Annotated in this window: 106 protein-coding genes and 7 pseudogenes (2 of these 113 cut by a window edge); 60 read left to right on the plus strand and 53 right to left on the minus strand. The window is 56.8% G+C overall.

The window, feature by feature from the left end:
• A protein-coding gene (locus QSK43_RS08820; RefSeq protein WP_332303144.1) for an Ig-like domain-containing protein crosses the window boundary here: on the plus strand, nt 1–165 show its final stretch. The gene continues 3,486 nt to the left of window position 1, outside the view; 165 of the gene's 3,651 nt are visible here — the last part of the coding sequence; its start codon lies beyond the left edge, outside the window; it ends in the stop codon at nt 163–165.
• Here QSK43_RS08820 and QSK43_RS08825 read toward each other — a convergent pair.
• The 3 genes from QSK43_RS08825 to QSK43_RS08835 are packed head-to-tail and all read right to left on the minus strand — an operon-like array spanning nt 49 to nt 2,179.
• Complete coding sequence (locus QSK43_RS08825) at nt 49–399, minus strand: hypothetical protein (protein WP_332303145.1); 351 nt, start codon at nt 397–399, stop codon at nt 49–51. The two genes, QSK43_RS08820 and QSK43_RS08825, sit on opposite strands and share 117 nt — an antisense overlap.
• Before the next feature lie 49 nt (nt 400–448).
• Nucleotides 449–1,270 (minus strand): carbon-nitrogen hydrolase family protein, encoded by an 822-nt coding sequence (locus tag QSK43_RS08830; protein WP_332303146.1) that lies wholly within the window; start codon nt 1,268–1,270, stop codon nt 449–451.
• Between the two features lie 12 nt (nt 1,271–1,282).
• Nucleotides 1,283–2,179 carry an HpcH/HpaI aldolase family protein gene (locus QSK43_RS08835; protein ID WP_332303147.1) on the minus strand — a complete coding sequence of 299 codons (897 nt, stop codon included), beginning with the start codon at nt 2,177–2,179 and terminating at the stop codon, nt 1,283–1,285.
• A gap of 128 nt (nt 2,180–2,307) precedes the next feature.
• Between QSK43_RS08835 and QSK43_RS08840 the strand changes: the two genes are divergently transcribed.
• The 9 genes from QSK43_RS08840 (at nt 2,308) to QSK43_RS08880 (ending at nt 12,140) form a co-directional block, all read left to right on the plus strand.
• Nucleotides 2,308–3,858 (plus strand): ABC transporter substrate-binding protein, encoded by a 1,551-nt coding sequence (locus QSK43_RS08840; RefSeq protein ID WP_332303148.1) that lies wholly within the window; start codon nt 2,308–2,310, stop codon nt 3,856–3,858.
• 22 nt (nt 3,859–3,880) lie between these two features.
• Entirely contained in the window at nt 3,881–4,825 is a 945-nt protein-coding gene (locus tag QSK43_RS08845) for an ABC transporter permease (protein ID WP_332303149.1), read from the plus strand.
• Complete coding sequence (locus tag QSK43_RS08850; RefSeq protein WP_332303150.1) at nt 4,822–5,637, plus strand: ABC transporter permease; 816 nt, start codon at nt 4,822–4,824, stop codon at nt 5,635–5,637. Before QSK43_RS08845 ends, QSK43_RS08850 begins: the two co-directional genes overlap by 4 nt.
• Nucleotides 5,638–5,640: 3 nt before the next feature.
• Nucleotides 5,641–7,305, plus strand: coding sequence for an ABC transporter ATP-binding protein (locus QSK43_RS08855; protein WP_332303151.1), 1,665 nt, complete (start codon nt 5,641–5,643; stop codon nt 7,303–7,305).
• Nucleotides 7,302–8,858 carry a serine hydrolase domain-containing protein gene (locus QSK43_RS08860; protein WP_332303152.1) on the plus strand — a complete coding sequence of 519 codons (1,557 nt, stop codon included), beginning with the start codon at nt 7,302–7,304 and terminating at the stop codon, nt 8,856–8,858. The genes QSK43_RS08855 and QSK43_RS08860 overlap by 4 nt, the downstream gene beginning before the upstream one ends.
• Nucleotides 8,851–9,708, plus strand: a complete 858-nt coding sequence (locus QSK43_RS08865) for a creatininase family protein (protein ID WP_332303153.1) — start codon at nt 8,851–8,853, stop codon at nt 9,706–9,708. Before QSK43_RS08860 ends, QSK43_RS08865 begins: the two co-directional genes overlap by 8 nt.
• The gene (locus tag QSK43_RS08870; RefSeq protein WP_332303154.1) at nt 9,701–10,396 is read left to right on the plus strand and encodes an RraA family protein; all 696 of its coding nucleotides are present in this window, start codon (nt 9,701–9,703) and stop codon (nt 10,394–10,396) included. The genes QSK43_RS08865 and QSK43_RS08870 overlap by 8 nt, the downstream gene beginning before the upstream one ends.
• A complete protein-coding gene (locus QSK43_RS08875; protein ID WP_332303155.1) occupies nt 10,396–11,289 on the plus strand; it encodes an N-formylglutamate amidohydrolase in 894 nt (297 codons plus the stop codon). The genes QSK43_RS08870 and QSK43_RS08875 overlap by 1 nt, the downstream gene beginning before the upstream one ends.
• An 83-nt stretch (nt 11,290–11,372) precedes the next feature.
• Entirely contained in the window at nt 11,373–12,140 is a 768-nt protein-coding gene (locus QSK43_RS08880; protein WP_332303156.1) for an alpha/beta hydrolase, read from the plus strand.
• Between the two features lie 38 nt (nt 12,141–12,178).
• Here QSK43_RS08880 and QSK43_RS08885 read toward each other — a convergent pair whose 3' ends face one another.
• From QSK43_RS08885 to QSK43_RS08950, 14 genes are all read right to left on the minus strand, one after another.
• Entirely contained in the window at nt 12,179–13,051 is an 873-nt protein-coding gene (locus tag QSK43_RS08885) for a sucrase ferredoxin (RefSeq protein WP_332303157.1), read from the minus strand.
• 6 nt (nt 13,052–13,057) lie between these two features.
• Nucleotides 13,058–14,002 (minus strand): GntR family transcriptional regulator, encoded by a 945-nt coding sequence (locus QSK43_RS08890; RefSeq protein ID WP_332303158.1) that lies wholly within the window; start codon nt 14,000–14,002, stop codon nt 13,058–13,060.
• 429 nt (nt 14,003–14,431) lie between these two features.
• A complete protein-coding gene (eutC, locus tag QSK43_RS08895) occupies nt 14,432–15,229 on the minus strand; it encodes an ethanolamine ammonia-lyase subunit EutC (RefSeq protein WP_332303159.1) in 798 nt (265 codons plus the stop codon).
• A gap of 1 nt (nt 15,230) precedes the next feature.
• Nucleotides 15,231–16,622 (minus strand): ethanolamine ammonia-lyase subunit EutB, encoded by a 1,392-nt coding sequence (locus tag QSK43_RS08900; protein WP_332303160.1) that lies wholly within the window; start codon nt 16,620–16,622, stop codon nt 15,231–15,233.
• A 9-nt stretch (nt 16,623–16,631) separates the two neighbouring features.
• Nucleotides 16,632–17,420, minus strand: a complete 789-nt coding sequence (hisN, locus tag QSK43_RS08905) for a histidinol-phosphatase (RefSeq protein WP_332303161.1) — start codon at nt 17,418–17,420, stop codon at nt 16,632–16,634.
• Nucleotides 17,420–18,355: a choline/ethanolamine kinase family protein gene (locus tag QSK43_RS08910; protein WP_332303162.1), complete on the minus strand. Its 936-nt coding sequence runs from the start codon at nt 18,353–18,355 to the stop codon at nt 17,420–17,422. Before QSK43_RS08910 ends, hisN begins: the two co-directional genes overlap by 1 nt.
• Nucleotides 18,356–18,403: 48 nt before the next feature.
• Nucleotides 18,404–19,369, minus strand: coding sequence for an aminoglycoside phosphotransferase (locus tag QSK43_RS08915; protein ID WP_332303163.1), 966 nt, complete (start codon nt 19,367–19,369; stop codon nt 18,404–18,406).
• Nucleotides 19,366–20,655 (minus strand): Zn-dependent hydrolase, encoded by a 1,290-nt coding sequence (locus QSK43_RS08920; RefSeq protein WP_332303164.1) that lies wholly within the window; start codon nt 20,653–20,655, stop codon nt 19,366–19,368. The genes QSK43_RS08915 and QSK43_RS08920 overlap by 4 nt, the downstream gene beginning before the upstream one ends.
• The gene (locus QSK43_RS08925) at nt 20,648–21,409 is read right to left on the minus strand and encodes a DeoR/GlpR family DNA-binding transcription regulator (RefSeq protein WP_332303165.1); all 762 of its coding nucleotides are present in this window, start codon (nt 21,407–21,409) and stop codon (nt 20,648–20,650) included. The genes QSK43_RS08920 and QSK43_RS08925 overlap by 8 nt, the downstream gene beginning before the upstream one ends.
• Before the next feature lie 57 nt (nt 21,410–21,466).
• Nucleotides 21,467–23,302 carry an ABC transporter ATP-binding protein gene (locus tag QSK43_RS08930; RefSeq protein ID WP_332303166.1) on the minus strand — a complete coding sequence of 612 codons (1,836 nt, stop codon included), beginning with the start codon at nt 23,300–23,302 and terminating at the stop codon, nt 21,467–21,469.
• Nucleotides 23,302–24,219, minus strand: coding sequence for an ABC transporter permease (locus tag QSK43_RS08935; RefSeq protein WP_332303167.1), 918 nt, complete (start codon nt 24,217–24,219; stop codon nt 23,302–23,304). Before QSK43_RS08935 ends, QSK43_RS08930 begins: the two co-directional genes overlap by 1 nt.
• A complete protein-coding gene (locus QSK43_RS08940; RefSeq protein WP_332303168.1) occupies nt 24,219–25,199 on the minus strand; it encodes an ABC transporter permease in 981 nt (326 codons plus the stop codon). Before QSK43_RS08940 ends, QSK43_RS08935 begins: the two co-directional genes overlap by 1 nt.
• Nucleotides 25,200–25,270: 71 nt before the next feature.
• The gene (locus QSK43_RS08945) at nt 25,271–26,854 is read right to left on the minus strand and encodes an ABC transporter substrate-binding protein (protein ID WP_332303169.1); all 1,584 of its coding nucleotides are present in this window, start codon (nt 26,852–26,854) and stop codon (nt 25,271–25,273) included.
• An 831-nt stretch (nt 26,855–27,685) separates the two neighbouring features.
• Nucleotides 27,686–28,402 (minus strand): class I SAM-dependent methyltransferase, encoded by a 717-nt coding sequence (locus QSK43_RS08950; protein WP_332303170.1) that lies wholly within the window; start codon nt 28,400–28,402, stop codon nt 27,686–27,688.
• Between the two features lie 81 nt (nt 28,403–28,483).
• Here QSK43_RS08950 and QSK43_RS08955 point away from each other — a divergent pair, with 81 nt between their 5' ends.
• Nucleotides 28,484–29,248: an AraC family transcriptional regulator gene (locus QSK43_RS08955; RefSeq protein ID WP_332303171.1), complete on the plus strand. Its 765-nt coding sequence runs from the start codon at nt 28,484–28,486 to the stop codon at nt 29,246–29,248.
• Between the two features lie 53 nt (nt 29,249–29,301).
• Here the strand turns inward: QSK43_RS08955 and QSK43_RS08960 are convergent.
• Nucleotides 29,302–29,416: pseudogene (locus tag QSK43_RS08960) on the minus strand (AraC family transcriptional regulator); the annotation flags it as partial.
• 69 nt (nt 29,417–29,485) lie between these two features.
• Nucleotides 29,486–29,632 carry a hypothetical protein gene (locus QSK43_RS08965; RefSeq protein WP_332303172.1) on the minus strand — a complete coding sequence of 49 codons (147 nt, stop codon included), beginning with the start codon at nt 29,630–29,632 and terminating at the stop codon, nt 29,486–29,488.
• A 219-nt stretch (nt 29,633–29,851) separates the two neighbouring features.
• Here QSK43_RS08965 and QSK43_RS08970 point away from each other — a divergent pair, with 219 nt between their 5' ends.
• The 4 genes from QSK43_RS08970 to QSK43_RS08985 all read left to right on the plus strand — a co-directional run bounded on the left by QSK43_RS08970 (nt 29,852) and on the right by QSK43_RS08985 (nt 33,887).
• Nucleotides 29,852–31,231: an enoyl ACP reductase FabMG family protein gene (locus QSK43_RS08970; RefSeq protein WP_332303173.1), complete on the plus strand. Its 1,380-nt coding sequence runs from the start codon at nt 29,852–29,854 to the stop codon at nt 31,229–31,231.
• 234 nt (nt 31,232–31,465) lie between these two features.
• The gene (locus tag QSK43_RS08975; RefSeq protein ID WP_332303174.1) at nt 31,466–32,377 is read left to right on the plus strand and encodes an agmatinase; all 912 of its coding nucleotides are present in this window, start codon (nt 31,466–31,468) and stop codon (nt 32,375–32,377) included.
• A 292-nt stretch (nt 32,378–32,669) separates the two neighbouring features.
• Entirely contained in the window at nt 32,670–33,185 is a 516-nt protein-coding gene (locus QSK43_RS08980) for an AAA family ATPase (protein WP_332303175.1), read from the plus strand.
• A gap of 327 nt (nt 33,186–33,512) precedes the next feature.
• Nucleotides 33,513–33,887 carry a VOC family protein gene (locus QSK43_RS08985; protein ID WP_332303176.1) on the plus strand — a complete coding sequence of 125 codons (375 nt, stop codon included), beginning with the start codon at nt 33,513–33,515 and terminating at the stop codon, nt 33,885–33,887.
• A 258-nt stretch (nt 33,888–34,145) separates the two neighbouring features.
• On the opposite strand, the gene QSK43_RS08990 is transcribed toward QSK43_RS08985, so the two are convergent.
• Nucleotides 34,146–35,099: an aldo/keto reductase gene (locus QSK43_RS08990; protein ID WP_332303177.1), complete on the minus strand. Its 954-nt coding sequence runs from the start codon at nt 35,097–35,099 to the stop codon at nt 34,146–34,148.
• A 173-nt stretch (nt 35,100–35,272) separates the two neighbouring features.
• Between QSK43_RS08990 and QSK43_RS08995 the strand changes: the two genes are divergently transcribed.
• Entirely contained in the window at nt 35,273–36,172 is a 900-nt protein-coding gene (locus QSK43_RS08995; RefSeq protein WP_332303178.1) for an AraC family transcriptional regulator, read from the plus strand.
• A gap of 300 nt (nt 36,173–36,472) precedes the next feature.
• Here QSK43_RS08995 and QSK43_RS09000 read toward each other — a convergent pair whose 3' ends face one another.
• Nucleotides 36,473–36,865, minus strand: coding sequence for a winged helix-turn-helix transcriptional regulator (locus QSK43_RS09000; protein WP_332303179.1), 393 nt, complete (start codon nt 36,863–36,865; stop codon nt 36,473–36,475).
• Between the two features lie 81 nt (nt 36,866–36,946).
• On the opposite strand from QSK43_RS09000, the gene QSK43_RS09005 reads away from it, so the two are divergent.
• Nucleotides 36,947–37,678: an SDR family NAD(P)-dependent oxidoreductase gene (locus tag QSK43_RS09005; RefSeq protein ID WP_332303180.1), complete on the plus strand. Its 732-nt coding sequence runs from the start codon at nt 36,947–36,949 to the stop codon at nt 37,676–37,678.
• 279 nt (nt 37,679–37,957) lie between these two features.
• Here QSK43_RS09005 and QSK43_RS09010 read toward each other — a convergent pair whose 3' ends face one another.
• Nucleotides 37,958–38,347, minus strand: coding sequence for a hypothetical protein (locus QSK43_RS09010; RefSeq protein ID WP_332303181.1), 390 nt, complete (start codon nt 38,345–38,347; stop codon nt 37,958–37,960).
• 1,199 nt (nt 38,348–39,546) lie between these two features.
• Nucleotides 39,547–40,593 (minus strand): hypothetical protein, encoded by a 1,047-nt coding sequence (locus tag QSK43_RS09015; protein WP_332303182.1) that lies wholly within the window; start codon nt 40,591–40,593, stop codon nt 39,547–39,549.
• Nucleotides 40,594–40,893: 300 nt separating this feature from the next.
• Here QSK43_RS09015 and QSK43_RS09020 point away from each other — a divergent pair, with 300 nt between their 5' ends.
• Nucleotides 40,894–41,511, plus strand: coding sequence for a type IV toxin-antitoxin system AbiEi family antitoxin domain-containing protein (locus QSK43_RS09020; RefSeq protein ID WP_332303183.1), 618 nt, complete (start codon nt 40,894–40,896; stop codon nt 41,509–41,511).
• Nucleotides 41,504–42,373 (plus strand): nucleotidyl transferase AbiEii/AbiGii toxin family protein, encoded by an 870-nt coding sequence (locus tag QSK43_RS09025; RefSeq protein WP_332303184.1) that lies wholly within the window; start codon nt 41,504–41,506, stop codon nt 42,371–42,373. The genes QSK43_RS09020 and QSK43_RS09025 overlap by 8 nt, the downstream gene beginning before the upstream one ends.
• Nucleotides 42,374–42,436: 63 nt before the next feature.
• Here QSK43_RS09025 and QSK43_RS09030 read toward each other — a convergent pair.
• Nucleotides 42,437–43,539, minus strand: a protein-coding gene (locus QSK43_RS09030; protein ID WP_332303185.1) for an IS3 family transposase whose coding sequence is annotated in 2 segments (ribosomal slippage) — nt 42,437–43,278 and nt 43,278–43,539 — 1,104 coding nt in all. Because the reading frame shifts where the segments join, the coding sequence is not laid out codon by codon here.
• A gap of 1,175 nt (nt 43,540–44,714) precedes the next feature.
• On the opposite strand from QSK43_RS09030, the gene QSK43_RS09035 reads away from it, so the two are divergent.
• Nucleotides 44,715–47,402, plus strand: coding sequence for an autotransporter family protein (locus tag QSK43_RS09035; RefSeq protein WP_332303186.1), 2,688 nt, complete (start codon nt 44,715–44,717; stop codon nt 47,400–47,402).
• A 756-nt stretch (nt 47,403–48,158) separates the two neighbouring features.
• Here QSK43_RS09035 and QSK43_RS09040 read toward each other — a convergent pair.
• The 4 genes and pseudogenes from QSK43_RS09040 to QSK43_RS09055 all read right to left on the minus strand — a co-directional run.
• Nucleotides 48,159–48,283 (minus strand): annotated as a pseudogene (locus QSK43_RS09040) (SDR family NAD(P)-dependent oxidoreductase); the annotation flags it as partial.
• A gap of 88 nt (nt 48,284–48,371) precedes the next feature.
• On the minus strand, nt 48,372–49,154 hold the full coding sequence (locus QSK43_RS09045; RefSeq protein WP_332303314.1) for an NADPH-dependent F420 reductase: 783 nt from the start codon (nt 49,152–49,154) through the stop codon (nt 48,372–48,374).
• 33 nt (nt 49,155–49,187) lie between these two features.
• Nucleotides 49,188–49,958, minus strand: coding sequence for an NADPH-dependent F420 reductase (locus QSK43_RS09050; protein ID WP_332303187.1), 771 nt, complete (start codon nt 49,956–49,958; stop codon nt 49,188–49,190).
• A gap of 16 nt (nt 49,959–49,974) precedes the next feature.
• Nucleotides 49,975–51,297, minus strand: coding sequence for an NtaA/DmoA family FMN-dependent monooxygenase (locus QSK43_RS09055; RefSeq protein WP_332303188.1), 1,323 nt, complete (start codon nt 51,295–51,297; stop codon nt 49,975–49,977).
• Nucleotides 51,298–51,425: 128 nt separating this feature from the next.
• Between QSK43_RS09055 and QSK43_RS09060 the strand changes: the two genes are divergently transcribed.
• The 4 genes from QSK43_RS09060 to QSK43_RS09075 all read left to right on the plus strand — a co-directional run bounded on the left by QSK43_RS09060 (nt 51,426) and on the right by QSK43_RS09075 (nt 53,622).
• Nucleotides 51,426–52,004: a TetR/AcrR family transcriptional regulator gene (locus QSK43_RS09060; RefSeq protein ID WP_332303189.1), complete on the plus strand. Its 579-nt coding sequence runs from the start codon at nt 51,426–51,428 to the stop codon at nt 52,002–52,004.
• A gap of 353 nt (nt 52,005–52,357) precedes the next feature.
• Nucleotides 52,358–52,744: a hypothetical protein gene (locus QSK43_RS09065; protein ID WP_332303190.1), complete on the plus strand. Its 387-nt coding sequence runs from the start codon at nt 52,358–52,360 to the stop codon at nt 52,742–52,744.
• 78 nt (nt 52,745–52,822) lie between these two features.
• Nucleotides 52,823–53,101 (plus strand): type II toxin-antitoxin system TacA family antitoxin, encoded by a 279-nt coding sequence (locus QSK43_RS09070; protein ID WP_332303191.1) that lies wholly within the window; start codon nt 52,823–52,825, stop codon nt 53,099–53,101.
• Nucleotides 53,098–53,622 (plus strand): GNAT family N-acetyltransferase, encoded by a 525-nt coding sequence (locus QSK43_RS09075; protein WP_442967812.1) that lies wholly within the window; start codon nt 53,098–53,100, stop codon nt 53,620–53,622. The genes QSK43_RS09070 and QSK43_RS09075 overlap by 4 nt, the downstream gene beginning before the upstream one ends.
• A 431-nt stretch (nt 53,623–54,053) precedes the next feature.
• Here the strand turns inward: QSK43_RS09075 and QSK43_RS09080 are convergent, their stop codons facing one another.
• The 4 genes and pseudogenes from QSK43_RS09080 to QSK43_RS09095 form a co-directional block, all read right to left on the minus strand.
• The gene (locus QSK43_RS09080; protein WP_332303192.1) at nt 54,054–54,182 is read right to left on the minus strand and encodes a hypothetical protein; all 129 of its coding nucleotides are present in this window, start codon (nt 54,180–54,182) and stop codon (nt 54,054–54,056) included.
• 123 nt (nt 54,183–54,305) lie between these two features.
• Nucleotides 54,306–54,626, minus strand: a complete 321-nt coding sequence (locus tag QSK43_RS09085; RefSeq protein ID WP_332303193.1) for a hypothetical protein — start codon at nt 54,624–54,626, stop codon at nt 54,306–54,308.
• A 262-nt stretch (nt 54,627–54,888) separates the two neighbouring features.
• Nucleotides 54,889–55,365 (minus strand): GNAT family N-acetyltransferase, encoded by a 477-nt coding sequence (locus tag QSK43_RS09090; RefSeq protein ID WP_332303194.1) that lies wholly within the window; start codon nt 55,363–55,365, stop codon nt 54,889–54,891.
• A gap of 219 nt (nt 55,366–55,584) precedes the next feature.
• Nucleotides 55,585–56,186 (minus strand): annotated as a pseudogene (locus tag QSK43_RS09095) (aconitate hydratase AcnA); the annotation flags it as partial.
• A gap of 16 nt (nt 56,187–56,202) precedes the next feature.
• On the opposite strand from QSK43_RS09095, the pseudogene QSK43_RS09100 reads away from it, so the two are divergent.
• A pseudogene (locus tag QSK43_RS09100) lies at nt 56,203–56,612 on the plus strand (DUF3363 domain-containing protein); the annotation flags it as partial.
• Here QSK43_RS09100 and QSK43_RS09105 read toward each other — a convergent pair.
• Nucleotides 56,587–57,477: a LysR substrate-binding domain-containing protein gene (locus QSK43_RS09105; protein WP_332303316.1), complete on the minus strand. Its 891-nt coding sequence runs from the start codon at nt 57,475–57,477 to the stop codon at nt 56,587–56,589. The pseudogene QSK43_RS09100 and the gene QSK43_RS09105 overlap by 26 nt on opposite strands.
• 167 nt (nt 57,478–57,644) lie before the next feature.
• Between QSK43_RS09105 and QSK43_RS09110 the strand changes: the two genes are divergently transcribed.
• Nucleotides 57,645–58,190 (plus strand): sugar ABC transporter, encoded by a 546-nt coding sequence (locus QSK43_RS09110; RefSeq protein ID WP_332303195.1) that lies wholly within the window; start codon nt 57,645–57,647, stop codon nt 58,188–58,190.
• A gap of 352 nt (nt 58,191–58,542) precedes the next feature.
• Entirely contained in the window at nt 58,543–59,382 is an 840-nt protein-coding gene (locus tag QSK43_RS09115; RefSeq protein ID WP_332303196.1) for an MBL fold metallo-hydrolase, read from the plus strand.
• 196 nt (nt 59,383–59,578) lie between these two features.
• Here QSK43_RS09115 and QSK43_RS09120 read toward each other — a convergent pair whose 3' ends face one another.
• The gene (locus tag QSK43_RS09120) at nt 59,579–59,989 is read right to left on the minus strand and encodes a hypothetical protein (protein WP_332303197.1); all 411 of its coding nucleotides are present in this window, start codon (nt 59,987–59,989) and stop codon (nt 59,579–59,581) included.
• Between the two features lie 629 nt (nt 59,990–60,618).
• Entirely contained in the window at nt 60,619–61,548 is a 930-nt protein-coding gene (locus tag QSK43_RS09125) for an MBL fold metallo-hydrolase (protein WP_332303198.1), read from the minus strand.
• 207 nt (nt 61,549–61,755) lie between these two features.
• Between QSK43_RS09125 and QSK43_RS09130 the strand changes: the two are divergent.
• A pseudogene (locus QSK43_RS09130) lies at nt 61,756–62,201 on the plus strand (MEKHLA domain-containing protein); the annotation flags it as partial.
• Nucleotides 62,202–62,344: 143 nt separating this feature from the next.
• Here the strand turns inward: QSK43_RS09130 and QSK43_RS09135 are convergent.
• On the minus strand, nt 62,345–62,695 hold the full coding sequence (locus QSK43_RS09135; protein ID WP_332303199.1) for a hypothetical protein: 351 nt from the start codon (nt 62,693–62,695) through the stop codon (nt 62,345–62,347).
• Nucleotides 62,696–63,061: 366 nt separating this feature from the next.
• Between QSK43_RS09135 and QSK43_RS09140 the strand changes: the two genes are divergently transcribed.
• Both QSK43_RS09140 and QSK43_RS09145 read left to right on the plus strand, forming a co-directional pair.
• Entirely contained in the window at nt 63,062–63,709 is a 648-nt protein-coding gene (locus QSK43_RS09140; protein WP_060726812.1) for an HD domain-containing protein, read from the plus strand.
• A gap of 363 nt (nt 63,710–64,072) precedes the next feature.
• Nucleotides 64,073–65,524, plus strand: coding sequence for a catalase (locus QSK43_RS09145; RefSeq protein ID WP_332303200.1), 1,452 nt, complete (start codon nt 64,073–64,075; stop codon nt 65,522–65,524).
• A 914-nt stretch (nt 65,525–66,438) separates the two neighbouring features.
• On the opposite strand, the gene wrbA is transcribed toward QSK43_RS09145, so the two are convergent.
• The gene (gene wrbA, locus QSK43_RS09150; RefSeq protein ID WP_332303201.1) at nt 66,439–67,068 is read right to left on the minus strand and encodes an NAD(P)H:quinone oxidoreductase; all 630 of its coding nucleotides are present in this window, start codon (nt 67,066–67,068) and stop codon (nt 66,439–66,441) included.
• Between the two features lie 306 nt (nt 67,069–67,374).
• On the opposite strand from wrbA, the gene QSK43_RS09155 reads away from it, so the two are divergent.
• From QSK43_RS09155 to QSK43_RS09190, 8 genes are all read left to right on the plus strand, one after another.
• Nucleotides 67,375–68,538 (plus strand): VOC family protein, encoded by a 1,164-nt coding sequence (locus QSK43_RS09155; protein WP_332303202.1) that lies wholly within the window; start codon nt 67,375–67,377, stop codon nt 68,536–68,538.
• Between the two features lie 40 nt (nt 68,539–68,578).
• Nucleotides 68,579–69,697, plus strand: coding sequence for an iron-containing alcohol dehydrogenase (locus tag QSK43_RS09160; RefSeq protein WP_332303203.1), 1,119 nt, complete (start codon nt 68,579–68,581; stop codon nt 69,695–69,697).
• Nucleotides 69,698–71,083, plus strand: a complete 1,386-nt coding sequence (locus QSK43_RS09165; RefSeq protein WP_332303204.1) for an amidase — start codon at nt 69,698–69,700, stop codon at nt 71,081–71,083. It abuts the gene before it with no gap.
• Nucleotides 71,084–71,112: 29 nt separating this feature from the next.
• Nucleotides 71,113–71,541 carry a CBS domain-containing protein gene (locus QSK43_RS09170; RefSeq protein ID WP_332303205.1) on the plus strand — a complete coding sequence of 143 codons (429 nt, stop codon included), beginning with the start codon at nt 71,113–71,115 and terminating at the stop codon, nt 71,539–71,541.
• 95 nt (nt 71,542–71,636) lie between these two features.
• Nucleotides 71,637–72,257, plus strand: a complete 621-nt coding sequence (locus QSK43_RS09175; RefSeq protein WP_332303206.1) for a glutathione S-transferase family protein — start codon at nt 71,637–71,639, stop codon at nt 72,255–72,257.
• A gap of 656 nt (nt 72,258–72,913) precedes the next feature.
• Nucleotides 72,914–73,627, plus strand: coding sequence for a nitroreductase (locus tag QSK43_RS09180; RefSeq protein ID WP_332303207.1), 714 nt, complete (start codon nt 72,914–72,916; stop codon nt 73,625–73,627).
• 108 nt (nt 73,628–73,735) lie between these two features.
• Complete coding sequence (locus tag QSK43_RS09185; protein ID WP_332303208.1) at nt 73,736–74,653, plus strand: LysR substrate-binding domain-containing protein; 918 nt, start codon at nt 73,736–73,738, stop codon at nt 74,651–74,653.
• Nucleotides 74,654–74,811: 158 nt separating this feature from the next.
• A complete protein-coding gene (locus QSK43_RS09190) occupies nt 74,812–75,018 on the plus strand; it encodes an Rrf2 family transcriptional regulator (RefSeq protein WP_332303317.1) in 207 nt (68 codons plus the stop codon).
• A gap of 54 nt (nt 75,019–75,072) precedes the next feature.
• Here QSK43_RS09190 and QSK43_RS27155 read toward each other — a convergent pair whose 3' ends face one another.
• On the minus strand, nt 75,073–75,243 hold the full coding sequence (locus QSK43_RS27155; protein WP_442967814.1) for a hypothetical protein: 171 nt from the start codon (nt 75,241–75,243) through the stop codon (nt 75,073–75,075).
• 13 nt (nt 75,244–75,256) lie between these two features.
• Here QSK43_RS27155 and QSK43_RS27160 point away from each other — a divergent pair, with 13 nt between their 5' ends.
• From QSK43_RS27160 to QSK43_RS09210, 4 genes are all read left to right on the plus strand, one after another.
• Nucleotides 75,257–75,469, plus strand: coding sequence for a hypothetical protein (locus QSK43_RS27160; protein ID WP_442967815.1), 213 nt, complete (start codon nt 75,257–75,259; stop codon nt 75,467–75,469).
• Nucleotides 75,470–75,650: 181 nt separating this feature from the next.
• Complete coding sequence (locus tag QSK43_RS09200) at nt 75,651–76,130, plus strand: carboxymuconolactone decarboxylase family protein (protein WP_332303209.1); 480 nt, start codon at nt 75,651–75,653, stop codon at nt 76,128–76,130.
• A gap of 166 nt (nt 76,131–76,296) precedes the next feature.
• Entirely contained in the window at nt 76,297–77,133 is an 837-nt protein-coding gene (locus QSK43_RS09205) for a tryptophan 2,3-dioxygenase family protein (protein WP_332303210.1), read from the plus strand.
• 111 nt (nt 77,134–77,244) lie between these two features.
• Entirely contained in the window at nt 77,245–78,273 is a 1,029-nt protein-coding gene (locus tag QSK43_RS09210) for a glutathione S-transferase family protein (RefSeq protein WP_332303211.1), read from the plus strand.
• A gap of 30 nt (nt 78,274–78,303) precedes the next feature.
• Here QSK43_RS09210 and QSK43_RS09215 read toward each other — a convergent pair whose 3' ends face one another.
• Nucleotides 78,304–78,585: a GNAT family N-acetyltransferase gene (locus QSK43_RS09215; protein WP_332303212.1), complete on the minus strand. Its 282-nt coding sequence runs from the start codon at nt 78,583–78,585 to the stop codon at nt 78,304–78,306.
• Between the two features lie 444 nt (nt 78,586–79,029).
• Here QSK43_RS09215 and QSK43_RS09220 point away from each other — a divergent pair, with 444 nt between their 5' ends.
• The 3 genes and pseudogenes from QSK43_RS09220 to QSK43_RS09230 all read left to right on the plus strand — a co-directional run.
• Nucleotides 79,030–80,565, plus strand: a complete 1,536-nt coding sequence (locus QSK43_RS09220; RefSeq protein WP_332303213.1) for an MFS transporter — start codon at nt 79,030–79,032, stop codon at nt 80,563–80,565.
• Nucleotides 80,566–80,578: 13 nt separating this feature from the next.
• Nucleotides 80,579–81,604 carry an HlyD family secretion protein gene (locus QSK43_RS09225; RefSeq protein ID WP_332303214.1) on the plus strand — a complete coding sequence of 342 codons (1,026 nt, stop codon included), beginning with the start codon at nt 80,579–80,581 and terminating at the stop codon, nt 81,602–81,604.
• Nucleotides 81,605–81,883: 279 nt separating this feature from the next.
• A pseudogene (locus QSK43_RS09230) lies at nt 81,884–82,162 on the plus strand (integrase core domain-containing protein); the annotation flags it as partial.
• Nucleotides 82,163–82,856: 694 nt separating this feature from the next.
• Here QSK43_RS09230 and QSK43_RS09235 read toward each other — a convergent pair.
• The 3 genes from QSK43_RS09235 to QSK43_RS09245 all read right to left on the minus strand — a co-directional run bounded on the left by QSK43_RS09235 (nt 82,857) and on the right by QSK43_RS09245 (nt 84,759).
• Entirely contained in the window at nt 82,857–83,342 is a 486-nt protein-coding gene (locus QSK43_RS09235; protein WP_332303215.1) for an MBL fold metallo-hydrolase, read from the minus strand.
• Between the two features lie 448 nt (nt 83,343–83,790).
• On the minus strand, nt 83,791–84,375 hold the full coding sequence (locus QSK43_RS09240; protein ID WP_332303216.1) for a glutathione S-transferase N-terminal domain-containing protein: 585 nt from the start codon (nt 84,373–84,375) through the stop codon (nt 83,791–83,793).
• Between the two features lie 210 nt (nt 84,376–84,585).
• Entirely contained in the window at nt 84,586–84,759 is a 174-nt protein-coding gene (locus QSK43_RS09245; RefSeq protein ID WP_332303321.1) for a hypothetical protein, read from the minus strand.
• A 280-nt stretch (nt 84,760–85,039) separates the two neighbouring features.
• Here QSK43_RS09245 and QSK43_RS09250 point away from each other — a divergent pair, with 280 nt between their 5' ends.
• Nucleotides 85,040–85,975, plus strand: a complete 936-nt coding sequence (locus QSK43_RS09250) for an MBL fold metallo-hydrolase (RefSeq protein ID WP_332303217.1) — start codon at nt 85,040–85,042, stop codon at nt 85,973–85,975.
• Between the two features lie 181 nt (nt 85,976–86,156).
• On the opposite strand, the gene QSK43_RS09255 is transcribed toward QSK43_RS09250, so the two are convergent.
• Together QSK43_RS09255 and QSK43_RS09260 are read right to left on the minus strand one after the other, a co-directional pair.
• On the minus strand, nt 86,157–88,286 hold the full coding sequence (locus tag QSK43_RS09255; protein ID WP_332303218.1) for a PAS domain-containing sensor histidine kinase: 2,130 nt from the start codon (nt 88,284–88,286) through the stop codon (nt 86,157–86,159).
• A 108-nt stretch (nt 88,287–88,394) separates the two neighbouring features.
• The gene (locus QSK43_RS09260; RefSeq protein WP_332303219.1) at nt 88,395–89,783 is read right to left on the minus strand and encodes an MFS transporter; all 1,389 of its coding nucleotides are present in this window, start codon (nt 89,781–89,783) and stop codon (nt 88,395–88,397) included.
• Nucleotides 89,784–89,976: 193 nt separating this feature from the next.
• On the opposite strand from QSK43_RS09260, the gene QSK43_RS09265 reads away from it, so the two are divergent.
• Complete coding sequence (locus QSK43_RS09265; RefSeq protein ID WP_332303220.1) at nt 89,977–90,939, plus strand: alpha/beta fold hydrolase; 963 nt, start codon at nt 89,977–89,979, stop codon at nt 90,937–90,939.
• 316 nt (nt 90,940–91,255) lie between these two features.
• Here QSK43_RS09265 and hmpA read toward each other — a convergent pair whose 3' ends face one another.
• Both hmpA and QSK43_RS09275 read right to left on the minus strand, forming a co-directional pair.
• On the minus strand, nt 91,256–92,467 hold the full coding sequence (gene hmpA, locus QSK43_RS09270) for an NO-inducible flavohemoprotein (RefSeq protein ID WP_332303221.1): 1,212 nt from the start codon (nt 92,465–92,467) through the stop codon (nt 91,256–91,258).
• A gap of 16 nt (nt 92,468–92,483) precedes the next feature.
• Entirely contained in the window at nt 92,484–93,149 is a 666-nt protein-coding gene (locus QSK43_RS09275) for a DUF1971 domain-containing protein (RefSeq protein ID WP_332303222.1), read from the minus strand.
• A 105-nt stretch (nt 93,150–93,254) separates the two neighbouring features.
• On the opposite strand from QSK43_RS09275, the gene QSK43_RS09280 reads away from it, so the two are divergent.
• Nucleotides 93,255–93,674 (plus strand): Rrf2 family transcriptional regulator, encoded by a 420-nt coding sequence (locus tag QSK43_RS09280; RefSeq protein WP_332303223.1) that lies wholly within the window; start codon nt 93,255–93,257, stop codon nt 93,672–93,674.
• A 47-nt stretch (nt 93,675–93,721) separates the two neighbouring features.
• On the opposite strand, the gene QSK43_RS09285 is transcribed toward QSK43_RS09280, so the two are convergent.
• Nucleotides 93,722–94,135, minus strand: coding sequence for a cupin domain-containing protein (locus QSK43_RS09285; RefSeq protein ID WP_332303224.1), 414 nt, complete (start codon nt 94,133–94,135; stop codon nt 93,722–93,724).
• Nucleotides 94,136–94,924: 789 nt separating this feature from the next.
• Here QSK43_RS09285 and QSK43_RS09290 point away from each other — a divergent pair.
• The 9 genes and pseudogenes from QSK43_RS09290 to QSK43_RS09330 all read left to right on the plus strand — a co-directional run bounded on the left by QSK43_RS09290 (nt 94,925) and on the right by QSK43_RS09330 (nt 103,800).
• On the plus strand, nt 94,925–96,463 hold the full coding sequence (locus QSK43_RS09290; protein ID WP_332303225.1) for a PAS domain-containing sensor histidine kinase: 1,539 nt from the start codon (nt 94,925–94,927) through the stop codon (nt 96,461–96,463).
• Between the two features lie 641 nt (nt 96,464–97,104).
• Nucleotides 97,105–98,427, plus strand: a complete 1,323-nt coding sequence (locus QSK43_RS09295) for an alpha/beta hydrolase (RefSeq protein WP_332303318.1) — start codon at nt 97,105–97,107, stop codon at nt 98,425–98,427.
• An 86-nt stretch (nt 98,428–98,513) separates the two neighbouring features.
• A pseudogene (locus QSK43_RS09300) lies at nt 98,514–99,176 on the plus strand (SDR family NAD(P)-dependent oxidoreductase); the annotation flags it as partial.
• 251 nt (nt 99,177–99,427) lie between these two features.
• Nucleotides 99,428–100,207 (plus strand): alpha/beta fold hydrolase, encoded by a 780-nt coding sequence (locus QSK43_RS09305; RefSeq protein ID WP_332303226.1) that lies wholly within the window; start codon nt 99,428–99,430, stop codon nt 100,205–100,207.
• Between the two features lie 157 nt (nt 100,208–100,364).
• Nucleotides 100,365–101,018 (plus strand): response regulator transcription factor, encoded by a 654-nt coding sequence (locus QSK43_RS09310; RefSeq protein ID WP_332303227.1) that lies wholly within the window; start codon nt 100,365–100,367, stop codon nt 101,016–101,018.
• A 212-nt stretch (nt 101,019–101,230) separates the two neighbouring features.
• Complete coding sequence (locus QSK43_RS09315; protein WP_332303228.1) at nt 101,231–101,653, plus strand: hypothetical protein; 423 nt, start codon at nt 101,231–101,233, stop codon at nt 101,651–101,653.
• 468 nt (nt 101,654–102,121) lie between these two features.
• Entirely contained in the window at nt 102,122–102,769 is a 648-nt protein-coding gene (locus QSK43_RS09320; protein WP_332303229.1) for a response regulator transcription factor, read from the plus strand.
• Nucleotides 102,770–103,081: 312 nt separating this feature from the next.
• The gene (locus QSK43_RS09325; RefSeq protein WP_332303230.1) at nt 103,082–103,480 is read left to right on the plus strand and encodes a carboxymuconolactone decarboxylase family protein; all 399 of its coding nucleotides are present in this window, start codon (nt 103,082–103,084) and stop codon (nt 103,478–103,480) included.
• Nucleotides 103,417–103,800: a hypothetical protein gene (locus tag QSK43_RS09330; protein ID WP_332303322.1), complete on the plus strand. Its 384-nt coding sequence runs from the start codon at nt 103,417–103,419 to the stop codon at nt 103,798–103,800. The genes QSK43_RS09325 and QSK43_RS09330 overlap by 64 nt, the downstream gene beginning before the upstream one ends.
• Nucleotides 103,801–104,183: 383 nt before the next feature.
• On the opposite strand, the gene QSK43_RS09335 is transcribed toward QSK43_RS09330, so the two are convergent.
• The 6 genes from QSK43_RS09335 to QSK43_RS09360 all read right to left on the minus strand — a co-directional run bounded on the left by QSK43_RS09335 (nt 104,184) and on the right by QSK43_RS09360 (nt 111,658).
• Nucleotides 104,184–105,155, minus strand: a complete 972-nt coding sequence (locus QSK43_RS09335) for an alpha/beta fold hydrolase (RefSeq protein WP_332303231.1) — start codon at nt 105,153–105,155, stop codon at nt 104,184–104,186.
• Between the two features lie 151 nt (nt 105,156–105,306).
• Nucleotides 105,307–105,897 carry a hypothetical protein gene (locus QSK43_RS09340; protein ID WP_332303232.1) on the minus strand — a complete coding sequence of 197 codons (591 nt, stop codon included), beginning with the start codon at nt 105,895–105,897 and terminating at the stop codon, nt 105,307–105,309.
• Nucleotides 105,898–106,127: 230 nt separating this feature from the next.
• Nucleotides 106,128–107,351 (minus strand): adenylate/guanylate cyclase domain-containing protein, encoded by a 1,224-nt coding sequence (locus tag QSK43_RS09345; protein ID WP_332303233.1) that lies wholly within the window; start codon nt 107,349–107,351, stop codon nt 106,128–106,130.
• A 298-nt stretch (nt 107,352–107,649) separates the two neighbouring features.
• On the minus strand, nt 107,650–108,021 hold the full coding sequence (locus QSK43_RS09350) for a response regulator (protein ID WP_332303234.1): 372 nt from the start codon (nt 108,019–108,021) through the stop codon (nt 107,650–107,652).
• 44 nt (nt 108,022–108,065) lie between these two features.
• Nucleotides 108,066–108,734 carry a response regulator transcription factor gene (locus tag QSK43_RS09355; RefSeq protein ID WP_332303235.1) on the minus strand — a complete coding sequence of 223 codons (669 nt, stop codon included), beginning with the start codon at nt 108,732–108,734 and terminating at the stop codon, nt 108,066–108,068.
• Nucleotides 108,735–109,654: 920 nt separating this feature from the next.
• Nucleotides 109,655–111,658, minus strand: a complete 2,004-nt coding sequence (locus tag QSK43_RS09360) for a mechanosensitive ion channel family protein (protein WP_332303236.1) — start codon at nt 111,656–111,658, stop codon at nt 109,655–109,657.
• A 308-nt stretch (nt 111,659–111,966) separates the two neighbouring features.
• Between QSK43_RS09360 and QSK43_RS09365 the strand changes: the two genes are divergently transcribed.
• From QSK43_RS09365 to QSK43_RS09375, 3 genes are all read left to right on the plus strand, one after another.
• On the plus strand, nt 111,967–112,506 hold the full coding sequence (locus QSK43_RS09365; protein WP_332303237.1) for an RrF2 family transcriptional regulator: 540 nt from the start codon (nt 111,967–111,969) through the stop codon (nt 112,504–112,506).
• A gap of 207 nt (nt 112,507–112,713) precedes the next feature.
• Complete coding sequence (locus QSK43_RS09370) at nt 112,714–113,364, plus strand: response regulator transcription factor (RefSeq protein ID WP_332303238.1); 651 nt, start codon at nt 112,714–112,716, stop codon at nt 113,362–113,364.
• Between the two features lie 319 nt (nt 113,365–113,683).
• On the plus strand, nt 113,684–114,098 hold the 5' portion of the coding sequence (locus QSK43_RS09375; protein WP_332303239.1) for an SDR family oxidoreductase. Its footprint extends 344 nt past the window's final position; the window shows 415 of its 759 coding nt (coding positions 1–415); the start codon lies at nt 113,684–113,686; its stop codon lies beyond the right edge, outside the window.

Consider the following 114,098-nt stretch of genomic DNA (forward strand, 5'->3'; position numbering starts at 1 on the left):
GGTCTTTTCGCGTCCAAGGCCGCTTTGCTGGCGGCCGTTACCGTGGTTTCAGCAAATGAACTGCTGGTCGCAACGCCGGATGGCGGTTCGATTCAGTTCCTCGACACGACACTGAGCGATTTGCAAAAGAGCGGTTTCTCCGTGGCAGACGACCTGTTCGTCTAGGGCAGGCGGTTCTTCCGCCGTCTCCAGCATGGTCGCAATATCCTTCTTGCGCTGTTCCAGCGCCACCATCTTGTCGTAGATGCGGCCGGCCGCTCCGCCCTTGAGGATCAGATCGAGAAGCGTGTTGAGTTCCCGATCTGTCTTCCTGATTTGGGCTTTGGCGGCCTCGCCACCATAGCAACCGCACTTGACGAGGCCGGTGAAGAGATGCTTTGGTCGGCGTCTCTCGCTCATGAAGTTCTCGGGAGTCTCCTTCGAAGGATCGCGCGCGAGTTGGAGCTTGTCATTCCTTCGACATCGTGTGCAAAACACAATGATCTGCTACCGGCAGATTTTGGCGAACAGATTTTAGATATGTAAGGTCGAGCGTTGCAGTAAAAGCTGTGACGAAATCCGGACTTTGCGCAATCATGTGACCCCAAGGATTGATCACCATCGAATGGCCGTAACATGCTTTACTGCCCCCGGCATGGGTGCCGGTTTGTCCGACAGCCAGGAAATAGGTCTGAGTTTCGATGGCGCGCGCTCTCGCGAGGATCTCCCAGTGGTCCCTGCCGGTCGAGAGGGTGAATGCGGCAGGCAGCACGATGATTTCGGCGCCAAGATCACGCAGCCGCTGAAACAGTTCGGGAAAGCGGATGTCGTAGCAAATGCCACAGCCGACAGTTATGTCACCGACCCTGTAAGTCACGACATCCTCACCACGACGGATTGAGTCCGACTCGCGATAGACAATGCCTTCGGGTGTCTTGACATCGAAGAGATGGATTTTGCGGTACCGCGCGATTTCCTGCCCATCCGGCCCGAAAACAAGCGAGGTATTGTAGAAGTCCTCTCCTGCTTTTTCGACAATCGAGCCGGCATGCAGGGTTATCCGGTGTTCGGCCGCCATGGACGAAAGAAATGTCCAGGTTTCACCACCTGGAAACGTCTCGGCACTGGTGTGCATGGCAGACGGGTTGTCGTCCAGAAACGCGAAATATTCGGGAAGTACAACGAGTTGCGGATTTTCATTCTTGACGACATTGTCAATCAGAGCGGCGGCGGTTTGCAGATTGAGTGCCTTGTCATTCTGTGAGTTCATTTGAACCAGTGAGACTTTCATCAGAAGTTCCTTTTAGCAATCTACTGCGGGTGCAAGAAATTGTGCTGTCGTATTCCAGGCATCGCGAAGCCCAAGGGCGATAGCGCCATGCTCCATGGTCAACACCAGCGTGTGAGCGTTGTTTTCAAGGGCAAACTGCTTTTCAGAAACACTCCAAGCCGGCAACAGCCAGTGTTTTCCGGCAGCGTGGGCTGCGTCAGCCAGGGTTTTCAGATCTGCGAAATCGGCCTCGCTGCGTTTATAGGCACCCCGGCCACGACGCAGTGAAAGATCGCTTGGGCCGATAAAGATGCCGTCGACGGTATCGAGCGCCAAGATCTCATCGATGTCACGCAGTGCGCCGGCATGCTCCACCATCGGATAGCATCTGGTCTTGCGATCCTGATCCACAAACCATTGGTCGTCCGGGCTGCCATAGGCAACGGTGCGCCCCCCTGCGAAACTGCGCTCACCATGTGGCGGAAACTTCGCAAAGGAACATGTTTTTTCGGCATGCGCGGCATCGAGAATATGCGGAATGACCACGGCATCGGCGCCGAAATCCAACGCCTGCTGGATAGGGCCGCGTTCAGGCGCCAGCACTTTTGCCAGTACATCCAGGCCCAATCCTTTGAGAACCGGAATGAAACGCTCGAGCGTATCGAGATCGAAGCCGCCATGTTCGATATCGAGGACGGCTGATGTGTAGCCTATCGACGCGGCAATTTCAGCCCCCGCAACATTTGGTCCTGAAAGCCATACGGCTGATTTGTGTCTCGGGGGTGATGTCATGACTGATGTCTCCGGTGTGGCCGACAGGCCTGTAGCCTCCCCAGTACCTGCCTGGTAAGGCGTCCATTGCGCTTCACAGCTTCGATGATGTGTTGATCGATTGGATCGAGTTTCAGCTTTTCCTCCATTGTCAGGCAAACAGGGTTTCGTTTTGCCCGGTCGTTATGGTTTGCGCATGTTTTTATAATGCACATTGAAACATGCTTGACTATGATTTTTACATGTGAAATGTTTTTTACATAAACATAAAACAAGAGGGCGAACTTATGTCACTGTCGAAAACAGCCTTGCGCGCATTCCTCGCATCCGCCGCTCTGGCGCACCCCGGATTGGCTTCTGCCAATACACTCAATGTACAGATCACCGCCGATATCCGCAGTTCCCAGCCTGGTATCAATCGCGATGCTGGCACCGATTCAGTCATGTTGAACGTGGTGGAAGGGCTGGTCGCGGCAGGTGAAAAAGGTGAAATACGTCCGATGCTTGCCAAGAAGTGGGCGGTCTCTGACGATGGAAAGACCTACACATTCACACTGCGTGACGACGTGAAGTTTCACAACGGTGAGACGATGACCGCCAAAGATGTGCAGTGGAGTCTCGAAAAGCTGATCCGTGACCCAGAGTTCAACTGCAAGGCATTCTTCGACGGCAGCCGCGACGCAAAATTGGAAACGATCGAGGCAAAGGATGACAACACGGTCGTCATTACTCTTGATCGCCCCGATGCAATGTTCCTGAACTATATGGCGCAGGCGCAATGCGGCTCCACCGGCATCGTGCATCGTTCGTCTTTCGGCGAAGATGGAAACTGGAAGACGCCTATTGCCACCGGGCCTTTCATTTTTGGCGACTGGAAGCGCGGGCAGGGACTGACGCTGAAGAAATTCGCTGACTATTCAATCTCTGGCGAAAAGTCTGATGGTTATGGCGGGCGTAAGGAGGTGCTGGTCGACGAGGTGAAATATGTCGTGGTGCCAGACACCGCAACTGCTGTGGCGGGCCTTCGCAGCGGTGCGCTCGATGTCCTTCCATATTTGCCGCCGGCAGAGGCTGCAAAGCTGAAAGACGAGAAGGACTTCACGATTATCGCAGCCCCTCATGGCGGCCTGATAACCATGTTGTTCCAGACTGCTGATCCTTTGATGTCAAAGGTGGAAATGCGCCACGCCGTGATTGCCGCGCTTGATACGCCACAAATCGTTGATTCCGTGACCTATGGTCTGGGTGTGCCGAATAACTCGCTCGTCGCATCGGGTTCACTTTATCACACCGCTGCACAGGACAGGGGCTACACATATGATCCCTCTGCCGTTCAGGCGCTGCTGACAAAGGCCGGATACAAGGGGGAGAAGATTACCATCCTCACCAACCGTCGTTCTGCCATCAACTACGACACCGCCATTATTGCGCAAGCGATGCTTCAGTCGGTCGGTATCAATACAGAGATCGAGGTTCTCGAGTGGGCGAGCCAGCTTGACCGGTTCAATAGCGGCAAATTCCAGATCATGGCGTTCAACTACTCGAACCGTACCGATCCCGCGCTTGCTTATCAGACGGTCGTCGGTTCGAAGGCAAAAAAGGCAAATACCGTGTGGGATGATGCCGAAGTGAGCGAACTCGTCAATCGTGCGCTTCAGGAGGCCGATCCCGCCAAACGTCAGCCAATCTTTGACGGTCTGCACGCCCGTTTTCTTGATCAGGCGCCTTTCGCGATGCTCGCCAATGGTCTCGATGTCGGCGTGTCCGGCCCGAAAGTGAAGGGATATCGCACCTGGCAGGGCTTCGCCCGCTTCTGGGGCGTTGAAAAAATCCAGTGAAAATGGCTGTCGGATACCGTTGATGCTTAAATTTGCCCTGAGCCGATTGTTATCGGCAATCCCTACCCTGTTCATCGTCTCGGTGGCGGTGTTCGGTCTTGTCCGTCTGATACCCGGAGACCCGGCCAGTCTGATGCTCGGCGACCTCGCCGATGCCGATACGCTGGCCGCCGCCCGCAAGTCGATGGGACTGGATCAGCCCGTGCCGCTCCAGTTTGTTATCTGGCTCGGTAATGTCATGCAGGGCGATCTCGGCCACTCGGTACTGAATGGCCAGCCTGTGCTGGACCTCGTGCTGCAACGGTTTGCGACCAGCGCCTGGATGGTGCTGATTGCAGTCTGCCTTTCTGTCCTTATCGCGGTGCCTCTGGGCATGGCGGCGGCCTGGAAACAGAACGGCGGTCTCGATCTCGTCATCGTCTCGATGTCGACCCTGCTGTTGTCGGTCCCCACCTTCTGGCTGGGGCTGATGATCCTGCTGGGTTTTGGTCTCAAGCTCGGCTGGTTGCCGGTGCTCGGTTATGTTTCCGTCACCGAGGATCCGGTTGCGGGCCTGATCTATCTGATTATGCCGGTTGCAACACTTGTCCTGCATGAGGTGGGCATCATTGTGCGTATGGCCCGCGCTTCAACTCTTGATGTGTTGCGGCTGGATTACATTATCCATGCCCGCGCCAAAGGCCTGAGTGAATGGGCCGTATTGATGCACCACGCCGCACGTAATGCCTTCGGCCCCACATGGACGCTCATAGGCCTTATTCTTGGCAACCTTCTTGGTGGCGTTGCCGTGGTGGAAACGGTGTTCACCATTCCCGGCCTGGGGCGGCTGATCGTTGATTCCATCTACGCCCGAGATTACGCGGTGGTGCAGGGATGCCTGCTGTTTGTCGCCGTCACCTATCTGCTCGTCAATCTGCTGGTTGACCTGCTCTATCCCCTGTTCGATCCGAGAGTGACTGCAGAATGAAACGCCATCAAAGAAATCGTATCTTCGGGGGCGCGCTTCTGGCCTGTTTTTTCGGGGCTGCCCTTGCCGGACGTATCTGGACGCCCTTCGACCCGATGCGCATTGACCTGCGTTCCAAATTACAGCCTCCGGGTGCCGCGCACTGGCTGGGCACCGATGAATTTGGGCGTGATGTTCTGTCCCGGCTGATGACTGCGGCTGGAACCAGTGTGTCCATCAGTTTGGTGACCGTTTCAATCGCCGTGCTGGCAGGCGTTCTGCTTGGCGTGCTGGCCGGTTATGCCCGCGGCTGGACCGACCGCGTGATCATGACGTTCAACGATGCTCTTCTGGCTTTTCCCAGCATGTTGCTGGCATTGGCGCTGCTCTCCATCACCGGCGCCAATATGTACGGGATCATCCTGGCGCTGGGGATTGCCTATACTCCATCCATGGTGCGTGTCGTGCGCGGTTCAGTACTTTCATTGCGTGAGCGGGAATTTATCGAGGCGTCGCGGATCATGGGGAATTCGCCCGCCTACACCATGTTTCGTCACATCGTGCCGAACTGCCTTGGCCCGGTCATCGTCCTTGCCACCTCGATGTTTGGTTCTGTGCTGCTGACCGAAAGTGCGTTGAGCTTCCTTGGGCTTGGCGTGCCGCCACCAGCACCCACGTGGGGCAACATGCTGGCGAGTGGTCGTCCTCACATCGCAGAAGCCGTGTGGCTCGGCATCTTCCCCGGACTGTGTATTTCACTTTCGCTGCTCGGCATAAATCTGTTCGGTGATGCGATCCGCGACCGTTTCGACCCGCGTATGAGAGGATTGTAAGCAATGAACCAGCCTCTCATTCAGGTTGACCGTCTCAGTCTTTCCGTCAACAGCTTGGCCGAGCACCTGATCGTCCGCGATGTGTCCTTTACTGTGGGCGCAGGCGAAATCGTCGGTATTGTCGGGGAAAGTGGTTCCGGCAAGACCATGGTCGCTCGCAGCCTCATGGGACTGCAACCGCCTGCAATCGCCATTTCTGGTGGTGACATCCTTTTCGAGGGTCGCTCCGTACCTACCATGACGCCGAAGGAAATCCGTGCGCTGCGCGGCTCCCGGCTTGGCATGGTGTTTCAGGAGCCGATGACCTCGCTCAATCCGTCGATGACAATCGGCAAACAGCTTGAGGAACCGCTGAAGCTGCATACACGACTGGACAAGGTCGCGCGGCATCAGCGAATTTTCGATATTCTGCGGCGGGTTGGCATTCATGATCCAGAGGGCACATTGCTGGCCTTTCCGCATCAGTTTTCCGGTGGCATGCGCCAGCGCATGATGCTGGCTTCCGCCATGCTGCTCAAGCCATCGCTGCTGATTGCCGACGAGCCCACCACTGCGCTTGATGCGTTGGTACAACGCGAAGTGCTGGAACTGATGCTGGAGATGGTGCGCAGCGAAAACACCGCCTTGCTGATGATCAGCCACGACCTGCCAATGGTGGCACGTTACTGCAATCGTGTCATCGTCATACGTCAGGGGGAGATTGTCGAGCAGGGACCGGTCGAGCAGATCATTTCCCATCCGACCCACAACTATACCCGCGAATTGCTGCAGTCCATGCCGGTTCGCGGGCCAGCGCGGGAGATTGATCCTGTCGCCAGGCCTGTGATGGAGGCGCGTGGCATCGAGGTGACCTATAGCGCAAGCGGCGGTCTTCTAGCGCCACGCAAGACCAAAAAAGCGCTGCATGGTGTTGATCTGGTGGTACGACCCGGAGAAATCGTGGCGCTGGTCGGTGCCTCCGGTTCAGGCAAGACCACGTTTGGCCGTTGTATTGCCGGGCTGGTTCCCGCCTCGGCCGGCAAAATTTCCTTTGCCGGTGAAGAGGTCAAGCCCGGTTCCGAGGCATGGCATCACTACCGTCTCAATTGCCAGATGATCTTTCAGGATCCGTTCGGCTCACTCGATCCACGTATGAAGATCCGTGACATCGTCGCCGAAGCACTACGTCACGATACGCGGGCAGACCGGGAAGAGAAAAAGCAACGTACTGTCGCCATTCTCAAAGAAGTGGGACTGGACGAGCGTTACCTTGATCGTTTCCCGCACGAACTTTCCGGCGGCCAGCGGCAACGTGTAGCGATTGCCCGGGCGGTCATAGGGCGGCCTCAGTTCGTGATCGCAGACGAGGCGGTTTCTGCGCTGGATGTCACCATTCGGGCCAAAGTGCTGGAGCTGCTGGCCGATCTACAGAAACGGTATGGTTTTTCGTGCCTGTTCATAAGCCACGATCTTGGCGTGGTGGAGCAACTTGCCGACCGCGTAGTGGTGATGCGTGATGGCGCCATTGTCGAACAAGGCAGTCGGGATTTCATTTTTGATACTCCGCAATCGGAGTATACCCGAGCATTGCTCTCGGCCATTCCAACCCTGACTCAAACGGAGACCGGCGTTTCGCTCAACTGGCGCTTTGCACCTACGGAAGAAAAGCAGGCGGACGCATTGCAATGAAACATACCGGAATAATCACAAGCCTGCCGCGTGCCACACCAGCTTCGCGCCGCACAGACCCGGCAATATTGCTTGCCATGCTTGATGAGATCGAACGTCAGGACCTTGAACTGCACAGTCTGCTCGTCTGGCAGGACGGTGCGCTGATCACCGATGCCTACTGGGCACCCTGCACGGCAACCCGTCCGCATATGATGCATTCTGTCACCAAGAGCTTTACGTCCATGGCTGTCGGCCTAGCGGTAGCGGATGGGCTACTTTCGGTCGATAATGCGGTTCTTTCTTTCTTTCCAGACTATCCAGGGCCAGTCGACGATAATCTCCGGGCCATGAAAATACGGCACCTGCTGACAATGACAAGCGGCCATGGGCGCGGCATTTCGGGAGGTTCCTGGCGGCGGCTGACGTCGAGCTGGATTGAGGATTTCCTGCGCCAACAGACACCTCACTTGCCCGGAGACGTGTTCGTCTATGATAGTGCCGCAAGTTACATGTTGTCGGCCATCGTGCAGCAGGTCAGTGGCCGGATGATTGCCGACTATCTTTCCGAGCGAATTTTTCAGCCCATGGGCATGTCGTCCAGCATAACCTGGGATACGGGTACGGACGGGGTCAATACAGGTGGAAATGGTCTCAGCTGCACTAGTGAAGACATGCTGAAACTTGGCATCTTGCATCTTCAGGATGGCGAATGGCAGGGACACCAGCTTCTTCCGCGCAAGTGGGTGATGGACGCAACTGGAATGCAGGTGCGTGATGTCGTGCTCGGCGTGTTCACGGGCGATCATTATCTTGGGCCTGATGAGGTCGCTGATGGGGTGAAGGTCAGCCGCCGTGAGGGCTATGGTTATCAGTGGTGGCGTGGCCCTCACGGCAGTTTTTCCGCAAACGGGTTGTTTGGTCAGTATTGCATCGTGCTACCGGAAGAAAAAGCCGTTGTTGCCTTTACCGGGGGGCTGGAAGACAGCGATAGGCGTGTCCACAGTCTAATTTATGATCTGCTGCGCCCGGCACTGGGCAACGGTGCCGCGCCTTCGGATGCTGACCAGATGATCGAGGCAAGACTGGCAGGGTTGCGGCTTAAAAACTACGCTGACAAGCCATTTATGGCAGATGGACTGCCGTGTGGCACATGGACGATGGAACCGAACGACCAGGGCGTGGCAAGCATATCCATCGCCACGGGTGCAGATGAGTTGAGTTTCGTCCTCAACGACGTTGATGGCGCACATGAGGTGATGGCCGGTTGCGGATATTATATTGAAACGATGACGACAATGCCGGGTGCGCGGTTGCATCACTCCTACCAGCCTGAGGGAGGGCTGAGGGTGGTAGCATCAGTGAGAATCATTGCGGATACGAAAGACGGCCCGGTGCTGGAAATGGACTGGATATTCGTCGAAACAGCATTCCGCGATACCGTGCGTTTGAACTTCGTGAATGGCGCGGTAACGCTTTCAAGGCGTGTGAATGTCAACTCTTCGGAGCTTGCGTTGCCCGAATTGAGGGGGCAACTGGACCTGCAAACGGAAAGGGAGAAGCAGCATGGCTGAGGTCGAGCCGGTCGCCATATCCCGCATGACTCATGAAGCATTTGCGCAACGTATGAAGCGGCCTGGGGTCATTCTCATTCCGCTTGCCTCGCAGGAAGAGCAGGGGCCGCACGCACCGATGGGCGATTTCATGCTGACGGAGCGGCTTTCTGAAATGTGCGGTCTTGCAGGCGATGGGCTGACGGCGCCGGTACTTCCATTTGGCTATGCCGAATTTTTCCGGGCGATTGCTGGCGGAATACAATTGCGTGCATCAACTTTTACGGCGGTGCTCGAGGACATCCTGACGTCCTTCCTCGATCACGGTCACGAAAGGCTGCTGATCTTTAACGGACACACCACAAATGCGTCGCTGATAGATCAGGTCTGCCGGAAAGTTCGACGGGAGCGGGGAGTGCTGATCCCGTCGATCAACATCTGGCAAAGTCTGCCCGACAGCCTGTGGAACGACCTCTATGGCGAAAATGCAGGGCACGTGCGGGGCCATGGTGGAGAGCCGATGACGTCCGTCTATATGCATCTTTTCCCAGATCTGGTTCGTGCCGATGCCGTTCGTGCACCTGCACCGCGCGGTACCGTATTCGGTTTGCCTGTTGGCGGCATCTCGGTCAGCCGGTTCGAGGGGCTGCCAGTGCAGATACCGCTCGATTGCACGGAAGTGGATCCGGCAGGCATGCTGGGTGGCCTTGCGTCACTGGCAAACGCAGAAAAAGGAAAAGCGATGTGTGATCATATCGTTGATCACACCGCACGTTTGATGCGCCATCTAGCCGATTTTGATCCGAGGAATGCGGTAGAGCCCTACGGCGAACACTCAAATGTGTCGCGACAAGGAGAAGGTGATGACTGAATTGCGTATCGGTCCGATGCCGGTTGCACCACCTCAGGAGGTCGTCGAGACGCTGCAACAGATAGAGACGGCCAGTGTTGGACATCTGCGCCACACGGGCTTCATGCGCGGTGACATACAGGCGATTTTTGCAACACAGCCGACCCGCGCCGGTGTTGCGGTGACGCTGGCTATTCCGGCGATGTGCTCGACCCTTCTGCATTATGCACTGAGCCACGTGCGACCGGGCGACATGCTGGTGATAGACCGGCTGGGTGATGACCGCCATGCCTGCCTTGGTGGCGTGGTGGCGCGAGCCGCTCGCATGGCAGGGGTTGCTGGGGTCATCATTGACGGTCCTTGTACCGATGCCGCGGAAATTCTCGCCGAAGGTCTTCCCGTGTGGTGCCGCGGAGTTTCGTCGGTCACCACCCGCCAGCTTGATCTCGGTGGCACCTTCAATCGCCCCATCGCCTGCGGCGGTGTCCCGGTTTTGCCGGGAGACATCATTCTAGGTGATGCATCTGGTGTCGTTGTACTTCCTGCCGATGAGGCGGCGGATATCGCTGCAATCTGCATCGCCCGTGAGGGTCGCGTTTCCCGCACCATGGAGCGACTGCTTGCCGGAGAAAAGCTTGGCGACATTACCCGTGCGGTCGACAAGATCAATGCGCGGCTCAATCCCACTGAAAATGAAGGTAAAAACTGATGATCCCGACATTCGGCAATCTTGAGGGCGCCACGCTGGACGGGGTGTTGTCCATAATCGCGCCGCGCGCACCTCTGGTTCCCATGGTGTTTGACAGTCCCCATAGCGGGCTCGAAATGCCACGTGACTTCAGTCCCGCCGTTTCAGCGGAACGTGTGCGGGTGGCTGCCGATACCTACGTTGATGACCTGTTCATGTCGGCAAGCGAGATCGGCGCACCGTTGCTGCGGGCCCATTTCCCGCGCAGTTTTCTCGACGTCAATCGTTCACTCCTGGATATGGACACATTGCTTGTCGAGGGCGAATGGCCTCATCCGGTCCGCGACAGTGGCACGGCGAAACGTGGCATGGGGCTGATGTGGCGTTATGCCTGGGGCGACGAAGCAATGTATGCCGCCCCGATGAGCATTGCCGAGGCAGAGACGCGTATCGCTACCTATTGGCAACCTTATCACCACTATCTTGCGGCGCTTTTGAACGCGGTTTATGCGCGGTTTGGTCGGGTTTATCATATCAACTGCCATTCGATGACCGCATTCGGTCACGCAATTTCCTCCGATCCCGCCGGAGCCGTGCGAGCCGATATTTGCCTCGGTGACCTGAATGGCGGATCGGCCTCGGCGGAATTCGTGTCGTTGATTGCCGACACGCTCAAGAGTGAGGGTTTGACTGTCGCGCTGAACAAGCCATTCCGCGGCGCGGAACTGGTCGCGGCCTATTCCAATCCAACCCTTCAACGCCACAGCGTGCAGTTCGAAATCAACCGCAAGCTCTATATGGACGAGACCACGCGTGACCGCAACGATGGTTACGAGGTGTTGAAAGCCGTGCTGGCCCGCATGAACCGAGTGCTGGCCGACTACGCCAGCCAGCAACAACCCAAAAAGCTCTGAGAGGATCTGTCATGCCTGCCCAGCAAACGGCTGCGCCGCTTAATTTTTATCGCCGGGGTCGTACGCCTATCTTTGCGTCGCGCATGGATCAGCGTTTCTCATGGTGCTGCTATATTCCTGAAGGATATGATCCGGCAGGGGAGAAAGTCCATCCGCTCGCCGTTCTGGTTCACGGCAGTCTCCGTGACGCCGATATATTGCGGGATGAATTCATTGATTTTGCAGAACAACATCAATGCGTCCTGCTCGCACCGCTGTTTCCAGCCGGCATTGATGACCCGGAAGATCTGCACAATTACAAGCACATCATTTATCATGGCATTCGCTACGATGTCATTCTGCTCGATATGATCGAGGAACTGGCAAACAGTTACCGCGTGAAAAAGAACAAGGTGCTGATGCACGGCTTTTCCGGCGGGGCGCAATTTGCCCATCGTTTTCTCTATCTTCATCCGGACAGGCTGCATGCCGTTTCGGTTGGCGCTCCCGGCACCGTTACCCTACCGGATGACCGTGCGTCCTGGTGGGTCGGGCTGAAAGGCATGGAAGAGATTTTCGGCCTGCCACTTGATGTCGAAGCCATACGCAAAGTTGCGGTGCAACTGGTCATTGGTGATGCGGATATCGAGACCTGGGATGTGACCGTTGGGGCCAAATCGCCTTTCTGGATGGAAGGCATCAATGACAGCGGCGAAACGCGGGTCGAACGTCTGCGCAGTCTGGAATGCGGCCTTCAATCCATCGGTGTGACACCTCGTTTTGACAGCGTACCTGGCATCAGCCATGACGGAACGGGCATTCAGCCGCCGGTAAAGGCATTCTTTTCCAGCGTTCTTGAAAAGCTGGACTGAAAGGCATTTTTACATTTTTTGCCGGAAACTGAATTCTGTCAGTTTTCGGCCACAACCGACGTCGCGACCCAGCGCGCTACTTCTTTCGTACCTTCCGGCTCGAATATCGTTACGCAGCGCGTATTCACGTCAAAATCTACTTTTTTGACAACGACTGTCGCGCAATGTGCGCCAATGGTCGCCGCGTACCGGATTGTTTGGCTGTCCGCATGTATTTGCTCATTAGCCAGCAAGACCTCGCCTGAAGCTCCGCGCTGCCTTGCCCAAGACAGGACGGCGAACTCCGCCATCTGTTCCGGCGCCGTCAGGGCAGGGTTGCCACGATAGGCCGGTAGAAAAGGAGTTCCGCTTTCAAGGCAGGCAAGGAATTCCTCAACCTGATTTGGCTCCAGCCTGCTGTAACGTGCACGCTGTGGCAACACGACAAGCGAGGCGGCAAAACGGCACCCTCCAAGATGGGTGGATTGCAAGATCCGAAAACGTGCAGGGTCAGCGGCCAGTCGCAGTGCTTTCCAGGTGGCAAAACCATAACGGGCGCAGCACGGATCCTGTTTTCCGTCGGTACAGCAGACGATCGTCAGTCTTGGATCGTGCTCACCCTCGATTGTTCCGCCTCTGGCAATATCCTGCAACAGTTCTGCTGCCTGATCTGGAGTGACGTGGTTTCGGGTGACGCCTTCGTGGGTGAAGCCGATAACGTCACCATCGACCAGCGCCACGTGAATTCCTGCTGCATTGGCGGCGGCAATTGCTTCACCAAGTGCTGCGGGCATGCCGTGCGACTCGATGCGCGGTACGCGCCAATCACCGCGCGGCCAGTGAAGCAGAACATAACTGCGTGACGAGGGACCAAGTCCCGGCACCGGTTCACCACGTTCGATACAGAGGTCACGGCAGAAGATACGTGCCATGGCCCTTCAGTCGCTGATCCGGGCCGGCCTGACCTCGCCATTGGCAGGTGAGCGGCTAAGATGGCGAAACAGAATGGCGGACGCCAGTTTTCGGTCGTCAGCCTTAAGGGCTTCCAGAATGGCCAGGTGATCACGAGCGGCCTTGCGCACTCCGGCTTCACTCAGTTCGGCGAATTCCGCATATTCCGTCATACGGCGCAGGCTGTTCTGGCGGCGTATAGCCTGTTCCAGAAACCGGTTATGCGACCAGGACACCACCGTTTCGTGGAAACGGGCATTGGCCTCAAACCAGGCAGACCCTTCAATGCTGGCCAGCGGCGCACTGAGAAGCACTGTCTGTTCCGCTTCCAGCGCTCCGAGAGCACCGAGATCAACCCGGAACGTATCTTCCATGACCGCGCCACATTCGATAATGGCGCGGAAGGCATAACTTTCATTGACGGCCTGGCGATTATCGAGGCACTCGGCAAAACGCCAGCCATGCCCGTCGCGACGTTCAGCCAATCCTTCTGCCGAAAGTCGCATCAACGTGCGGCGGACCACGCCGCGTGAAGTACCAAAATGCTCCAGCAGTTCCGTTTCCGAGGCTTCGCTGCCAATCAGGCCGTTTGCCCTAGCATGCATGATTTTTCGGTAGAGCGCATCAACGCCTGATGGTGGAACCTTTTCTTCAAACCGATCGTTGCTCGCTGGCACACGGACCAGCACGTAACCCCGATTGTCGGTTTGCGCCAGTAAACCATTATCTGCAAGGAATTGAAGCACCTGTCGTATCGGTGTACGCGAAATGCCAAATTCACGGGACAGTATGGCATCCGAGACCTTATCACCAACCGCCCACCGACCAGCACGGATAATTGGTATCAATTTACGCACGACTTCAATTTGTAGGGGGCTAAGAGCACCGATTTCGACGCTCACTGGATCTAGAGGATCGCCAATATTGTTCACTTGTTCTGAACCTGATCTGCGCAATGATTTATGGCTCCATATAATACAGAAATGTCTCGATCCCAAAGCGATTAATAGGTTTTTTTGAGCGAATGGGTGTTTGAAGCTCGTGTGTCGTCGCCTGCGTGGACTTTTCGAAAGCGAATGTCCGCTCGTGATGGCAAAAACGTCCCCGGTAGCGCCAACGCAGGCGGATCGAATTGCGCCGTCCAGCGAGCGGAACGGGTGGAACTCGAACAGTGCGCACGTCGAAAAGCTAGACTGCTGAACAGGCACGCCGAGTTCAACCAACCGCAGAAATCGTTGGCTGTGTGCCCCCGCAATCAGCGCTACGGCATGATAGACCGCTCTAACTACGATCACTCGGGATATGCAATCCTTATTGACCAATAGGTTCAATAAGGATTGCACCTTGAAGACCTCAAATTATCAGTAGCCTTCAGATGGAAGCGAAGTGTCATGGTTTTTAAGAAACTCCACCATGGCAGCCTTGAGCGCTACGCCACTGACGCGTGTCCTCATCATATCCCTGGTCAGCGCGGCAATGATCTCAGCAGCTTCGCGGACCGGCAAACCACCATCCCTGATATTGGAGACGCAATTACGGCTGGAATCCAGGTTTCCCGACTTTGGACCGTAAGTGATGTAAGCACCGAGGCTGTCGGCAGCTGAAAGTCCCGGACGTTCGCCGACAAGTACGATCGTCAGTTTTGCACCTAATGCCTCACCGGCAGGGTCGCCGAGTGCGACGCGCGCCTGGCTAGCCAGCACGATTGGTGCAGCCGTCAGGTTCAGGGACGAGAGCTTCGGAACAAGCGCCTCGATCAGCGGCACCGCATTAAGATCGACTGCGCTGGACGACAGGCCATCCGCAACGACAATCGCGACATCATAGCAATTGTTCTTTCTCTCATGTTTCAGCCGCGTCACGGATGCCGCCTCAAGCTGCCGTCCGAGATCCGGCCGCCGCACATAGATGCCGCGGTCACTTGCCATACTTTCGACATTCACAGCCGAAAGGCCGAGACGATCGAGCCTGTCCGCCAGTGAGGGCCGGTCGACGCTCGTCCAGACCGCTTCTCGCGCCCGCGCGTGGTCGAGAAGGAAGGCGAGTTGCGCGCGTGTCGGAAGACCTGCGCCATGACGGCCGAGCGAAACACGCGCATCGGTCAGGTCCTTGATGGTCAGGTTTTTTCCGGCAGCAGTGGATTCTAGGACCTTCACCATGTCAGGCTCCGATCAATGCGCTGTTGCGGACATAATTGGAAAGGGCGACAGGCTCGCCGACCAGAGCGCCATCGCGATCGGTGAGGCCGATTTCGAAAAGCCATTTCTCGAACTCTGGTGCGGGTGGTCGCTTCAACGTCTCGCGGCAATAGACGGCATCGTGATGCGACAGCGACTGATAATTCAGCATGATATCGTCGGCACCAGGAACAGTGATGACGAAGTTGACATTAGCCGCGCAAAGCAGGGTAAGCAGCGTATCCATATCCTCCTGATCGGCATCGGCGTGATTTGTATAACAAACGTCGACGCCCATCGGCAGGCCCAGGAGTTTGCCGCAGAAATGATCCTCGATGCCGGCACGGATGATCTGCTTGCCGTTGAACAGGTATTCCGGCCCGATGAAACCGACGACCGTGTTGACGAGCAGTGGATCGAACTCACGCGCCACGGCATAGGCCCGTGCTTCCATCGTCTGCTGGTCTACGCCGAAATGCGCATCGGCCGAAAGCGCCGCGCCCTGCCCAGTCTCGAAATACATGACGTTTGCACCCGGCATGCCGCGACCCAGCGACCGCCCCGCTTCATGTGCCTCCTTCAGAAGCGCCAGATCGACGCCGAAGCCGCGATTGGCCTTTTCCGATCCCGCTACCGACTGGAAGACGAGATCGACCGGCGCACCGCGTTCGATTGCCTGGATCGCCGTCGTTATATGGCCAAGGCAACAGGTCTGGGTCGGGATCGCAAGCTTTTCCCGCAATTCGTTGAGCAAGGAAACGATGCGGATATAGTCGTCCGTCGCATCGGTCGCGGGATTGACACCAATCACGGCATCTCCCGACCCCATCAGCAGGCCGTCGATGGCAGACGCTATGATGCCGCGGCTGTCATCCGTCGGGTGGTTGGGCTGGTTGCGGGTGGAAAGCCGCCCGGCAAGCCCGATCGTGTTGCGGAACCGTGTCACGACATGTCGCTTGGCGGAAACAGCTATCATGTCCTGCAGGCGCATGATCTTCGATACGGCCGCGACCATTTCCGGGGTCAGTCCCCAGGTCACCGCCTCCAGCCGCTCATGCGTCGTCTCGGGCTTGAGCAGCCATTCGCGGAATTCACCGACAGTAAGCGAGGAGACTGCGGAAAAGGCTGCCGGATCGTGCTGCTGCGCGATCAGTCGGGAAACTTCGTCATCCTCCGACGAAATGAGTTCCTCGCCGAGAAATGCTTTCAAGGGCAGATCGGCCAGCGCCATCTGGGCTGCCAGCCGCTCGACCGGGCCTTCCGCTGCAATGCCAGCCAATTGGTCGCCGGAGCGTTCCGGCGTTGCTTTCGCCAGCAGTATTTTCAGGTCATCAAAGCGGAAGACAGTCTGCTCGATTGTCGTCGTATAGGGCATTTTTTCACGTCACCGGTTGAGGAGTGCCAGAGCTTCGTCGTGAAGCCTCGGGGTGGCCGACGCCAGAACCCGTCCGTCGGAATGTATCGAAAGCGCATTGCCCTGCCAGTCGGTAATGCATCCGCCGGCACCTGTGACAACAGGCACGAGAGCCATGTAGTCGTAAGGTTGAAGTCCCGTCTCGAGAGCGATGTCGCAATGGCCGGAAGCGATCAGACCATAGATATAGCAGTCTCCGCCGAAACGCCGCAGCCTGGCTTTAAGTGAGAGACGCTCGAAGCTTTTGGCTTCGCTGTCCACGAACATGTCCGGCGAAGTCGTATAAAAACGTGCGCTGGACATGCTTTCGCAGCCGCTGGTGCGGGCCGGCTTGCCGGCAAATAGTGTCTCTGCCGGCCGTCCCAGCCACCGTTCGCCGGTGGGTGGGATATCGATCAGACCACAGAATGGCTTTTCCTGAAAAGTCAGTGAGACAAGCGTACCGAACAACGGGAAACCGGTGATGAAGCTCTTGGTGCCGTCAATCGGGTCCAGTACCCATGTAAAGGCATTGCCTTCCTTTACGCCGAACTCCTCACCATAGATGCCGTGGTCGGGAAAACGCGCCTCGATCATCTCGCGAAGACGTTTTTCGATTGCCCGGTCGGCGATTGTCACCGGGCTTTCGTCGAGTTTTGAAACCACGTCGAGCGGGGTCCTGAAATAGGAGAGCGCCAGCGGACGCGCGGCATTGGCAAGCTCTTCGGCGAAGGCGGTATAGGTCGCAGCCTGTTGCGGGCTGATATCGGTAATGGTCATCAAAGCGCCTTCAGGAACAGAGGCCAACGGGGATCGTGGATGATCGAGCGGGCGCGCATATGCTTCCATATCCCGTATTTGTAGAAATCAAAGTCGAGCGTCGAAATCCGGTTCTGCACCATCGCCCAAGTGCTCCACTTGATATCGGCCAGCGCCTTGTGGACGATGAAGCGGGCGTGACACGCCTTGTTATAAAAACCGAAATATTCCTCGATGATCTCGCAGTCGGTGTCCTCCGAATAGAACATCTCGCCGCTCCAGATCGCCAGATCGTAGAGCCTTTCATTGTTCGATGCATATTCGAAATCGATAAGCTTGATCGACTTGTCGTCGCCGATCAGGAAATTGCCCGGCATCGGATCATTGAAGCAGGGAACCAGATCAAGCCCGGAAGCCTCAAGTGCGGCGCGTGCCTGTCTGTAGGACCGGAAGAGCCAGTCGTGGTCGAGCGGCCAGTGGCCGTCCAGCAGGCGCGCCTGATCAAAATGTTCCTCTATCATATCGAAAACGGTTTTCGTCAGCGGCAGGGCAGGGGCATCGTGAAACTGCCGGTAGACGCGCACCGCTTCGTTACGGATTGCCGGGTCTGCGAAATCCCTATGTGTCGAGGCGCGGCGACCGTCGATGAATTCGGCGATTTCGATATCGAGGTGATTGAGGTAGTCGAATGTCTTCGGCCCGACGCCGATCGCCTCGGCCTGCTTGCTTGCTGCGGCTGCGGCCTTGCGGTCGATGAACATCTCGGTACCGCGGCCAGGGATTTTCAGGAAATATCCCCGATCCTCACCTTCGACCTCAATGCGGAAATTGGTGTTACTGATGCCTCCGGAGACCGGACGATAGCGCAGTCGCCGACCTTGCCAGGGTGTCACCTGGATGATTGCGGCCTCAACTGCCCGTTCGGCATCGGATCGTGCCATTCCCAGTTCGTTCATAGGCTTGTTCCCGTTATTGTTTCTAGCCCGTTGTCATTATGGTTATGCTTAAAGCGCTCGTAGTCTGGCTTCGAAGTCCGGTTGGCCGAGCAGCATCCGGCAACGCAGGAAACGCCAGCCGGCATATTTCAGGAATTCGACACCCCGCGGCGGCGAACGAAGCTCCAGCACGAGGCTGCGCAAGGCCCAGTAGAGGTCGTCTGCCGCAGCATAGGCACGGCAGCGGTTGAAGATTCTTTCGCTGAAACTACCGTCGTGCATTTCCAGTAACGGCCTCATCTGGCTTTCGAACTGGAATAGTTCGTTCATCTGAACGCCGAGCTGATAATAAGGGTCGACGTCGGCGGCCATGTCGAAGTCCACGAGTTGCATCGTTCCATCTGGGCCCAGCATGACATTCGAAGCCTGCGGATCACCGTGGGCCGGTTTCAGGTCCATGCCGGCGGCTGCAACCGCCTCGCGGATCGGCGTCATCCAGGAGAACATCCATTCGGCATCACCGGGCAGGCTGGTGTCACCGGCAGTCACGATCGTCCAGAGCTGATCGACTCCGTCGAAGACTGACCATGTTCGGCCGGTGGAAATACTCTGCGCGATTGTCGTCTGCATCTCGATCAGTCGGGCAATACTTGCCGGCTGCATCAGATCGTCGATCCTTGCCGCTCGCCAGTCGTGACCAAGCCGGGCAAACAGCGTGCTGCGCGTCCCGGCATCGTAACCAAGGGGCTCAGGCGAAAGACCAAGGCTGTGAAAACGGCTTGCCGCAGCATTAGCGGTCTCGGCATCCACGAGATCGGTTACCTCATCGGCACCGAGACGCAGGAAATAACGTGCCTCGCCGTCTGCAGGCGCTACCACGAAACTACAGGATTCAACGGCATGATAGGACGGCGATGCGACAGCTCCCATCCCCGGCGCATAGGAAGGGGTGTCGCCAATCACTGCGGAAAAGACTGAAAGCGCCTTCTCCGCGCGGGCTTCCATCGGTGATTCAGGAGAACCCGTTTTCTTCATTCGGCAGCCTCACTGAGTTTAGCGACCTTCAAACCTTCGCAGGCGATCTTGTAAAGCATGTCCGCCAATATCTGCGTGCCAAGGGCCTGGTCTTCAGGCGAGGTGTATTCGGTCGGGTGGTGGATTACGCCGTCACGGCTCTGAACCGCCAGAACTACCGCCGGGCAGACATCGGAGACGGCAACGGCATCATGGCCGCCAATCGTATCGAGGTGGCGGGCGGTCTGGCCGAGATGCGCCGCAGCATTTTGCGCAAGCGTCACCAGACCCGGCGCGAACGTTCCGGCCTTGCGGCGGTCGATGGAGCGGACCTCTGAGGTTACGCCGGCTTTCAGCGCCGCCTCCTCTATCCTGATCTTCATCTTGCGTTCCGCCTCCGTTAGAACGTCTGGCGATCCTGAGCGCAGCTCGATGAACAGCACGGCTTCGCCCGGCACGACATTGGGCGAATTGGGGAAGACTTCCAGGCGGCCAACCGACGTATGCAGATCGAGGCCGTGTTCCGTCGAGATCTGCTTGAGATCGGCGATCAGATAGGCAGCGGCAAGCAGTGCATCCTTGCGATCTGCCATCGGGGTTGCGCCGGTATGCGCCTGGCGTCCATGGAAGGCGAGGCGATATTTCGTGGCGCCCCAGAACCGCGTGAAGATACCGAACCGCTCGCCGGCACGGCTGAGCGTCGTGTCACCTTCTATATGCAGCTCGATCAAGGCGTCGGGAATTTCCACCTTTTCCTTGCCAGCATAACCGATCTCGTCCAGCGACTGGCGCACCGTAATGCCATCGCCATCGGTCCGTCCCAGCGCCCATTCGAGTTCAATTGCGCCGGTAAATACGCTGCTGCCGAGCAGGCTCGGCTGGAAACGGGCGCCCTCCTCATTGGTCCAGTTGACGATCTGGAAGTTGCAGGCGGACAACCTGCCTTCCGCCTTGAGACGTTCGCTGACGGACAGAACCGCCTCGCAGGCGGCGATGACGCCGAGCGCTCCGTCGAAACGACCGCCGTTCGGCTGGCTGTCGATATGGGAACCGACCATGACGACGGGCGCATTTGCGCCTGCCAACTTCATCTTGCCGAACTGGTTGCCGATCGCGTCCACGGCCTGCTCGAAGCCGTTTTCGGTAAACCAGCGCCTTAGCCAGTCGCGCGCCATGCCGTCTTCCCTGGAAAGCGTCAGACGGGTCATCGAGCCATCGGGGCCACCGCCAAAGGTGGAGAGAGTCTCCATCAGCAACTGGAGCCGCTCGGCGTTGATCGGGGCAGAGGAAGAGGGAACGTCAGGCATGTATGATTTCCACTTTGGATTGATTGAATTGATCAGAAAATTCCCGCGCGATGACGCCGCTGGTCACCACCGCGTCGATTTCGCTGAGGCCGAAAGTGTGAATGGAGCCGAGGCGACCGAACTTGGAACTATCGGCAACAATGATCGAACGTTTTGCCTGAGCCTTGGCGACGCGGCGCAGGATCGCCTCGTCCTCGCCGAAATCCATGAACCCCCGTTCCGCGTGAATGGCGCTGATGGCGATGATCGCGAGATCGAAGAAATGCTCCTTCAGTGCGGCCACGGTCTCATGGCCGTAGGTCGCCTGATAGTCGGGGCGCATGCGGCCGCCGAGAACCCGCACACTTGCCTGCGGCAGATTGAAAAAATGGGCGGCGACCGCCAGCGAATTGCTGACAACGGTCAAGTCCTTGCGTGTCTCGATATGTTTCAGGCAGGCAATCGTTGTGGTGCCTGTATCGATGAAGACCTTCATGCCGTCTTGGACGAGCGACGCTGCGGCCTCGCCGATCTTGGCTTTCTCGCGGGAACTGACGCGCAGTCGATCGGTAAATGGCTGATCGCGTTCCTGCTGGTCGAGGACCGCGCCGCCATAGACACGGCGGGCATAACCGCGCATCTCAAGTTCCTTAAGATCGCGCCGGATCGACTCCTGGCTGACCTGCAGATGATCGGCAAGCTCCCTCACATTGACGCGCTGGGTCTGTTTCAGCATGTCGAGGATAAGCTTGAGGCGATGTTCGGTGAAACTCATGAATGCACCCTGGATTCTAGTGATCGTTGCGGCCTTTCGGTGGCGCCGCAACCATGTTCAGGCCGAAGCCATTTGACGGGTTTCATCATCGGGAGCCAATGGCTGGATGAGATGACAGGCGGCGAAATCCTGGCTGCCACGCGCGGTAAGAGCGGGCTGCAGGATGCCGCATCTCTCCATCGCACGCGGGCAGCGCGACTTGAAGCTACAACCTGGAGGAATATCGATCGGGCTTGGCGGTTCACCTTCCAGAAGGCAGTCTTCCGGCTGGTAGCGGCGTTCTTCAAGTGTCGGCATCGCGCTGAGCAGCGCCATTGTGTAAGGATGTCCGGGATCGAAGAACAGCCGTTCGTTATCGGCTAGTTCGAAGACCTCGCCGAGATACATCACCGCCACCCGGTTGCAGACCTTGCGAACCATTGCAAGGTCGTGGGAGATGAAGATGTACGTGAGGTCGTATTCCTTCTGCAGTTTCTGGAAAAGATCGAGAAGCTTGAACTGTTCTGTCTGGTCCAGGGCAGAAAGCGTTTCGTCCATGATCAGGATTTCAGGCTCCAGAACCAGCGCACGGGCAACGTTGATGCGCTGGCGCTGACCGGCACTCAGGCCGAGCGGCAGTTCCTCGTAGAGATCCGCGGAGAGGCCGACTTCGCCCATGACCTTGAGCACCCGCTCACGGATCCTGGCGCTGTCCTTCCATCCGTGCGTGCGAAGCGGGCCTTCGAGCATCTTCCCGACCGATGTACGTGGCGGCAGCGAGCCGAAAGGATCCTGCAGTACCATCTGTAGCTTCTTGCGGAATGTGAGAAGGTTTTTGCCGCCGAGCATGGCGATGTCGTCCGTGCCGCACAGGACCTGGCCGGAGCTCGGCAGCTCCAGCCTGCTCAGAAGCCGCATGAGCGTCGACTTGCCGCAACCGGATTCACCGACAATAGCGAAGCTGTCGCCGCGGCGGACGTCGAAGGTGACGTTGCGAACCGCACGCACATGGTTGAAACCGCCGAAGCCGGTCTTCTTCTTTACCGTGTAGACCTGTGAGGCGTCGCGCAGGCTCAAGACAATGTCGCGTTTGTCGTTGAGACGCGGCATCTCGGTCTTTTCAACCCAGATCTTCGGCGTCTGTTCGACAAGCTCCTTCGTATAGGCATATGCAGGGGTAGCGATCAGCCTTTCGGTTTCCTGTTCCTCAACGATGCGGCCTTTCTCCATTACCAGAATTCGATTGCAGGCTTCGCGGGCAATGGGAAGTGAGGAGGAGACGAACAGCACGGCGGTATCGAAACCGTCAGTCAGTTCCTTCATCAGGCGGATGACCTGGGCTGCGACGGTGACGTCGAGCGGCTGGGTGACGTTATCTGCAATCAGCAGCGCCGGGTTCGTCACCAACGCATCAACGATCAATGCGCGCTGCATCATGCCGCCGGAAAACTGCGATGGGTAGTCGCTGAAACGGCTGCGGGCCGACGGAATGCGGACGGCCTCCAGAAGCTCGATCGTACGCTTTTCCGCCTCCTGCCGCGAGGTGCCTGGAACGACCGCACGCAATTTCTCGACAATCTGGGCGCCGACCGGCAGCGTCGGATCGAGTGCACCCATCGGATTGGCGCCGACATAGGCGACCCGGCGGCGCAGGGTCCGCATCTCGTTCTCGGGGATTCCGTAAATATCCTTGCCTTCGAAGAGGACGCTGCCGGAACGGACGGAAAGGGGTGGTTCCAGCCAGTTGACGACTGCCTTTGACAGCACCGTCTTGCCGGCTCCGCTGGCCCCGACGACACCGACGATCTCTCGCGGCGCGAGACTGAAGGAGATATTGTCCAGAATAATCTTCGCCTTGTCCGCGCGACCTGCGTTAACGGTGAGGTTTTTAAGCTGAAGAAGTGGTTTGATCATCACTCGGACCCTCCGTGGATGGTATTACGTGCCCGCTCCAGCGAAGCGCCTATGAGATTGATGCTGGTTAGCGTGAGGCCGAGGAAGATGCCGGGCATGGTGGCGATCCACCACGCGTTCAGAAGATATTTGCGGCCATCGGCAATGATGTTGCCGAAAGTCGGCGTCGGCGGCTGAACGCCCAGGCCGAGGAATCCGAGCGTCGATTCAAAGATCATCATGCGTGCCACATCAAGCACCGAGGTGAAGATCACCGGTGGCAGGAGCAGCGGCAGAAGCAGGCTGACGATGATGCGGAAATCGGTCGAGCCCCCCAGTTTCGCAGCGCGCACATATTCCCGCTGCCTTTCCGTCATCACTATGCTGCGCATGATCCGCGCATAGACCGGCCAGCTTGACAGACCGAGCACAAGGATAATGGCCGGAATTGTCGGGCGCGACACGCCGAGAACGGCGATCGCCAGAATGATCATCGGGATAGAGAGCTGCGCATCGGTCAGGCGCATGATCAGCATGTCGATGCGACCGCCGAAATAACCGGCGATCGTGCCGAGGGCGCAGCCGATGAAGAGTGTCACTGCAACCGATGCAATGCCGATCAGGAAGGAGTAACGCAGGCCTACAAGCGACCTCACCAGCATGTCGCGGCCGATCTGATCGGTGCCGAGCGGGTGACCCCAGCTCCAGTTGTTACCGAGGAAGAGTGGCGGCAGAAGGCGGGCCTTAACATTCATCTTGGTCGGGTCGACGCCACTGATTTCCGGATAGAGCGCGGCGGCAATCGCAAGCAGCAGGAAGATCGCAAGGCCAATGCGAAAACCGGGCGTCGATGCAGCGCGACCGAATATGCGGCGTGCAATCGAGCGGCTTGCCATTTTCGATATGATCGGGGTGTCGAGTGCGGATGTGATGGACATCAGTATTCAAGCCTCGGATCGATGGTGGTTGCGACGAGATCGACGACAATGTTGATCAGTACGAAGATGGCGCTCGTGACGATCGCGATTCCCTGGATCAACGGAAAGTCGCGCTGCAGTACGGCGTTGATGGTCAGAAGGCCGAGCCCGGGATAATCGAAGATATATTCCACGATAATGACTCCGCCGAGCAGGCTGGAGAATTGCACACCGAGCAGGTTGAGAAGCGGCACCGAGGCGTTGCGCAGGGCATGGTTGAAGATGATCCGCGAACGGCTCAAGCCACGTACGCGTCCGACCGACACATAGGACTCCATCATCTGACCGGATACCGAACTGACAAGCGTGCGGATCAGCACCGGAGACAGTTCGACCGCCAGCACTATGGCAGGCAGGATCGTATATGCGAAGCCCTGATAGCCGATCGCGGGCAGCCAGCCGAGTTTCACTGAGAAGAGCAGTGCCAGAACGATGCCGAGCCAGAAATTCGGCAGCGAGATGAAGATCGAGGATATGTAGAATGCCAGCTTGTCGGGCCACCTGCCGATCGACAGCCCGCCGGCAATGCCGACGATTGCCGAAAAGATCAGCGCGATAACCAGTGTGACGGCCGCAAGCTGGAGTGTCATCGGCAGGGTATCGAATATAAGGTCGAAGACTTTTGCGCGCTCGCCGCGCGTCGTGTCGTTGAATGTCGCGCCACCTGTCGAGGCGCCGTTTGCCGGGCGCACGAAAGACTGGCCGAGGTCGCCGCGAACGACGCCGCCCATATACCGGCCGAATTGCACGAGGATAGGGTCGCGCAGGCCCATGTCCGTTGCGATCTTTTCAATAAGTGCCTCGGGCGCCATGCCACCCGCCATCAGGCGTACCGGATCGCCCGGCACAACCCGCAACAGGGTGAAGATCAGCAGAGATACGAGGAATATGATGATGACGCCCTGGACGAGGCGCCGCATCAGGAAGTTCACGGCAAACATTCAGTCACTCCGCTCTAAAAGTCACGGGCAAGTCCACACGCCGCCTGATCGCGGCGTGTGGCTGATCACGGTCAGGCAGCAGGTTTGGCGGCGTCGATTGACCCGTCGGGATAGATGTACATGCCCTCAAAGTCCTTCTGCATTGCGTGGATCATCACGGATGTGAACAGCGACAGTGCCGGCATCCTGGAGGTGATGAGAGGCATGGTCTCTTCCTGAAGGATCTTCTTGCGCTCTTCCAGGGTCGGTGCCGAACGTTCCTTGTCGAGGCTGGCATCGATCTCCTTGTCTTCGATGCCGCAGATGCGATGCGAGGTGGAATGGAAATGGGTGCGCAGCACCAGATCCGGTTCCGGAGAAGCTGTCGACCAGCCGCAATCGACCATGTGCCCCGGCCCGCCGCCGGGGCGATGGTACAGCTGCTCGTTCCAGGCGGCAGGTTCAAGCACGGTCAGGCTGACGTTGAAGCCCTGCTCCTGCAGCATGGCGGTCAGCATTTCGCCATATTCCTTGGTCTTCGGATAGAAGCCGACGGATGTGATGTATTCAAGCGGTGGCAGGCCTTTGCCGTTTGGGAAACCGGCTTCCGCGAGCAGGGCCTGGGCCTTCTCCGGGTCGAATTTTGGGTAGTTCGGCAGATCGACATAGCCGAATTTGACCGGCGAGACGAAGTTTGACGAGGCGTGGCCGGCCGAGCCCATCAGTTCCATTATCATGTCGCGATCGATCGAATGGCAGGCGGCAAGACGGATCCGGGGGTCATCGAATGGTGGTTTCGAGCAGCGGAACCAGAGATACTTGTTCTCTACCGAAACGACTTTGTTGATGAAAATCGCCGGATTGTCCTTGATCGAGTCCACTTGTTCTGGCTCCAGACGTTCGACGATAGAGGCCTGGCCGTTCATCAGTGACAGCATACGGGTGGTGGAATCGCCGGTGAACGTAAAGTTGATGCCGGGGATGACCGGCTTGCCCTTGAAGTAGCCGTCATAGGCCTGCATCACGGTGTCGTTGCCGCGCTGTTCGACGAATTTGAAGGGACCGGTGCCGTTGAGCCGCTGGGAGAGCGGACCGCCGGGGCCACCGGCAACATCCTTGGCCGACATGATCGGCAGGAAGGATGCAAGAAAAATGAAGAGATGAGCCGGATAGCCGCCCTTGGATGTGTCGACGATGACGGTGTAATCGTCAGGTGTTTCGATCGTCAGCGTCTCGGTCGGGCCGGGATACCACTGCGCCGGGCGATCTGCCTGGGATCCGTATTCGAAGGTTGCCTTGACGTCTTCCGCCTTGAACGGCTTGCCGTCATGGAAGACGATGCCTTCGCGCAGCTTGATCTGTAGTCGGTGCGGGTCAAGCAGCTTGATGTCGGTCGCCAGTTCGTAAACGACCGCGCCGGGATCATCGAGTTTCATCGGCGTACGGGTAAGAAAACCCATGACGAAACCTTCGATATTCTTCTGGGAAAGTGTCGTATGAGCGGTCGGGTCCCAGTTGCCGGTGATGTTTTCGGCCGACAGGAAGGTCATGGTCTTGCCGGCCTGCGCGAAGGCCGACGAGATGAAGAAGTCAGGATTGATCTGCATATAGCCAGCGACCGCGGCTGCGCCCGCGGATCCTTGCAGGAAGCGACGACGACTGAATTCTGAACCCATCGAGTTCCCCTTTTCTATTTTTGAATAAACCGTCAAATCAGTCAAAACGGTCAAATCAGTCACATGCAAAGTGTGTGCCAACTTTCTGAATCGCCAGAAAACAGCGTTTCACAGTCGTAGTCTTTGTGGGATTTGGCCATTTATTCATCGAATGAGAGTGAATTAATCGAGGAGTGCTGTAATCATTGGCGGAGCCTTCCGCGCTACGACCAGTTCGACACCCCGTTTATTTCCGCGACAATCGCCACACCGGCGTCTCAGGCGAGCGAATGCCAGTCTCCACGAACGAGGAGGACAGCGCCGATCCTGCGTTAAGCAGATGGTTGGCGATGGAATTCACCTCGCCGTTGGCCGACGGCACAGAACATTGCGTCTCAGGCTTCGAGGTCGTCGTCCGGAGACCGCTCTTTGGCGTTCCCGTCGAGGCATATTGTCAGACATCGATTCGGTCCGCTTTGGGGAGACAGGCCCGCACCACAAATCCCGCCAGGACATACCAGGATCGAAAACAAAGTCAGGTACCCAGGCGCCGACCTTGAGGTTGCGCTGGGACTGGCAGAACGTACGGAACTTTAATGACGTGTGGCTCCGCAGGAAGCGGGGCGTGTGTTTCTGCGCATAGGCGTTTTCCGGATATGCGCCTACATTCATGTCGTCCGCTTTGCTGAAGTAGCTGAAAGCTGCCCTCCCACTGCGCGAGGGACCTATGAGGTTTATCGCCCCGGCGTTATCGTGCGCCATCAGGGTTCGGGCTGATAATTTCCCGATACCGGATGTCCCGAAGTGACTTGTCTCTTTGATTCACACCGCAACCGGAGCGGATTGTGGCACTCATTTTGCGTTCTTAAGGCGTCGGGCCAGCCATGCCCCCCAAAAAAGGCTCGCGAAGAACCGAAGTGGTTCGTCGAAACCCGCGCCGGCCAGCAGTGAGATGACCTCGTCTTCCGATCGTGGTGGCTCCGCACCCTGCAGAATCTTGCCCATTTTGGCCTGGACTTCTTCGGGGCTGGCGCCATTCATACGCCATCGTGCTGCCCAGGCTGCCATGAGCAGGGGCTGCGACGCGTAATCCCGGTAATTCCCCGCGACAATCAAGGGCGCTTCCGGATACAGTCGCGTTGCAATCTGTGCCAGAATATCCTGCTTCGCGGCATTCCCCGGCAAATGGTGCAGCACGCCGATCATGATTGCTGCGTCGAACGATGGAGCTGCATCCAGATCGGCGACAGCTCCGAGAACCGTCTTCACCCGTTCAGACATTTCGGCCCTGACCATATGTTCGCGTGCAAGGTCAAGCATCGGTGCTGAAGGATCGACGGCGACAAAGGACCATTGCGGCTCCAGCCGTGCGGCGGCAATGATTTCGCCTGCCGTGCCGCCGGCCCCGACGACCAGAACCCGTGCCGCCTTTACTTCGCCCAGAGCTGCCGAGAGCATGCAGGCTGAAAGCTCGTGGCAGGCATCATATCCGGCCAGCGCGATCCGGCTCTGTCGCGCGTATTCCTCCGCGCGGGAGGCATCGAATTTGGCTGCGGAATCCTGTGTCATGCTGTCTCTCGTCCGTTTTCGTGCTGGCGCGCTTCGATCCGGGAGAATACAGGATTTACGATCAAGAAAGGGAAGAAATCCATGACTGAGAGTTCAGATGCCGGGCGAAAACATGATCGGCTGACGGCTTTTCTGAAAGCCTTCCATGTTGGTGCCTCACGTTGCGATACTGCTGAAGCTGCTAACCTCCTCATCATCGATGCCCATGGTGCAGGCGAACCGACCCATCTGCTCTACCGCCCCCGATCCACGGCGTCGCTGCCGGAGGGCACAGCTATATGCGCTGGAGCAACAGTGGATTTTGGCGGCAGTGCCAATCCGTTGATCGGTGCGCTGCCCGACGAGTTGTGCTTTTCACTGGCCAACGAACCGAAACTGCGCGGCTTGTGCGAACTGATGGTGGCCGAAGTCGAAGTCGCCCGCTGTGGTGGCGGCACGATGGAGGCGCGGCTATGCGAGATCATCGTTGTGCTAGCGGTCCGCAAGGCGATAGCGATCGGGACGGTCGATGCCGGATTACTGGCGGGCCTTGCGCATCCCAGACTGCATCCCAGCCTTGTCGCCATACATGACAATCCGGCGCGAAACTGGCAGATTGCAGACCTTGCTGCCATAGCGGATATGTCGCGCGGACAGTTCATTTCCACCTTCACGCAAATCGTTGCCCAGTCGCCTATCGCCTACCTCAATGGCTGGCGCCTGGCGCTCGGACGAACCGAACTGCGCGCCGGACGGAGTGTCAAATCGGTCGCCGCGGGGGTGGGCTTCGGCAGCGCCGCCGCGTTTTCCCGTGCCTATTCCCGCAAATTCGGCTCGCCTCCGATCCGGAGCAAACCCCAGCCCTAAGGCAGAAGAACTCAATTCTCCCGGGCGTCGGGCCTTTGGGTCACTCGCACCGCCCCAATCGGCCATGGCGCGTCGATCGGAAGGATCATCGACCAATGCCGCTGCGATGCGTCCAAGCCGAGGTTCATCTGTAAGGGGCAGATGCAGGTTCTCTACTGGCATACGCGACGGACCCGGCGGCCTGAAAAGACCTTGTTTTCAGTGGGCCAAGGGTTTGTTGGCCCATTTTTCCCGAGTTCACTCAAAAAATATCCTGATTGTTGCCACGGGCAGGAACATCCGCAGTGGCATAGATGGCAGCGGCTGAAACCCATAGCCGGCGTATGACGCGGCACGACGTCTGGCTTTTTCCACGTTGCCGCAATCGAATACGTCGAGGATCACGACTGCTATCCCGACCCGGTCCGCGACGGCCACGATGCGTTTGAGGCAATCTGCCAGGCTCACGCTGGAGGCGTGCGGGGCGCTCAACAGAGACCGACTTCACGTTTTGAAATAAACGGTCACCGAAAATGAGTTCCCATTCTGTGCCTGTGCGGTCATGTCTTTATGAAAGTTCGTATGAGCCATTGCTCGACGACGCACGATCAAAGAGTTGACAGCATGGAAAATCCGGTTGCACTGAATCATCTTTCCGAGAACACGGTCTTCCGTAAAGGCGATGTTTTCGTACTCTTCGGCGAGCTGTTCGGTCGCGGATACGCCACCGGCTTGCTCGACGAAGCCAGACGGGCTGGGATGGAGATTGTGGGGATTACCGTCGGGCGGCGCGGCGAGAACAACGCGCTGCGGCCGCTCGACGCCGAGGAACTGTCTTCGGCGGAGGCCCAACTGGGCGGCAGGATCATCAATATACCTCTTATGGCGGGTTTCGATCTCGATGCGCCCGCAGGTGGCCCAACTCCCACCGATCTCCTGGCAAAGATGACACTTGAGAGCTGGGAAGACGACAAGCTCGACTGGGACTATGTCGGGCAATGCCGCGACATCGCCACTGCGCGTTTTACGGAGTCGCTTTCAAAAGTTATGACCGTTCTTGACGGAATGATCGAGGCTGGCCGCAATGTTTTCTTCGCCCACACAATGGCCGGGGGCATCCCGAAGGCGAAGGTATTCCTGGTCGTCGCCAATCGAATATACAAGGGGACCGGAACCCGCCACATGTCGTCGCAGACCTTGCTCGACAGTGACCTGGGAAAGCTCATCCTGCAGAACTTTGACGACGTCTCCGCAAACACCTTTCGCCATCTCATTGATTTCAGCGCGGCGATCCGCGAGCGCGTGGAAGCCTCGGGCGGTCAAGTGAGATATACGGCCTATGGTTACCACGGATCGGCGGTTCTCATTGACGGAAGCTATCGTTGGCAGACCTACACCAACTACACCCAGGGTTATGCGAAGATGCGGCTCGAAGGCATTGCAGAGGAAGCCTGGGCGGCAGGGATCAAGGCAACTGTCTATAACTGTCCCGAAATCCGGACCAATTCGTCTGATGTGTTCACCGGTATCGAGCTGCCCCTGATACCGCTGCTGCTTGCGTTGAAGAAAGAAAACGGTGGCCAGTGGGCAGACGAGCAGTGGCAGGCCTGCCAGCAGCTTCTGGCCGACGGCTTAACCATGAAGGATGTTTTCCGGAAGATTACCGACATGCAGGCCAGCGAGGTCATGCGTCCGTTCTATGATTTTTCGGCATGGCCCATGGCAAACAGCCAGGCACAGGCGGATTTGACCATCGGTACGTCCAACGAGATCACTCAGATGCATCGGGATAGAAAGTTGATGATCAGCGACCTCCTGAGCAGTCTCGTTGTGAAGGCAACCGGGCAGCTGATTTTTAGCGAAGCTTCCGAGCCCTCCGGTCCTGTCCTGTGGCTCAACCACGATATCGTAGCTCGGCGACTTAACGCTTCCCACCCGCATTTGACGTCTCCCGCGCCGCTTATCACGCAGGGAATGGAATCCTCGCACCTTGAGATGACGTGAAGTTCCCAGCTTAGGCTGGAAGCTGGTTGGTTTGGCCATGAAGCGACGAATCCTGTGAGGGATCTCGCCTTCATTCCGGCCGTTGCCACTGCCGCAAGACTTACCCAAAGCAGCCGCTTGACCTATTTGGGCGGAATGTCCTGCCGGGCGTGGGAACACGACGGCCGGCTTTTGGTTTGAAACCGTGGTAAGCTTCAAGCCATACCCAGCAATTCAAGCGAGTTCGATCCTGCGATGTCTCTGCCTGCAACCTTTCTGAATCTTCCGAATAGCCTCCTACAGAAAGATCAGCTTCGAGCGGTGATCTTTGGTGTTGGCCACGGCACTAACTATCCCGGACAGGACAGTGGCGGACACGCGCTCGCTGCGGATGCGGTCCGTGCGGCAAGCCAGGAAGACGCGCCCTTGTTGGAGCATTGGGATTTTGAGCTTGGCGGCCTCCTGTTTGACGGCGGTCCAATTGCCTGTGTCGATATCGGGGACGTTGAAACCGTGATGGGTGACGGCGTCGGCAACCGCGCCCGCATCGAGCAAAAGACGCGGGAGGTTCTTGCCCAAGATGCCGTCCCAATTCTGATTGGAAGCGATGACTCGGTGCCTATCCCCTTTATTGGCGCCTTCTCTGAACAAGGGCCGATCTGGGTCCTTCAAATCGACGCTCACATCGACTGGCGCGACGAGGTTCAGGGCGAACGATACGGCTACTCCAGCCCCATGCGCCGAGTGAGTGAAATGGCTCATGTTGCGGGGATCGTGCAGGTCGGCATTAGGAGCGTCGGCAGCGCTGGCCTTGCGGAGATCGAGGCGGCGAAGGCTTATGGGAGCCGGATCGTAACCGCTCGCGAGGTCCATAAACACGGCGTCGAGGCCGCGTTGTGCCGTCTTCCAGAAGGAGCGCGGATTATCGTAACACTGGACTGTGACGGGCTCGATCCCAGCATCATGCCAGCTGTAGCCGCACGAACGCCCGGTGGGCTTAGCTACACCCAGACAATCGACCTGATTGCCGGGGCTGCTAAACGGGGCAGCATTGTCGGAATGGACATGGTGGAGTTGCTACCGCCATCCGACGTCGATGGCCTGTCGGCTCTCACAGCTTCGCGTATCCTCGTCAATACGATAGGGGCCATCGTACGGCAGCGCTAGACGACAGGTCGCGTATGGAGGCAGAATAGCTGGCTTTGAACGAGTACACTGCGAAAGCTGCACCTTGCGCGGTCACGAAACCTCGGCCGCAACGCGCCCCAGTCGTTCGGTGTCATTCCATGTTTCCGAAAGATGCCATTCGGGTTATTTGAGCTGAATGTGCTGCTTATGGTAACTGGCAAGATTTCTTGAAGGCAGGCTTGGTATAACCGAACGAAGACCATCCCCATGTTCGACTTCTACTATGAACAGGCGCGCATGATCTCGTGTCCCTTGACATGAAAGGATTACCATGACTGCACCACTTTATGTCATCACCGGCGCCATGGCCGCTGGCAAGTCTACCATAGCCAAGGCCCTAGTTCAGCGGTTCGATAAGTCGGCACATGTCGGCGGTGACGCGTTCCTGCGCATGATCACCAGGGGCGGAGCGGTGATGGGGCCAGTGCTCGGCAGCGAGGCGATTGAGCAACTCCACCTTCGGCAAGACATCTCAATGTACGCGGTCCGACGGTTCGTCGGCGCCGGATTCACGACGGTATACCAGGACATCCTGATCGGTGCGGATTTTGTCCGCATCAAGAAGGCGCTTGCCGATCTCAACCCGCGTATAGTTGTGCTTAACCCCGACGTGGAGACGCTCGCCCGACGTGACGCCGAGCGACACAAGACGGGCTATGGAGAACACTTCCCTCCTAACGTCCTTGCTGATGCTCTTCAGAAAGACACGCCCCGTGAAGGGTTGGGGTTGGATACCTCCGCGATGAGTGTCGAAGCCGTGGTTGAGCAGATCATCAGGGCCTGGTGATGGGTCGGTCGTGCGCCACTCGGGGTGGGGAGGGGTAAGGACCGGTTTCGAGTTTTTAAGATGAAAGCGGTCGCGAGTTGTGGCTTATCTCGCTGGCCATCGTTCATAGCCTTCGTCCATGGCAGCCAGTTCAAGATCGCCGGGCTGGTTTCCTCGCTCGATTAGTATTTAACTTCGGCGTCGCGACTGGGACGGCAGCTTTCAGGAAGCCGTCCCGAGCCGCGGGGCGACCTTTGAAGGTAGACATTGTCCTGGCATTGGCGTCATGGTCAGGAGCGTTGAACGTCAGGAAATACCTTTACAGAAGCACCCTGCAGGAGACGAAGCATGTTCACCCACGTCATGATCGGAAGTAACGACCTAGAGCGGGCGCGTAGATTCTACGATGCCACCTTTGTTGCATTGGGCGGCAAGTCCGGCGAGATGGATGCGAGAGGCCGACTGATCTACCCCCATGAGGGCAGCCGCTTGATGATCACAAGACCGATCGACGGCAAGCCAGCAACAGCGGCCAACGGTGGGACGATCGGTATCGCCGCCGCGAGCCCTGAACATGTTCTGGCGTGGCATGCCGCCGGTATCCTGCATGGCGGCACGTCCATTGAGAGCCCACCTGCAGAGCGTCAGAATGGGGCGTTCGTCGCATATCTTCGCGATCCGGATGGAAATAAACTCACGGTACGATCTCAACCGACGAAATGATGTGGCGGTAAGCGCCTGGAGGGCAGCCTGTTCGAGCGCTAGAGGCGACAGGCGTAGAATGTTCGCTCTAGGCCGACAGGCCCATGGCATAGATGCGCTCTCCTTATGGTCATTGAACAGGCGGCTGACCAGTTCCGAAAGCAGTCATCTGGTGCAAGTAGGCGCGGCAGGCCTACTGCGCCAGTGGCAGACGCGAGATCGCCCTGCCATATTGCTCTGAGCGACGGTCTGCGGGCCTGGGACGGCGAATCTTCAGAATTACATCTCTTGTTCCCAGAAGCCGCGGGTGTTCACCCTGGCGGCGTTGGCAAGCGCTTCCAGCTCGGCGATGGCATCGCTGGTGAGCGTGATGCTGCTGGCGCGGACCAGACTGTCGATATAGTGGGGCTTGGTGACGCCGATGATTGGCGTTGTCCCTTTCGCTATGGCCCAAGCCGTCGCGACATCGGGAGCTTCTGCACCCTGCATCTGACCGATCGAAGCGAGCTTGTCCGTCAGGGCTTTCAACTGAGTCAACATACCGTTGTAAATATCCGCCCGGCTGCTGCCTCCCGGCAGCGGATTCTCCGGGTTGTATTTGGCGGTCAAAGCGCCCTGTTCGAGCACCATATAGGCGAAGAAGCGGATTTCTTGGCTGCGGCAGTGGTCCAGGATGCCAGTGTGTTCAGAGCCGCGGTAGAGGAGGCTATAGTGGTTCTGGACAGCTTCGACCCGGAACCCGGCTTCCCCCAGAATTTGGTCGGCAAGCCTGATTTCGCTGAGGTTATGATTCGAGACGCCGACATGTCTGACCTTCCCGCTCTTCAGCAACGGAATCATGTGCGGAGTCCACCGTAGGACATCGGCTGGATTGTGGATCCAGTAGAAGTCGACGTAGTCGGTGCCGAGGTTGGCCAGACTCTGCTCCAGCATGTCTGTCATAGGAGTGTCACTGGTTCCTGCGATCCGCGGGTTGAACTTCGTGGAGAGCTGGTAGTCGTGGCGGGCGTAGTGCTTCAGTACCTCTCCGAGTACGGTCTCTGAACGGCCCATGCCGTACACGATGGCTGTATCCCACAGGGTAAACCCGGCCGCGTGTGCCTTGTCCACGACCTCTTCCAGGCCAGCCTGAGTGAATTTGCTGCCGAAGTAACCGTCGCCAGTCTCGCCGCTGTCGCCCCAGGCCCAGGTGCCCAGTGCGATGGTGGGGGTCTTCAGTTTATCGCTTGTCATGTTTACTCCATCTTGTTCTGCGGCCAGGGTTGCTGTGACCCGGGTGCCGCTGACACTGTGATGCGTGACAATGCCGAACCGTTAGCCTGATGCGCCGAAATTACTGCCCAATCCTCCAGAAGCAGCGCGGATCTGCCTTGCCGACTTCCGGCGCGGGTGCGATGTTCCGGCACATGGAAACATTGACCGAAATTGCCGCCGTGATTGCCCGCCATGTCTCGAAGGATGGTTTCCACGCCACCCCCATCGAACGTGTGACGCTTGTTCAATCCTCCACGGTGACGATGCCGATGCCGAATGTTTATCGGCCGCAACTATGCCTCGTCGCGCAGGGGCGCAAGGAAGTCATGCTTGGCGACCGTGTATTCAGATATAAACCGGGGCGCTATGGCGTCGTGACTTATGATCTGCCCGCGATAGGCCATGTGGTCGAGGCGACGCCCGACAAACCCTATCTGTGCCTGTACCTTGATTTCGATCCGGTCATGCTGGGGAACTTGGCGTTGCGCGTGCCGCCCCCGCCGGGAGTACCATCTCGGCCCATAGGCAAGACGGTGTCCGATGCCGGTACCGCTCTGCTCGATGCAACGCTACGCCTGGTGCGCTTGCTCGACGATCCGATAGCACTGCCCGTGCTCGGGCCGCTTGCCGAGCAGGAAATTCTCTATCACCTGCTCGCCGGCCCGGACGGCGCCAGGATGCGCCACATCATTTCCGGCCAAGGTCCGGTGGCCCAGGTTGGCCGCGCCATCGCCTGGATAGGCAAGAACTTCCGGGAACGGTTCAGCATCGAGCGGCTTGCTGCGGAAGTAGGCATGAGTCCGTCGAGCCTGCACGAGCATTTTCGTGCCGTAACGGCGATGACGCCGCTGCAGTTCCAGAAGCAGCTCAGGCTGCAGGACGCCCGCAGCCTCATGCTGGTTGAAGACATTGACGTCACGACTGCCGCCTTCCGTGTGGGTTACGAAAGCCCGACGCAGTTCAGTCGCGAATATCGCCGCCACTTTGGAGAACCACCGGTGCGCGACATAGCCCGCTTGCGGGCTTCGCCGGACTTGGCAGGGGTAGCTTGAGTTCAGCTTACTGACGTCCGCGCATCAAGGTTTAGTCCAAAGGCGTCAGGCGGCTCACGTGCCTTCGGTCGTCTTCTGCGTCAGAGCGGAGGTGACCAACTGGAACGCATTCGAGAGGGTGCGTCGTTCTCCCTGACACCTAAAGCTGTCAGTCTCCTTCCGGCCTCGAGGCGGAAATAATTTCCGCTTTGCGCCGTCTTGTCGGTCATTGAGATCCTCGCCACACCTGTCTAGAAGTGGACATCGTACCGGCGGCGGCGTCATGTCCCCCGTGCGCCGGAAGCGGACACAGCGACGCCGTCAACGACGATTTCCCGTTTTTTCATAGTGCAGCGTGGCTGCCTCGACCTTGTCGCCGTTGGCCGCTGCCCACGCGCACAGTGCTTCAAACGGCTCCCGCAGTGAATGGCCTAGTGGAGTAATTGCATATTCTACGCCAATCGGTTGCGTTGGGAGTACGGTTCTCGTCACAAGGCCGTTCCGCTCAAGCCTCTTCAAAGCGTCGGCCAGAGCTTTGTGCGTGATCCCGTCGAGACGTCGCTTGATTTCGTTGAAGCGCGAGGGTTTGGGACAGATTACCGTCAGTATCAGGATCGTCCATTTGTCAGCAATTTTGTCAAGCACCGGGCGAACCTGCGCCATGTCGCAAAGCGCGCGATGAGAGAGGGCTTCCAGGTCGGTATACTCGTCCATATCTAGGCTATTCCAGGTGCGTAATTGATATCAGATATCCGACGTATATCATGGCGAGACCATTCAGTGAAAGGATTTACGATGGCTCGAATGAATAACAAGGTGGCTCTGGTTGTCGGCGGCGCGAAGGGTATCGGCCTGGCTATTGCAGAGCGACTTTCTGCTGAAGGCGCACATGTCTTCATTACCAGTCGTAGAAGTGAAGATGCTGAAATGGCGGCCAAAGGCATCGGTAATGGCGCAGTCGGTATTACCGCTGACGCAAGCTCTCCGGAAGACATGGTCTTCGCTGTCGAAAAAGTGAACAAAGCATACGGTCGTGTCGACGCGCTTGTTTTGAATGCAGGTCTTTCCGAGCCTTCGCAAATTGCGGAAATAACACCGGAGCACTTCGACCGCCACTTCGACGTCAACGTTCGAGGGATGGTGTTCGGACTCCAGGCCGCACTTCCCACAATGAGAGAAGGCGGCTCGGTCGTCCTCGTCGGCTCCATAGCCGGGAACGCGGGCTACTCGGGTTACGGAACGTACTGCGCCACCAAGGCAGCCGTCCGTTCTTATGCCCGAACCTGGACGGCAGAACTCGCGCCGCAAGGTATACGCGTCAACGTAATTGCACCGGGCCCCACGGATACGGACATGATGGCTGCTGTCGCGGAAGACACTCGCGCGGCAATTGTCGCTCCAATCCCGATGGGCCGCATGGCGCGGCCTTCAGAAGTGGCTGCGGCCGCCTTGTTCCTGTTGAGCGACGATGCGAGCTACATCGCCGGTGCTGAACTATGCGTTGACGGTGGCTTGCGGCAAGTCTAAGGGGCCGCCGAAACGTTATACCCGATCTTGAATAGGGTCGGGTACAGCAAAACGCGCTCGATGACGGAACGGCTTTAAATTGAAGTCATCCAATATCGAAATGAATACCTGAGACGATCATACTAGCGCTTCTGTTCTCGACAAACCCGTCCACCTGTCGTGAAACGTCGGCTTCGGGCCTGATAGGAGACGCTGCTGGAAGACAGGTTTACCGATAGGTTTTTCCATGATGCCCTTTGAGCGGTTTCCTGAAATTTTCCGCTGAACGTATTTTGGACCTTACATCCTGCCTTCGGCACTCTTCGGTGACCTGGAGTGTTCGAAAACGTTACTGGCTTCACGCTGCTGCAAGACATACCGGCTTTCGGCCAGTATCTCGCGATACCTCTGGATCCTGGTCGCTTTCATCCGGAATAAATCATCCTTCGATACCGTTGCCTGCTGGACTGGAAAAGCCGCTTCGTTTTCCAGAAGGTCGAGCAAAAGGTTTCGAATCACGGCGTTCTCCTCTCGAAGTTTCGCCAGCTCAATGGCCTTACCACTCGAGGCAAATTTCCGTGCGATGGCTTTATCGATATCGTGTTCAACGAGTAGAGTCCTGGCGGCATAGTACCGGCAAGCAAAGAATGTTGTGACGAGCGCGCATAACGCGAAAAGAATATAGATCATTTCGACCTCCAGGTTTTCCTGAAAGTCGATATTCCAAAGCCGGTTTTCAATACGCAGTTGCGTCAGCAAACTAAGATGGCTTCACTTCAATGAGGAACAGGGTTCGTAAAAGTATCAAATCTGTCCGATCGAGACGGTGACTGTCAGAAGTTTCGGTCTTATATAATTCGGCGTCCTGTCACCTTGAAAGGTACGTTGCCTTCCTCACGGGGTATGCGAAAGGCTCACCATTTTCCAGGATGAAACCCATACGGTACATGCAGCTGCGCATCTCGGGAGAGCCATAGGCGCCTCCATAGAAACCGACGCGATCGTATGATGGGTAAGATTGGAAACTGCATCTGTCGAGTGCTGCCCGATAGGCGATCTCAAGTACGTGATCACCTGTCACCGGGACGACACCGTAAAGATGCAATCGAGTCCGCGCTTCCGCGACTGCTACCGTAAAGGTAACGCTTAGGATCACGCTTAAAGCCAGCTTGAGTTTCATGACCCGCCTCCGAAGAAATAATCGTGACGAGCAACGGAGATTTGGTCCGGTTTGTTCCCGGGGCTTATACGTATTTCCGCGATTGAGGTTAGCAGTTGACTTGTCGCCCCATGGTCGGAGGTCGGAATGCATGCCACTTTCTTCTCCGCTTAGGGCCGACTCCGGGAGTGACTTCAGCTTTGCGCCGTCATTACGGTCATAGGAGCCGTCGTGGCCCGCGTCCCGAAACAGACATCGTCGTGGCGACGTCAGGCCATCTGTGCGCCATTTGCGGACTTGAGATCCATCCGACAAAAAATTCGAGAAGCTAGAGCGTTTCCTGCTCCCTGACATGCGCGAGCACCGAGGCTCTCCGATATGCTATCTCGCATGGAGACGTCTTCGATCATCAGGTCAACCTGTCGAAACTCGTTAGACATATGCCTATCCCCAAGCCTCTGCTTGAGCCTTCCCGCTGGTCGAAAGTGGGGGCAATTCATTATGGCACTCACCGCCGAGAGAGAAAGGCATTCCGGCGCTGGTGGACGCGAGCGCCGGGAAGCCCATCACTACGAGAATTCGACGAGGTGCCGAGTACAAAAAGGCACTGATGAAATGTGGGCTGAGGAATGAAATTCAGCAACCGTATCCTCTTCGTCGATCATCCACGCAGAAACACCCAGGGGCGCAGACATCCTGAATTCGGCGCCGTATAGCGCCGTGCCGCTCTCTATAGCTTCGCCATCTCTGATTGAGCCCAATCAGAGATGTAGGCTGGAAGCCTTCCACCACGAATAACAGACGCCGCCCTCTCAATTGATTTCTCGCAGTCATCCTCCATACCTAGTTTTTTGTAGGCTTGAGCCAGAAGAAGATCTCTTCTCAACAGCGGGAGGACCTGTTCGTCTGTTACGATGGACAGTTTCGCAATTTCCATATGGGCCAATTGGGCGGCGGCGTGTTTGATGGCGTCTTTCCTCGACGACAGTCTTTGAATCATCAGGCCCGCGATAAATAGTTGCTGCTCAACGTCGTCGTGGAAGAGCGTAACGCAGCGATGATACTGCGCGATCGCCGCATTGAATTGATCTACCGCACAGGTAGGAATGATGAGTTTTTGAACATTGACTTGCTTATCAGAGGCAAGTTCAGGCATTTCGCGCTCCGCACGGGCGATGAGCAGTTTCGCTTCGGCGACGTGTCCAGCAGCAAGCAGATCCATAACATCACGGTCCAATTGCAACGCAAAAATTTCCTTGTCCGTTACGTTCGATAGCCACCTCGTTCGCTCCGCCTCCAAGTCCCAGAGCCCGTCTAAGGTTTTGGGCAATACTTCGTGTACGTCATTGGAGTCGCCCATCCAGACAACGATCCCCCTGTCGTTCACTATGAAGCTGGTTGGAATGGACTGGTGCCCACTCGCTTCAAGCCAATTGCGCGTTACCGAGCCCCGCGACAGAGCGGAGGGCTTGGTGGAAGACTGTTCGATGGCGAGAATTGTCTCAAGCAAAGCTGATCCTTTTACAGCGGTGATGGTCGCTTTGACATCTCTTACCATCACGGCGACTGCATAGCTGCGCACACCGTGCGCAGCTTCATGTCTCACAGTTTCATCAATCATTGACACGGAACTCTCGCAGCCCGCATTCCAAAGGGTGATCAGGCTAGGCTGATTGAACGGCACCTCGCTAATGTGAGGTCCGTTTAAAACCATGGAAAGAGCAAGGCTCGGCGCGGAGTCACCAGGTAACAACCGAGTTGGTGAAGCTGCTACCATCGTCACCACCTTCTCGCGTTAAATTCCACTACAGTCCGCAGACACCGACAGCCGGACCGGATACGTTGCCGCCAGAGCTTGCTGCCCAGCAGCCATGGATTAGTGATCATTGGTCTCCGCTGGTGTACACCTTCGGGATGGCGATGACCGTCGCAACTGTATTTTCAGCGTGGCGACGAATTAAATAAGGTACAAAAGTGGGCGATTGGAAAAGTTGCCGAGTGTCAAAGCTTCCCCCCACGGTCGAAATTTGATACAGATCCTCGGACAGTAAATCCTTAGTTCCGAGCTATCATATCAATGCCCGCATCTATCTCCCAGCGCGACATCGCCCAAGCCCTCCTGACGGCGCGTGGGATCGCGCGCCTTGTAGAGCTGCGCGACGCTGGCGTAACGGCCGCCACGATGAGTCGCATGGTGCGGGACGGGGAGGTGCTCCGGCTTGCGCGCGGCCTTTACCAGCTCTCCGATGCACCGCTCGACGCCAATCACAGTCTGGCTGAGGTCGCCACGCGTATACCCAAGGGCGTCGTCTGCCTTGTGTCGGCACTCGCATTCCACGGCCTGACTGATCAGCTTCCGAGACAGGTATGGCTGGCCATCGGCCAGAAGGACTGGCCTCCCAAACCCGACGGTACACCCATTTGCATCGTGCGCTTCACCGAAAGTCTGCTCAATGAAAGCGTAGAGACCCATGTCATCGAGGGTGTACCCGTAAAGGTCTTTGGGATCGTCAAAACAATCGCGGACTGTTTCCGATATCGCAACAAGATCGGCCTGTCGGTGGCGATCGAGGGCCTCCAGGAAGCGCTTCGGCAGCGTAAGGCCACTCCTGGCGAAATTGCAAGACAGGCCGAGCACGGCGGGGTTACTACCGTGATTCGGCCTTACCTTGAGGCGCTGACCGCAAATGGCTAAGGAGATCAGGAACATCGGCGCATCGGTGCGTGCACGGCTGCTGCAACTCGCCAAGGCAAGCGGCCAGAGCTTCGACTTGGTTCTGACCCGCTTCGCCCTCGAGCGCTTGCTTTTCCGGCTCAGCCAATCACCCTACGCAGACCGTTTCGTGCTGAAGGGCGCGATGCTGATGATGAGCTGGTTCGATGATCCGCACCGCGGCACGCGCGATCTTGATCTGCTGGGCTTCGGGGATCCCAGCGCCGAGCCGATGTTGGTGACGTTTCGTGAGATCCTGATGCAGGACGCCGGTGACGGTGTAGAATTCGACGCTGATGCACTTCGCGTCGACCGCATTCGCGAGGAGCTGGAGTATGGCGGGCTCAGGCTGAGGACGACGGCCTCGATCAGCGGCGCCCGGATCAGTCTGACGATCGACGTCGGCTTTGGCGATGCACTGGAGCCTGGTGCCGAAGAACTGGACTATCCTTCAATGCTCGACTTCCCAATACCCCGTCTACGGGGCTATGCGCGGGAAACCGTCATTGCCGAGAAGTTTCAGGCGATGGTGGCGCTGGGACGTGCCAACACGAGGATGAAAGATTTCTACGACATCTGGATTCTCAGCAGGTCGTTCGATTTCAACAATGACAGGTTGGCGCGAGCAATTACCGCCACTTTCGAACGGCGCGAGACGCTAATCCCAACTGTCCTACCAGATGCTTTAACAGCAGCATTTGCCAAGGATCAGCAAAAGCAACGGCAATGGCGAACGTTTGTTGAAGACGTTGCCCATGATCCGGGTGAATTAATGGATGTCATTACGGATATTGCCGTATTCCTGATGCCTCATGCCGTTGTAGCCGCGAGCCGGGGCAAATGAGCGTGACCTGCTGAACCGCCCCAGGTTTCTGGACCAACTGAGGCTAGGGTTTTCGGGCTCCATTCAGGGAGGCGGGCTGGTTGAGCCTCCTGATTTCATCAGCGAGATCGGCACCTTATTGCCGATCGCACCATGCGGCCGAAACTCATTATAGTCTATACGCCAATCCTCCATCTTTTCGCGGGCATCCGCAAGGGTCAGGAACCAGTGCTGATTCAGGCATTCGGCGCGGAAGCGGCCATTGAACGCTTCAATGAACGCATTGTCGGTCGGCTTGCCCGGGCGTGAGAAGTCCAGGGTGACGCCTTTGGCGTAGGCCCAAAGGTCAAGATCGCGAGACACGAACTCAGTTCCCTGATCGACACGGATCGTCTTCGGATAGCCGACTTGCCGGCACACCCGCTCCAATGTCTGCACCACGTCTTCGCCGCGATAGCTGTGACGGGGATCAAGCACTGGGACATAGCGCGAGAAGGTATCGACCACCGTGAGCACCCGCAGTTTCTTGCCGGTCGCGAGCTGGTCGTGAACGAAGTCCATGGCCCAGACATCATTCGGGCCGACAGCCGTTTGCCGATCTTCCCGAAGCTTTGCCTTCACCCGCCGCTTCGGTGTCCTGTTGCGCAGTTGCAGGCCCAGGTCTCTGTAAATGCGGTAGGTTCGCTTGATGTTGGTCCCCCAACCCTCGCGTTCCAGGAGTACATGTACACGACGATAACCGTAGCGGACACGTGTCTCGCAGATCTCACGAATTCGACGTTCCAGACCGGCCTGATCGGCACGGCGAGAGGTGTAGTGGTAAGTCGAACGATCGAAGTTAAGCGCACCACAGGCACGACGGATCGAGATCGCCCAATCCCGGCACATGCCTTTCACCATCTCGCGTTTCCGAGCAGGCCTTAGAGCTTTCGCCGAATGACATCCTGCAACATCTCTCGGTCCAGCGTCAGGTCCGCGACGATCTTCTTCAACCGCGCATTCTCGTCTTCGAGCTGCTTCAGCTTCTTCATCTCCGGCGGCAGCATGCCCGCGTATTTTTTCTTCCAGTTGAAATAGGTCGCCTGGCTGATCCCTGCCTTCCGGCAGATCTCCGCCACCGACACTCCTTCATCACCCTGCTTCAGAATGAACGCCTTCTGTGCGTCCGAAAACTGCGATGCTTTCATCGTCTTCCGTTCCTTTCCCAGCCAGGAAAATGCACCGGAAAACTCTAACCAAAAACGGTCCAGTTTGAAGGGTTCAGATCAAGCGGGTTGGACATCGCCGCCGGATTTTGGAGGGCGTGACCATTGGACTCTGGCCAGACGATCAATCGACTACAAGATAACTCACCACACGAGAGTTTCCGAGGAGGCGCTTGAGGCATACGCGGCATCCGGAATCGTCACTCCGTCATCTGCCTGGCTCGACGGGATTGTTTTTTGTCATCAGTAAGCTGATAGCCGACCAAATGCGGCGGCGGACAAGATCCTGTTCAACAGCTGCATATTCCACGAGACGATCGACTACCTTGTTGAGTTGCGCGGCGGTCTTCAGTCAGATCGGCTCTGCATGATTCAGCTGAATGTACCGACCCATCTCTTCAGGAGAAAAGTCCGCAAGGTGTACGATTTCGCTGAGTGCGGCCCTGAATCGTTCCTCGTAGAGCGCATGCGATGTATCCCAAGTTGGCAATTTACAGAAGCTGTCGAAAACCTCGTACATTTTTCACTCTACCTTGCTACCTCTCTTTAGAACATAAGTCGAACGAAAATAGGATGGAAGAGACAGGACTCGAGGGGCAGATACGGGCTTTGTCAGTGCGGACACGCATTTTGGTCTGGGATGATCGGCGTCCACTTGGTAAATCCCGGTAGGTCCAGTCGGTGATTTCCGCGATTGCTTGAACACGCCAGTGACACCGTCGGGAGTTGGATCAGCCCGCTGGAGCCACTCTTCCCCCCATGCGATCCACTCCTGAATGCTGCGGCCATCGATCTCAGTGGTGAGCGTAACGTCCATTGACCGCAGTGCAACTAGGTCGTGAACCCATAAACGCAGACGTCTGCGTTGGGTGGAGAGCCGAAATTGGCAGCCGGCGCCGCAAACCGCCTGATGGCGCGACAACCGGGCATTGGAGCGCCGCCCGCAACCGGACGTTGGGCGCCTACTCAGACAATGTCGGGGCGCAATCTGGACCAAAAAACGTCCAGAGAGACGCGCCCTATAGCAATATGACGAACCATTGATCGTCACCGTATGGAATCGGCAGCACCGATTCTCTTGCAGCAATATTCTCCGCATAGTACAACCTATGCGGAGATTCGACGAACACAAACGACATCAGGCCGGGGGGCGAAACATGCTGAGACGGACCAAAAGTAACCGGATCAGCTTCCGCTTTCGCCGCCAACCGCTGCTACTCTCGACGGCTATTGCCGCTCTGCTCTGTGCCGCAGGGATGCGGCCGGCGAGTGCGCAATCAGTCGCGGGCATCGGCGATCTGAACCCTGGCCCCGCCCAATCGCCCAACTGGTTCGTTGGAAGCGACCTCAAGGTCGGTAATACCGGTATCGGCCAGCTCGACATCACGGCTGGCGGCACCGTGACCAGCGTTGAGGGCATAATCGGTTATGGCGTGGGGAGCAGCGGCACGGTTACCGTCTCGGGCACCGACGGCACTGGCAATGCCTCCACATGGACCAATACCGGGGATCTCTATGTCGGATATTTCGGCGACGGAACGTTGAACATCCTCGCTGGTGGCCAAGTTTCAAACGATACCGGCAGCGTCGGCAACGGCAGCAGCGCCTTGATCAGCGGACCTCTCTCGTCCTGGCAGAACAGCGGCCTGCTGGTCGTCGGCTATGACGGTTCCGGAACCCTGCGCGTCGAGGACGGCGCAAAGGTTTCAAGCGCGTACGGCCTCATCGGCAGCAGTGGTCAGGGCAACGTCGTCCTGACCGGCGCGGGCACGGCTTGGACCAGTACCGGACAGTTCGGCGTCGGTAGCGACGACGTGGGCATCCTGCGCATCGAAGCCGGCGCAACCGTCACCAGCAATCAGGGCTATATCGGCGCCAACAGCACCGGCACTGGCACCGTCACGGTGACCGGTGCGGGCTCGAGATGGTCGATGTCGCCCTTCAGCCTCACAATTGGCAATTTCGGAACCGGATCGCTCATCGTCGAGAATGGCGGACTGGTTCGCGCTGAAGGCGGTGTCTTGCTCGGCGTTCAATCGGGGGCCGGCGGGACGTTGCTTCTGCAGGGCTTGGCGAGTAATCGTGTCGTTCTGGAAACCAGCGGGATTCGGGCAGGCGCGGGGGCCGCGAGCCTCACGCTCGACGGCGGCCTGTTGCGCGCGACGCGAAGCAATTCCAACTTCTTCAACAATTTCGGCACGCGCAACATCGCCATCGGCCCCAATGGCGCTGTCATCGACACGAATGGCTACAATATCGGCATTGCCCCCGCTTTCGCGGGCGCGGGCGTGCTGATCAAGGATGGCGCCGGCAAGCTGGAGCTGACCGGCAACAGCGGCGCGACCTACACCGGCGCCGGCAGCGTGCTCGCGGGCACGCTCGCCGTGAATGGCATCCTCGGTGGGACGATGGAGGTCATCGGCGGCCGCCTGCAGGGCATCGGCACGGTCGGCGCCACGATCAACCGGCCGGGCGGCACGATCGCGCCGGGCAGCTCCATCGGCACGCTGACGATCAACGGCAATTACGTCGGGAATGGCGGCCGGCTCGAGATCGAAACCGCCCTTGGCGGCGACGCCTCGCCGTCCGACCGCCTCGTCATCACCGGCAGCACGGCGGGGTCGACCCTCGTGACGGTGCTGAACCAGGGCGGAGTCGGCGCACAGACCGTCGAAGGCATCAAGGTCGTTGATGTCGGCGGCGTCTCCAATGGCGCCTTCACGCTCCAGGGCGATTATGTCTTCCAGGACCAGCAGGCCGTCGTCGCCGGCGCCTATGCCTACACCCTGCAGAAGAACGGCGTCAGCACGCCGAACGATGGCGACTGGTATCTGCGCTCGGCCTATATGGCGCCGTCTTCTCCGACCGTCACAGGCCCGGTCTACCAGCCCGGGGCGCCAATCTACGAAGCCTACGGCCAGGTCCTGCAGAGCCTGAACGAGCTCCAGACGCTGCGTCAGCGCGTCGGCGAGCGCTTCGACGGCCCGGCCGACGACGCGGCGAACGCCGCAGGCCGCGCAATCTGGGCCCGCATCGATGCCGCCCACAACCCCGTCACGCCGGGCTTCTCGACGACCGGCACGAGCTACATGATTGATAGCTGGCGTCTGCAGGCCGGCGCCGACGGCCAGCTTTTCGCGGGCGATGTCGGCACGCTAGTTGGGGGCGTCTCGCTGCATCATGGCGAAGCGCTGGCCGATATTGCCTCGGTCTTCGGGCGCGGCAATATCAAGGCTTCGGGCAGCGGCTTCGGCGGGGCGATGACCTGGTATGACGCGTCAGGATTCTATGCCGACGCCCAGACCAAACTCAGCTGGTTCGACAGCGACCTGTCCTCCACGACGGCCGGGCGACAGCTTGCCAAGGGCAAGGCCGGCTTCGGCTATGCTCTGGGGCTCGAGCTGGGGCAGCGCTTGGCGCTTTCAGATGCCTGGTCGCTGACGCCTCAGGCGCAGCTGACCTATTCACATGTCGATGCGGACAGCTTCATCGACCCGTTCGGCACCCGCGTCGCCCTCACCGACGGGGATAGCCTGCGCGGCCGGCTCGGCCTGTCCGCGGATTATCGACAGAGCTGGCGCGACAACGAGGGGCAACAGGTCAATGCCTCGTTCTACAGCATCGCCAACCTGCGTTACGAATTCCTCGACGGGACGACGGCAACGGTCGCCGGCACGCCTTTGACCAGCCGTGGGGAGCGACTCTGGGGTGGGCTCGGCCTCGGCGCCAAATACGAATGGGGCCGCTATGCGCTCTATGGCGAGGTCGAGGCTCAGACCAGCCTGACCCAATTCGCCGACAGCCACAGCATCTCCGGCCGCGGAGGGCTGAGGATTCGCTGGTAAAAATAGGGCGGCTTTCCCGAACGGTTCGCGTCAGTTGGTGGGAGGCGGCGGAGCCGAGGCGTACCCGTTTGGCGCAGTGGAAGACTGTGCAGCGGGATCCTTCGAAGATTGTGTCATGGCTACCGCTGCCCGATCGGTCAACTTAATTGGCCAGTAGGGAAGCTTTCCGAACAGTGCATCGGGCCAGGTTAACGACTGCGGCTAGGCATATGCATATGGCTGAACCGCCCAAAAGCGGACCTTCCCTGTGACCGCAAACTTCCGATTTCGGTCGCCGCCCCAGCGGGCAGCGAATGTCCGCAACGGGTCGAGAAGAGACCTAAGGATATCAACCGGTCTAAATTTGCTTATGCCCATCGCAAGGTAGTCAGCTTGCCTTGCGATGTCTGGTGTTTGCCTGGGTGGCGGAACATTCCCCTAGTCATCGACTCTCGTCTGCCCGTCTGACCACGCGGCCTTGTGACGTTTATCTCTGTTGGGGCTCGCGGTGTGAATGACAGCCGTTTTCCGCACAGGTCATCGTCGTACGCTCGGGGCCGCCGAGAGTAAGGCGTAATGACGTCTTCCAGCGTCGAGGCGAGGGATCGTTGAATTGGCGGCGATGGCTCACATTGGCGCAACTTTCAGCTCACCTAGCGTACATTCCTATAACGGTGTGATGCCGATCTTCCTATCATCAATATGGAGGAGCTCGGGTGACTTCATAGCTCAAGCCACCGCGCGCTCGCCAAGTTCGACGGCAAGTTCAGCCTCTTTCCCACTGACATCCGCAAGCACTACGCGGGCGCCCTCTTTTTGAAAAAAAGTCTTGCTGCCGCGGCAGCAATACCAGAGCCGGCGCCAGTGATCAGTGCGACTTTGCCGTCAAGAATTCCGTTCATTTGTCTTTTTTCTTTTCAATCACGCGTGAGGGTGCGGCATCACCGCACTGGCGTTCACCCCGTGGTCCTGCCGTGTCACCGGGCCCATTCAAACCGCGTACAGCAGCCGGGAAAGCTGGAGGATGAAGTCCCCGCCGGGATTGTGGCCGGCTTCGAAGCGTTCGAGGTACACCTTCGACGCGAGGTCGGACCGCCTGCGCGAGCGGGCGAGATCCGCCGATGCCAGCGCGTCCGGCAGTTCGGCGAGCGTGACCTCGGTGCAATAGGATGGCGAGCCGGTTTGCTGCCGCCACGATTCCGCGATCGGCCCGGCATCATAGCCGTCGAAGCCGGTGTCCTCGACCAGCGCCATCGTCACGTCGCGGTCGCGGGGGCGATCGGCCGCGACCGGGGCCGCGATCCGGTCGGGGTCGCCGGCGGGCCTGCCCTTATCCGCCAGCGTAACCGAATAGATTGAGTTCCACGCCTTGGCGATCGGACGGCCGAGTTGCGCCGTCACCCAGACGCTGTCGGCCATCCCGTTCTCGATCGCGGCGATCCTGTCGTCGCGCGCGGGGATATAGTTCGACGTGTCGATCACAACCGTTTCGGCGGGAAGGTCGGCGACCAGCGGCGCGATCGCGGGGATGCCGATGAAGGGGATCGAGAGGATCAGAACCTCGATGCCGATGATGGCCTCTTCCCTGGTGACAGCTTGGGCGCCTGTGGAGAGCGCATCTGCATCGACCGTGTCGGGTCCGCGCGAGTTGGCGACTTTTACCTCATGGCCGGCTGCGGCCAGCTTTCGAGCAAGGGTGCTGCCGATGTGGCCGGAGCCAAGAATGCCGATTTTCATGTCTCTTCCTTCCTTTTGAACACAATCGGGAGGCAGCAGTGCTCGCTGCACCCCGATCCGCGTTGAGGATTACTTTGGAGCAGTGACTTCGCGATTGCGGGTCACGATCTGCTGGTGGCTGAGGGGTGAGGTCTCCGCCATGAAGCTCTTGATGAGCGCGTCACGGTCCTTCGGTGCACGCGCCTTGTCGGCTTTGGACAGTGCGTCTCTGAGTTCGGGCAACGTCAGTTCCGTGCAGTAGGCCGGCGTGCCCGGCTGCTGACGCCAGGAATTTGCAAGATCTCCGGCATCCAACATGTCGAAGCCGGTTTCGTTTACGAGTTCGCTTGCAACCGCCTTGGCATGCAGATCGTCGCCCGCTACAGGGATCGCGATACGGTTGGCCGCACCTTTTGCGCTGCCGCCATTAGCCAGCGTCTCTGCGAGAAGCGCATTGAATGCCTTGACCACAGGTCGACCAAGCTGTTCGCTCGACCAGACGCTCTCCGGTTTGCCCTCATCGATCTCACCAATGTTCCCATCGCGAAATGGATAGTAGTTGCCGGTGTCGATCACGACCACGTCGGCCGGTACATCGGCAAACAGGCTGGCGACATTGGGGATCTGCGCGAAGGGAATTGAGAGGATGACTGCCTCGACGTCCTTGACCGCGTCCTGCGCGGCGACCGGGACAGCACCGACCTCTGCCGCCTTGTCGCGGATGTCGTCGGGCCCCTTCGAACCCGCCAGCTTGACGGTGTGTCCGGATGCTGCCAGCTTTCGTGCAATCGTGGCGCCAATGTTTCCTGCGCCGATGATACCGATTTTCATGTGATTTCCTTCCAGTTGTTGTTTGCTCATCAATGGTGGATTGAGGTCATTGAATTACGCGTGGATCGACCCCGTACTGGGCGGGAGCGCCGAGATGATCGCGTAGGGTGGCGCCTTCATAGTTCAGGTGAAACAGCCCGCGCTCCTGGAGGATCGGCACGACGCCATCGACGAAAGCGTCGATTCCATCCTCGTAGATGTCCGGCGAAACCCAGAAGCCATCGACGGCTTCTGCCTCGAACCATTCCTGCATATGGTCGGCGGCCTCGACGGCAGGCCCGACGATGACCGGGTGATAATCGATCACGCCGTGCGCAAGCACGTCGCGGAGTGTCCAGCCTTCGCGTGCGATTTTAAGCGCGCGCTCTGAGCGCGGATCACCCGGCGATGGGCGAGCTTTGGCCAGTTGGTCCAGCGATAACGGCACGTCGAGCCGGGAAGGATCGAGGCGCAGGCCAAGCATCTGCCCGAGATATGCCGCGCGTTGAGGAAAAGTCCTCTCGCTTAACGCGATCCGGCGATCGAGCCCTTCCCGTCGATCGCTGGCGATCGTCGTCATAAGGCCGGCAAAAAATTTGATCTCGTCCGGGCTGCGCCCAGCACGTTCAGCCGCGTCACGAAACGCTGTGCGCTGCCGACGTGCGTCGTCGATCGTGAATGTGGCACCAATGACGCCGTTGGCATAACGACCGGCGAGTTCAAGGGCGTTTGGACTGCCGCCAGCGTGGAAGATGACGGGTTGTCCCTGTTCGGACGGGGGGATGTACAAGGGCCCACGCGAGGCGACGAACGAGCCTCCCATGTTGATGGGAGCAATCTGTTCGGCGTTCGCGAAACGCCCGGTTGCCTGATCGTGTAACCATGCATCCTGACCCCAGCTGCCCCAGAGTGCCTGAACGAGTTGAACTGTCTCATGCGCCCTTCCGTACCGGTCTTTGCTGGAAGGCAGGCGACTGCCGTAGTTTGCTGCGACGTCTTCTCCGCTTGAGGTGACGGCGTTCCAACCCGTCCGCCCATGGCTCAAGACGTCCAGCGCCTTGAACTGGCGCGCGAGGTTGAAGGGTTCATTAAACGTGGTTGAGCCAGTCGCGACGAGGCCGATCCGGTCGGTCTCGCGCGCGACAGCCGCCAGGGTGACCATGACGTCGAGATTGAAATTGGGTGGCTCGTTCTCGATGTCGCCGACATGTGTCGGACCATCCGGCAGGAAGAGGAACTGAAGCTTTCCGCGTTCGGCCCCCTGCGCGTGCCGTACCTTCGCTTCGAAACTGGTGTAACTCTTGGGATCGACCGTCGAGGCACGCCAGGCCCCAGGCAGGTTCCCGTATCCATTGCCCAGATGCATGCCAATTATCATCTGTTTGCTCATCGCATTCTCTTTTCCCTGACGGGAACCATCTGTTAAAGCGGCCCGACAGAACATATATGTGGAGAGTGTCTCCGATATGATTTGCATATACGGAGAGACTCTCCGATGTTCAAGAGTGGAAAGTCAGAATGCAAGATTTGCCAAAACCGCCGCGGCGCGGAAGAGACGTCCAACAGAACAGAACGCATATTCTCGATGTGGCGCGACAGGCCTTCGGTAGCGATGGTGTTGATGTTTCCATGGATGCTGTGGCGAAGCTGGCAGGGGTGGGGCCGGGCACGCTCTATCGCCATTTCCCGAACAAGGACGCTTTACTGGCCGCGCTGCTCGTCGATCACTATGAGGCACTGGACATTCGTCGCGTCGAGATCGAAGAGCAGGAGTCGAATCCAGCGCGCGTACTGGAGCGCTGGATTGATGCGTTGGGAGACTGGATGGTGGCTTATGAAGGCTTGGCCGAGCCCCTGCGGGCGGCCTGCAGTAATGACTCCCCCCTTACCCCGACTTGCCACACGGTCATTGCGACGACCGAACGAATACTGAATGCTGCACAGCAAGAGGGATCAGCACGAAGAACAGTGACGGGCAGGGACGTTTTTTTGGGCGCACTGGCGATCGCCTGGGCAAGCGGGGCTATGGTCGCGAAGGAAGATACCCGACACGTGCTTCGCGATGTCCTGCGAGACGGCTGGCTAAAATCAAATTAGCAACTGGCCGTTTGAGGGCAACTTTCTATTGAAGAGCGCTGAGTGACAAGCACCGTATCGACGGCCGGCCGTGTCGTGGCGCCGACCGCACTATCGAAGAGCACGTGGTCGGTGGCCGAGGCACGAAGAACTCGGCGGATAAGGTTCGACCGTTCGTGAAAACTAAATCTGGTGGTTCGGACGCCGCCGCCTCGTCGCCGCGAGATAGAACCAGTGATTAAGGTGGCTGGAGAGTTTGCGGAACCAGACGCCACAGGTCTCGTCGGCAGGTAAACAACGGGTGTCAGAGACCTGTCTCGCCGCATTGGCACGGCAAAGTTCGGCTGGTCGTCTCGCGCCGTATGGACAGCCTGATGTTTACGTCGGCTGAGCGGACACTGCATGCCGACATCAAAAAGCTGCGCAGCAAGATCTGCCAACTCGCAAAAACACGCAGCACCGATATTGAGCGACTGAATACCGAACTCCAGTGGGAGGAGACTCCGGATGAGGAGCAACGCTGGCATCCGCTGAACCAGTATGACAACAAACGCTTGACGCAGCGCGGCGAAGAAATCTGCTACCGGCTGTTTGATAAAGGGAAATTACCCATGGCCGTGGCGCACTTATTGGGTATTTCACTGAAGGCAGCGCGTAAGCGACATGGGATGTGGCGGGCTTCCGGTGGAGCAGGGCGTCTATCCGTTGATCTCTCTAACTTGCCCGAACGCAAATTCTACCCCCGCTATGACGACGATTAATCGCGTACGCCTTGAAGGCGCACAATATTGACGATCTGTGCAAGATTGCATATACTTCAAAGAGAGATGGAGGCTGACATGCCGAGCATAGCAAATGAAAATAACGAGCGTATGAGTTTACGAGTTCCGGCTGCGGCCAAAGCTAAGCTTGTGCGCGCCGCTGCGCTTCGCAATACCGACCTTACTAATTTTGTTACACAGTCTGCTCTGCGTGAAGCGGATGCCGTGATCGAGCAGGCTGAAACGATCAAAGTCTCTGAACGCGATTTCTTGCGCATTCTGGAGCTGCTGGAAAATCCGCCAGCACCTAATGAAAAATTGCGCGCAGCTGCACGTTCGCTACCCGAATCGATATGACGGCTTGGCATGAAGAGGCGATCAGCAAGCATCATGATCGCAAAAATTTCGACTGTGGTGACGCTGAACTGAACGACTTTCTGAAAAAATACGCACGACAGAGCCACGATCAGGGCGGTTCGAAAACCTTTCTTGCCGTCAGTGATGAGGACAACAGGCATATTTTGGGCTTTTACAGCCTGACCCCGACGTCAATCGATCCTGAGAAAGTGCCGACTGCGGTGCGTAGAGGGCTTGGGCGGCATGAAGTGCCGGGCTTCCGGCTGACGCGCCTTGCTGTCGATCGGCGCCAACAAGGAAAAGGCATGGGTGGCCAACTCATGGTGGCTGCAGGCAAACGTTGCTTGCGGGCAGCATCAGAAGTAGGCGGCGTAGTGTTAGCTATCGATGCTAAAAATGACAGGGTCGCCGAGTGGTATAAAGCCTATGGTGCGATACCACTTGTCGATTCCCCCGTTTCGCTGGCGATACCGCTGACGACCATGGAGGAGGCACTGAAAGCGGCTGGACACACGCTATAATTCGCCATTCACAGGAGCAGATATGCAAGCTGATCTATTTCTGCTCCCTGACAGCAATCTCTTCATCCAATGTAAGTCGCTCAAAGATCTCGATTGGTCGCCATGAAAAAATTACAGCCATGTCGGGTTGATTGTTACGCGGCCGGTGCAGGTCGAAATCGACCGGCAAGGATAAAGGCTCTGATCGGTTAGGGCAGCGCACGGAAAGCATCAAGCCTGTTCAGGAAATGCTTAAAGCCGAACACAATGACATGGTGATCCGCGAAGCTGATCCGCGCGTGACCATGATGGTGGCAATCAACATGCATCCCGATCCCCAGCTTGAAAACACCCGGGGCAGGCAGCCGGCGGCTGATGCGCCGTGATTGGTCTCTTAAAGTTGCCGCCCTGGCGTTCCTCCTCCTGGCCGACAGACAGGCGAAAGAGCCACCCTATCTGGCGAACGTGGTCACCAGATATGCGGATGCCAGAAGCAGACTGACGATCGTGAAGAATATGAGAGCTGCCGCCAGTTCATCAAACCTGCCAACGCGTTGATTGCGGTTCCAGTCGTAAGCCATGACCAACCTCCATCGTTGCTGTGAGAGGAGGGTGGTCCCACATGGTTAATGAAATCCTAAGACCAGAAGGCTGAATGTTGCCGGTATGAAGTGCTATTGGCCGCCCGAAGATGGCGCCGGGCGTCAGCCGGCAGGTTCGGCGATGCTGATTTCGGTCTTGCTGTCGAGGATGATATGCAGGTCCCGGATCATGCCGGCTGCCTGCAGCAGGGCGTTTCGCACGTCCTCATCGCTGCGCCAGCCGCGTTCGATCGACGGGGCGACGGTGTGGATGTCGACGACACTGTCACGGCCGGGACAGGATGGAATGCCGACTGTTTCGCGCATGTCGCGGATTGTCGTCACTGCCCGTTCGAGCATACGCCGCTTCTGGTAGTCGTCGAGGTGATCGAGCCTGTTGGCGTCGCGGACGAGTTCGGCGATGAAACTGTTGGTCAGGGTCATGGCCTGAGGTTGCCGGGTCGGCCGGCGGGCGTCAATGCAGGGCCGGCAAAGAGAAGTTGAAGGCCAAATTTTGAGGCGCTACTGTGATGCCGGTGCATCAGGACAGCGCACGAGGTGCAGGGCTTTTCGATCGTATCGATGATATATTATTAAAATATATCAGTTGTTTACATTATTTTCTGAAGGTTATTTATGAGAATATGTGACGCTAGGCAATCCCACATAGAAGATCGCGTTGAGAATTTCACGAACCGGCCATTGGCTAGGCCGACACTTCGCTCGTCCACCATGTAGAAGCCAAGGAAAGTTCCGCTTGGCTCAAGAACGCGGTTTTGGCGGTGTCCTGTTGAGCGCCAACTACGACGAATTGGGCAAATCCTCGCCGATTTAGCTCCGATTTTGCGTGCTGTAACAATGCTCCACCAGCATCTTGCCATCGATCTTTGGAAATAACGCAGAAGTCATCAATCAAAGCGGTTGCCCCACCCGGATCGTAAACTGGAGGAGTTGGAAACTCTCTCGCGATGAGAAATCCGACGATCATTGTGTTCTCAACGGCCACAAGAGACACATTCCGCTCGTCAGCGAACAGTTTTTCAAACCATGGCAGAGTCGAGGCGGCTGAGGTCGCGGCTTTTCCCCAAAAGCGAGGCTCGTACTTCTCGTATTCTTTGCGTCTTGCTTCGACAAGCTCCACGCACCGAAGCGCATCGTCTTTCGAGGCATTCCTAATTTGCATATGGCTTAACCTCATGTCGACAGTCATCCGCGACCCGCAGCCAGTAGAGTGAGATGAAACACCTCTGTCAATGTCCGGCCGGTCCGCCTCGCGCCTTCCTCTCAGCCGTTCAGGCTACCTCCATCGTGCGCTGGAAGCGGTCGGTCTGCTAATCAGATGATCACGTCTGGAACGCTTGAATCGATGTTTGTGTTGTGCGGGAAGGTGAACGATGTCGCCCTACCTCGTGCTGCGTTGGGGCTCGACTAAATTCTTCAACATCAGCGGCAGAATTCCACCCGCCTTCAACGTGTCGACCTCAGCGGCCGTCTCGATCGCCGTGACCGCTTTGAACGTGGTAGCCTCACCCCAGTGCCGTTTAATGACAATGTCGATCGGACAACGCGGCGAGATCAAGCCTGCGTTGGCATTTATTTCAATGAGGTCGCCTGACTTCAGAGCGAGCTCATCTGGTCCCAGACCCTCCGGTAGTCTCATTGGCAGAATGCCCATACCGATTAGATTGGAACGATGAATCCTTTCGAAGCTTACAGCCAAGACCGCTCGGGCGCCGAGGAGGGATGCTCCCTTGGCTGCCCAATCTCGCGAAGACCCCATGCCATAACGCTCGTCTGCGACAATCACGACGGACTGCTTGCTCTCCGCATAGCGATTTGCGGCTGACCAGAGCGGGAGAATTTCGCCTGAGGGCGCATGGATCGTTGATCCTAGTGGAATCTCGCTGCCCAGAAGATTTTGAACAGTCCGGTTTGTGTACAACCCCGAACCATCGCTTCCCAGTTGCCCCGCCGCGACGCATGAACATTAAGGTCGGTCGGGACTTATCCTCGCTCGGCGGGTTTCGGGCAGCAGGTGCGCGATGCCGTGGTCCAGCGGCGTGAGCGTCATATCGAACAAGGCGACGCCACGCGAGCGCGGGATGGTCGCATCTTCTATCGGCGCAGCAGCCTTCTTGACACCCTGCGCGAGCGCGAAGTCGCGCGCGTCGGTGCGGAGATGGCCAAGAGCAAAGCGCTGCCGTTTCGTGCCGCTACGGACGGCGATACCGTCAGCGGCACTGTGCAGCTATCGAGCGGCAAGTTCGCCATCGTTGAACAGAGCCACGAGTTCACCCTTGTTCCTTGGCGGCCAGTCATCGACCGCCAACTGGGCCGCGAGGTCGCGGGCTCGTGCAGGGCGGATCGGTATCATGGCAGTTGGGGCGGCAACGGGGGTTGGGATTTAGGCCGGTGACTGAGCTTCTTTGATAAGCCAGTTCGAGAACACCTGTATTGGACCGTCACTCAATCGGATCGGCTCCGGCAAAACGAGGCAGAAGGTCTTGGAGATCGATTGACCATCAGGCCACGGCGCGACCAGGCGACCTTCCGCAAGTTCGCTTTCGATATAGAGGCGCGGCACCAGCGCAACACCAAGTCCCGCCAACGCAGCTTCGATTTGCATGGAGTGAAGATCGTAACGGGCGCCAACCGCTGGATTGGTCAGCACTATCCCGGTCTCCTGCGCATAGCTTTGCCAAGCATCGGGGTTCTGCCGTCGATGAAGGCGAGGCAGTTCATCCAGGGATACTGCTGCCCTGCCTCTGTCGAGAAGCCCCGGATGGCAAACCGGCACCAGCGTCTCATGCAAGAGGCGGTGCGTTCTCATTCCCGTCCACGCAGGATGCTCGAAATGGATCGCGGCATCGAAACCGCTTCCGGCAAGCACAAAAGGCTCCATACGTTCGGCAAGATGCACGGTGATGTTCGGGTGCATTTCCCGAAACCGCGCCAGGCGAGGAATAAGCCAGCGGGTGGCAAAGGTCGGAATGGTGGCAATGTCGAGGCTCGCGCCATCGCTCGGCTGCCCCATCAGATATTGGCTGTCTCGTTCCAGCCGGTCGAGGGATTCACGAACCTGAGCGGCATACCGCTCACCATGCGGCAAGAGCCGGACGCGGTTACCGACCCGTTCGAACAGCGTGACGCCGAGGAAGGCTTCCAACCGGCCTATCTGCCGACTTATCGCCCCTTCGGTCAGGGCCAGTTCGTCGGCCGCGCGAGCGAAGCTCCCATGACGCGCCGACGCTTCGAACGCCATGAGTGCGGAATTGCTGGGAATCTTGCGGCGCATGACGGTCCTGACAGAATGGTTCGGCATTCGATCCGCCGTCACCTTGATATTAGATCACTAAAGCATGATCCGATGTCGATATATAGGTGATGATTGTCGCCCTATCTTGAAAAAATATCAACGACAGACAAGGCCGAAGCTCCGTGCCTTCGGCCAAGGGTGATGAAATGATCTATACGGTAGAATGCAGCTTTGCCGATCCAGGCAGCGAAGCGGAATGGAACGACTTTTACAGCCTGGACAAGCTGCCAGCACTCATTTCGGTGAGCGGCTTCCAATCGTCGCAGCGTTTCAAGGCGCTAAGTGGTGGCAGCCCGGTCTATCTCGCCCTTCATTCGATCGACGGCCTCGACATCCTGACGGGTGAGGAATACCGCCAGAAGGGTGGCGGCAATTTTGCACGCTGGCAGCAGCACATCACCGACTGGCACCGGAACCTCTATGGCGGCATCGACCGCGCGCCGGCCGTTGGTGAGGGCGAATATCTGGCGTTGAGCGCCACGGGCCCCGAGCCTCTGCTCCGGCTGGGCCTCACCCCCTGTGCGATGCAGGCGGTCGCCATGGAAAAGTTCCCGGAAAACCGCTGGCTCGCCAAGGTAGAGCGCGGCACCGTACCTGACATCGAGCATCTACCTGAAGGCGTCCATGTCTATGTGCCGATGACGGCGCAGTTGACCAAGGACGATGAAGCCGCTGTCGGAAAGGTGCGGTAGCACCGATGCCGAATGTCACGATCTATATTCCGGCAGACAGGATGCCGCCGGACGAAGCGCTCGCAGACCTCACGGAGCAATGTACAGAACTTTGCACAGGCGTTCTCCGTGCCACATTGGCCAACGTGCATATTGTCTATGTTGCTGTCCGGCATGGCCGGGGGCACCCTGCTTTCGCAGAAATCCAGTATCGCCTTGAGCAATTTCGGACGCCGCCAGTCATGGCTCGGTTCATGGAGGGGCTGGACGACGCCATAAGATGCAATACGGGCCTCACCGCGCGCATTCGTTGCTTTGGCTATGACGCGTCGAGCGTTCACGCGCGAAACTGAGCTGATACCTGGAGAAAACGATGTCCAGTCTTACATTTCCCACACAACAGGTCGGTGACTTGACGATCACCGCAGTCAGCGATGGCTATCTCCACGCCAGTTTCGATTTCCTCGCGAATATCGACCCGGCGGATGCCTTCCGTATGCAGGAGGATGCAGGGATAAAGGATCACACCTCGATCCATATCAACTGCTACCTTGTGCGAGGAGGCGGTCGCACGGTCCTGATTGACGCAGGAGCAGGCGGTTTCAAGCAGTGGGGCGGCCGATTAACCACCAACCTGCTACTCGCTGGCATCCAGCCTTCGGAGATTGACGTGATCCTGTTGACGCATGCCCATCCCGATCACGTTGCGGGGCTGACGGACGCTTCAGGAACAGCCGTTTTCCCAAACGCCGAGCTTGTCGCCCACCATCGGGAAGTCGCGTTCTGGCAGGATGATGGCAATCTGAGCCGCGCGCCTGAGCGCGCCCGTGGCAACTTCCTCGTGGCGCGTCAGGCGTTCGATGGCTATCGCGACAGACTGCGTACTATTGAGGGCGGCGAGGTGCTGCCCGGCATCACAGCGATGCCGCTGCAGGGGCATACCGCCGGGCACACCGGCTATCGGCTCGATTCAGGAAACAAGAGCCTGCTGGTCTGGGGCGATATCGTTCATTTCCCGCAAATTCAGATTCCGCGCCCAGAGGTGTCGATCGCATTCGACCAGGACGCACAGCTTGCTGCGGCAACACGGTCGAGGCTTCTGGACTGCGTGGCCGCCGAACAACTGCTGATCGCGGGCATGCACCTTGGCGAGCTCGGTTTCGCGCGGATCAAGCGAAAAAAGCTGACCTACGGTGTCGCATATGAGGAATGAGCGAGTGCCGCTGTCGGCGCGAGCTACGTTCGAAACCACAGAGCATCCGCCGCAGCGTGTTGGCCCTTCGCCCTTCGCTGCTGTCGAGGGCTATGATGGAAGCGGCACCCATTCATCCACGTTTACGTGCTTAAACCGCACGCAGCAGAAAATCTCTTACAGGCACCACACGAGGATGGCGGAGCGCAGTCTTGTTTCAGACTAGATAGAGCGTGTTATCCGGCCCCGGCCGCGTCGTCGGTAGTTCCACGAGTTGCCCGGCCGCCAGCGCTTCGGCGCACAGATAGTCCGGCAACACCGTCCATCCCGTTCCGGCCTTGGGCATGCCAATCAGGATACGCAGGTCTGGCGCCGTCACCACGGCCGGCATGTCGGGGACTGGCGCGGTAGGCCGCCGGCGTGGCTTTAGGTCGGCAGACGTTTCGTTTTTTTGACCAGCGCGGCAAGGCGTCTTCAGGGAGCGTGCGACGCGCCAGACGCCACTGATGATGTCGCAGATGATCGCCTGTTTGCCAATTTTCCCTTGATGGAACAACCGGTTCACGCATTCGCACATTCGCGTAGTCACCTGATTGTCGGTCATAAAATATTTCGGCAGCAAAGCCATTTTTTCTTCTGCCGCAGGCTTTGCTTCCCCGGCTTCAGATCATGTCTGAGCCGCAGCAAACCGGACCTTGAATCGTCCGCGCAGGCTTTGCAAAAACCGGGACACTCAGGGGGGAAATGCAGTTGGTATACCAATAGCCTATCCTGCCATCTTCATCTCTGCCATCCCTGAATACCCGGACGAACCCTGATCGTCGTTCATCTTCATGCCCGGAGCCAGTTGCCGGTTGGTCTGGGAGATAAGCCCGAAACGGGCAGGGCGTTCGCCTTGTCGCGCTCCCGTAAAACCGGCGTCGACTAAACGCGATGCCTTGCTATCGCCAGACGGGATCAATGCACCGCTTACGGCAACCGGCTGGCCCAGCAGCGATATCGACGCCCTCGCGCCATGGGACTATAGGGCCTGAACGGCCTCAGCTTGCCGCTTACAAGGCTAGGAACTTGGCCGCGCTCTTCACTGAATGATACAAGCTCTGTCATCGATAGAAGGAAGACCCAGCGCGTGGGAGACGCGCTGGCAGTTTTCAATGGTGTGGCTAGATGGTGCTAACGTTAACTTGGAGACTTCGACCTACCAACTCTACACTGGCAATCCGGCCCCTTGTGAGCCGGTCCGGCTCGTCGGAGGGATTAGTAGTCCCACCAAGTCGGAACCCAGCGGTACTTTTCGCCAACTGCAGCCACGCGACCGACAGATGGGAAAGGCATGTGGGTCGAGATCAGCCATGTCCCGGTATCGGCTAACTCCCGCATAAGACGAAGACGGATCCGGGTTGCCTCCACGGGATCATGTTCGAATCCGTTGTGCCACTCCGGATGATCGAAGGATACCGGGAAGATGGCGTCGCCGCCAAACATCAGACGATCGTTTCCGGAATGCACACGCACCACGCTGTGACCTGGAGTGTGGCCGCCAGTGCGAGTGACGGAGACACCGGGAGCAACTTCGGCCCGATCCTTGAAGGTGCGGATGTTGTCGCCATACACGCTCATAAAATCGAGCGAGGCCTTTCGAGCCAGTGCCGCGAGGGCCGGCGGCATGGCCGTCTGAGAGAAATCGGGCGACTTCCAGAATTCGGTCTCGCTGGCACAGACGTGAACGCGGAGGTCTGGGCGCATCCTATCTTTGACACCCTCTGCAAGCAGACCGCCGACGTGGTCGAAATGCATGTGGGTGAGAACGACATCCGTGACTGACCCCAGATCGACGCCGGCAGCCTCCAGCCTCTGAACAAATTGGCCAGCACGCGGAAAGTCGGGATACTCCTCGCCTATACCACTGTCGATAAGCATTGTCTGGCCGCGGCTACGGACTACGACCGCGTTCAGAGCCCAGTCGAAGGCGTCTTTGGACAGGAACCGCTCGTCGAGCCACTCGCCCCGAACTACCGGATCGGCATTCGTCGCCATCGACTCGGCCGGTGGCGTAAGCACGCCATCGCTAATGATCATTACCTCGATGTCGCCCACTTGCATCGCGTAACGTGATGGAACCAGCTCGTCGCGCCCTGGCTTTGCTTCCTGGCTGACAGGCCGGAACTTGGTTTCAATGTTCGACATAATACGCTCCAGTTTAGATTGACAATGTGACGGCCATGCCGCGTCCTGGATCGTAGAATTCGAGGTTCTAGCGGTCGAGGTATGCCAAAGTTTGGGTCGTTCGCACCGGCGCGGTGTGTATTGTGGATCACGGCTCCCATTCGAGAAGCGCGTCGAGGGGCGCGTATCTCGGGGTATGCGACAGGGAAGAGAAGGGTGATAGACGTCATGAATTCGAGGGAGGATCGCCTCAAAATCGACCAGGCATTCTTCGACCTGCTGGCCGGTTCCTATGCAAGGCTCACTCGTAAAGCTATCGTCTCCGGAGACACGTCACCCACCTAGCTCTATGAAGAAGCGCCTTTCGCCGTCCTTGCACACAACACCGAGGTCGATCCCTGGTTCATATATGCCGATGTAACTGCGCAGCGGTGTTCGGCTATCCTCGGTCGGATTTCATGCGTCTGCCGTCGCGGCTCTCGGCAACGGCGCCCAATAGAGAGGAAAGGCATAGACTGCTGGACGCGGTTTCGAAAAATGGGTTCGTCGACAATTATCGCGGGGTACGAACGACGAAGAACGGTCGTGAATTTTGGAGGGAAGACGGGCTAGTCTGGCAGCCTATCGATGAGCACGGCGCATATTGCGGACAGGCTGCGGTGTTTTCGAAGTGGACCTTCGCAGATCACACGCCAATCAAACCGCCGAACGTTGCGGTGCCCTGCCTACAGCTCTTGGCGAAAGCCTAACCAACCTCATATCTCTTTGCGATTTCGGCAGAGGTCTTCTCCAGTCCGGGATAGATCGTACTGGATGTTCAGTTGGCCAACTGCTCGAGGATTCTTTGCTTGTCTCTGACGGTGACGCGTTGGATGTTGAGACCGCTGTGGCCTGTCTCAGGTAGGATGGCGTATCTGCCAAAGATCAGATAGGTGTCCGACTGCGACATGATGCGCTCATGCGTACTACTGCCGCGAACGAACTGGATCCTCTCCAGGTCGCTAGGCACGATGCGCGCCTCAAAGTAGGGCTTCTCCCGCCGGAAAAAATTCAAAAGCCTTCCGTATTCGGAAAGTCGGTTGAAGTCCTCAAGCGAATGGCTGGTGTCCGAGGGAGGACAGCATGACATTAAGCGGGCGACTGCAGTTCCGCGTTGAGAAGACGGCATGCGGTCATCCCCTCGATCACTTCTCTCCCACGCGCTTTTTGAACGCGGTCGATATCGCGGTCTGCTCGCTCGGTTTCCCCGGCGATTTCCCCGCCATAGCAATTGCCGCCGATTGCGATTCCCACGCCCAAGCCGTGTCTCTTAGTCGTATGCGGCCGACTGTCGATGTCGGCGATGGGCCGAGACTGTTTGAGATTTCTAGCGCGGCCGCACTTCCCTACACTCAGTCACGAGATGGACGACCATTTGCTTGCAACATCAGAAGTACTCCGAGTAGCCCGCACGTATAGTTACCTCCGCGCCGCCAACATTCTAAAACAGTCCGAAATTCGATAGACATTTGGCGCTCGCGCGGGAGAAAACCTTATGGAAGACCAAAGAAGCCGTTTCTTGGCCGGCGTCGTTGTTCCTGACACCGACGTGGTTAGGCTGGCTTGGGAATTTGCTGAGGCAAGGTGCGAATCCTATCTCTTCAATCACGTGGTCCGATCCTGGTTGTTCGCGACCAGCATCGCTTCACTACAAAATATAGCTCATGATCGGGAGGTTCTCGCGCTCGGTACGCTGCTCCACGACGTGACACTAAACATGTCGTTTCGTGGTCCAAGACGCTTCGAGGTCGAGGGGGCAGATATTGCCCGCCAGTTTGCCATTGACGCGGGGCTTGATGCGCGCCGAGTGCAGTTGGTCTGGGATTGTGTGGCGCTGAATTCGACGCCATCTATCGGCCTCTACAAGGAAGCAGAGGTCTCATTGTGCACGGCAGGGATCTGCCTGGACGTAGTGGGCCTAGGGTATGAAAAGATCTACGCAGTCGAGATGAAGGCGATCACTACGGCTTTCCCGAGGCTGGAGATGAAAAAGAAGATGACGAAGTGCTTTTGCCACATGGTGGAAGCAGCGCCGCTAACCTCGCACGACAATTTTTTAAGAGACTTCGGAGCGCGCTATGTAGACGGATATTCGCCTCCGTCTTCCGTCGACTTCGTGATGAACACTCCCTTCGACAGCTAAGATCCAATCGATACTCTACGGTAAGGGCCGCCGACAACTTCACAAGTCGGTCAGACCGCATCTGTATCCGTTCGAGATTCTCTGCCCACCGTCGCAAATGCACCGCCTTTATCGCGGTGGCGTGGATTCCCTATCACTTCGCTGTCAGGTTGAGCTACGATCGCGTGGTAGCTGCTGCCGCTTTGGCGTAACCTCCAACTCACTGCTCCCACAACCATTTAACCGGTTGGGAGCACGACTGGGCGACCACCACCGCAACTGAGGCGACAATTCCGGACCGCAGGCTCTCAAACGAGCGTATAGCTAGCCCGCTTCGGCCGCGGCTGGCCTATTGGCGTGGAATCGAACGGCGAGGAAAGATCCATGACAAACGAGAAACTGACCACGGCCGCAGGCGCGCCGGTGCCTGACAATTTCAACATCGAGACTGCAGGGCGCCGAGGGCCGGCGTTGCTCCAGGACATCTGGCTTATCGAGAAGCTTGCCCATTTCGACCGAGAAGTGATCCCGGAACGGCGAATGCATGCGAAAGGCGCGGGGGCATTCGGAACCTTCAAGGTGACGTCGGACATAACGTCGTACAGCAAGGCTGCGCTGTTTTCGCAAGTGGGCAAGGAGACGCCCATTTTCATTCGCTTCTCTACGGTTGCGGGTGAGAGGGGTGCGGCGGATGCGGAGCGCGACATCCGCGGCTTCGCGATCAAATTCTATACGGAGCAGGGAAACTGGGACCTCGTAGGAAACAACACCCCGGTGTTTTTCTTTCGCGATCCCCTGCGCTTCCCCGATCTCAACCATGCGGTGAAGCGCGATCCCCGGACAGGCATGAGGAGCGCGGAAAACAACTGGGATTTCTGGACGCTGCTGCCGGAGGCGCTGCATCAGGTCACGATCATCATGTCCGACCGGGGGATCCCGAAATCGTTCAGCAACATGCATGGCTTTGGCAGCCACACCTTCAGCATGATCAATAAAGCAAACGAGCGCCACTGGGTTAAGTTCACGCTCAGGAGCCAGCAGGGGATCGACAACCTGTCGGACGTGGAGGCCGCAGAATTGATCGGTCGCGACCGCGAGAGCCATCAGCGGCACTTGTTTGACAGCATCGAGCGAGGCGCCTTCCCTCAGTGGAAGATGTACATCCAAGTGATGACGGAAGCCGGCGCGAAGTCGCATCGGCACAATCCGTTCGATGTGACCAAGGTGTGGCCGCACGCAGAGTTCCCGCTAATCGAGGTGGGCGTGCTCGAGCTCAACAGAAACCCGGAGAACTTTTTCGCGGAAGTCGAGCAGGCTTCTTTCACCCCGGCGAACATAGTTCCAGGGGTTGGATTTTCGCCGGACAAGATGCTCCAAGCACGGCTTTTTTCCTATGGCGACGCAGCGCGCTACCGCCTCGGCGTAAACCACCATCAGATCCCGGTGAACGCACCTCGTTGTCCCTACCACTCCTATCACCGGGATGGCGCAATGCGCATCGATGGAAATTACGGGGCCGCGACCAGCTATGTGCCGAACTCCATGGGAGCATGGAATGAACAGCCCGACTTCAAAGAGCCGCCCTTGGAACTCGAGGGGGTGGCCGGCCGCTATGATCATCGGATTGACGAAGACCACTACGAGCAGCCCGGCAACCTCTACCGTTTGATGTCGGAGGAGCAGAGGGCTGTTCTTGTCGCCAATACTGCCAGAGCGATGACGGGCGTGTCGACGTCGATAAGGTGGCGCCATGTAGAGAATTGTCGACGCGCAGATGCAGACTATGGTCGCCGCCTGGAGGTGGCCCTCGAGGTCACGGCGGCGACGTCCGACTAAGTTGATGGAGATCGAAGGTCGAACGAACTGTGGCAGGTAGGGCGCTCGACGATTCCATCGACAGGCGCGGTGCTGGCGGTTACTTTCGCGGTGCCGCGCCTTTCTTTAACAAACACGGGCAACCCTGAGTATAGCTGCCGAATGCAAATTCTCTTGTAACATCTCTCGACACTTATTGGAGATGCTAGTTATGGAAATGCATCCTTGCACCGAGACCTATGTCCGAGCGGAGCTGGGCCGAAGTTTGGTGTTGGTTTCAGGGGGGCTCGGAGATTCGCCGACGCGTAAAATTTGAAAATGCGGTCTATTCCCAGCTCCAGCCGGGCGAGTGGCCGCTCCAAGTTCAAGAACGAGATGGTCCTAGCCTGACTTCGTCAAGGCTGCCTTCACTTCCTCGAAGTCGGCTTCGGTTTCGACCATTACCAGATACGCTTCGTCTGATACCACCGTGCCAAACTGGAGTAGCGCGTACTTCGCATCGGAGTTTGCCGTCAGGCACATACGTCAAGAACTTCAGCACGACATTCTCCCGTTTATCACCGATCTGTACTGACAGAACATCGATCTGCTCCACGGGCGTACGACGCTCGAATTTAGGAGTCGTTCTCATTTACTCTCTTCGATGCTTAACCTCGTTTGCACGCTCGGCTTTTGTGAGCGAGCCGTCGCGATTTACGAACGAGTAGCGGTGCTGCGGTCAGGATTCTGGCGCTTTACGCTCTCATCCTCGTCCCCCTTAGAGACGTTCCCGTAGACGCAATGCGCTGCTCCAAGCCTGCCCATATCGCGCCAGATGACGACAATTGCGTGGCGGAGCCAGTTCCCCTTCTCGTCATCCTGTCCCGTCATTCAGATCCCTCGACCTCGGCCTTGATTGACGGCACGCTCGGCGGCGCCTGCGTGCCGTCGTTTTCTCAGTTCGCGGCGCCGGTGATCTTGGCATGCAGAAGACCTTGGGCAACAGACGTAACGCGTCGACCCTGGAACCGAGCGACCGCCAGATGGTCTTCGTCAGGCTTGAGGCTGTCGAGTGCCGAGACGTGGGTCGCGCCGTAGGGGGTGCCCGCCTTGAACATGGCCGGATCTGCGTAGCCGAGGGGCACGATGATCAGGCCGAGATGCGCCATTGGCGTGTAGATGGATAGCAGGGTCGACTCGTTTCCACCGTGCTTCGAGGATGTCGAACCAAACACCGATCCGACCTTTCCATTCAACTTGCCCTGGAACCAGATGCCGCCCAGACCATCGATGTATGCCTTGAGCTCCGATGAGATGGAGCCGAACCTGGTAGGCGTGCCGAAGACGATTGCGTCCGCCCATTCAGCGTCCGCCTCGGTGGGCGCCTCGTACTTCTCATTCATGGCGAGCGCGCTTTCGCGCCAACCGGGAACCTGGGATATTACGTCCTCTCCGACAAGCTCCCTCGCGCGCCGTAGGCGCACTTCTGCACCTTGCTGAACCGCGCCTTCGGCGATCGCATTCGCCAAAATATCGGTCGAGCCGTTGCGTGAATAAAACGCGATCAGCACTTTTGGTTTCGTCATCTCATGCCTCCAAGCAAGGGTTAGCGCTGAAGCAAACGCTGCAGCATTTGCGGAAAATGGCCGACGCGCGGGCCCACCAAAAGCAGTCGAATGATGGAACCTGCGTCCAAGAGTTTGGACGCTGGCCATGAACCGTCTGCGCGCAAGGCGGAGTCGCAGGACGCCACCATTAAACGGCACGCTGTCCATAGTTTTGGACGCTTCGTCTCACGCGCAGCGGCTTCTCATGTCGATAGTGCTGGAACTAGCTTTCTGACGCTCGAGCTAAATAGGCCAGCACAGAACGATAAAACGCAAAGGTGGAACATGAACCAGATGGTAATTAGAGGCGTCAGCAGCCAAACCTTCATCGCTGCGAACATCAGGCGCATCGAGGAATTCTACGGAAAGGTTTTGGGGTTGCCCGTGGTGAAGAGATCCGTTCACCACCATGATGCCAGGCTGCCGGTCGTTACCTTTGGCTTCAATCAGTACGCGGGCGAGCACCCGAGAGGCGAATCTATCACTTACATCGAATGGAACCCAATCTTTTACATGATCCCGGAGAAGGGCTTCATCGAGCAGGAACCGACCCGGGATGGCGTAGCAAACCCGCGTGTTGGCGACCCTAAGGGACGCTGGGGTGCAGGAACCAATCATCATCTCGCACTCCATGTCCCGAACCGTGACGGACTGTTGAAATGGAAACGGCGCCTCGCAGACCACGGCGTACACGTCACCGGTCCTTACAATCGCCATTACTTCCACGCCATCTACCTCCGTGATCCCGACGGGGCGATCATCGAGATCGCAACCACCGAGCCCGGCTTTGGGCACGACGAAACGGTACTCGGGTCCGGCTTTCGTCCGCAGCCGAAGGAAAATCTTATCGGCGGACGCGACGAGCTCCAGGTCGCCGCCGAGACCTGGCCTCAACCGGTGCCCGACGTCACCCCGGACTTCGCGCTTCGTGGATTTCACCACATCACTTCAATCTCTAGCGACGCAGAGCGGACCGAGAATTTCTTCGTCGAGAAGGTGGGGTTGCGACTGATCAAGAAGACCGACTATCTCGATGAGCGTGGCGGAACCCACTTCTACTACGCCTGCGACGAGAATCTCTCCCCCGGCTCCGTGCTGACCTTTTTTGGTCTGCCAGGGTACAAACCGGGACGGCTTGGTACTGGTCTCTCCCACCACTTCTCGCTCGAGGTGGAAAACGATGCCGCGCTAATGAACGAACATGCGAGGTTCGGCCGGCTCGGCATCGACACATCCACGATCCAGGATACCATCTACGCGAAGCAGTTCCATTTTCGCGACCCAGACGGTCACATCTGCGCACTATCTACTCCAAATCGCTTCACGATCGACGAGGATATCGGCAACCTCGGCCAGAAGCTCTGCCTACCGGAAACCTTGGAGAAGGACCGGAGGGTGATTGAGCGCAACCTCGCGTACCGGCCGGCGCCGGTTCCCGTGCCTCGGTGATAATGGCCCACGGCCAAACAGAGCTGGAGCAATTTCAAAGATGGAAAAGATAGAATTTCTTCCGCAGGACAACGTCATCTGGGGCCGTGGCATACTCGCGGATGCCTTGGGTCAGCTTCACCAGCACGGCATCAAGAAGCCTATCGTGTTTACAGTCGAGCCGCTCGATTTATTGAGACGGAGCTTCGTGGCCCCCAATCTGTCCGATTGCGTGGGGACCTTCGTGGACTTTCCTCCTCATGTCCCCGATTCCGCAGTAATGCGTGCTCTCGAAGCATGCGAAGCGAGCGATGCGAAGTCGATTGTGGCAGTCGGCGGCGGCTCGGTTCTCGATGCCGCCAAGGCCGTCTCGCATTTCCACCAAGTCAGACACGGGACTTATCTTCCGATAGTGGCGTTGCCGACGACGTTGTCGGGTTCCGAATTCTCACACTACTTCGGCGTCACGGAGACAACCCGCGAGATAAAGTTCAAGCGGAGCTATGCGGTCAAGCAGGTGGTGCCGAAACTTGTCATAGTCGACCCCGAGTTGGTCAGAGGAACGCCGAGGGCACTTCTGCTGTCATCGGCAATAAAGGGCATCGACCATGCCGTCGAAGGGATGCGGCTCGTCGGGCCAGACCATCCACATGCGATCTTGGCAGCCAGCGGCGTGCGCCGGTTCCTCGGAGTACTGAGCAGGTGGCCGGTGAACGTGGAAACCGAGGTGGCTATCCAGCGACGCGAAGTCGATCTCGATGCGCTCCTCCAGCTCCAGCTTGCAGCGTGGCAATGCTACTTCTTCCCCGCCTCGGTGGTCTACGGCTTGAGTCACCGCATAGGCCACATATTGGGTGGGACCTACAGCGTTCCGCACAGTGTGACGTCCTGCATTACCCTTGCGCCGGTGATCCGTGCGTGCTCGTCGTTTTATGGTGAGAAGCTGCGAATCTTCAATGAGGCGGAATCCGGTTTCAATGCGGCTTCGAGGCTCTCGGCGGAGATCGAAGGCGTCGTGTCGCGGCTTGGCCTTCCGACCCGGCTACGTGATCTGAAATTCGATCGCGACAGACTGCCGGCGGTAGCGAGGCTACTGGTCGAAAATTACCCACGGGAGGTCGCGGATCTCGGCGAGGACGCCGCGCAGAAGCTTACAGACTTGCTGGAAGGGCTTTGGTAGATGCCCAAACCGATCCGCGCAGAACGTGACAGACCGTCTATAGGGGGGCTGTTAGCCGAGCTCAACAGGGGCGCCATATCCCCGGCCGGCGTCGTCGACGACGCGATACGCGAAGCACGGCACTGCCAGGCGGCAGTCAACGCCTTCGCAGAGATCGATGAAATCGGTGCGCGCGACGCGGCGTCCGAGGCCGAGCACCGTTATAGAGAAGGTCGGACCCGGACGCTGGAAGGTGTCGTCATTGCCGTCAAGGACATGATCGACACCCGCGGCGTTCCGACAAGATATGGCTCTATGGCCTATGTGGATCATGTGCCAGGAAAAGATGCCGAGGTTGTCCGAACGCTCAAGGATAGCGGTGCGATCATCGTCGGAAAGACGACAACCCACGAGTTCGCATGGGGCGTCACGACATCGAGCCCGGATTTCGGCGACACGCTTAACCCCCACGACCATAGCCGGATACCAGGCGGATCAAGTGGCGGGATGGCGGCGGCTGTGGCGTACGGCGCCGTTCGCGCGGGATTGGGCACCGATACCGGCGGTTCGGTTAGAATACCTGCCGCTCTATGTGGCGTAGTCGGGTTCAAGCCAACCTACGGACGTCTGCCGCTGGGCGGCGTCTTCCCTCTGGCTAGCTCGCTCGACCACGTCGGTGTCCTAGGCCAAACCGTCGATGACGTAGCGCGCGTCTGCAAGCCGATGGGGATCGACAGCAATACCGTCCTTTCCCCACCCAGGAAGCGGATCGGAGTCTTTCGACAGATCGGGAGGGTGCCACTCTCTTCCGACGTGGCTGAGTCGTTCGACACTGCGTGCGCATGCTTGCGACTTCAATATGACCTCGTTGAATTGGACGGTGATAACCTATTTTCGCAGTGCTTCGCGGCATTTGCGGGGATAGTGCTTTCGGAAGGTGGCGTAGCCCACTTTGCCCGACATGACATCTCGTTCATTGCTGCGAACTACGGGCGAGAGACGGCGTCGCGTCTCAAGCTCTCGGCGGCGGTAGAGCTCGCCCAATATGCGAATTGGCAGCAGACCCGGCGTCGGTTCATGGAAGACATTGATCGGATGATCTCCAACTTTGACCTGTTGATTACGCCCACGTGCCCCTGCGTCGCTCCTCGAATCGGCGCGGAGGAAGTCGCCATCGGACCGTGGTCCGGGTCGATACGGGAGGCATTGATGACTTACACGGTGCCATTCAACCTCGCAGGGCTTCCCGCCATATCGCTCCCAATTCCAGGTTCATGGAACGAGGGCCTACCTGTTGGTCTGCAGGCCATAGCGAAGCGTGGCAGTGATGAGGATCTGCTGGTGGCTGCGATGGAGATTGAACGTCTTGTGGCGTTTGGGCCGCAAGCGTTGCTGGGCAGCTTATAAGATAAAAAAATCACAATGGAGGAAAGGGCATGTCAGTACAGGGAATCCTCAAGGAGAAAGGATGTGGGGTCGTTACCGCTCCGCCGAAGGCAACGGTGGCGGAGGTATGCCGGCTCCTCCACAACAACCACATTGGAGCTGTCGTTGTGGTCGATGAGCAGAACTCCATCAAAGGAATTTTCACGGAACGAGACGTCGTTTCTGTAATCGCAAGGAGCGGGGCGCGGGCGTTGGCCGAGGATCTCCAGCAGGTAATGTGGAAAAACGTCCACTGCTGCACAAAGGAAACGGGCATCAACGGCTTGATGGAGGCGATGAACCGGCACAAAGCTCGCCACCTTCCTGTCCAAGTGAATGGCCGGCTCGCTGGCATAATCTCGATCGGAGACGTGGTACGGCATCATATCCGAGCGATTGAATATGAGGCCGAGTACATCCGTTCGTACATCGCAGGTTGACGAAGGCAGGGCAACAAACATTGTTATTATTGTCAAACTGCTCGCAGGACGTCTAAGGTCGGACTCGTTCATCAAAAACGGTGAGGGGCCAGCCGATGCTTAAACTCTATGATAGCCGCTTCTCAGGCAATTCGTGGAAGATAAGGATCTTGTTGAACCAATTGCAGAAGCCGTTCAAACGACACACGCTTGACTTGGAGTCAGGAGAGACCAAGACCGACGAATTCTACAAGCTCAACCGCTTCAGTCGAATTCCTGTGCTTCAGCTCGAGGACGGCCGCACCATCGTCGAGTCCGCGGCAATCCTTCTACACCTCGCGGAGGGGTCGCCTCTCTTAACGGACGACTCCTATATGCGGTCCCAAGTCATTGGCTGGTTGTTTTTCGAACAAGGCGATCTGCAGCGATCGATACCGTTGGCTAGAATGTACCATATCCGTGGGATCGCCGACAAGATGTCCCAACAAATCGAGAGGCTGCACGCGGACGGGTATCTGGGGCTAGAAAAGCTAGACCGCTGGCTAGCCACGAATGATTGGCTGGTTGGAGAGGGGTATACACTGGCGGATCTTGCCCTTTTCCCCTATGTCTCATTGGCGCACGAGGGAAAGTTCGACATGGAACGGTTTCCCCATATCAGTGCTTGGCTCGATCGCGTGAGATCGCAACCTGGCTTGTTGGGAATTTTCGATGTGAGTAGCTACCAATTCGTTTAATATCCTGCGCACACTTTTCCCCCTAGCGTGACGATCCAATATCAAGGTTGAGTTTCATCGTGGACGGCTGCGGGCTGCGCCTCGCGGCAAAGCGACCTAGCCTGTGGATGATCTTGTCGCCTGGATCAGGACCAAGAACGCCGCGGCGGCGGAGCATGGCGGCGCCCTCGTGCTTTCCGGGATATACGACGACGAAATGGAGAGCGAGATCAAAACGCCTCTCGGAGTGGCGGCGGCACGAGCGAAAAACTGCCGGTCGTAATGCTATCGGGCCTGCTTGTGGGATTCTGCCCTGTGGCACGCGCAGGCGGATGCGCTCGCCAGCTTTGCGAAGCCCATCATCGCCGACGGTGTCGGCAATAGCGACCTCATCACCCCACCGAGGAAGTCATGTTCATCCGTGACGGGAAATCCCGATCACATTTTCACGTGCTCTGGAACTGTGAGCATCTTCCATCGATGGAACGGCTAGGCGAAATCTCGAACCTTCGTGGATGGGTTTTCACCGAAGCCAAGTCCGTTGAACTCACATGAGGAGCAGCCGAGCCGGTATCGTTCGCGTCTCTCGGACCATGCGTACAAATGGACGAACTTCTAAAAACGGGGAGACGGAATAGTCTTCTTGCAGCTCAAAAAACAACGAAAGGGGAGCTGTCATGCATGCTAACGCGAAATGGGAAGAAAGTGCCGTCGCCAGGTCGACGATCGTCGATCGGGTAATGATGGAGAGGCGGGCCAAGAGGGGGTTTTTAAAAGATCCGATCTCTCACGAAACGGTGCGCAACATACTGAGCGCTGCGCGCTACGCGCCCAGCTCAAGCAATACTCAACCTTGGAAGTGCCATGTGCTCACGGGGGATGCCCGTGACCGCATCACCACCAGGGCGGTCGATATTTTTCGCGCGGGGCCTGAGAAGCTCGCCCCGGAATATCCCTTCTTTCCACAACCTTTGCATGACCCGTTCATCGGTCGCTTTAATCTCTTTCGCGGACAGCTTGGCGATGCGGTCGGCGTCCCTAGGAGCGATAAGTACGGAAGGCTGAAGGACGTCGAACGGCAATTCCGCTTCTTCGAAGCGCCCGTCGGTATGATTTTCACGATGGATCGCAAACTCGAATGGGCGAGCTTCATTTGCTACGGCTGCTTTCTGCAGAGCCTGATGCTAGCCGCGAAGGCTCGCGGGTTGGATACGTGCGCGCAACAGATCTGGTCACTGCAGCACAACATGTTACGAGATGAACTGGGCTTTGCAGACAGCGACATGGTGATCGCCGGCCTTTCTCTGGGCTACGCCGACAACAGCTTGGCCGAAAACAACATGACCAATCACAAGCTCGAAATTAATGAGTTCGTGAAGTTCGTCAGTTGAACTCTGCGATCTTGACTGATCTTGTCACGGACGTCGATACTGAACGCCATCGCGATCGCGATGGCTTTCATGCGTTTCCGCTCTCGCGACTCAGGTAGGTAGGTGTCGATGCTCGAACTCAAGGACGTTTACTTCTTCGTTCAGGTCGTCGACCGAGGTGGTTTCACGTCGGCCGGCGAGAGCTTGAGGGTTCCGAAGTCGACACTGAGCCACCGAGTGCGCGAGTTGGAGAGCGCGCTTGGCGTCCGGCTCATAAATCGGACGTCACGACAGTTCGGCATGACGGATGTCGGCGCCGAGTTCTACCAATACGCATTGCAGATGTTGCATAGCGCCGACCTAGCGGAAGAGTCCGTCCGGCAACGGCTTAACGAGCCCAGCGGAACGATCAGGATAACGACGGCGGTCGAGATTGCTCAATTTGCGCTTCGAGACCTTATTCCTACGTTCCTTAACAAATATCCGAAAGTGAAAATTGTCGAGATAGCCACCGACAGACTGGTCGATATGGTCGCCGAGGGTTTCGATCTCGCATTGCGCGGCCATGTCGCGTTATTGCAGAACTCAACGCTGGTCCAACGAAGCATAGCGAGCGTGCCATGGTATCTTTTCGCCAGCCCAGAATACCTTTGGGTAGCGGGCGATATAATCGACCCGCTGAGCTTGAGCGAACATTCGACATTGGCGATGGACCGCCACGGCGCAGAAATGTGGAGGTTGAAGGGGCCGGGCGGGCAAGAGGCCAACGTCCCGATCGATCCGAGATTTCTCAGTAACAACATGATCGCGCTGAAGGAGGCGGCTTGTGCCAATCTCGGCGTGGCCGCGCTACCTGGCTACATGTGTCGTGAAGAGATTGCGGCGGGACGGCTGCTGCAGATTTTGCCCGGCTGGATGGCTGCGGACGCGCGGATGAGCGCATTGATACCCCACCGAAATGGGTTGCTCCCTGCGGTACGGTCGCTCGTGGACTTTTTAGCCGCCGAGGTTCCCAAGGTAACTGCCTTCACGCCGCGGACCGATTAGGCGCACCAAGGTCCATCGTTCAACCCCAACATGGGTTTGCGTGTCAGCGGATCTGGAAGCCGGGTAATCTGTGACGCGAGCGCTCCTCTTGAAATGGAATGTGCTGCGCTTTTTGAGAGGAACCCTTCTGGTGATACTACGAAGTCAAGTCGAACACGCTGTCCTATGGTGTTTTGCCGATGATCGGCTTGAAGGGGGCCGAAAGTCTTTCGATGAAGTCGATGGCCACGCTGTATGACTTGCCGAAGGAGTATCTCTCAAAAACGTTTCAAGCATTGTCGCGCGCAGGCATCATCGCGGGATCTCACGGCATTTTCGGCGGTTATCGGTTGTGCCGCACCCCGGACGCGGTCGAAAGTCAGTGACGAGACGTGCTGCGTACGCACAGCGTGAATAAGCTGGCGTTCGAAATTGGCTTGTCACAAGAGAAAATCGGAGAGATGCGCGATCACAGCTTGCGCGGCGCGCGACGAATGAAAAGCATCCTCAATGAGATGGCTGGCATGGTCGCCTTTGTCAGGATAGTAGAGATTGGCTCCTTCAGCGCTGCCGCCAAGAACCTTGGGGTTGACGCCCTCGGCTACGTCCAAAAGCGTCTCGCGGTTGGAACTGCTGCTGGGCGCAAAACCGTTTCGCCGATCAACGCGTACACTGAGCCTTACGCACGAAGGGGATGCCTTCTACGGGGTGTTGATTTGTGGGCCAAGGCCCTCCGTCGCCGCTTTGATCACTGGACTGTTGAAGGCACGCGCGCATCCGGACCGCGTTCACTACGAGTTCTTCGGTCCGGCAGACGACCTCATCGCGGCGGCGTGACAAGCGATTGCGCCCGTGCCGCCGACTGGTGGCCGGGCGTAAGCATAGGAGCGTGCGTTGTGTCACCCCAACGCTCGTATAGCTATGCGGAGGGGACCGGGCGACAGACGATAACGGCGGCCTCGGCAGAGATAACTTCTGCCGGATTGGCCGCCAACCAATTCCAACCTGGAAGATCACTATGACACAGCGGCTTAACTACGCGCAGCTTTCTCCGGACCTCTTCAAGGGCCTGATGGCACTCAGCAACGAAGTGAAGAATGGTGCGATCGAGCAGTCAATTTTGGATCTTGTCGACATTCGCGCGTCCCAGATCAATGGATGCACGTTCTGCCTCGACATGCATTCGAAGGAGGCTAAGATACACGGAGAGCGCGAACTCCGACTCTATCACCTCGCCGCATGGCGCGAATCTACGCTGTTCAGTCCCCGTGAACGGGCTGCCCTGGCGTGGACCGAGGCACTGACGAAGCTCCCGGAGGCCGGCGTCTCGGACGAACTCTACGAGCGCGTGCGCGGGCAGCTTTCCGAAAAGGAAATTTCTGATCTGACCTTCCAGATCATGGCGATCAACATGTGGAACCGCGCAAGCGTTGCCGCGAAGGCAGTGCCTGGCTCAGCGGATAAGGCGTTCGGCCTCGACAAGGCCGGCCTCGAGTAAGACGTGCCGGCTGCGGGCGGTTAATGAGGAGTTGGCCGCCCGGTTCCGTCGTCCAATGTTTTGAACGCAGAGTCGAAGAACACCCGCCTGTCCGAGTACCGCGATTGCTCCTACCCTACGTGCCTGACCGGATCAGAAGACCGGCGTCAATAATGAGGATGGAACGATGAGTGAGATCGTGATGAAGCAGCAGGCGGCCGATGGCGGCACCCCTTACAGCAGATATGTCCAGACAGAGATCCTCCATACGCTCCAGGATCTCGTAAGCGATAGTCCTGCCGAGCCCGCGTTTCTGGCAAACGTCCAGATAAGCGAAATATATTGGGCGTTGATCACCCGCGAACTTCTCACGGCACAGGCCGAACTGCGTGGCGACAATGTTCCCTCGACCAATCGCGTGCTTCGCCGGATCGTCAGCCACATGGAAGCCTTCAACGCCAACTGGCGGTCGCTTTCCTGGCTGACGCCAGCCGAGTTGATGCCGATCCTCAAGGGGCTCGCCGCGAAGCACGGCAAGGATACGGCTCTCCAGGGCTGGACCTTTCGGGAAATGGTGTTTCTTCTGGGGGTCAAGGACAGGCCATCGCTCGAACATTTCGAGCCGCAACCACATCGCCACAAGCAGCTCAGCGAGCGCCTCAACTCACCTAGCCTCTATGATGAGATTCTCGCCGCATTGGCCCGCGACGGAAAACCAGTCCCTTCCGAGTATTTGGCCCCGAACTACGCCGCGGCCTATTTGCCTAGCAAGGACATCGAGGAAATTTGGGCTTGCATCTATCGGAAGGACGATCCGGCGGACCCTTGGAGAACTCTCGCTGAGCTGTTAGCCGACATCGCCGTCGAGTTCACGAACTGGAAATACCTCCATCTCATGGCCACCAGGCGAACGTTCGGTTCCCGACCTGCGTATCACGGGGTCGATGCTATTCAGTGGCTCTTGCCCACGATGGACGAGATTCCCTTCCCGGAAGTCTGGACCGCACGCGGGATGGTTTCCTGATTGAGGGCGGCCGCCCCCGACCGAAATACTAGCCGGTCACGATCGATGTCGCCGCGAAGGAGGGGTTCCGCACATGAGCCTGTCCGCCAATGAAACCCGGAGAATACGAGAATGGATAGATCCAAATTGGAAGCAATGGTCCAACTGGCCCAGAAGGGCATTGTGGAGAAATCTCGCGTTGGAACAATGCGAAATCCGAGCGGGGACCACAAGGGCAGGTTCGTCCTTTTTCATGCTGCGATGTCGTTCTGCTCACAGAAGGTGCGGGCGACTTTGGTTCAGCGTGGGGCAGCATTCGAGTCTAACGAAATGCTCATTCTCGGTCACAGGCAGCCAGATGGGGTACTGGTTCCCGCCGAGAACTACGCGCCTGAGTATGTGCGCCTCAGGCTGGAGGGGAGGGAGGCCATGAGGGCACGGTTGGTCGAAGCATACTCCGGTATTTCTTCCGTTTCCAACGCCGGGCTGGACCCGTGCGCGGTTCCCACGCTAGTGGACCTCGATACGGGCGAGGTCGTCGTCGACTCGTTGCGCATTTCCGTCCACATAGACGCCGTTCTGCCGGGAACGAACCGGCTCGTTCCAACGGATCTCGTTCAGTTGGAGAACGTGCAGAGACAGCTCAACGCAGTCGATCTAACTCCGCATCCTGGCCTCCTCTATGGTTTTCATCCGGAAGACGACAGGCGCCCTCAGCCAATCAAGCAGGCGATGTCTTCGGTCTACGAGGAGAAGATCGAAGCATTGACCGCGTTAATCAAAGCCAACGAAGCAGACGCCTACCTCGTTGCTGCGTATCAGGCGAAGATCGCGAAGGAAGCTGGCGGCAGAGAAGTCCGCCGCGATCCCGGCTTCCAGAAAGATCTCCGCGGTTTCACCCGGAACATTCTTCTCAAGCTCGATGATGACTTGCGGCAAAAAGAATTCACTTGGCTTTGCGCAGCCCACTTGACGCTGGCAGACCTCTTCTGGGCGGTCAGTCTGGTTCGTTTGAAGTATCTGGGATTGGCAAGGCTATGGAGCGACTTGCCGCAGATCGATGTATACCTTGAACATCTCCTCAAGCTGCCTTCGATTCAGTCCGAGGTCCTCGCCTCTACCATATCATCCATGCCCCCCTCCGACTACCTGGCCACCTGAAGTCTCGACCAACCTGAGCGTCGGGATCGATCACCAACGAATGAGATCGTTGAACTCTGGATGTTGAGTGGCATACCGAGCCATGAACTCGCACCTAGGCCGAATTTTCTCATTGGTTGCCCGAAGGCTGGCGAAAATCGCGTCCGCCAGCCGGGTGGCATAGCCTTGGCCGGCGTACTCGAAGGGCACCTCGGTGTGGACCAGAACAATAACGCCGTCTTCCTCGCGGTAGTAGGCTGCCGCGACCGCCTCTTCATTGATTGGCAGCTCGAAGCGGCTCAGAGTTAGGTTCTTCGTGATATCGTATAGCATTGGGATCATTCCTTCTTGTGCGCCGTAAGGTCGGCGGGCTCCCCCCGACCGTCAACGCAAACCATCGTTTGGCTGGTCGTCCCGATGTATTGCCTACAGACTTCCATTCGATAATGCCGCGAAGTCGGGCAAGGCTCAATGGAAGGAATATCCTAGGACCTTGGGCAATGTTCTCAAAGTCACGTCGCGGCAGATAATTCGCGAATAGAAATGTCTGGATCATATTACGGCGCTTGTGTCGTCTGCTCCGATTAACGTTTGCGACGTCAGCGCCCAAACGTTCGTTTGGATTGTCGGGGAGCTTGAAGTGGTTAGGGATAATCGGGCGCCTGTTCTGCCACTGCAAATCCGAGCAACCGGATACTGGAATAGAGCGCCATCGATATCAGCGCGGCGGTGTACTGAGTTGGTGCTTAAGAGACCAACGAAAGGCACAGAGGCAACATGGAACAACAGCATCACGTGCAATTCAAAATCGGCACCCTGAATATCAGATCACTTGTCGGTCTCTCCGGCGTGTTCATCGGTGCCATTACGGCCGGGTTAAACAGCAGGTCAGGCTCTCTCGGCCTCGCAGATATGCGTGGTGGATTGGGTTTCGGCCTCGACGAATTTTCTTGGGTCAACACAAGCTACGCGGCGGGCGAGTTGGCCGTCATGCCGTTCGCATCTTGGTTTGCCGTCACCTTCACAATGCGGCGCTACCACCTTGTTATGATTTCAATGGCTTCCGTCCTCGCCATCCTGACCCCGCTGACTACCAACATAAACACGCTATGTCTTATGAGATTTCTTCATGGCGTTGCTGCGGGCGGGCTTATTCCGTTGCTCATGTCTGCAGCGCTAAGGATCCTCCCTTTGAACCTGCGCTTGCATGGCCTTGCTCTTTACGCGATGACTGCAACATTTGTACCGAACATCTCGGTTTGGCTTGTAGGGATCTGGACGGACGTTCTTGTAGATTGGCGGTGGATTTACTGGCAATTCCTGATCTTCGCGCCGTTCTCGGTCATGATGGTATGGTGGGGGTTCCCAAGGGAACATATCCAGTGGTCGAGGTTCTCAGGAATAAATCTCAAGGGATTGGCGACAGGCGCGCCGGGGTTGATCGCAGTCGCCATCGCGATAGACCAGGGCAACCGGCTGGACTGGTTCAATTCGCCGGTGATCTGCTGGGCGCTGACGTTCGGGATTGTCTCGACGCTGCTTTATGCATTGACGGAATGGCACCACCCGACGCCGTTTGTAAAGCTCCAGCTCTTAGGGCGTCGTAACCTTGGAATCCTGTTCTCCGCCTTCGTTTTCTTGTTGATCGTGTTCGCCTCGGGGGCAGTTGTTCCGACCAATTTTCTGTCTCTTGTGTGGGGCTATCGTTCTGCGGACAATGCGCCAATTGCACTCCTGATAGGCCTTCCCCAGGTCCTTCTCGGGTCTCTCGTCGCGGCACTGATCTATCAAAAATGGGTGGATGCCCGGTTCGTTCTGGCAACGGGCCTATGCTTCATAGCGGTTGCGTGTTTCTGGGGCGCGCAACTAGATAGCAGCTGGATATGGCGGGAGTTCCTGACGCTTCAATTGGTGCAGGCAATCGGGCAACCGCTGGCGGTTGTCCCCCTGTTGTTTCTAACGACAAGTGTCGTCCATCCAAGTGAGGGGCCCTATATTTCTGGTTGCGTTAATACGTTGCGTGCCCTCGGCTCACTTATGGGAGGGGCGGCGGTCGGTCGGCTGCTCGAACTCAGGGAGCGGTTTCACTCAGAGATCCTGGTGGATCGTCTTGGGGCAGTCGATGCCGTGGTTCCTCAAAACTACACCCCATCCGAACTCGTGGCGCTAATTGCACCGCAGGTCGCGACGCTGGCAACCGCAGACATTTACCGCGTTCTCGGATGCCTCGCCCTCATCCTGGTCCCGGTCGTATTGCTGGCTCAATACATCCCCCCTCCCACGTATGCTGAAGAAAATCACAACAAACCTTAACTGGACACGTCTTATGAAAAATTACACCTCTTACGGGGTCGGCGGCACCGCCGCCATTGTTCTTGCCTTTGCCTACGCTCATTTCAACAAACCTGAATCAGAGGCTGACAGGCAATGGACAAATGATGCATATGTGCAGGCGGACTATACTAATGTGTCTTCGCGAGTATCAGGGGTTATATCCGATGTGCTCGTTGAAGACGATCAGTGGGTGAAGGAGGGCGACGTTCTCGCCATTCTTGATCAGAGGGATTATAAAGTTGAAGCCGATCAGGCCGAGGCGGTGGTTGGTGTGGCTGAGGCGGCGGTGAACTCTACGCAAGCTCAAATTTTACGCCAAAGTGCGCTAATCGCGCAGGCACGTGCTACGGTTGACGCCGATAGAGCTGCACTCGCGCTCGCCAGCTCGGTAGCAGTTCGACAGCGACAACTCGCGAAAAATGGATCGTCTACGATTCAGGCACTCGAACAGGCAGAGTCATCGCTTTCGGCGGCAACGGCTGTAGAAGCAAGTCATGTCGCTGCTTTCGATGCTGCCACCAGTCAGTTGTCAATTCTACATAGTGACTTGAAGGGTGCAGAGGCAGCATTGAGTAAGGCGAATGCTGCGCGAGACGAGGCAGAGCTGAAATTGTCATACACCACAATCAAGGCCCCGATCTCAGGCATGATTGGCCAAAAGGCGTTACGGAAGGGTGCGTTCGTTGCGACGGGCACCACGCTCGTTTCCGTCGTCCCCCTCGATGAGATCTATATTCGTGCCAATTATCGGGAAACGCAGCTTGCAAATGTCAAGTCGGGACAACGCGTCACGATTGAAGTCGACGCCGTTCCAGGAGTGAAGCTGAATGGGGCCGTTAAAAGCATCGGTGCTGCGAGCGGGCTAAGTTTCGCACCGATAGCACCACTCAACGCCACAGGGAATTTTACGAAGATCGTCCAACGGCTGCCAGTGCGGATCAAGCTGGAGCCGGGCCAACCCTTCCTAGAGCGTTTGCGGGTGGGTATGTCCGTTGCGCCGGAAATCATCACTGATTAAGTCAACAGGATGGGTTAGCCTCCAAATTGACAACGCTGTTCTATGCCTTCCCCGGCTACGTGAAGTGGTTAGCGATAGCAGCTGTGATTGGCGCGCGCAGTCTGGGGAGATTTGACCGGCAGGAGATCTTCGATTTGGGCGATGTTGTCGCGCTGCGGCAACTCATTGATCACGAGCTAAGCCAAGTATGCGGCTCCGCGCCCCTAGGTGCGGCATGTCAGTATCAAACTATAGATCCTGACGCCAGCCTTTTCTCAATCAGCGGTATTCTCAGCAGGCTCGATGGACTTCACGGTGGTGCTGAAGAAGGCGGAAATCGCCATATCCAGGGATGGCAAGGGTGCGTGGCGGGACAACGTCTTCGTCGAACGGCTCTGGCGGTCGATCAAATACGGGGCTGTCTACCTACACGCCTACAAGACCGTGTTCGAGGCTCGCGTCAGCATTGGTCGATATCTGACCTTTTACAATAGCCGACGCCCACATTCATCCCTTGACCGGCATACGCCGGATCAGGCCTACTTCAACGCGCCGGCACCAATGATGGTGGCGGCATAATCGAGGCGGGAATCCACTTAGCAAAACGCCCGAAACTGGTCAGACAAACCGAGCCACCTCTTTTCCGACATCCCGCTGCTGTCGATAAAGGGTGTGAGGCAGATAATATCGAGCCCTCTCCTGAGCGCGATAAAGACCAATTAACTGTTTTTTCGCTGCGACGCATTACTGCTTTTTACGTTTTCGTGCAGACGGTGTCTGCGAACACGTCTTTGCTGCGCTCTCTAGTAAAAAGCAGAAATCTTCGTGGTCAAAGCGATCGGCCTTGTTCATCAGTGATATAAGCGGGTCGTCAATCAAATCCCGTAATGAAAGTTCAATTAGGAATATTCGGCGCCTTCCACGTGTGATCGGTTTCCTCGGAGCTTCTTGGTTCTTCATCGATTGTCGGTGCCTTTTGATTTTTACCTACCTGAGGCCCCTTTTGGTCTGGTGGGGCGTCAGCGGCTCTTGAATTTCGGTCAGGCAACTGTCGCACTGGGGCAAGGGGAAGTGGAATTGCCGGGCTACAGGCGCGCCTATTGTCGGGCACGACTGTTATGGATGTGTTAGGCTAACCTGGTAGACATTTGCACCCTGCGTTACATAAGGGTTAAATCATGGGGTGCACTCTTGTCTGGCAGCAGGCGTTTTGATCTTCTTTGTCCAGGCTATCGCGACTGGTCGTCACCATCGAATGGTGGCTTGAAGACAGTCACCCTAATCTGTGTTGAAACAGATACCATTTAAGCGGCTCGTCAACCCGAATACCGCTTCCTAGTCGTTCTTTCACACCGCTTGCTAGAAGCCCACAAACGTCGTCGAAGTGCGTGTGAGTGAGTACAATGTCGGTCACAGAGTGGAAATCAACGCCTGCGGCCTCAAGGCGGGACACAAACTGGCCGGCGCGAGAAAAATCCGGGTACTCTTCTCCCAGGCCACTGTCCACGAGGATCGTCTGATTGCCGCTTCGAACCACCACGGCGTTTAGCGCCCAATCAAACGCCTTGTGATCCAAGAAGCATTCGTCAAGCCATGCATTGCGTGTTACCGGATCGGCATTTGTTGCTATTGACTCGGCGGGCGGCGTCAAAATTCCATCGCTTATGATGATGGCCTCAATGCCAGCAACCTTCACTACATAGCGAGAGAGGACAATATCATGGACGGCACTAGGGGGGTCGGTCAGATTTAGATTCACTGTTCGCTCCATTTATGTTCGGATAGGTGGCTTTTCCAGGTGAGGAGGGGTGCCGCTTTACACGGGTTTCTGTTGCCCGGGGGCCAACTGTTATTTGTAGCCCTTGCGTGGCGGGGATCGAGCTAAACATGAGTATGGGTAGGAGAGCGGCAGACTCGCCTTGGGTGAGACGGGAGAAAAGTCATTACGATCAAAGCCATACTGACCATCGTAACGGGCAGATTATGGGTCCCGACTTTTTTCGCGATCTGGCAGCGTCGCGTATATAGCTTCTGCGATCGATGCCGTCGCCCATGGAATCGTCGGTTGGAGGTCAGCCATGCCTTCACAAGCCAACGGAGGCTTCGGCAGAACCAGGTGGGCCCTAATAGGTTGCTCCCCATGAGCCCATGGAGAGCAGCCGCAATGATGTGGGCAGACCACGACGCGGCCCGGTTGGGCTCATTTGCTAAAGCAGGGCCTCTGCTTCCATTGCAGCCTTCACCGACGGCCTCCTCGTCAGCATTTCGCGAAACTCCATGAGGTGCGCAGGGACAGCAAGCGAATAACGCTCCCCCCATAACAACATCACAAACAGATAAAAATCGGCAACCGTTGGCTTATCTCCAAACAGGAATTGACCCTTGAAGCTATTGGAGAGAAACGCGAATTTCGGAGAAAGACTCGCCTTCGCACGGGTTCTTTCTTCGATACTCCGGTGAGACCAAAGAGATTCGAAACCTTGATGCAGTTCTGTTGAAATGAAGGCCAGAGCTTCAAGAAGTCGAGTCCTCCCGAGTTCACCCGTCAGGCCCAGGTTTGGGTATCTTGAGGCGATCCAATCTAGGATAGCAACGTTCTCGCTGAGTTTATCGCCGCTGTTCAATACAAGTGCAGGTACGTAACCCTTAGGGTTAATCTGTCTGTAGTCGTTGCCTGACGCTGTGATTTTAGTTGCGAGATCCACCTGCTCGATTTCGAAATCGGCACCAGCTTCTCTGAGTGCTATATGATCCGACAGACTGCAGGCGCCAGGGTAATAGTAGAGCTTCATAGAACTTTCCTGTTCGATTTTGTGGCCTGGATGTTTTATGTACGCCCAGGTGGCGGTTGGATATTGGGGATTAAGTCGGCGGCCGACCGGCACGCTAAGCGGCTGGGCAGCTTGCTCGCTCAGGGGGGCACATATTGACAGCAGAATTTTCCGATCGGTGTTTCTTCCCGAGAATTTGCCGCGGGTAGTGACGCCCGTCTGGAAACAGGCTCATTTGCCCGGCGACCTCCGATCACCTGCGCTCGTCGCTGAGATCGGATCAGATGCGGGAAACGAATCTTCAAGTCCCTCTTCAAGTTCATCCGCGACTGCATGCTCTGTTTGCTCTGCACGCTCTCTTTCTATGGATTCGACTGCAGGCGATTTCTCGGCGGGGTCTGTCATGCTGTAATCCTCGTTTTTGAGCATCTTTGTTCGGCCCGCAGCGTTGGCTGTGACCGGTACGCTAAACTGGAAAACTACCAGCGACCGACGAAGACCTCTTCCCAAACCTTGGTTTGGATTACGACGACTTCCAGGCAACGTTAGAACTGAATACCGCCATCACCAACGACAGACAGGCCGTTGCGGGGTAATTTGTACTTGATCAGTAACCGCCTCGTGGTCTGAGAAATCTCATCCCAGAGCAGCGACGGTGGCGCGCAACTCAACAGAGGAGTATCTCATGTCCCTGCAGACAAATGTTCCCGCAGATAACACGTTCCACAAGGGCAAGCCCGGCAAGAGTGAGCTGGTTCCGTCACGCTATGCTGTAAAAATCGGCGACATTGACGTGATGGTCATTAGTGATGGCGTTTTGCCGCTGCCTGCACAGATGTTGGGCCACAATGCGGATCCCGCGGTCCGCGCTAACTGGATGGCGAGCCAGTTCTTGCCAGCCGATGCATTCGACTGGCCACTTAACGCCGTCATCGTACGCAGTGGCGATCAGATTATTCTCCTTGATGCGGGTCTGGGTCTCGACCCCGATCTTAATCTTCCGCGAGCAGGCCAGTTGCTTAAGCGTTTGGGGGCGGCGGATATCGACCTGTCGTCTGTAACTGATCTCGTTCTCACGCATCTGCATATGGACCACATCGGTGGTCTTGTGGTCGAGGGCATTAAGGAAAAGCTTCGCCCTGACCTGCGCATCCACGTCGCCAGAGCGGAAGCAAAATTCTGGGAATCGCCTGATTTTACGCGCACGAAAATGCCGGAAGGTTTTCCCGATGCTCTGCGCGCCACGGCCAAGAAGTTCCTGGCCGAGTACGGCGATCACCTTCAACTCTTCGATGATGAACAGCAGGTTGCGCCGGGCGTTGTTGCGCGTCGCACTGGCGGACACACGCCAGGTCATTCTGTCATCCGTATTGCATCTGGCGGCGACGCGTTGACCTTCGCTGGTGACGCAATCTTCGCTGTGGGATTTGAGCGTCCAGATTGGTTCAATGGTTTCGAGCACGACCCCGAGGAAGCTGCCCGGGTCAGAGTAGAGCTTCTCAAAGAATTATCAGCGAGTGGTGAGTTGCTGGTGGCAACGCATTTGCCGTTTCCTTCCGTCGGTCGTGTTGCGGTTGACGGTGGAGCGTTTCGTTGGGTTCCTGTTGTCTGGGACTATTGAGGAACCAGGCAAGGTAAAACATGCGCCTGATGAGGTTTGCCGTTTCGCGGGATCGATAATTCCGAACCATGGAGTTGTCAGCAAGTCGTGGCCGGACGTTTCGACGTTCGGCTACCAATTCTTCGGAATCCAAGTGAGGCTTCCAAGGCGAATTTTGGGGTCGTTATCATGTTCGGTCACCTTATGTCCCCGAATGGTCCATCGGCAGTGTGAAGACGAATGTGGCTCCGTGAGGTTCATTTTTCTCCGCCCATAGTTCGCCACCATGGGACGTGACGATAGACCGACAAATTGCCAATCCCATACCCATTCCGTGCTCTTTCGTCGTAAAGAAGGGCTCAAAGATTTTGGCGGAGTCGCCTATTCCGGCGCCGGTATCACTAATGGTGGTGTGAACAGTTTGACCATTCTGCCGAACGCGAACGGTCAAAATACGCTCACTGTCGCTGGTCGCGACAGACTCGATACCGTTCCTCATGAGATTGATGAAGACCTGCTGCATCTGGACGCGGTCAACGTTAAGCGTAGGAATATCCTCCCCCAGCTCGACCTCCAGCTTCACGCGGTGGCGCTGGAGATTTCCGGAAAGGAGTTCTCGCGCTTCTCCAATGACCGCCGGCAAGTCGGTAGGGCCTCTCGCTTCCGGCGATTGAGCAAACAGCCCACGGATTCGGCGAACAATGTCTGTCGCAGACCTCCCGCTACGGACAATGCGTTCCAGGGCCTGTAAAGCCCGGTCGACATTGGGGGGATCCGTCGCAAGCCAAAGCTGGCATGCTTCCGAACTGGAAAGCAATGCCGCCAAAGGTTGAGCCACCTCGTGAGCGATCGATGCGGAGAGTTCTGCGAGATTTGCTGCCTGGCTGGAACGAGCAAGATTTTCCTGGGCTACGCGCAGTTCTTCCTGGGCCAAGACTTGATCATTGACGTCAAGCGAAACAGCGTACCATTCGATAATCGCGCCCTTTGTATCGCGTATCGGCTCCGCACGGCTATCCATCCACCGATACGTGCCGTCGAAGCGGCGAACGCGCCATCTGATCGCCACGCGTTCATGTGTTGTCATGGCCTGCCTGAGCGACGCGCTTAGTCTCGCCAGATCATCTGGATGAATGGCACCCCTCACAATTTCAAGCACCGCAAGCGGGTTTTCGGCGAATTCGTCTCCCAGAGCGAAGAAATCAAAAGTCGCCTTGCTGATAAATGTCGGCCGCCCGTCACCATCCAGCCGCATAATATGGACTGGCACCATGTTTACAAGTTGCGAAAGCTCCTGTTCGCGCAAACGCAACGCTGCTTCGGTTTGTTTATAGACGGTTATGTCGATGGACATACCGTACCAGCCGGTTATGCGTCCTTCCTGGTCTCGGGTTGGCCTCATTGCGACGCGATGCCAGCCATACTCGCCGGTCGAAACACGCCTGAGCCGATATTCGTTATTCCAATGGTTTCCAGTTGTCAGGCTTTGCCGGAGGGAATGTGCGACGCGCTCATACTCGTCCGGGTGAAACATTTCTTTCCAGCCAAGATCGCCGCCTTCAAGAAAGTCACGTTCTGTAAGGCGTTCATTCATTTGCTCAAGCGTTTGACCGACGGTTGTCTGCGCGTTCGGCGTTGCATAGGTAAAACGCCCTGATGTGTCCATCGACCAGCCTGTCCCGAACAAGGTTTCAAGGACCAAGGCGATCCTGGCAGCTTCAGCGGTTTCGCCCACCGAATTGGCAATGGACCATGGCAGATGTTGCGCGGAGATCTTTGCCGGCGTATCGCCTGCGATTTCGTATCCAGGTTCAGCTCTGAATTCACCCCAACCGTAGCTGCCATCTGGCTGTAGCTGCCGGTAGCGCACGATCTGGGGAAAACCGCTCCAAAAAGCGCGCGATGATGCCTGACTTACGACATCTCTGTCTTCGGGATGCACGGTTTTGAGGAATTTTTCGTTCAGTGCCTGTGGGCCGATCCTATTTCGCTTGGGAGCTATGTCATGATCTTCAGACTCCCTCGTCGGGGTTCTGCTCATGAGAAACAAGCAGATGCAAAGTGCGGCGGAAAACAAGGAGATCCAAGACGCGATCTCGTGATGCCACCAAGCCGGAATTGTCGATGCGATCAAGATTCCACCGGCAAGTGCCGAGGCCCAGAAAGTCATGACAATCAGGAGTGAGCGTCGTGTCGCGTGGCATGCGAGCGCGACGACGGGCACAAGAAGCAGGGCCTGACTGGCCGTCAGCCAATACAGGACTGCGCTACCAAGGCAGGCTGCGGCCACGAGGAAACGGCGCGCGTGATGGTTTTCGATTGTCTTCGTCATTCTTTCCGATCACCTTGGGATGAAGTCAAGTATCGGTTGTCACATCCGCAGTTCATTTTCTGAAATCCAGTGTTGGCTACGATCTAGGACACCAGAGCCGACCAGTGATCACCGTGTGTCCACCCTCGGCAGAATGAATGTGAGTAGAAGGACGCCGCCAATCAAAACCATAGATCCGATGATCGGAAGGTCAGGTGAAACGTGATAGAGCGTCGTCCCCAGCACTGGCCCAAGCGCTGACCCCAAGCCTCGCGCTGCCATGTTCAATCCTCCGATTTTGCCTTGGCTGCCTCGCCCTCCTAAAAGGCTGATTGCTCCAAGAATTGCGGGTGCCAAAAATCCCACGGCGAAGCCGATAACGGTCATAGCTGCCGACATCTCTCCTATGTCTTTTGCGGATAAAAGTAAAAGGAGTCCGGCAAAGATGCCGATGCTGCCCAGACGAAGCATAACCGTCGGGTTCCAGTTTCGTCTAATAGCGATAATGACTTGAGCCGCACAAACCGCGATGACTCCAAGCGTTAGCACCAGCCCCGTCTGAGAGGCTGCGGCACCGCTCTCGAACGCGAACTTGTCCATCAGCCTCAGGGCGAAAATCGGTGGGACAGTCGTGTAACAGGTAAAGCCGACGAAGGTTAAAACGAGGAAAGGCCAGACTTTTGCAAGGGGAACGAGCGATTCTTCGCGTGAAATTTCATGGCGGGGACTGGTCTGCGGCATACAGGCGGCGACACCTATCAATGCGAGGATTCCGAATGCAGCAATCGTTGTGAAGCCTGAAACCAAACCAAACCTGCCCGTAAGCCACAGCAGCGCAGAACCAGTCAGCGTGCCAAAACTGACAACCGCGCTGAGAATGCCCATACCGCTGACCCGCCGGGCGGGCACAGTAAAATCAGCCATGGCCGCCTGTGCAACAGGGATCAGGGCAGCGCCAAAAGCGGCCTGAACAAGCCTTGCAACTCCCAATGAGAGACCGATTGCGGTAGTTTGTAAAACCATCCATTCCCCAACAATCGCAGCCATCGCAGCAGGCCCGAATGTTATCATTGGGACTGCTAGGAGAAGAAGCGCACGTCTGCTCCAGACTTCCGAGATATAGCCCCACACCGGCGCGCAGAGAACGCCGATCAATGCGCCGCTTCCAAGGATGAGGCCAATCTCGACCTCGCCCAGCCCAAGTTGTCTCCCCGCTACAGACAGCCCGCCGGTCATGAAGCCGTTGGCAGACGTATAAACGATAACGCTGAACAAAGTGGCAGCTATTTCAAGAAAAGGACGGGTGCGTATCGCGTTCAATTCACTGATGTCCCCGATCATCTTTTTCAAACCACCTCGATTGGTTGGCTTCGCAAGTTGCCATAAGAGAAGGCTGATGGCGCAGAATTTTATGATCGTCCCTATCACTCGATGACGAGGACAAGGTGTACCGCTCCCCGCGAAGGATGAAAACCGACCATTTTCCGTTCCCAAATTAGTACGATTGGAACGCTTCATCCAAGCTCAAATCCGCGGCGAGAAGTGATTCCCTGTTCAGGCAGCTGCAATTGCGCTGCGATCAACCAGCTGAATTTCGAGGGCTTGCCGTTTGGCACCTGTTGAGAGCGGCGTGCTAGCCAAACCATGGTTCTATATGAGTTGATGATGATTTCGGGCTTTGTGGCTAAGTGGTCTTATCATGGAGTTTGCAATGCGGCTTGGTTTTTTGGCCTCCCTCATCGTCGGAGTGGGGGTGTTTGGTTTTGGAATGTCGACGACGTCGGTTGCGCGGGAATTGATCGTTGACCTCAAGGGGGAGGAGGCGTCGTCAATCGTAGACGGAAAGCTGGATGTTGCCGGCGTAAACTACCACTATCTTTTGGCACATGGTGGCCAACGGACGGTGGTGTTGCTCCACGGGTGGGGGACGACGTCGTACATGTGGCGGTATGTCATGCCGGACTTGGCAGCGAAGGGATACACAGTGATCGCGGCCGACCTTCGAGGGCTTGGTGACACCGCCAAACCGGTAGATGGCTATGAAAAAGCGCACATTGCCGAAGACATCCGGAAGCTCGTTACCCGCTTGGGGCTCGGTCCCTCGGTCAATCTCGTAGGACATGACATGGGCGGTATGGTCGCTTATGCTTATGCCGCCCAGCACCCTGACGAGGTCGAGACGCTGTCCATTCTGGATGTGCCTCTCCCCGGCATAGAACCTTGGGAGGAGATCATTCAGGGACCTCGGACGTGGCACTTCCGCTTCCATGCAGTTCGTGATGTTCCTGAAATGCTTATATCCGGTCGGGAGCTGGAATATTTGAAGTGGTTTCATAACGTCGAAGGCGTCAACACCAATGCTTTTAACAACGAGGCAGACGAGATCTACGGCCGCTCCTATGCGCAACCGGGTGCTCTTAGAGCAGGTTTCGAATATTATCGTGCCTTTCCAAAGGATGTCGAAACGAACCGGCTATTTGCCGGACGAAAACTCCGTATGCCGGTTTTAGCGATGAGTGGGAGTGGTGGTATGGGAGCAATGTATGAAGGCCATATCCGCAACGTGGCGGACAATGTCCGAGGCATCGTCGTTGAGGGCGCCGGCCACTGGGTTCCGGAGGAAAAACCTCAGGCGGTCACAAAAGCACTGATGGAATTTCTTCCTTCACCCTAATGACACGACCAAGACAATGGCTGGAAGCCGGGCTTTTCGTCCGGTTTCGTTCTTGGGGTCCGCGGAGGCAGGTGTGGCGCCAAGCGTTTCAATAGTGTGCCGGCGTATGAAATTCAACATCTCCTTTCGGCCCATGCGGATGATCAGGATCGAAGAAGTGTGTGGTTTTGTCTGCTCGATCTGGAAAGATATTCGCATCAACACCGCAGATTGCGGCGTGCAGCCCCCCAACAGTTCCGCATGAATTTCGAAGCGTGCTCATGATTGTCACTTCGTTAGAGAGGGGAAGGCCGAGCAAGGCTCGGCCGGTTTTTTTTTATGCTGCAATCAGTTCATCGGCAGGGCCAAAAAACTCATAGTGAATCCGGTCACCTGAAACCCCGGCCCGCAGCAGTCCATTCACCAGCGACCTCAGGAAAGGCTTGGGTCCACAGAGATAGAAGTCCGATGTGTGGAGCGAGGTGTTTTTCCGCAACCAGTCGATATTGATGTATCCGTCATGGTCGTGGGATAAACCGGTTGCGTCCGATCCTGACGGCTCGCTGTAGAAAGTCGAGACGGCGATGCGGCCATGTGTCGACGCAAGTGAACGAACATGGCGATCCATAGCATGGGTCTTGCTGTTGAGTGCGCCATGAACGAAATGCGCATTCAGTTCCGGATAGTCCTTTGCGATTGCTTCCAGCATGCTGACCATGGGTGTAAGGCCAACGCCACCCGACAGCAGCACGACCGGTCGTGTTGGCTCATCTGGCAGGAAGAAGTCGCCAGCCGGAGGCGTCACTTCGAGAACCGTACCAACCTGCGCGTCATCATGCAGATATCTTGAACCACCGTCCCCATTCGCTTCGCGCTTCACTGATATCCGGTAGAACTCGTCGTTGGGCCCACAGGAGATCGAGTAGTTGCGCTTTACCTGATCGCCATTCACCGGCAGTTTGAAGGTCAGGTACTGGCCGGGGCGGTGCCTGATAACGTTGCCGCCGTCCGTTGGGTGTAGAATGAAGGACGTGACAACCTCACTTACAGGCAGCTTCTCGGAAATTATGAATTCACGCCAGCCATTCCAGCCACCGCTCTGGCTTTCGATGGTATCTCGCAGGTTGGCTTCACGACCCTTGAGGATGTCGGCAAGGAACCAATAGGCTTCACCCCAGGCATCGAGAATTTCCGGTGCCGCAGCTTCGCCGAGAACATCGCTGATCGCCGCCAACAGTGCTGTCGCAACATAAGGGTAATGTTCCGGAAGAATGTGATAACCGATATGTTTATGGGTGATCCGCTCGACAACCGGTGTCAGAACCGCGAGATTTTCGATGTTTTGCGCGTATCCGAGGATCGCAGTTGCAAGCGCGTGAACCTGCGAGCCACCTTCGCCCTGGTTGGCGTGGTTAAACAGGTTCTTGATATGCTCGTCTTCAAACAGCCTGGCATACATGCGCTTGGTGATTTCGTTGCCATGTGCGGCCAAGGCTGGAATACTGGCTTTCACCAGTTCGATTGTCTGAGGAGAAAGCTGACGGGACATTCTGTTTCCTTTCTGGTTATGCGTTGAGGAAGGGAGGCCGGTCGTAGAACTCTATCTTGAGTTTGACCGGGCCTGTGAGGGCGAGGTGGTGCACTGAGACGGGTGGGATGACTGCCGGTCTTCCGGGCTCGATCAGTTTCGAGATGTCCACTTCGTGATACTGGATGCTGCCTTGCTCGACCCGGATAAGTCCCCACGATCCCGCTTTCAGCGAATGATCTCGAAGCAATGCGGCAGGCAACGACACTTCATCAAAAGACGCGGTGGTCTTGTAGGGAACTGGCCTGGTGAGCGGGGCAGCCTCGTTCCTGGTCGATGTGGTTGATGCTCCAAACAGAGCGAACGAGAACCTAGATGCGATACGAACGGCCTTGGCCTGCATCTCATACGCGATTTCTGGCGCGAGAAGATAGGTCGTCGTTTGTCTCCACAACTCCAGCCAACGATCAAACATGTCAGGACGGATGAGGTGGGAGTGGATGACATGCATTGAGAGCGGATTGCCCTTGTAGCGACCGCTTGTCAGCGTCAGCGACGACCAGAAATCCGTCAGTCTCACCATGTGCTCGTCCCAGTCCTGCACCACCGAAAAAGGGACAGAAAGGACCGGATCAGTTCGGACTTTCGCGTAAAACGTCTGCAGGACTTCGTTGATTTCAGCTTCTGTCAAACCGCTGGCCATGACTAACCTCAAAATATGCATCTAAAATGCATCTATTCTGGATTGCGAAAACATGCTAACAAAATGCATGTTATCGGCTTAGTCATTTTGACGCAGGCATCACCCATGAGACTGACACGCTACACTGACTACGCCATCCGCGTACTGATTTACCTTGGTTCCCGGGACACGGGACTGGGCTCCATCCGCGACGTTTCAAAAACGTTCGACATATCACAAAACCATCTGATGAAAGTCGTTCAGGACTTGGCAGCCAACGGATTTGTTGAAGCGGTGCGTGGAAGAAACGGTGGCATCCGCCTTGCCCGTCCAGCAAGCGAGATCAACCTTGGGCACGTCCTGAGGCACACCGAGGGGCTTGACGATCTTCTGGAGTGCTCAAGGTGCATGATCGCACCAGCATGTGGGGTGCCCCCCGTTCTGTCAGAGGCTATCGCAGCATTCGTCAGCGTGTTTGATAAATACACGGTAGCTGACCTTGTCCGGAACAAACAGCAGTTGCGTATGATGCTTGCGGTCGCTTAGCTGGATGAGGCGCACAATGAACGTGCGCCTCATCCGAGGATTACCAATCACGGAAACGGCTTGGTCAGTTCAGTTTCAGCCGTATCGACGACAAATACGGCCAGAATCTTGGCTGGCCGGGTGTCGCTGGCATTTGCACTCACCTGGTGACGATCACCAGGTTTTTCGATCCAATTTTCACCGGTCTTGAAGACCCTTTCCCTGCCGTCATTGATCTTGCTTTTCACCTCGCCTTCGATAACCGTGGCGTAGATAAATGCGCTTTTGGCATGAATATGGGAGGGGTTGTATCCGCCGGGCCCGTATTCGACGAGAACTCCACGCATACTCTTCCCCGGCACATTTGGAATCTGTCTGTCAAAAACGGTCGTTATCTTGGCATTGTGCGCTTTTTGCGCGCCAAATGCAGGCATGACCCAAATGCTGGCAAGTACTCCAGCGATTATAATGGCCCTTGACATGGTTTCTCTCTCCAATCTTAGCCAATAGCGGCTCGGCCTAAGTTATTGGTCGCCGAAGGAAATGGTGAGATATACGATGGTTTGGCGGTGGGGCAGGCAAATCGATCAATCACCCGCCCCTATGGGCAGGGGAAACCAATGTATAATTCCCGGCCAATCAGTAATCACGTACCGTTTGTTTGTCGCTATCGCAATTCCTCTCTGCGAGGCTGACGAACTCTTTGGTGAGACCCCAACACCAAGGATTGCGGCTATCAGGCCGCACAAGGACCGTCTTTCCGCCGAAGACGGTCCTTTTTTAATAGAGCGTCATGGTTCGACGCCAGTTCTTAAAGATCAGGGTGCCTGGACGCTGGGTCTAGGTCACTCCGCTTGCTCAGAGGAGGTTTTATTGTCTGCATCAAAAACATCCGGACGCTCAACCGACGTGGTTTTGAGTTTTGCACGATCCAACCACGGTCCCGAAGACGCAGTGAGCGAGGTGTCAGAGGGGGATTCTTGTCGTCTCCACTCGCAGCGACCTGGTGATGATGAAAGCTTGATAAAAATGATGCGGGCAATCACAACCGGCATACAGCGGCTATTTGACATGATGCCGCGGTCAATACGTCTTTTCCCTGTTGGAACTGAACGACACCGACAACGAGTGCGCATTGACCCGCAAATCAGCCTGTACGCGCCGGTTTCATCGTCGGAATTCGCATTCATGTGTGGTATCTAGTGGCGCTACAGGTCCTATCCTTGTCGTTAGCCAGTTTCATTTTTCTGGCGGGCGGAGCTATATCGCTATTGTTGATTGCACAGCGCCGGCTGGGTTCCTGCCAAAGTCAGTTGAACGAATTTAGGCAATTGGTCGATTTTCTCCCGGTTCACATCTTTCGCGCCACCCCAACCGGAGAGCCTGTCTACTTTAATAAGGAGCTACTGGACTTCTTCGGTCTCGTTGACATATCCGAGCTTGATCGCGCGAATCACACACGGCTCCCCACCGTCCTCAATTCATTGGTACATCCCGAAGATGCGGTGCAGTTCAAGGAGAGCCTGGACGGTCTCGCTCGGGGTCAGCCCGGCTTGATGAGGTATCGTTTGCGTCGCGCAGATGGCGTTTACCGCTGGTTTGAAGTGCGCGCAGAGCCTTCACGCGACAAAAAGGGTGAGATCAAGCAGTGGTGCGGCGTGCTCTACGATATAGAGGAACAAAAACACAGCGAGGACACCCTGAAAGAGCGAGAGCGTTCGGTCTGGCAACTGGTAGAATCGTTGCCGGCGATGATTGATTGCGCCGGAGCAGACGGCGAGCCAATTTTTCGCGGTCAGCAGCTTAGAGAGTTTCTTGGTTACGAGCTGGAGGACCTGGATGATGGCGATGCATCCAGACTGAATGCGACACTTGATGCAGGCGTTCATGCCGACGACGTGGCGGGGGTTAAAGAGCAATATGCATTTTCCCTCAGGACCGGAAAGCCATATGCGCGTCGCCATCGACTTCGCCGGTTCGACGGAGAGTACCGATGGGTCGAGACACGGGCCAAGCCGATGAGGGACAGCGAAGGGAAAATCGTTCAGTGGAACGTGATTTGTCTCGACATCGACGGGGAGGTGAAGGCGCAGGAAAACTTAAGACTCGCTCAGGACGCTCTGGCGCGAGCCAGTCAGGCCGCAAGCCTGGCAGAGCTATCTGCTTCAATTGCCCACGAGGTGAACCAACCGCTATCCTCCGTCATCAATTTCACGAATGCTTGTCTCACATGGCTTCAGGCCGATCCACCTAACTTGGTCCGTGCCAAAAGGTCTGCCGAGCGAATTATTCACAGCGCGAATTCTGCCACCCAGGTTGTAAGGCGCATTCGCGCACTGTTCCAACAATCAATCGAGGTTCGCGACGCCACAACTGTTGATGAAGTTATCGCCGAAGTTCGCGACTTCGTCTCGGCCGAAGCGCTACGTCGCGGCGCGACTTTAGAAATTGATGTCGAAAATGATCTCCAACTCGTGCCTTTTGACCGCATCCAGATTCAACAGGTATTGATGAACCTAGTCCGCAACGGCCTCGACGCGATGTCGAAGGTCCATTCAGACCGTCGCCTGAAAATCAGGGTTTTCCGAAAAGACATGGAAGTCTTGACTGAGGTTAGTGATCGTGGGAGCGGCGTACAGTTTCCCGCTCGTATCTTCGAGCCGTTTTTTACCACGAAGGCAAAAGGCATGGGAATGGGACTTGCGATATCGCGGTCGATTATCGAGGCCCATGGTGGACGGCTGTGGATCGAGGAAACCGGTGCACAGGGTTCCATCTTCATCTTCTCCTTGCCGGTCGCACGAATATAGCGGAATGCATCGCAGGTTAGTCCGGCATCGTGATTTGCGTTACTCGTCAGCGATCGGCTCCAACGGCAGCTCAGTTACATGTGCGTGCGTCTGTATCGAGTAGTGCGAGGGGGGCTCGTCCGGTCCAGTTTGCGGAAGCGGTAGAACGACCGTATAGCTTGCTGGCGTTCAAGCAGCATGGCCTACTGTGGTAGCAAAAATCGACTGGTAGGACCATGACGAGATCAAGGCTAACCACGGCCGCAGGTGCGCCGGTACGCGATAATCACGACCTAAGAACAGGAGCGAGGCCTGGTGTCCAATGCGGTCCACAGGTACCGGGGAGTCCCGGCGCCTGTGCGTTCGCGGCACAATTGTCACTGCGCCGCGCAGATCCAGATTTTGGAGATCGACCGGAAAATGGCCTCAAGGTCGAGAAAGGTCCTTGCGGAGGATGCGTCTGCGCGCGCGATGGCAATTGTAACGCTTCCGCAACATTGCATCCGCGGATTCGATAACAAGATGGGTGATTGGTTAGGGACGGCTCTGCGCGGGCAAGGACCCGCGCGCGGCTTCTTGAGAGTATGCCATGCGTTGTCGGTTGGGCACTAGTTTTGATAAGGAGCGAAATTTTGCTGCCGACTGACATTGCACTGCCAAAGATGCGCACGTCCGATGATTTCCTATCGGTCTGTCGCGAATTGCTTCAGTCGTTGGCGGGGCTCGCCCTCATCATCTGCGTTGCGGGGTGCTCAACGCAGATGGCAGATGTCGTCGAGCAATCCGGGTCTACCTCTACTGGGCTGGGGGCCGATCACTTTACTCAGCCTCAACCGAAAGCTGGAATATCGAGCCTGCTCTATGTGACCGATCGGGCGCCAATCACGAAAGCCGATGGCGCCTTATCGTATGGTTCCGAGCGGGCCATGTTCTTGAGTTTCGGTTCAGTGTCCATCCAGCGAAAGAGCGTTCCCTCTGCATGGCGTGTCGGCTCGGTGTCCGAGATCGGGCGTTTTCCGACCGCACCCTATGTATTGGAGGCGACTGCAAATGGGTTGCGACGTACGCCGATGGCTATCAAGGCACATGAGCAGGCTGCCGCGGCCCTCCGCGCGGAAATTTCGAGTCGTCTTGGGCAAGCCCGCCGCAAAGAGGTAGTAGTCTTCATTCACGGATACAGCAGCAGGTTTGAAAATGCTGCACTCGCAACGGATGAGATTTGCAGGTCGCTGCGGAACGAGTTTGTTTGTGTTATCCTCACATGGCCTGCTGGCGGCTCTGGAGGTTCCTTCTTCGGTTACAACATTGACCGGGAGTCAAGTGAATTTGCTGTTGCAGACTTCAAAAAGGCCATTCGTATCATCGCCGGGACCGAGGGGTTAGAGCGGCTTCATCTGCTTGCTCACAGCCGGGGAACGGATGTGCTCGCCACCGTAATCCAGCAGCTCGCAATCGAGGCCTACGTGAGTCGTTCATCACTCTGGAAACGTTACAAGATTGCGAATGCCGTGTTTTTTGCTCCTGACATCGATCTCGATGTTGCTTCGTCCAAGTTGTTCGCGTGGGTTTCCGATCCCGACCTTGCCTTCGGTCCAACACCAAGCCCAAGTGTGTTGCCGGCTCAAGGAGCGATGCATCTCACGGTTTATTCCTCTCGCAGCGACGAGGCACTAAAAGCATCGACGCTGCTTTTCGGGAGCGCATTACGATTGGGACAACTGGCCATTGGGCACCTTCCCCGGAACAAAAACGAAGTGGTCTCCAAGTGGACGGGCTCCCATATGGGCGGGCTGGTCGATTTCATAGAGTTCTCGGGTCACGGGGACCTGATTGGCCACAGCTATTTCTTATCAAATCAGAAAGTGAGGGCTGATTTGGTCGCGCTTATTCGCGGTCAGGTCAAAGCGGGTGATCCCCGTCGCCAACTCATCGAGATAATGCGGCCGTTCTGGCAGATCTCCGATGTTGAGCGGAGCACACGCTAACGGGGCGCTCCACCGAGCTCCACGCGCTCGGAAGACGTAACGCAGCAACACATCGGCACGTCCATGGTCACATTCATCAGTCCGAGGAACAAGGGGCGGATGTCGTCATTACCGGTAAACGTCAGGAGGCGCTCGATGAGGCCGTACGAGAGCTAGGGGCCGGGGCAACTGGTTTTTGTGGAGATGTTGCCGATATTGAATTCCATGGCCGGTTGGCGGAGGAAATCAAACAACGCTTTGGCGCAATCGACATCTATATGGCGAATGCGGGCATTATCAATCTTGCCGAATTTCACGCCGTGAGCCCGCAGGAATACGACCGGCACTTCGCTGTGAATAGTCGGGCTGTCTTTTTTGGCGTGCAGGCGATGGCGCCCCTGATCCGTGATGGTGGCAACATTATCGTCACCAGCTCGCTTGCCGCTACCAAGGTTTTGCCGCAGCACGCTGTATATGCTGGATCAAAGGCGGCGCTCGCCGCTTTTGCACGAAACTGGGCAGTCGATTTCAAGGAGCGTCGGATAAGGGTGAACGTTCTGAGCCCTGGGCCGGTGGAGACAGCGATGCTCGGAAAACTGGGCGTCAGCGAAGCGGATCGCCCGGCGCTGGAGGAGCATATGTCGAATATCATTCCAGCTGGGCGATTTGGACGGCTGCTAGAGCTTGCACAGGCGGCATTGCTTCTCGCATCTAACGATTTCATAAATGGAGTGGAATTACACGTGGATGGAGGAATGTCATTGATTTGACATTTCCGCGTTCATTCTCCTACGGCCCCGTGTACCGTATGTGTCGGGGCCGACGCCATGTTTCATTGCGATCCTTTCATCTACGACCATCGGCCCAGGTTGCCCGGATAGGCAAACCTGTGTTTGGGTTGTCCTTGCGGGTCCAGTGATCGAGTGTGAACTGCGGCTTCATCATGAGGACGTACTCGCTTCGTCGTGGAAATCCTGATGAAAATTGGCGAGTGTCTCTTACAACATTAAATGGATGCCTGATGCGTCAATTGATCACCCTTGCAGCATGGTTACTTTATGCTGCGTCATTCACTCCTGCGATCGCCGAAACGGCGAAGCCGACGATTGTCCTGGTTCACGGGGCATTCGCAGATGCGTCGAGCTGGAACGGAGTTGCCTCGCGTTTAGAACATAGCGGATATACCGTAAGGGCGATTGCCAATCCACTTCGTGGTGTCAGGACGGACGGAGACTATTTGGAACGAATTTTAAAAGGCATTAGCGGCCCGGTCGTTCTTGTCGGGCACTCATATGGAGGCCTGGTTATCAGTGAGGCAGGTTCTCATATTCGCACTGTCAAAGCCTTGGTTTTCGTAGCTGCCTTTGCACCTAGGGTGGGGGAGTCGGCCGCTGATTTGACCGGAAAGAACCCGGGTAGTACGCTTGCCGCAGCACTCGCCGATCCCGTTGTTCTCACCGATGGCACGAAAGACCTTTACATCCGGCAGAGCAAGTTCCCACAACAATTTGCTGCCGATGTGCCCTTGGGGGCTGCCAAAGTCATGGCGGCGACGCAAAGGCCTGTTGCTGATGCAGCGCTCGCAGAGCCAGCTGGCAATGCGAGCTGGCAGAGCATTCCGTCGTGGTTCGTCTATGGTGACGCAGACAGGAACATTCCAGCTGCCACGCTCCAGTGGATGGCTGAACGAGCACACTCGAGAGGTACAGTCGCTATCAAAGGGGCGTCTCACGTTGTGATGGTGTCGCATCCCGCAGAAGTCACACACCTGATTGAGGAAGCCGCAACCGCAATTCAATGAAGGGAGCCGCCGCTGGATATGCTCAGCATTACCAGCGGCGGCACCTTGCTTTCTCGGACAGGAATGCCCGATGCAGACCTAAACCTTTGTATGGGTTTTGTTGCAGTTTCGCTGTGTTAGCGTTTCCCGTGACCGTCCTGGCGGTTTGGAGTGGTAAATGCAGTTTAACGGCGATCAACGATCACAACCTGGTCCTTCGACGATTTATGTTGTGGACGATGACCCTCTCCTCTGCACCTCGTTGATGGATCTCTTTGAATCAGCAAAGATGCCCGCGGTATCGTACTCTAGCGGCGACGAGTTCATTGCTCGCGCGGACCTTGAGAGGGCAGGATGCATCCTTCTGGACGTTTACATGCCAGGTGTAGATGGCTTTCAGATCCAGCAGCACATGGCGGATCTCAGAAGTATGGTCCCTATCGTTTTCATGACCGGCCGCGCGACGATTCCACTGTCAGTGCAGGCAATGAAGAGAGGAGCATGTGATTTCCTTCTCAAACCACTCGACCGGGACGAGGTTATTTCGGCGACAGGCAAAGCGGTGGGACGTAATGCGGTCAGGCGCGCCCAGGCCGCCGAAAGTGAGAACGTCTACCTCGATGTAGAAACACTGTCCCCACGCGAAAAACAGGTTATGGACTACGTCGTCAGGGGGTATCTCAACAAGGACATTGCTCGGGAATTGTCCGTCAGTGAAATGATGATAAAGCTTCATCGGAGTCGGATGATGAAGAAGATGCGGACGGCTTCGCTTCCTGATCTGGTTAAAAAGATCGATTTGCTTCAAAGATATCTGGAGCGCACCCTGTAGTCCAAAGGGGTCAAAAGGCGCACTGCTCATCCCCCAAGCAGGCGGCGGTAATTCAAGAAATACAGATGTCTGGTGACACTAAGCCGGGGACGCCCAAAGGAGATCTAACCTATACGCGCGGGTATCGACGGCTTCACTAAACTATCGTTTGGGAGGTGTCGGCAAAAACACGGTGTTAGCCTCCCCCCCTACACGAAATGTAGGAGATCGAGATGAAAACGGTAAAAAATGTTGTCCTCGCTATGGTTTGGTTCAACGTCGCCTTGGCGACTTGGCTGTCAGTACACATGCTCTACGACCCAGAAAGCTGGTATTTTTTTGTCCCGGGCGTTACGGATACAGGCTTTTATAACCAGCACTTCATTCGTGACATCGGCATCATTCAAGGGTTTGTCGCGTCAGCTTTTGTTGTGGGAATATTCCGTCAAGAGCGACGTACCGAGTTGTGGGGGGCGGCGACATTGTGGCTCATTGCGCATGGTGCGTTCCATCTCTGGGAAGTTGCCGTGGGAATTTGCTCAGCATCAGTCATCGCCCGCGATTTTCCTGCAGTCAGTCTCCCGGCCCTATTCGGAATAACCGCGGTGGTTTGGGCTTCCAAGCACAAGCATGGCGCCGGCGCCGCCCTTTTATGAGAGCTGGAAGCCTGTCGTCTAGAGAGAAATTGGGCTAATTGTTCGTCACGCCTTTGAGCGAGGTTTGCTCAGCGTTGCCGCGCCACAAGCGAAATATAAGGTCGAGCTGTCATTTGGGATGCATTGAATGAACTCAAGATAATCTAATTTCTTGAGCCGTATTAACGGGGCCTGACGGAGACGGTGAACGAGGGGATTTTCAGTCTCGTCCCTCGGTAAATGAACACGCAATCTATATCGCGGTTCATCCGGCACGTTGCTCCGACAAAAGGGTGGCACGCGAATAAGCGTGCGCACCCATACCTTGGTTTAGTGTCAATCACACCGTGAAGCGTGATATAAGTCAATGCATATCGAGGAAACAGTTGTTCGTCGTTGCTGATTTTTATTTCCGCAGAGAATTGGATGGCCTAGGCACCTCGGTGTGTTTCAGCGTTACGAGCGGTAGAGTTCGACCAAGGCAAAGATATGCAACCTGTTCAAATAACAATGGAAGAGGCGGCAGATCCCGTTATTTACGTCGTGGATGACGATGAGGATCTGCGCGATTCCCTTCTGGATCTTTTCCTCCTCACTAAGCAGCGCGCTGTGGGGTTTTCCAGCGGATCCGAATTCCTGCAACAAGCCGACACAAGTGCGCCGGGCTGTGTCGTGGTGGACATCAGAATGCCTGGTGTAACCGGTTTGGATCTCCAAAAACAACTCACCTCGATAGGCAGCCGGTTACCGGTCATTTTTTTGACGGCGCATGCGGACGTTCCCACGAGTGTTCGAGCTATGAAAGCGGGAGCGACCGATTTCATAACAAAGCCATTTGCCAGTCATGATCTTCTGCAGGCTGTCAATCACGCCATCAGGGTGGACACCGCGCGACGGAAAGTCGACGGGGAGCGCGACCATATTCGGTCGTTGGCCGGTAGCCTGACACCCCGTGAACGTGAAGTGATGCTGGCGGTTGTGCGTGGGCTGATGAACAAGCAGATCGCCTATGAATTAGGAATATCCGAGATGACCGTCAAAATTCATCGTATGAGCGTTATGCGCAAAATGCAGACGAAATCATTAGCTGACCTGGTTCGCAAAGCTGAACAATTGTCGAGAGACACGTCGGCGTAGCCGTTTCAACGAAAGTCGAAAGTCGATAGTTGCGTCGTTGACGGCACGAAGGCACCCTGTCGTGGCGAAGCCGTCTTCATTGATGCACTCACCTGACCCTATTTCCAAGCACTCTTTTGCGTGAGACCTAAGGGAAGTCCCGCTTCGTGTCAGGCAAGACAGCTGAAGCAAGATGTTCGATCTGGGTTGGACAGGTGCAGGGCAAAAAGCCCCAAACCTACGTTTAATTTTGCATCGAATAATACTCGCCTTGGGGTTGATGAAGGTTGCCGGAATTCGACGGCGCCTTCCACATCCAAAAAGAATGACACGATGACGCAGCGCATTTGTCATGCGAAGGAGTCACCGGATATCACGAAGAAATTCGTGGAGTTCGTGGCGTCAACGAAAGAAAATGCGGTTGAAGAGTACATTCGCGATCTGGTTAACATACGTGTTGCGCAACTCAACAATTGCACTTTTTGCCTCGACATGCATATCAAGCAGACCAAGATCCATGGTGAGCGAGACCTGCGCCTTTTCCACCTCTCACCCTGGCGGCGTGATTCAACCCTTTTCGCGCCACGAGACGCGCTGTGCTGGCATGGGCTGAACCGGGGCCGAACGCCACTCTGTGACCGAAGCCAGGACGGAACCAGGGGCACGCATTGGAGAATGGTTCAAGAACCGAACGACAGATGCCTGTCGCGCGGAAGAAAGAGATTCGCCTGATCGGCGAAAATGCCAGTCAAAATCAACCGAACCCGAGGAAAAACCGCCAAGTGGAGGTGTTTTGCCCCTGGAGTTCTTTCATTGGAGAAACTCATCAGGAGGCGGTACACGCTGCTTCATGCCACACAGTTTTTGAATTCATGTTTGGTATCGCTCAGTCGGGCATCCAAGGCGATATAGTCTATCTCTTGCCAGCGCTGATGCAGCAGATCTTCTCTGACGATGGAGCCGAAGCCTCGGGCGAACTGACGTTGCGGCCCCTATCAACGGTGTCGCCGAGATCACCGGCTCCGAGCCCATCCGCTTTTCAGATGCGGTAGAGAAGTACTTGCGCCAAATTGGCGATTGCCGTGAAGTTGTGGCCGGCAAACGAACCAGATACTTCGGTGCATTGCTGGACGACGAAACTCTGATGCCCGGAGTGGGCGCGCGTCTGGGCGAAACCCGGTATTCAGAATGGCTGAAATCGGCAACTCCTCCTCCTCCTCCTCCCGCACGATGATCAGACTTGGGATCCAGATCACCATCGAAAGTTGATCGAAGGCGGCCGCAGTCATTGCGGTCCCCTTCGCTGTTCGCGAAGAGGTGAGGGTGCTACCCCGGCTTCCTGGATCGCTGGAAAAAGGGATATGTTGCACGCAGAAAACCCGGTTCGGGATCCCGAACCAGGTTGCATATGGCGATAACGATGATCTGGTGCGCCTCAACCCTCGATGAATGCAAGAATGTCAGCGTTTATGATATCGGCGTGGGTTGTTGCCATGCCGTGCGGAAGGCCTTTGTAAATCTTGAGTGTGGCGTTCTTCAGTAATTTGGCGGAAAGAACTGCTGAATCATGAACAGGCACAACCTGGTCGTCATCACCATGCAGCACGAGGGTCGGCACGTCGATTGTCCTCAAATCATCTGTGAAGTCGGTCTCGGAGAAGGCCTTGATGCCGTAGTAATGGGCGTTCGCTGCTCCTGTCATACCCTGCCTCCACCAGTTCTGGATCAACGCCTCCGATGCCTCAACGCCGTCGCGATTGAAGCCGTAGAAAGGTCCGCTGGCAATTTGGTAGTAAAACTGCGACCTGTTGGCCGCGAGTGCAGTGCGAAATCCATCAAAAACGTCGATCGGTAGCCCATCGGGATTGTTGCCACTCTTGACCATGATCGGTGGGACCGCACCAATCAGGACAAGTTTGGACACCCTGCCTTTACCAAACTTCGCCGTATAGCGGGTAGCTTCACCTCCGCCGGTGGAGTGCCCGATGTGAATCGCCCCATGAAGATCGAGATGCTCAACGACTGCGGCAATGTCTTCTGCATAGTGATCCATATCGTGGCCTTCACTGGCCTGACTTGACCGGCCGTGGCCGCGGCGGTCGTGAGCGATCACGCGGTATCCCTTCGACAAAAAGAAAAGCATCTGGTTGTCCCAGTCGTCGCTGGAAAGCGGCCACCCGTGGTGAAAAACGATCGGCGTCGCGTCTTTTGGACCCCAATCCTTGTAGAAAATTGAGATGCTGTCCTTTGAGGTCACAAAACCCGTGTCCCGTGAATGGGTGCCTGCCCCTTTTTTCTTGTCGGCGGCCTGGGCGGATTTTGTGCTGAATGCCGCGGCAGTAGCCGCGAGCGTCAGCGATCCTGCCATAACGCTTCTCCGGGTGGAGGCGAGGGAGCGTGTATTCATTTCAGTCTCCTAATATAGATGTGGGAAAGAACCTGCCGAGCTCGTAATGTTATTTGCTGTCAGGAAATTCACGCTAACAATCGCTAAACTAATCAGAAACTATACATTGGTTTCGCTGTTTGTTATTTCTGGGCGTCGTATCACGTAAATATTATGAGCCGGCTGCTGGCAAAGGTGAGGACCAGGAGCTCGCGGATGATTTGGTTGTGAAAGCGCTGACGGGCCCCAGATCGACGGGTTGCCATTCAAATAACTGAGGTCCGAGCTTACGGTCGTGAACGAGTAACTCTTGGTCAACCGTGAGGAAAAACTCGGCATGGATGCTATCGCTAAACCCGGCAAATAACATTCTCTGCTGCCGGGGTGTGCTGTTTCTTTCGCATACCAGTATTTCAAACAGACCAATCGTCGCGTCCCAGTGTGCTTTCGACAACGGATTTCTCTGCGCCGTAAGTGCATGATCTGAATAGGCGAAGATTTCTGGCAATCCAAAGAATTCATCGATTTCTGATCGGCCAATGGCGGTGCTATCGGTGTGCCAGTCGCCGGAATTAAGGGGCCCCATCCAAAATTCGGAAATGAGCCGGTCCTCGCGGAGCAACTCGCGGCTTTTATAGCCGTAGCCGTTTTTGTAAACTGCCGTCTCGATCGAGGCGATGCTGTATTCGAATGGCTTATCACGTATTCGGTCGGTGATTTCCTTGAGATCACGTATGTAGTCTCTGTAAGATGTAACCGGCATGCTTATCTCCACGTCGCTTGCGTTGCCTTGATCAACCCAGAACAAGAAAGGTCGGGGCTCGAGATACAGCCATGTTCACGCGAATTCTTTTTCTGCGAATGTCGGGGTAATGATCGATCGCCTCGTGCTAAGAGTTACCCGGATGTTCTGCGTTTTTACAGCTATACGGAGGTTTGCGAGAGCGATTGCTGGCAGTTCCGTTGTCAGTCATGCTGCCGCATGAACCATGCTCACTTGTTGAGCCGGGTTTGACTTGTCACGTGCAGGTGGTGATCCGGACGTATCACATCGCATCGTTCGATCTCCAGCGCATATACGTCAACGGCGTCGTCAAAGCCACTTATCTCGTAAGGACCGAGGAACTCGGTGCGAGACCTGCAGTTGGCGACCTTGACGAAATCTCCTGAAATGAGAACCGGGCGCTGAAGGTGTTTTGTAAGGCCTTCCAACCTTGATGCGAGATTGACTGCAGGTCCTATGACAGTGAAATCAAGCCTGCGGGCCGAACCTATATTGCCGTACATAACCTCTCCGAGGTGAATTCCCGTCCCGAACCTTATCGGATACCGAAGAAAATTTCGGCGTTCCAATGTCTCGTAAGCGTCCGTAACCGCTGCCAACAAGCGACTACATGCATCAGGATAATCCAATGGAAAGATGGCAAGCAGGCCATCGCCGATAAACTTGAGAATTTCACCACCATGTCGTTCTATTGGGTCTGAAATTATGTCGAAGTACTCATTCAGGATGTTGATGACTTCGTCCCGAGGTTTGCGACTGGACAATTGCGTAAAGTTTCGCAGGTCACATATCATCACCGCCGCAGTGACGGTCGTTCCGCTTCCACGTGTTGTGGCACCATGCAGGATCTGCTCGCTTGCATGCGAGCCGACGTACGTTTGGAGCAACGTGCGCGCAAGTTGGTTCTTTAATCGTATCTCGGTCACTAAGGAAAAAAGAGGCATAATTTCTTTCAGTAGAGCAATCTCGTCGTCGAAAAATCCACCCGCCCTGTCCGTTGAAAATGTTACGAGATGGCGCCTGCCTTGCGTGTGGTCCAGAGGCCATGCGGAATAGTCCGTGTGACCGTGCTGTCGCAAGTCATCATATACCTCGAACCTATGTGGCCCAAAAATCTCAAGTCTTTGCCGGATCGGCTTGCCGGTGAGGATCACATGATGAAACGGACTGCGTTGAAAAGCGGCACTTGCTTCGACGTCGTAAGCGACAGTTTGCTCCTCCACTTCATTCTGGCCGCGATGCCAAATAACGCGTGTCCCGAGCCATTGTGGATGATGGACGCGAAAATGCAGCGTGCTTCGGCTAAGATCAATGCCCGCGTCTAACAGCCGGCAGCATAAATACCTGAAAATCGTTGCAGTATTCGGTTCATTCTGAAGTCCGGTGGAAAGCCAAACTTGCAGAGATTTACAGGTTTCAGAACAGCGCGGCATGATTTATACTCGCCTTTCACCGGGGAGGAGGTGTTTTATTGGATTTTCCTACACAATGCATTACGCGGGAGGACCACATATGCCTGGTAGCCATTAGATCAAAAGGAATGGTCGGGATAATTGGCTCGAGAACGTGGCGTTGAACACCAAAGCCATCGAGTCCTGGGATTGAGGCAGGAGCGCCCGATACTTGCTTCAAGAGTTCAGGTCGCACCGCAAGCTGCTAATGCTCGCACGCCTGATGCCTGTAGAACAGCTAAGCTCGCGTTTGGCTTGCAAGTCATCGGCGGTTCAATGTTCATCTCTCGTAATTAGCATCAATGAAAGCGAGTAAATCGGCGGAGTTGATTGGCTTTTCAAGGAATGCAGCTGCCCCGCATGCTTTGGCAGCAAATCGAGTGCGGTTGTCGGAGAATGACGTCATTATGCAAACGGGCGGACCACCACGCTTCACTATGATTTCCAGGAGCTCCATTCCGTTAGTCCCAGGCATTTTTAAATCCGCCAAAATGCAATGCGCCAGATCCACTTCATCGGACTCCAGGAACAGGTCGGCGGATTTGTAGATTCTATTCCTGATCCCCATCGCATCAAAGAAGTCGCGCAACGAATCGAGCAGAAAGGGATCGTCGTCGACTATCGCTACTGCTTTGAAAGGTTCGGAGTTCATTTCACCTCGGACATGTTTTGTGGGACGCGGGGAAAATGGAATTTTTATTCGTGCAGATTTGTCTGTATGGATGCCTTATCCAATAACTCATATTGCCTGACCAGTTCGGGCAGGGATGATGCCCGCATTTTCCGCATAACGCTGCCTCGATGGAGCTTTACCATGATTTCGCTTATGCCCAGTTCATATGCGATTTGTTTGTTCATCAACCCGCTCGCCACGAATGCGAAAACCTGGTTTTCCCGAGGCGTCAAGGTTGCAGCATGTTTTCGCACGATCTGACGATAAGACCGTTGCTTTTGCTTGCCGCTGTCGATGGCGAATGCCGTTCCGATGGCATCGATCAGCTCGTTGGTGCGAAGTGGTTTCTGCAGGAAGTCTATTGCTCCGGCCTTCATTGCATTAACGCTCGTGGCGACGTCCCCGTATCCCGTCATGAATATCACGGGCAGCTCGAAGCCGCACGCTTCCAGTTCACGTTGAAACTCGATCCCGTTCACGCCCGGAAGCCTGACGTCGATCAACACGCAACCTCCAACATGTTTAGTGGCGCGCGAGAAAAAGTCTTTGGCGTCACAGAAAGCCTGAACCTCAATGTTCAACGATTGGAACAGGTCCTGGAGCGATAGGCGGAATTGCTCATCATCCTCGACAATGTGAACGATTTGTCGGACCGGAGGCATATTCTCGATTGCTGTCGCAGCGATGGCCATGAATATTCCTCCCGCCAGTGCTACTTGGTGGCTTCTCGCGACGTTGTACTCAATTACCGTAGGAGAGCAAGTAAACCATCGTTTGCTATCCCATTGCTATTGAAAGAAGAAGTTAGGGAGTAATGGGAGTGGTCGTTGCCATTTTGTTAAACGGGGCTGAACGCTTCAAGCTGAGCCAGCCTCCCTTCAGCATCTTAAAATGACGCTGAATGGCAAGACCCCGCCGGGCCATCTTGAACCTTGCTTTAATGGCCACAATGACTTTTCTGTGATTATGTTCCCCTCGAGGCGTAGTGACTATGGTACGGAGTGTGTTGAGGCTCTGCGACGCCAAGTCAGGGAAACGGAACTTTTAAAGTGATTGGAAAGAGCAGTTCCCTGATCATCCAAGACATGTTGCCCCAAGCTGGTTGATTGACGATCCCGGGCTTGAAAAAAATCTTGCCGTGGGCTTGTGAACAATTGGATTGAAGTTTCGCGCGTTTCTGGGGACCTGTCGCCGTGCAAAACCGTGTTGGTGGAGGAGGCTAGATTGATGGACGGCCTTTTGTCTGAAACGGCGGGGCTCGTCTCGTTCGTGCGGAGGATGAGAGCAGGAAAGGCCGCGCACCGCATCATGGACTGGACGTGTTGATCTTACTTCTGCTTGCGGTCGCCCCCAAAGGCCTTGGCTCATTTCGTCAGCTGTCGCGGTGTTGCGTTTACCTCTTCGGTTGAGACTAGCCCTCTTGGACAAAAGAATATCAGTTTCTGCAACAGCGCAATACCGCGACTAGAGAATTACGGCCCAATACGTTGCCCTCTAGCGCAGACCGGATAGCTTTCTCAGATCGCTATTTATTTGTCGGCACCGCTGGGCTCAGCGTCAGGTTTCACGGCGGTCAAGCGAATGCTGAACAGGTGACGAACAACTGGCAGACCTACAGGTCAGCTGTATCATCCCGCTCACCTGCCTTGGAGAGGAGCTGCGACTGATAGGCTGCTGCGGCGACCTCCGGGGCCTTACCTGCCCCGACCTGTATACTCGGCTGCGCGAAGGCGATGCCGTTTTTCTGAAAGGCTTCGCGCAGCATCGCGTAGGCGGAGCGGCGGATGAAACTTTGCTGGCTGGTTGGTACGGTGACCATGGCGAAGCTGATGGCGATCCCGTATTCGCCAAACTCCTCGACGCCCTTCATTTTCAGGGGCTCGATAAACAGGGGGCCGAGCTCCGAATCACTCAGTAGCTCCTGGCCGATCGCCTTGCCGATCTTGCGTGCCTTTTCGATGTCAGTGTCATAGGGCACGGTGACAGAAAATTTTATCTTGGACCAGTCCCGGCTCATATTCTCGACCGCACCGAGTTCGCCGAAGGGGACGGTAAATAGCGGCCCACGATGATGGCGCAGCTTGACCGAACGAAGGCTAAAACCCTCCACGGTGCCCTTGTAGTTCTTCGCCTGAATATACTCGCCGATCCGAAAGGCATCATCAAAAAGGTAGAAGATGCCGCTAATGACATCGCGCACCAGTGCCTGTGAGCCGAAACCGATCGCCACCCCGAAGATGCCCGCGCCGGCTATCAGCGGTCCGATGTCAATGCCCAGCTGGCTGAGGATGACGAGACCCGCAACGATGCAAAGCGAAACTGCCAGCACGTTACGCAGGATTGGAAGCAGGGTGTGAAGACGGGTGGCGTGGGACTCGTGGAGGTGGTCAGGCTCCGACGCGGCCAAGGCCTGCATCAACCTGCGATCAATGGCCGCCTTGGTGAGATGCCATACCAGATCGGCGAGCAGCAATATGACAATGCTTTTCAGGAATCCATAGAACAGGGCTGCGGTCTGTGGATCGCCTTGATGGTCCGTGTCCCAGACAGTGGCTATCCAGGCAATGGCAAGCCCGATGATCGCCGCCCTAACGCCGCGAACGAGCAGAACGCTGCGGTTATCCGACGCCGGCAAGAGGAAGTGGACCTCAGTGTAGCCACGTGTAGCATGACTGACGGCACGCATCGTGGGTGGAAGCACGAGAATATAGAGACCGATCCAGAAGGCTGTTTTGAGATCAAGACACCAGAGCAGCCAGACACCGGCAAGATGGAGGCAAAGCAGGATCCTTGTCGCAGCGCTTCGGTTAACACGATGCCAGACAAGTTCGACAGTAAGTCCCAGCATGATGCAGGAAGCGAGAAAGGTGGCCGCCCGGAGCGCATTTGCATTGGCCGCAAGGATCGTACCTGCCGCGGTCGAGGCGGTCATCGCGAGACCGAGACCGATGATTATTTTTAACCGTCCGTGGATTTTCGGATGCGCGGCATGTCCGATAGCCGTCGCCAGAATGCGATAAGCGACGAATGCCAGAAGATAACAGGCGGCAACCAGCCGGATCAGTGGCGGCCATTCGATCGCGAGAAATGAGGCTGCCATAAAAGCCCCGAAAACAACGGTCGGTAGGTAATGCTCAATCCCCTTGCCGTGATGTTGCCATCTTCGGCGAAATAACCATTCAGCCATTACCCCCAGCACGATTACAAGAGAAAAAAAGATGGTGGCCATGGTGTAGCCGTTGCCTGTTGCGTCCGCCTGCAGGCGACGGAAACTGCGTTCGATTTCGCTCCAGATATCCGGCATCGCCGCGATCACTGTTTGGAAGCGACCGCGCGCACGTTCCTCCCACGCCGCCATTCCCTCGATCACGCCACCCACCGGGTTTGCCTCAGCAAGGTTCGTTTCGGTAGGCCCCTCATTACTGTTCTTGTGCGCGGCCCCCATCTCGATCCAGCGGCCGATTTCGGGATCTTTCAATAGTCGCATCAGGTCGTCGATCTTCTGTGAACGTCCCGCCGCGAGCGGGGCATCTTGCTTTACGGCATCCGCGATCGGCGCCTGAGCCAAGGCCGGGATCGTGCCGAGAAACACACACAATACCGCGAGCCGTTTCATAAGTGCTTCCGCCATCTTTGGTGTAACTTGCGGTGCGCGTGCTTAGCGTCATCGGCCACGCCGCAGCCCCGGTCATCGCTATCCATCTCATGCGCCGGCATCGCGGCCCATTATCCGAACGTCTCGGTCTTGCTGACCATTGGGGGCGTTCTCGTAACCCTTTGGTTGGGGGAGATATTTGATCGGGTTATAACTATATCGGTGTCCGGGTGCGCCCCGAAGAGGTGACTGGCGTATTTGCCCGTCAAGTAAAGGGGAGGCGAATTTCATGCTTGCGATTCGTAACTCAGACAACTACAGTCCGTGTTATGGCTTATATGACGGTAGGTGTTGAATACGGATTACATTGTCTCCTGTGGTTGGCGGGCTCGCCTGGCGCTCACCTCAGCAGTCGCGATCTGGCCGAATTGCAGGGAATTTCTCCGAGCTTTCTTGCAAAGATTTTCCCGAAGTTGGAGAAGGCCGGAATCGTATCCGCATCAGAGGGGATAAAGGGCGGATATCAGATGGCAAGGCCGCCTGGAGACATCACCGTCCTTGAGGTTGTCGACGCCATCGAAGGCAGAAAGCCCCTGTTTGACTGCCAAGAAATCCGCGGCCGCTGCGCCGTTTTTCGGCAATGCCCGCCTTCATGGGCGACCAAGGGATTGTGTGCGATCCACGCCGTGATGTTGCGCGCAGAGAAAGCAATGCGAGACTCGCTTGCGACCCAGACGCTGGCCGATATCGCGGGAGATTTCGCTTGCAAGGCCCCGCCCGAATTCTCCGAAGACGTTCGCCAATGGCTGGACCTCAAGTTGAAGGGGCGGAGCCGAAGAGCAGCCGTGGAAGACGGGTCGGCGTCCTGATCCGAGAGAGGTCCGGACGACCGAAATGCTATCGGCGCCGGCGATGTGACCTTGGGCAGCTAAATATATGGTGCAGCGATGAAGGATAAAGTCAGCTTGGAGGATAACGAATTTTTTCGCTCGTTGATGGGCGTTCGATCCAGGCGCGTTGGGGCTTTTGAGCGATGCATCATCACGCCCGCAACCCGCCATCTGGGGAGACGATGAATGGCCACCGTAACTAACGCTGCCGATGAGCCTTTGGTTCTTGTTGTCGATGATGACGCGGACGTTCGCAATTCCCTTCAGGACCTCATGGAATCGGTTGGCCTTGAGGTCACCTGTTTTTCCTCCCCCCGGGAACTGCTGAGCATCGGGCTTCCCGACAGACCGGGCTGTCTGGTGCTGGATGTCCGCATGCCAGGTGCGAGCGGCCTCGATTTGCAGCAGCAGCTCTCCACGCGTGGCGAAACGAAACCTATCGTCTTCCTCACGGGATATGGTGATATTCCCATGACTGTGCAGGCCATGAAAGCCGGTGCCGTCGATTTCCTGACGAAACCGGTAAGGGACCAGACGCTGCTGGATGCCGTGATTGCAGGAATCCAGCGTGACGTGGAGCAGCGAGCGCAGGCGGAGAACATCTACCAGCATGTCACGCGGTTTGAAACCCTGACGCCGCGTGAACGCCAGATTCTCTGCGAAGTGGTGCGGGGTCGCCTCAATAAGCAGATTGCTTTCGAACTCGGCATCAGCGAGATTACGGTAAAGCTCCACCGCAGCAACCTTATGCGCAAGATGCGGACCACCTCCGTAGGCGAATTGATCCGCGCTTGGGATGCACTGCCCTCCAGCCTGCGCGAAAAGCTGCAAGCCTAATCAAATACAGCCACTAGCTTGCTTCGAGCCATCTAGCCCTGTCGTTGACAGGGTTAGACCTGCCTCTCGTCATGGTCCTCACCAAGCCCGTTCGATCAGTTTGTCTATTCGCCTGAACTACCTCACCTGTACTCGGGGACTAGGTATCCAATGCCTGCGTTCGATAGGCGAACTGCGGTTCCTGACGCATTCTCCTGGTCGGTCGAAGGGTCGTGATCGTCGAACCGTATCGGCTTTGCTCACCACAACGCGGCTTGAGCAAAGTCATCCAGGACAAAGCCCGGAAATTCCGTACAAACTTGAAAACAGGAGAGTGAACATGAAAATCGTCGTTATCGGAGGGACCGGCCTCATTGGTTCGAAGACCGTCGAACGGCTTCGCAAGAAGGGGCATGAGGTGCTTGCCGCTTCTCCGAATTCGGGTGTGAACACCGTGACGGGAGAAGGCCTTGCCGGCGCATTGGCCGGCGCGGACGTTGTCGTCGATCTGGCGAACTCGCCGTCCTTCGAAGAAAAGGCCGCCTTGGATTTCTTTGAAGCGGCCGGCCGCAATCTTTTTGCGGCGGAAAAGGCCGCGGGCGTTCGTCACCATGTTGCGCTGTCGGTTGTCGGCACCGACCGAATGCAGGAGATGGGATATTTCCGCGCCAAGCTGCGCCAGGAAGAGCATATTCGCGAGTCAGGCGTGCCTTACACCATCGTGCATGCGACGCAGTTCTTCGAATTCGTGGGCG

Source organism: Rhizobium sp. GR12 (genome assembly GCF_036596185.1).
GTDB lineage: Bacteria > Pseudomonadota > Alphaproteobacteria > Rhizobiales > Rhizobiaceae > Agrobacterium > Agrobacterium nepotum.

Bases quoted from the DNA above. Each gene is read 5' to 3' on its own strand.
- QSK43_RS09275 (WP_332303222.1), bottom strand. From the start codon at position 93,149: ATGGCCAGCGGTTTGACAGAAGCTGAAATCAACGAAGTCCTGCAGACG.
- QSK43_RS09060 (WP_332303189.1), top strand. From the start codon at position 51,426: ATGCAAGATTTGCCAAAACCGCCGCGGCGCGGAAGAGACGTCCAACAG.
- QSK43_RS08990 (WP_332303177.1), bottom strand. From the start codon at position 35,099: ATGACAAGCGATAAACTGAAGACCCCCACCATCGCACTGGGCACCTGG.
- QSK43_RS08845 (WP_332303149.1), top strand. From the start codon at position 3,881: ATGCTTAAATTTGCCCTGAGCCGATTGTTATCGGCAATCCCTACCCTG.
- QSK43_RS09025 (WP_332303184.1), top strand. From the start codon at position 41,504: ATGGCTAAGGAGATCAGGAACATCGGCGCATCGGTGCGTGCACGGCTG.
- QSK43_RS08885 (WP_332303157.1), bottom strand. From the start codon at position 13,051: ATGGCACGTATCTTCTGCCGTGACCTCTGTATCGAACGTGGTGAACCG.
- QSK43_RS09200 (WP_332303209.1), top strand. From the start codon at position 75,651: ATGACACAGCGGCTTAACTACGCGCAGCTTTCTCCGGACCTCTTCAAG.
- QSK43_RS09350 (WP_332303234.1), bottom strand. From the start codon at position 108,021: ATGAACTCCGAACCTTTCAAAGCAGTAGCGATAGTCGACGACGATCCC.
- QSK43_RS09080 (WP_332303192.1), bottom strand. From the start codon at position 54,182: ATGGCTTACGACTGGAACCGCAATCAACGCGTTGGCAGGTTTGATGAA.
- QSK43_RS09325 (WP_332303230.1), top strand. From the start codon at position 103,082: ATGACGCAGCGCATTTGTCATGCGAAGGAGTCACCGGATATCACGAAG.
- QSK43_RS09115 (WP_332303196.1), top strand. From the start codon at position 58,543: ATGTCCAGTCTTACATTTCCCACACAACAGGTCGGTGACTTGACGATC.
- QSK43_RS09335 (WP_332303231.1), bottom strand. From the start codon at position 105,155: ATGAATACACGCTCCCTCGCCTCCACCCGGAGAAGCGTTATGGCAGGA.
- QSK43_RS09305 (WP_332303226.1), top strand. From the start codon at position 99,428: ATGCGTCAATTGATCACCCTTGCAGCATGGTTACTTTATGCTGCGTCA.
- QSK43_RS09035 (WP_332303186.1), top strand. From the start codon at position 44,715: ATGCTGAGACGGACCAAAAGTAACCGGATCAGCTTCCGCTTTCGCCGC.
- QSK43_RS09170 (WP_332303205.1), top strand. From the start codon at position 71,113: ATGTCAGTACAGGGAATCCTCAAGGAGAAAGGATGTGGGGTCGTTACC.
- QSK43_RS09160 (WP_332303203.1), top strand. From the start codon at position 68,579: ATGGAAAAGATAGAATTTCTTCCGCAGGACAACGTCATCTGGGGCCGT.
- QSK43_RS09360 (WP_332303236.1), bottom strand. From the start codon at position 111,658: ATGAAACGGCTCGCGGTATTGTGTGTGTTTCTCGGCACGATCCCGGCC.
- QSK43_RS08945 (WP_332303169.1), bottom strand. From the start codon at position 26,854: ATGGGTTCAGAATTCAGTCGTCGTCGCTTCCTGCAAGGATCCGCGGGC.
- QSK43_RS09180 (WP_332303207.1), top strand. From the start codon at position 72,914: ATGCATGCTAACGCGAAATGGGAAGAAAGTGCCGTCGCCAGGTCGACG.
- QSK43_RS09355 (WP_332303235.1), bottom strand. From the start codon at position 108,734: ATGGCCATCGCTGCGACAGCAATCGAGAATATGCCTCCGGTCCGACAA.
- QSK43_RS08955 (WP_332303171.1), top strand. From the start codon at position 28,484: ATGACTGAGAGTTCAGATGCCGGGCGAAAACATGATCGGCTGACGGCT.
- QSK43_RS09185 (WP_332303208.1), top strand. From the start codon at position 73,736: ATGCTCGAACTCAAGGACGTTTACTTCTTCGTTCAGGTCGTCGACCGA.
- QSK43_RS09075 (WP_442967812.1), top strand. From the start codon at position 53,098: ATGACGGCTTGGCATGAAGAGGCGATCAGCAAGCATCATGATCGCAAA.
- QSK43_RS09240 (WP_332303216.1), bottom strand. From the start codon at position 84,375: ATGAAGCTCTACTATTACCCTGGCGCCTGCAGTCTGTCGGATCATATA.
- QSK43_RS08830 (WP_332303146.1), bottom strand. From the start codon at position 1,270: ATGAAAGTCTCACTGGTTCAAATGAACTCACAGAATGACAAGGCACTC.
- QSK43_RS09065 (WP_332303190.1), top strand. From the start codon at position 52,358: ATGTTTACGTCGGCTGAGCGGACACTGCATGCCGACATCAAAAAGCTG.
- QSK43_RS09320 (WP_332303229.1), top strand. From the start codon at position 102,122: ATGCAACCTGTTCAAATAACAATGGAAGAGGCGGCAGATCCCGTTATT.
- QSK43_RS08980 (WP_332303175.1), top strand. From the start codon at position 32,670: ATGACTGCACCACTTTATGTCATCACCGGCGCCATGGCCGCTGGCAAG.
- QSK43_RS09020 (WP_332303183.1), top strand. From the start codon at position 40,894: ATGCCCGCATCTATCTCCCAGCGCGACATCGCCCAAGCCCTCCTGACG.
- QSK43_RS08880 (WP_332303156.1), top strand. From the start codon at position 11,373: ATGGATCAGCGTTTCTCATGGTGCTGCTATATTCCTGAAGGATATGAT.
- QSK43_RS09015 (WP_332303182.1), bottom strand. From the start codon at position 40,593: ATGGTAGCAGCTTCACCAACTCGGTTGTTACCTGGTGACTCCGCGCCG.
- eutC (WP_332303159.1), bottom strand. From the start codon at position 15,229: ATGGTGAAGGTCCTAGAATCCACTGCTGCCGGAAAAAACCTGACCATC.
- QSK43_RS09205 (WP_332303210.1), top strand. From the start codon at position 76,297: ATGAGTGAGATCGTGATGAAGCAGCAGGCGGCCGATGGCGGCACCCCT.
- QSK43_RS09120 (WP_332303197.1), bottom strand. From the start codon at position 59,989: ATGGCTTTGCTGCCGAAATATTTTATGACCGACAATCAGGTGACTACG.
- QSK43_RS09125 (WP_332303198.1), bottom strand. From the start codon at position 61,548: ATGTCGAACATTGAAACCAAGTTCCGGCCTGTCAGCCAGGAAGCAAAG.
- QSK43_RS09245 (WP_332303321.1), bottom strand. From the start codon at position 84,759: ATGACAGACCCCGCCGAGAAATCGCCTGCAGTCGAATCCATAGAAAGA.
- QSK43_RS08920 (WP_332303164.1), bottom strand. From the start codon at position 20,655: ATGCCTGACGTTCCCTCTTCCTCTGCCCCGATCAACGCCGAGCGGCTC.
- QSK43_RS09155 (WP_332303202.1), top strand. From the start codon at position 67,375: ATGAACCAGATGGTAATTAGAGGCGTCAGCAGCCAAACCTTCATCGCT.
- QSK43_RS09000 (WP_332303179.1), bottom strand. From the start codon at position 36,865: ATGGACGAGTATACCGACCTGGAAGCCCTCTCTCATCGCGCGCTTTGC.
- QSK43_RS09110 (WP_332303195.1), top strand. From the start codon at position 57,645: ATGATCTATACGGTAGAATGCAGCTTTGCCGATCCAGGCAGCGAAGCG.
- QSK43_RS09070 (WP_332303191.1), top strand. From the start codon at position 52,823: ATGCCGAGCATAGCAAATGAAAATAACGAGCGTATGAGTTTACGAGTT.
- QSK43_RS08910 (WP_332303162.1), bottom strand. From the start codon at position 18,355: ATGAACGAACTGGGAATGGCACGATCCGATGCCGAACGGGCAGTTGAG.
- QSK43_RS09055 (WP_332303188.1), bottom strand. From the start codon at position 51,297: ATGAGCAAACAGATGATAATTGGCATGCATCTGGGCAATGGATACGGG.
- QSK43_RS08840 (WP_332303148.1), top strand. From the start codon at position 2,308: ATGTCACTGTCGAAAACAGCCTTGCGCGCATTCCTCGCATCCGCCGCT.
- QSK43_RS09370 (WP_332303238.1), top strand. From the start codon at position 112,714: ATGGCCACCGTAACTAACGCTGCCGATGAGCCTTTGGTTCTTGTTGTC.
- QSK43_RS08900 (WP_332303160.1), bottom strand. From the start codon at position 16,622: ATGCCCTATACGACGACAATCGAGCAGACTGTCTTCCGCTTTGATGAC.
- QSK43_RS08915 (WP_332303163.1), bottom strand. From the start codon at position 19,369: ATGAAGAAAACGGGTTCTCCTGAATCACCGATGGAAGCCCGCGCGGAG.
- QSK43_RS09340 (WP_332303232.1), bottom strand. From the start codon at position 105,897: ATGCCGGTTACATCTTACAGAGACTACATACGTGATCTCAAGGAAATC.
- QSK43_RS09105 (WP_332303316.1), bottom strand. From the start codon at position 57,477: ATGCGCCGCAAGATTCCCAGCAATTCCGCACTCATGGCGTTCGAAGCG.
- QSK43_RS09165 (WP_332303204.1), top strand. From the start codon at position 69,698: ATGCCCAAACCGATCCGCGCAGAACGTGACAGACCGTCTATAGGGGGG.
- QSK43_RS08950 (WP_332303170.1), bottom strand. From the start codon at position 28,402: ATGACACAGGATTCCGCAGCCAAATTCGATGCCTCCCGCGCGGAGGAA.
- QSK43_RS08870 (WP_332303154.1), top strand. From the start codon at position 9,701: ATGACTGAATTGCGTATCGGTCCGATGCCGGTTGCACCACCTCAGGAG.
- QSK43_RS08935 (WP_332303167.1), bottom strand. From the start codon at position 24,219: ATGTCCATCACATCCGCACTCGACACCCCGATCATATCGAAAATGGCA.
- QSK43_RS09140 (WP_060726812.1), top strand. From the start codon at position 63,062: ATGGAAGACCAAAGAAGCCGTTTCTTGGCCGGCGTCGTTGTTCCTGAC.
- QSK43_RS09315 (WP_332303228.1), top strand. From the start codon at position 101,231: ATGAAAACGGTAAAAAATGTTGTCCTCGCTATGGTTTGGTTCAACGTC.
- QSK43_RS09260 (WP_332303219.1), bottom strand. From the start codon at position 89,783: ATGAAGCGTTCCAATCGTACTAATTTGGGAACGGAAAATGGTCGGTTT.
- QSK43_RS09225 (WP_332303214.1), top strand. From the start codon at position 80,579: ATGAAAAATTACACCTCTTACGGGGTCGGCGGCACCGCCGCCATTGTT.
- QSK43_RS09285 (WP_332303224.1), bottom strand. From the start codon at position 94,135: ATGTCAAGGGCCATTATAATCGCTGGAGTACTTGCCAGCATTTGGGTC.
- QSK43_RS09255 (WP_332303218.1), bottom strand. From the start codon at position 88,286: ATGACGAAGACAATCGAAAACCATCACGCGCGCCGTTTCCTCGTGGCC.
- QSK43_RS09250 (WP_332303217.1), top strand. From the start codon at position 85,040: ATGTCCCTGCAGACAAATGTTCCCGCAGATAACACGTTCCACAAGGGC.
- QSK43_RS08855 (WP_332303151.1), top strand. From the start codon at position 5,641: ATGAACCAGCCTCTCATTCAGGTTGACCGTCTCAGTCTTTCCGTCAAC.
- QSK43_RS08975 (WP_332303174.1), top strand. From the start codon at position 31,466: ATGTCTCTGCCTGCAACCTTTCTGAATCTTCCGAATAGCCTCCTACAG.
- hisN (WP_332303161.1), bottom strand. From the start codon at position 17,420: ATGACCATTACCGATATCAGCCCGCAACAGGCTGCGACCTATACCGCC.
- QSK43_RS08825 (WP_332303145.1), bottom strand. From the start codon at position 399: ATGAGCGAGAGACGCCGACCAAAGCATCTCTTCACCGGCCTCGTCAAG.
- QSK43_RS08970 (WP_332303173.1), top strand. From the start codon at position 29,852: ATGGAAAATCCGGTTGCACTGAATCATCTTTCCGAGAACACGGTCTTC.
- QSK43_RS08925 (WP_332303165.1), bottom strand. From the start codon at position 21,409: ATGAGTTTCACCGAACATCGCCTCAAGCTTATCCTCGACATGCTGAAA.
- QSK43_RS09145 (WP_332303200.1), top strand. From the start codon at position 64,073: ATGACAAACGAGAAACTGACCACGGCCGCAGGCGCGCCGGTGCCTGAC.
- QSK43_RS08940 (WP_332303168.1), bottom strand. From the start codon at position 25,199: ATGTTTGCCGTGAACTTCCTGATGCGGCGCCTCGTCCAGGGCGTCATC.
- QSK43_RS09050 (WP_332303187.1), bottom strand. From the start codon at position 49,958: ATGAGCAAACAACAACTGGAAGGAAATCACATGAAAATCGGTATCATC.
- QSK43_RS09090 (WP_332303194.1), bottom strand. From the start codon at position 55,365: ATGCAAATTAGGAATGCCTCGAAAGACGATGCGCTTCGGTGCGTGGAG.
- QSK43_RS08985 (WP_332303176.1), top strand. From the start codon at position 33,513: ATGTTCACCCACGTCATGATCGGAAGTAACGACCTAGAGCGGGCGCGT.
- QSK43_RS08865 (WP_332303153.1), top strand. From the start codon at position 8,851: ATGGCTGAGGTCGAGCCGGTCGCCATATCCCGCATGACTCATGAAGCA.
- QSK43_RS09005 (WP_332303180.1), top strand. From the start codon at position 36,947: ATGGCTCGAATGAATAACAAGGTGGCTCTGGTTGTCGGCGGCGCGAAG.
- QSK43_RS08850 (WP_332303150.1), top strand. From the start codon at position 4,822: ATGAAACGCCATCAAAGAAATCGTATCTTCGGGGGCGCGCTTCTGGCC.
- QSK43_RS09220 (WP_332303213.1), top strand. From the start codon at position 79,030: ATGGAACAACAGCATCACGTGCAATTCAAAATCGGCACCCTGAATATC.
- QSK43_RS09175 (WP_332303206.1), top strand. From the start codon at position 71,637: ATGCTTAAACTCTATGATAGCCGCTTCTCAGGCAATTCGTGGAAGATA.
- QSK43_RS09010 (WP_332303181.1), bottom strand. From the start codon at position 38,347: ATGATCTATATTCTTTTCGCGTTATGCGCGCTCGTCACAACATTCTTT.
- QSK43_RS09365 (WP_332303237.1), top strand. From the start codon at position 111,967: ATGGCTTATATGACGGTAGGTGTTGAATACGGATTACATTGTCTCCTG.
- QSK43_RS08875 (WP_332303155.1), top strand. From the start codon at position 10,396: ATGATCCCGACATTCGGCAATCTTGAGGGCGCCACGCTGGACGGGGTG.
- QSK43_RS09280 (WP_332303223.1), top strand. From the start codon at position 93,255: ATGAGACTGACACGCTACACTGACTACGCCATCCGCGTACTGATTTAC.
- QSK43_RS08860 (WP_332303152.1), top strand. From the start codon at position 7,302: ATGAAACATACCGGAATAATCACAAGCCTGCCGCGTGCCACACCAGCT.
- QSK43_RS09085 (WP_332303193.1), bottom strand. From the start codon at position 54,626: ATGACCCTGACCAACAGTTTCATCGCCGAACTCGTCCGCGACGCCAAC.
- QSK43_RS09215 (WP_332303212.1), bottom strand. From the start codon at position 78,585: ATGCTATACGATATCACGAAGAACCTAACTCTGAGCCGCTTCGAGCTG.
- QSK43_RS08930 (WP_332303166.1), bottom strand. From the start codon at position 23,302: ATGATCAAACCACTTCTTCAGCTTAAAAACCTCACCGTTAACGCAGGT.
- QSK43_RS09345 (WP_332303233.1), bottom strand. From the start codon at position 107,351: ATGCCGCGCTGTTCTGAAACCTGTAAATCTCTGCAAGTTTGGCTTTCC.
- QSK43_RS08995 (WP_332303178.1), top strand. From the start codon at position 35,273: ATGGAAACATTGACCGAAATTGCCGCCGTGATTGCCCGCCATGTCTCG.
- wrbA (WP_332303201.1), bottom strand. From the start codon at position 67,068: ATGACGAAACCAAAAGTGCTGATCGCGTTTTATTCACGCAACGGCTCG.
- QSK43_RS09135 (WP_332303199.1), bottom strand. From the start codon at position 62,695: ATGCCGTCTTCTCAACGCGGAACTGCAGTCGCCCGCTTAATGTCATGC.
- hmpA (WP_332303221.1), bottom strand. From the start codon at position 92,467: ATGTCCCGTCAGCTTTCTCCTCAGACAATCGAACTGGTGAAAGCCAGT.
- QSK43_RS09265 (WP_332303220.1), top strand. From the start codon at position 89,977: ATGCGGCTTGGTTTTTTGGCCTCCCTCATCGTCGGAGTGGGGGTGTTT.
- QSK43_RS09295 (WP_332303318.1), top strand. From the start codon at position 97,105: ATGCGCACGTCCGATGATTTCCTATCGGTCTGTCGCGAATTGCTTCAG.
- QSK43_RS09210 (WP_332303211.1), top strand. From the start codon at position 77,245: ATGGATAGATCCAAATTGGAAGCAATGGTCCAACTGGCCCAGAAGGGC.
- QSK43_RS09310 (WP_332303227.1), top strand. From the start codon at position 100,365: ATGCAGTTTAACGGCGATCAACGATCACAACCTGGTCCTTCGACGATT.